This is a genomic window from Streptococcus lishijunsis (assembly GCF_047290665.1).
Lineage (GTDB): Bacteria > Bacillota > Bacilli > Lactobacillales > Streptococcaceae > Streptococcus.
Window position 1 is genome coordinate 1 of sequence record NZ_JBLBUC010000003.1, and the last position, 115,343, is coordinate 115,343.

Here is a 115,343-nt window from a genome sequence, read left to right on the forward strand (position 1 = left end):
CTACTGCTTTTTGACCTTCTTCGTTGGCTTTAGCCACTCGCTCTGCTTCTGCTTTATTCTCTGCATCAATTTGAGCGTTTTGTGCTTCGGCTTGAGCGATGGCTTGTGTGTTTGCGTTAGCTTTAGCTGTCGCATCTTCTACGGCTTGCGTTTGACTAGCCAGATCAGCTTGCGCATTAGCTAGTGTATCGTGTGATACTGTCGCTTCTTGATTAACCGTAACACCAGCATTTTGAGCCTCGCTAACTGCTGTATTAAGCGCATCAGAAGTCACGTCTTGCGTTAGAACACCTGTTTGAGTACCTGCCTGACTAGCCACTTCAGTTGATGCACTAGAAGCCTGACCTTGCGCTTCAACAAGGTTGGTTGCTGGATTAGCTGTCGTTGTCACAACTGGTGTTGTGTCAGTAGTAACAGTTACCTCGTCAGCTGATGCGGTACTAGCTGTACCTACCGCTAACGCTCCAGCTAACGCAATCCCACTTACAAGACCGAATGCTTTTGACCTACGGAAAAATCCGTGACCTTTTGTTTCAGCAATATTGTGTTTCATATATAAAATTCTCCTAAAAAATAAACTATAGTTTGTTGACAATGAAAAAGAGCAACTCTTTAGACGGCGCTCTAATCCTCTTATGATTCATTACTTAACTCCCTTTTTTAATAACAGCTCTTTGTAAATCACTTTAATTCTAACTTTAGCCCATTGATAATAAGTTCCTGTTACATCACCTCTAGCGTAGCTTTTATCATACACTTTCCTGATTTCTGATAAAGCTTCCTTTTGACAAAGATTGATAGTAACTAGACTTCCAAAATAGATGCCACTAGCATTCCATTTAAAGCGATTTACAATACGTTCATACTCTCTCTTATAGTATTTTGCTTTCTCTAAATCATAGCTACCTCCTTTTTTACCGATATATTCCATTTAACAATCCTTTCTAAATTCCCTCGTTTATTTCTGATATATGAACTTTGAAGCTTCTTCCCTGGTAATAAAGCGTTGCTTTACCAGTCGAAGAGCTATCTGATCTCATCATTGTTTTGACAATATCAAGAATTTCAAGACCAATGTGGTTTTGTAATTCTTTTTCTGTAAGACTCATAATAACTCCTTTTTAATGATATAGTTTTTTAATGACTTTATTGTTAGCTCTAATGCTATTATCAACTTCTAAAGCATACAAATTTTTTTCAACCTTATCGCCTCTAACTATAACCAGTGTATAAGCATGATCTAATTGATAGGTTGATACTAGCCGCTGACCTTCTTTTGAGTTAACATCAATATAAAAAGTTGTAATATCTGACTTTTGACCTGCCTTAATGACATCTTGTTTTGCTGCCTGACAATACGGACACGACTTTTTATAAAAAACTAGATTGTAGTTTCTATTAGAAACATCAAGCGCCTGTTTAGCAGTTAAGTGTGTGTCGTAATTTCTGCCCACTTGATACATCTCATTAAACGTATAAATAGTCGTTGCTACTGATACAATTACTACACCAGTCGTTATGCCTATACCAGTCTTTTTTAAAATGGATTTTATATCTATAATCATCACCTCACATAAGTTAATGTATCTAAAGAGGCAAGAGAGCTTTATTAAGAGATTTTGTAAAAAGGAAAATATAAGGAGATCTATAACAAATAATAACCAAATCTCTTGCCTCTTTAGATACACTAACAATATAAAAAAGCTATTGAATATCAATAGCTTTATAATCTATCTGTTTTACCATACTTTTCTAACTCATATTTAATCCTAGCTAATTCAAACAAAAAGGCTAGTCTAAAATTAATAACTTTACCTCTTAATCGTTTATCATCTTTTATAGACTGATAACAATACCAATAAACACCATCTGTTTCTAACATGTCAAATAAATGTTCAATAGATACAACTTTAGCCTTTACAACACCACTAGACATACTACCAGCTAGACTAGAATGTAAGCCGTTATAGACATGTAACAAGTCTAACTCTTTATAATAATAAGCTTCATGATTACCGTTTTGCTTAAATCCTGTTTTTCGAATATCGAAAAAACTCTTTAATAACGACTTGGGTTTCCAAGTTGATATATAAGTTTGTTCGTTTAGAGTAAACTCTTTTTCTTCACCTGTATCTTTTAAAGATACTATTAAGTTACCTTTCCAATCAAAACTTTCAGGAAACAAAAATTGATGCCACTCATTATCATAAACAGCATTTAACTTAGCGCTGCTAGCTAAATCAATTTTGACTAAAGACATCACATACGATAGCAGCTCTATATCATCAAATGTCGTCCTTTCTGGATAATCAAAACAAGTAAAAGCATGCTTAAATCTACTTCTAGCCCTATTCAATTGACACATATTACTAACGTCCTCTTTGTTCATTTTTCCTAGATAATAATTAGAAGTTGTTATGTTGATGAGAAATTGTTTCCACTTTTTCCACTGTTTCATAAAATAAATATAGCATATTTTTCTTAATGGCAACAGTGAAAGGATAAACATAAAAAATTTCATCTAATTGTCTACAACATTCTAGATAATCCCCATGCCAAAAACATTTATAAAACTTTATCAATTGATTCATGTAATCTAGCGGACATTCTTTCAACAAGTCATCTTGATAAACTTTTATTTTCCCATATTTAAGAAGATGATAAAGATTCTTTAAACACTTTAACGCGGTTTCTTGCATTTCAAGTGTTTTATTCTCATCTAAATTACGGCTCATATTATCAATCTCTAAAGAAAATAAGCCTAAAAAATAATCTTTGACCTCTATGACATCAAGTTGATACTTTTCTCGCTTGTTAAACATAAAATAAACCTCCCTCTAGATGATCATTTATCTTATCAATCAATCGCTCAGCATCTGCCATAAAGCCAGCTTTGCCATTTAGATATTCTTTGTTCCAAGCGCCATTTATACGACACTTGCCTTTAGTTAAAACTTTAAATTCTCGACCTCTAAAGTGACTAGTAAAGTTACCTGTAGCATCTACATAAGCGTATAAATAAACGTCACCATTTTCATAGCCTTCTAAAAGATCATGCTCTTTAAAATATGCTAAATAGTTATCAAGCATTACTTGTTTAGCTTTTTGTTCTTTTAAGAACCTTTGAGCTACTTTGTGCTTATACATTTTATCTTTATCCCATTTGATAACAGCTATGACTTTAATATCTTTATGGTAAGCTACTAACTCATTATTGCAATAAACATGTAAATCTTGTCGTTTTATCTTTTGATTATAAAATTCAATGACTTTTATATCTTCACGTACAATCTCGTAGTTTTCCATAAACCAATCAAAAGCATCATCTGGAGAAGTACCTAATAAAGCAGCTAGTTTTTCTAAAGAATCATCTCGAATATCAAAATCATTAATAAAATACTCGTTGCTTTTAAAGCTATTGATAATGTCAACGTCTAATTTTAAAATAGCCATTATAATCTCCTATTTTAGGCTTTCAATAATCTTATTACATAGCGTAATAACATCTTTCTTATAAACAAATTTAACCTTGTCATCAAGACTGGCTTTTGGAATCTCTTTAGATTCATAAGAGTGATAAACTTGTTTTACTAAACCGTGTGCAACGTGTGTGTTTAAATCAAGTACCAACAAATCTTTATAAGAGACTACTAACTCACGATCTACTAAAGAAGTATCATCAACAGATGATACTAAATCATCTAACGAGACTTTAAAATATGTTTTCAGCTTAATTAAAAGCTCTAAGCTGGGTATTCGACTACCTGCTTCAAAACGATTATAAGAACTTTCGGTAATACCTAGATACGTTACTAAATCCGACTTAGCAATACCTTTATCTTCACGTAGTTGTTTTAAATTTTTAGCTATATTTTCCATTATAAAATCCCTCAAAACAAAAACTTAATTTTTCAAAACTTTAGATCACATTAAACAAATCAATACCATATAACTTACCTCATCTTACCAAGAGCCCACATTGCAAACAAAAATAAAATAAATTGCATCACAACACAAATAAGGCGAATGACAGGTCTTTCTTCAATAAGCGCACTTTTAAAAATTAAATAAAAAAAGTGAAGTCCTCCAATATATAAAATCGCCCAAAAATAAAACTTTAATAACATATCTTTTTTGTCAAAATAAAAAACCTTGATAATTCAAGGTTTTAAATAGTGGTTAATAAGCACTTTTTTGGAATTCATTCCACATAGCTTGAAACTCTTCTGCATGTTCTCTTATATAAACTGACAAACGTTTCAAATCTCTTGATTTTAAACGACCATCTTTTATCGTTCCATCTAAAAACATAGAAGCTGCTTCAACGCCATTAATGTAAATATGAACATGCGCTCTTTGCTTTTTATGATTATGCTCATTAGTTCTTATTTCAATAGCATACTTTTCAAAATAATTCCTAGGCATTTAGAATCCCCACATAATCACGCCATGTTTCTAACCAATTTGCTTGATTTCTACCAATCTCTTTTTGAGCAAAAATAATATCATAATCAGCTAAATCAATATTTTCAACAACCTCAAGTGTTTTTAAAGAAAATTTGCCAATCAATTCATCTTCATCGTACATCCTAACCACAGGATTCTTAGGATTATTTCTCATATCTTCTTTAGATAACTCGAGAACTGTTTGTCCAAACGATGCTACTTTCTTAATCATGATAAAAACACTCCTTTCGTTTACAATTATATTATACCACAAAAACCTTACTAGCTCTAACTGAAAGCAATCTCTTGCTTTCACTATAAAACTAGTAAAAAAAGCAACAAAACAAGGACGAAACCTCAGCTATTTGCCACTCACTAGTTTTTATCAAAATAAAAAACCTTGATTCCTCAAGGTTAAAACAAATCTATATATTTCATAATTAAGTTATGATACAATTAGAATAATAATTTTAATAGTTGTAACCCTCCTATTTTATAACCTGAAAGCAAACTTTGAATAGATTTAGACTTTTCAGAGTTATCAAAATTTTAGGAGGTCACTTATGACTATTTTAACTATTACTAAAGGATTATTTAAACTAACATTTCTTCTTGTATTTTTCTTAATCAGAAAGTACATTGATTTGTTATACGAATATCATTTAGCTACTGTTGTTTGCACGATTATTATTATCATGTTAAACACATAGTAGTAAGAAGCTAGTTATGTTATAGCTAGCTTCTTTGTATGCTCTTATCTTCGCATACTTTCAGAACATCTCACGACGTACTTACTACCTTCGAGCAAGTCACGAATTTCCATGGCTATCACCCCACAGTCTTTCTCACCTTGACCAATTAGCAAGCTATAAATAGCTCACACACCGCCTGTCCCAAATATCACATTACACGCTCATATCATCGCATCCTATCCCTCTCAAGACCGTCTCGCTACGGGGTGACATTCTTTCTTATCGAGCCTTACGACCCAGCAGTTCTAGTTTTTCGCTCTACACAAGATAACTAGCCAAAACTTTAGTACAGCTATTAAGAACCTCTAAACCACTTGTTTAGTTACTAAACATTATGATATAATAAAGTTAAAAACCCAAAATAACCGAATAAAAATCACAGCTTAGGTAGATGTCTCACCCTTTGCTGGATTTTTGTTCCCTTATACCAAAATAAATAGAGAGGAGAGTTTTATGATAAATAAAGCTAAAATTATCATTTTTATTATTATAATTATTTTAATTACAAAATCAACTCCTGTTTACTAAACAAGCGGATTGGAAGTCCTTAACATGTCTCACTCAACTTGACTTTTATAAGGAAAAAGCGTACAATTAAAGTGTTGAAGTTTAATTGTGTGCGTTTTCCTCGGCATTGCTGAGCGAGAACGTACTTTTTATTTAATTGTCAAAGATCACTATATCTAACTCTTTATAGTGAGTGTTTTTTGCGTAAAATTTTTTATTAACTTATTTTACTATCACTATATCGAGTGGAAGGATTTTCCAATAGATATAAGGAAAGGATTAAGAGAGTGTTAGGAGTTAATCCCTTCTTTATATTTATTAGGAGACTATTTGAAGATGGTAACTCAATTTATAATAACTCTATAACAGTAATTGATGACATTTATAAATTGAAACAAAAATTACTTCATTTTCGTTTTCTTGACTCATATTTTTCTCCATCTTTTAAACATTATCAAACAATCTGTATTAGAGTTTTATTAAACTTGCTAAGATTGTTTGGTATAATAGTTGTATCTCATCGAGATAATTAAATTATATCTCATTGGGATAAGTTTGTCAACTTCTTTTTAGATTTTTTTGAAAGGATTACCATGTTTGCAGAACGTCTGAAAGAGCTTCGCTTAGAAGCTAGATTAACTCAAAAGGAAATAGCAAATCAAATTAAAGTCGGACAAAATTCCTACTCTAATTGGGAAAATGGGAAACGTATTCCTATATTCCCTACTGTTGAAAAGCTAGCAAGCCTTTTTAATGTTTCTCCTGACTATCTACTAGGCAAAACCGACATTAAAGAAAATCTTTCAGAAGAACTATCTGAAAAACAAGTTGATAAAGTCAAAGACAATATCCTGCAAACTTTATCTAAACACTCACACTATCTTTATCAAACCTACGGATTTTCAAAAGACTTGGAAAGTCATCTAAGTGACTTAGAAAATCACATCAGCAATCAACTAAGCAACTTATATTAGATTAATATTAATGTTGAGTGGGTTGTTTGATATAATAACAAATAGATCATTTTAAAACTACTTTTGTTGTTAAATGTATAATACAATTTTTGTTGTTTTTTGTCAATAACTTTTTTAATTTTTAAGGAAGGATAAAAATGTTTGAAAAACGTCTAAAAGAATTGAGATTAGAACATAATCTAACTCAAAAAGAACTAGCAAATAAAATAAACAGCACACAAGCAAGCGTTGGTTTTTGGGAACAAGGTCTCCGAAAACCTAAATACGAATCTATCGAAAAACTCGCTAAAGTCTTTAATGTCAGTCCTGATTATTTATTAGGAAATACCGATACCAAAGAAACAGACAAAGAACTTGAATTATCAATCGACAAAGCTATTGATCGCTCAGTTGCTTATAATGGCAATCCAATTAGTGATAACGACCGATCAGCTATCAAAGATTTTTTAAAGGATTATTTTAAACAAAAAGGAAAGTAGATGGAACTATCGCAAATCGTCAAAGAGACTGAAAATTTCGGTTGTCGCATTTTCTTCCTTAAAAGGTATGAAGAGGATGGACGCTATCTTGAAGAAAAAGGAGAACACTTTATTTTCGTAAATCCTGAGATTTCTGATATTGCTAAAATCAATGTTATATTTCATGAAAGAAAACATTTTATAGACAAGGACACTGATAATCTTTTAAGTCGTGTAGAAACATACCAACACAGAATAGAACATCAAGCTGAAAGAGCACGGATTATAGACTTTATTAATCTCATTAATGAAGAACATCCTATCGATGATTCTTTTAACTACTATGATTATATGAAACATGCTCTTATTCCTGCTAGATATGAAAATATCGTTAAAGAACAGGCTCTAAAACTATATAACTATAACAAAGAAAATGGCAGGATATAAAGGAGATTATTATGGGATTTTTTAATAGAAAAGCAGAAATCAACGAACTTAACAAACAGATTAAAGAACTAGAAGCAAAAATCAAAATACTTAAAAACAATAAAAAGCCATCAAATACAAAAACCTCTTCCGACATTCTTGAACACGTAAATACTAAAAACAATAAAAATTATTTTTCTCAAGATATTGCAACTCTTATCTTTAATGTTTTAAGTTCTAACTCAGATAAAACAGGAAGCCAATTAGTTACATTGATGCAACAATTGTTTGAACGCATGGGCTATCAAACAATTAACAACGACGGATATAACGATAAAGGCGTAGATATTATAGTAAAAAATAACAACAATATCAAATACCTAATCCAATGCAAATCTAACACTGCACAAACTAACACTCAATTTTTAAATCGAGATCAAGTTTCAGCCTGTGCAGGAAAAGTTTTAAGCAATGGATCATATAACTATGATAAATTCATTCTTGTTACTAGCTCTTTTTTCACAAGTAACGCTATTGAGCATTATGAACACGGTGATAAAATTATACTCATTGATAGAATTGGTTTATTGCAACTCCTAAACACCTATTTGCCTAAAGAAACTGCATTTGTTTCTAATACTTTCACTTTTTATCAGGATTTCTCTGGAGAAGACTTCAGAACTCTATTTAAAGAATTCAAAAACAAATCACTTCCCAAAGAAGATTATAAACTTATCCGAAACTATGCCCACAACTGTCCTAAATGTAAATACTCAAAAATGAAATTCCTTATAGCTAAAAGTGGTAAACCTTATTTTAAATGTCTAACTTGTCGAGCCGTATTTTACCGACATTATAAAACAGGTAAATTCAATTATCATAGAACCGAAGATTATTAAAAAAGAGTAACTATTATTTAGTTACTCTTTTCTCTATATAGATCATCCGAACCCGAACTAATTAATATCTGATAAATAGGATTATCTGCATTAATATTATGATAACCATCTACAGACAAACTCTCTGTCTTAGAATCAAAATCACAAAATATATCCATATCTTTTTCGTTATCAAATGTAAAAAACAATGCTACATCATCATCAAATTCGTAAAACTCTTCCCAAGTATTGATTTTATTAACAGCAGCAATGGTATCGTCTATTTTAGACTCATAATCGCTTGATTCATACTCTTCATCCCAATAATAACCTACCGAAAGAGTATAACTTTCAGCTCCTTCTGTATCAATACCCTTCTTTTCTAGCTCTACTTTTCTATCTCCAACAGCTTTCCAGCTAAATGTGTTTCTGCTTATCTCCACATCTGCAACACTACTCTTATATGTGCCTAAAAAACGTTTTTCAAAATCATCTACTACTCTATCGCTTGCATCTCTAAAAGCTTGAAGTAACTCTTTTTGTTTATTTTCCTTTTCTTGAACAGCTTTCTTTAAATCATTATACAAATCGCTATCTTTCTTTACGAAATGAATAGTATCATCGTCACTTGTTATTGTCAGAATATCACCATCAACTTTATAAGTGCCTGTTTCACTTCCAAGATGAAGTGTGCCATTATCCTTATTAACACTTCCTACACGCTTTTCATCACCATCTGTAATTGTAAATTTATCACCCTCAAACTCATAGTAGGCATCTTTTACATAGCCGACATAATGACCATCTTTTTCCTCTATTTCATGATACGTCCCAGTAAGCCCTCCAGAACAAGCAGATAAAATGATCAAAGAGAACAAAGCTATTACTAAACCTAGCAATTTTCTTCTCATACAAAACCTCCGACTGACTAATTCATTATAAGTGTATCATCATATTACTTATAAATCAATATGCACTCCTTAATTCATCCCAAGCCCAATTTATTTTTTTCATAATTTTATCAGCATCAGGATCTAGTGATACATCAGGATGATAATTTTTAGACAGTAGTTTATATTTCGTTTTAATCTGATTCATAGGCATAGAACGCTTAACCCCCAAAATAACATAAGGATCTTTACTGTCCCAACGATTTTGAGATTGCGTATTTTTATAAGACAACCTTTCATAATCGGTGTCAGTCCTATCTTCTCTAGTCTCTCGTTCCTTAACTTTAGGTTTGTCGCTGTAGGTTAAACCAAAAATAACTCCACCAACTAATAAACCTATTGTCAAAAATAACAAAAAGTTAGTCAAAAACAACCATAAGACAAAAACGACACCAATAAAATAGAAGATACCCCTAAACGTCCATATAAATTTTCCTAAAAACCACAACACCGTAGCAATTATCAAAAATGTAAAAAACGACATGATAACCTCCTACTAGACCTTAAATTGTCTATATCTCAACATCTTGATTTTCTTTGAAAAGCTCTCCTACCTAGAAGTTAAGAACTCCCTCAAACCTAAAATATCTCTATTTGAGAATCTACCAACTACTCTAATTTCAATTTCATTTTCATTAACAGTTATACTTTGTATTGTATCAACCCACGAAGGTTTAGTAAGACCAGCTCTTAACCAATCTTTTATCTCATAATACTTTGATTTAATATATTCTGATTTATTTTCAAATTGACTAGTAATCTTATAAAACGTTATTTTCTCACCATTTAGTTTCACAACTACTACAGGACGCGTTTTAGAACCGCTATTGTCATGATAAGTCACTAAAGCATAACCTACTGTAAACTCACTAACACCTCTCATCAATACTCCTCATCAAATAAAAATGCAACATCTTTAGAATTACTCATATCTAAATGCCTAGCATTTTTTTCTGCTATATCTCCAATCTCCTTAATAGCCTGCACAACATCTTGCGGTTGACGTAATTCAAAAGGCAAACCTCTAACCTCTTCAGATTTTCTTAAAAACATCACGAAGGCATCACCAACAGACGTCCCTAGCGATTTATAAATATCATTTACTCTTTCAAGTAAATCCTCATCTACTCTTTTTTGAAATAATTTTGTAGCCATATCTTATAACCTCTAAAGTATATATGTATCATTCATATATATTGTTTCACAATACTATTATACTACAAATAATCATTATTATCAATATAAACACACAATAAAAAGCACCAGCTAAACTGATGATCTTTACTCTGCACTTATAGCACTCAAAAATCTATTTTGGCACAAAATTGGCACAAAAAAATAGTTTTAATATGCTTTAATAAATATGTAAACCTTGATTCTATAGCCTTTTTAATAACCTAAATTAACTTAAAATAAACCTGATTTATCATCACGGGTAAAGAGAACATTAGGACGGTAACCTTTATCAAGTAAAATCAAGATACTAGCAACACCCGCTCGATCATCTGCTCCCAAGCAATCAAGGGCATCATTAGCTTCCTCAGATAAGCCAATCCACTCGTCTGTCACTTTAATATCATCACGTGTTGGTAGCGTATTGATATTACGTGTATCCAAGTGAGCCACAACTGTTGGAGCATAAGCTTCTTGACTTTTAGCCCCTAGAGCATAAGCGGTTTTCTGGGTCGTATAGCCGTAGGTTTGTAAACGATTCTCCAAAGAATCAAAAAGCTCATCTTGGCTAGCCGTTAATAACTGTAAAATTTCATTTATCATTGTCTTCATCATATATCTCCCTTTTTCTCGTCAAACCATAATACTTATCCTAGAATCGCTGACTTCGCTCACCGTCTCTGTATCTTATCGACTGATGGCGACGCTCGCGACGTTCTCTACTCTCTAACCTCTCTCTACGTTCTTGGCGTTCTATTTTTAACCCCTTAACCATCGTTGTTAAGAACTGTCTTTGCGTAGAGGTTATTTCCTCACCATCCAGATAGAGCTTTAAAGGTCGCCGACCGAGATCTTCTAAATCAAGTACAATCTCTTTATCATTTTGGCGAGCCTCTCGTAATAACTCTTTGATATCAATCACATCTTCTTTCTTCTCTAAAGATGATATCAACTCCTTAGCACTAATATTGCTCAACTTATCGTAAAGCTGTCTCTCTTTTGGTGTTAGCTCATCTAATCGTTCATAGCAGCGGGTCACTAATTCTTTCAAATAATACGTTACACAATACTCCACATTTTTTGTCTCGAGCGTTTTTTGGGACATCTCATCCTCCTTATCCAGAAGCTTAGCCACATCTTGTCTAGTTAGCCATTCTCTGTAATCATAGGACTCTCTAAAACGCTCATCAACTCGAACCTTATCAACGGCTAATTGATAGATGATGTTTTGCAATTGCTCAATGCTGGGATTACGCTTTTCATTTTCTATCAAGGACAGCAGTGATGAAGAAATGTTGATAGCCTTTGCCAACTCAAAAGACTGTATATTCAAGTCTTTACGAAATTGTTGTATCGTTTTGCCTATCATGGATAAACCTCCTTTGTTATTGATAATTCTATTTTATGTTAAATATTTTTATTTGTCAACATTATAATTGTAAAATTTACAAAAATGTTTTTGTAAATTTTTGTGATAACAGTAAAAACTCCTCTCAAAGAGGAGTTTTTACTATAAGTATCATCATGATGAGTTAGTTCTTAGTTGTCATCTTTTTTCTTGCGACCTAAAACAAAGGCTCCAAACAATGCTGCACTTCCTAGTAAAGTTGCACCAGAATCTTTATCTCCTGTACGAGGTAAACTATAGCGCGCTTTTGTTTGGCTATGAGCCGATGTATAAACCATCTGCTTCACAGGGCTTACACCTACCTCAGAGCTACTTGGTAATAAACTTCCTTTCGATGACTCTGAGCTTACTAAACTCTCAGATAGTGATGCTAATTGCGACACACTTATAGACTCGCTGATCCAGTCAGATAGGCTTTGAGAAGATGAGGTTGAATGGCTTATGGACTCTGAAAAGCTTGTTGATGTCATCTGACTGATAGATTCAGAATTGGATTCTAATAGAGATTCACTCACAGACTCAGACACTGACTCCACAGATGATTCAGAGGTACTGCTGCTCTCTGATAAAGTCGTGCTAGACGATAAACTTGTGGACTCTGTTTCACTAGGACTTATTGACTCAGAGAGGGACTCTGACACGGATTCACTTACGGACTCAGAGATTGACTCGGAAACTGATTCGCTCAACGATTCGGAGATTGACTCTGACACAGACTCGCTCAATGATTCCGAAATCGATTCTGATACTGACTCACTCAATGATTCTGAAATGGATTCTGATACGGACTCGCTCAATGATTCTGAAATTGACTCGGAGACTGATTCACTTACAGATTCTGAGATTGATTCCGATACTGATTCAGAAATTGACTCTGATACGGATTCGCTCACGGACTCAAAAAGGGATTCTGACACGGACTCGCTCAATGATTCCGAAATCGATTCTGATACTGACTCGGAAACTGACTCACTCAATGATTCTGAAATTGACTCGGAAACAGATTCACTGATTGATTCAGAGATAGATTCTAATACTGATTCACTAATTGATTCAGATACGGACTCGCTGACTGACTCAGAAATAGATTCTGATACGGATTCGCTCAACGATTCGGAGATTGACTCGGAAACTGATTCACTGATTGATTCTGAAATGGATTCTGATACGGATTCGCTCACGGATTCAGAAATTGACTCTGACACTGATTCGCTTACTGATTCAGAGATAGACTCTGAAACGGATTCGCTTACAGACTCGGAAATTGACTCTGAAAGGGATTCAGACACGGACTCGCTCACGGATTCTGAGATGGACTCTGAAACGGATTCGCTTACTGACTCAGAAATAGATTCTGACACGGACTCGCTGACTGATTCTGAGATTGATTCAGAGACGGATTCACTCACTAATTCCGAGATTGACTCAGACATTGACTCGCTGACTGACTCAGAGATTGACTCGGAAACAGATTCACTGATTGATTCAGAGATAGATTCAGACACTGATTCGCTGACTGATTCTGAGATGGATTCAGACACTGATTCGCTGACTGATTCCGAAATGGATTCAGACACTGATTCGCTGACCGATTCAGAAATTGACTCGGAAACAGATTCACTGATTGATTCAGAGATAGATTCTGACACTGATTCGCTCACGGAATCAGAAATAGATTCCGATACGGATTCGCTGACCGATTCAGAAATTGACTCTGACACTGATTCGCTCAATGATTCTGAGATAGATTCTGACACTGATTCACTCAATGATTCTGAGATGGACTCTGAGACGGATTCGCTTACGGACTCGGAAAGGGATTCAGACACTGATTCGCTTACCGATTCTGAAAGTGACTCTGATACAGATTCACTGATTGATTCAGAGATAGATTCTGAAACTGATTCACTCACGGATTCTGAAAGGGATTCTGACACTGATTCACTCACAGACTCGGAAATTGACTCGGAAACGGATTCGCTCAATGATTCTGAAAGGGATTCAGAGACTGATTCAGATACGGACTCGCTGACTGATTCTGAGATTGATTCAGACACGGACTCACTCACGGACTCAGAGATTGATTCAGATACAGACTCACTAACGGATTCAGAAATTGACTCTGACACTGAGTCACTTACCGATTCAGAAATTGACTCGGAAACAGATTCACTGATTGATTCTGAAAGGGATTCTGAGACAGATTCGCTTACCGATTCTGAGACTGATTCTGACACAGACTCGCTCAATGATTCTGAAATCGACTCTGAAACAGATTCACTTACTGATTCTGAGATGGACTCTGACACAGACTCGCTCAATGATTCCGAAATCGATTCTGAGACTGACTCACTCAATGATTCTGAGATGGATTCTGATACGGACTCGCTCACGGATTCTGAGATGGACTCGGAAACGGACTCGCTCACGGATTCTGAGATAGATTCCGATACGGATTCACTCACAGATTCTGAAAGGGACTCGGAAACGGATTCGCTCACGGACTCGCTAATTGATTCTGAGATTGATTCTGAAACGGATTCACTTACCGATTCTGAAAGAGATTCAGACACGGACTCGCTCAATGATTCCGAAATGGATTCAGACACTGATTCGCTTACTGATTCTGAGATGGATTCAGACACTGATTCGCTGACCGATTCAGAAATTGACTCGGAAACTGATTCACTGATTGATTCAGAGATAGATTCTGAAACTGATTCGCTCAACGATTCAGAAATTGACTCTGAAACTGATTCACTCAAGGATTCTGAAACCGATTCTGAGACTGATTCACTAACAGACTCTGAAAGGGATTCTGAGATAGATTCACTCAACGATTCCGAGATGGATTCTGAAAGGGATTCGCTCACAGACTCGGAAAGGGACTCTGACACTGATTCGCTCAATGATTCTGAAAGGGATTCTGAGACGGATTCAGATACGGATTCGCTTACCGATTCTGAGAGGGATTCTGAGACGGATTCGCTCACGGATTCTGAGATGGATTCAGATACGGACTCGCTCACGGACTCAGAGATTGATTCCGATACAGACTCACTAACGGATTCAGAAATTGACTCGGACACTGAGTCACTTACCGATTCAGAAATCGACTCGGAAACTGATTCACTGATTGATTCAGAGATAGATTCAGACACTGATTCGCTGACTGATTCTGAGAGGGATTCAGAGACTGATTCGCTCACAGATTCTGAAATTGACTCGGAAACTGATTCACTGATTGATTCAGAGATAGATTCCGATACGGATTCAGAAATTGACTCTGAGACTGATTCACTCACTGACTCTGAAAGTGACTCTGACACAGATTCGCTGACCGATTCTGAGATGGATTCAGAGACGGATTCACTCACTGATTCCGAGATTGACTCAGACATTGACTCGCTGACTGACTCAGAGATGGATTCTGAGACGGACTCGCTCACGGACTCAGACATTGACTCGGAAACTGATTCACTGATTGATTCAGAGATAGATTCTGACACTGATTCGCTCAATGACTCGGAAACTGATTCGCTCACAGATTCTGAAAGAGATTCAGACACGGACTCGCTCAATGATTCCGAAATGGATTCAGAGACTGATTCACTAATTGATTCTGAAAGGGATTCAGACACTGATTCGCTGACCGATTCTGAAATTGACTCGGAAACAGATTCACTGATTGATTCAGAGATAGATTCTGACACTGATTCGCTCACGGAATCAGAAATAGATTCCGATACGGATTCGCTGACCGATTCAGAAATTGACTCTGACACTGATTCGCTCAATGATTCTGAAAGGGATTCGCTCACAGACTCGGAAATTGACTCTGAAAGGGATTCAGAGACTGATTCAGATACGGATTCGCTTACCGATTCTGAGAGGGATTCTGAGACGGATTCGCTCACGGATTCTGAGATAGATTCAGATACGGACTCGCTGACTGATTCTGAGATTGACTCTGACACTGATTCGCTTACCGATTCTGAGAGGGATTCACTTACAGATTCAGAAATAGATTCTGATACGGACTCGCTGACTGATTCTGAAATTGATTCTGATACAGATTCGCTTACTGATTCGGAAACTGACTCACTGACAGATTCTGAGATGGACTCCGATACGGATTCGCTGACTGATTCACTCACAGATTCAGAGACAATAACAGATTCTGAAGCCGACTCACTCATAGAGATATGGACTGATTCTGAAAGAGAGTTACTTTGAGATAGTGACTGAGACTCGTATAAAGACTCTGATTCACTGACTTGCAGTGATTGTGACACACTTTCAGATGTGTATATCGAAGTACTTTCAGACTCTGAAATGGACTCTGAAATACTTTTATCATAGACATAAGTCACTTCTTGGCTAGCCGTATTTACGGTTAACTCACCATTTCTATTACCTATCGTTTGTACCAAAACGCCATCTGACACTGTAACAGGCGCCGTTGTGTAGTTTGAGTAGGTCCAACCTGACTGCACCACATCTGGGTGAGCTGTTGTACCATCTTGATAAACGTGGTGCGTTGTTTGTGTTACATAAGTCGGTAAATTACTAATCTGTACCCTAGTTCCCGTCACTGGTGTATTTTGAAAACCAAAGAGACTCGTAACGACACCATTTGACGCCAGTGAAACACGAATGCTTCTACTTGTAGCAGTAACATTCCAACCACCTAAGGTCACTTGCGCCCCATCTGTTGGCAGTTCTGCCCTATCTGTCATGGTCTGAGCACTGTCATAGGTACTAAGATAAATCTCTCTATCACGATTGAGGGAAATAACTAAATAATCTCCTGCATCGTTTTTAAATACAAATGCCGTAAAGAAGCCTTCAGTAGGATCATAAGGCAGACTTGTATCTATTTTTTGCGTCACTGAATAACCTGGTAAATCTGCTGAAACAGCCTGATCTGGGCGACCATTATTAGTGGTTACATCACTTTCAACACGAAAGCCATCTGGCACTGAGACACCCTCAATCGTCGCAGGGTCTTGGAGATAGCGTGTGAGTTGGTTAGCACGTCTTAAGACGTCATCTACTTGACTCTGGCTGATCGCACTTGAGGTCAAGAGGTTGTCCATCAGACTAACCAACTGCTTAGCCTCCAGTTGCAATACTTCATAACCCACACGCTCTACTTGGGTCATCTTAGAGGTGTCATAAGAGCTTGAGCCGCTCAACGCTTGACTCAAGGCCTCCTTAGCTTGCTCTAAGCTTTCTTGACGCGCCCTATCATCGCTCTCACTCTCACTCATGGAAAGCGACTCACTACCACTCACCTCTGAGCTAGATAAACTGTCTGAATGACTACTACTCTTCTTATCCGACTGACTATCAGACGCCGAGTCGCTCACTGACTCAGAGGCTGATTGGGAGCTTGACTCAGATATAGACTGAGAGCTGCTTTCTGAGCTAGATAGACTTTCTGACTCGCTGATAGACTCTGAGACGGACTCACTCACTGATTCTGACAGAGACTCGCTCACTGACAAGCTCAACGATTGGGATTGGGACTGTGATTGAGATACAGACTGGGAGTCAGATTGAGATTGCGATAAGGAAGCCTGGTCTTCTGACACTTGGCTCTCTGACACAACCGCGCTAGTATCTGTCGTAGAAGCTGCATCTACGCTAGTAGTAGCCGTTTCTAGAGATGTAGCGTCGCTAGATGGCAAGACCACCTCATCAGTAGTCGCCAAGGTATCTGTCGCTTGCGTCTTTTCAAGAACTGGCGTCTCCTCAGCTAAGGCTACACCTGCCGCTGTCCCACCTGCCAAAGCACTAAGCGCTGCCGCACTCTTTAGCAGGCTCCTAGACATAGACGGTCTCTCCAAACTCTCGCTCGCTTGACTAATAACCACCATCTCGCTAGAGTCTCCACCCTTAAACAAACGGGTTAGACCAATCTGAGACATCACCGTACGTACCCAATGCTTACCTGATTTATGCATTTTTACCCGTGATTTACGGGACGTTTCTTCATAATGATTAGCTCGTTTAGTTTTCATACAATTCTCCGATACTTAAAACACGACTGAAAGTGGATAAATTATACATAATATAACATTTTTTTAACACAGTTGCAAATGATATAGAATGATATCATTAGATTTTCAAGCAACTGTCATATCAGCTACCTTCCTATCAAAATAGCAACGATTGTCATTGACTATACAAAAAACACCTAGAGAACTCTAAGTGTTTAAATCGCTATGCAACTATCTGAAATAAAAAGACTATCCCCCTCGTAACAAATAATTCAGTTTTTGAGCTCTAGTCAACCTTCTCAACACCTACTGGAACCCACATCTTAGGATTGAAGTTAATGGTGTACTTGTATTTATCAACGTCCTTACTAGTCACGTCTTGCACAACATAAGAAACATTGTCTGATAACCCAACAATATGTTTTTGATACTGACCATTTTCATCTTCAACAATCACTTCTAGCTGATGGTCTTGCGTATCCGCTTTAATGGACATTCTACCTGACATCTCAAACATAATATCATTGGTAATAGCGTTTAACACGGTCACTTTACGAACAGTATTAAAGTTATCCGCTTCTTGCGCTAGATTATTGCTCACTCGGCTAGCTTGACTACAACCAACTAAGACACATGCCAATACACTGGCTAGTAATATCACTAAACTTTTTCTTTTCATGGTATGCTCCCTCCACTTTGATATAGCTCTATTATACCATATCTACTGGGCTTTTAGGGCTATTTGTCTGGGTAAATACGTTTAGCATAATCCGTCAAAGCACTTGCCACACGTAAGCTCAGATTTTCAATCTTTCGCTCCCCTCTGACAATCTTAGAGATGGTCTGTTGAGGAATACCTGTCTCCTTACTGATACGGTACTGCGTTTCGTTTTCAATCAACCATTCAATAAATTTAGAGTTTGCTTCCATAATAATCCTCTCTAATGCTACTTACTTTATCATATGACTCAAATACGTGTAAGTAGCAAATTAGTCCAAAACTAGTGTTATTTAAGTTTGTCCTTACTGACTATACTGAACTACTACTTCTCCAACGCCTTCGTCTTGTAATGCCATTATAAGTCATCATCTGACCACCAATAAACAACAATAGCCAACTAAATGTTATTTTTATTTTAACACTCCTATACCAAAAATAATAGTCCTAATAGTGAGATTTAGGAATATTTCTGGACAGTGAGGCATATTTGTTTTAAAATGACCCTCTCTAACAAACAGAATCCTTGCTAGAACACAAGAAAAAAGCTGAATTGTCAGCTTTTTCTAATTATTTTGGTAAACCACTTGTCCATTACAAATGGTATATTTCAAAACACCTTTTAACTGCTCATCAACAAACGGTGAATTAGCTGCTTTCGAGGCAAACTGCGGAGTCACTATTCTGTCTTCCTTATCTGCAAAAATGATAATATCCGCAGGACCGCCTTCTGCTAAATAACCTGCATCAAATCCATATAGTTCAGCTGGGTTACAAGTCATTTTAGCCAGAAAATCTAACAAACTCAACTCTCCTGTTTCGACCAAATAGGTCAAACCTAATGATAAAGAGGTCTCAAGCCCTGTCATCCCTGACGGTGCCTGCGTGATATCCTCGACAGCCTTTTCATCCTTATGATGAGGGGCATGGTCTGTTGCAATAATGGAAATCACTCCTGATTTCAAACCGTCAATGACAGCTCGTCGATCTGACTCTAAGCGAAGGGGAGGATTCATCTTGGCATTAGCTCCTTTGCTTAATAGCAAATCCTCTGTCTTAGAGAAATGCTGCGGAGCCACTTCTGCGCTAACCTTGGCTCCCAAAGCCTGCGCAAAAGCAACCACCTTAACCGATTCAGCCTTTGACAGATGTTGGATGTGTACATGCGCCTCTCTATCATAGGCAATCATAACATCACGCGCAATCATGCTATACTCTGCCACACCTGTCGCCCCACAGATATGAAACGCTTCTTTGGCAATGTGTTCATTAAACCCAAGAACGCCGTTTAGCTCAGGATCTTCTTCGTGTAGTGAGATAAATGTTCCATTTGCCTTAGCCAAATCCATAGCCTCTTTGACCACTTTAGAGCTTGTCAGAGGAATACCGTCGTCTGAAAAACCAACCGCTCCTGCTTCTAACAGTGCCTTAAAATCCGTCAAATGTTGACCATCAAACGCTTTTGTAATAGTGGCGACACTATGGATATGAATGGCTTCCTTATTAGCTTGCTCTAAGACCTCCTTTAGTGTATCGACATCAGAGATGGTAGGGCTGGTATTTGCCATCATAACCACACTAGTCACACCACCAGCTTGCGCTGCCAACGCTCCTGTATGGATATCTTCTTTATGAGTCTGACCTGGCTCACGAAAATGAACGTGAATATCAACTAAACCAGGTGCTACGACAAGACCTGACGCATCAATCACTTCAGCCTCATCAGCCTCTAAAGCCTCACCAATTGCCTTGATACGCCCTTGATGGATAAGAAGATCACACACCTTATCAAAGTGCGATTTAGGGTCAACCACACGACCATTTTTAATCAGTAACATAATGTCTCCTTTATTCTAGAGTAGCCAATCTATCGGACTGCGACCATCAGCTTGCAAGTAAGCATTGGCACGTGAGAAAGGATGGCTACCAAAAAAACCACGATAAGCAGAAAGCGGACTTGGATGAGGCGATTCAATGATATGATGGTGTTTAGCTGTTATCAGCGCCTTCTTTTTTCGCGCAAAACTCCCCCACAAGATAAAGACCACAGGTGTTTCTTCTTGATTGACAACCTTGATGATAGCATCTGTAAAGGGCTCCCAAATCCCATTAGCATGCGCATTAGCTTGATGCTCAGGAACAGTCAGACAGGCATTCAACAAAAGAACCCCTTGCTGTGCCCACTGTGATAAATCATGATGCGAACGCTCCCCGATGTCATCTGCTAGCTCCTTCAAAATATTTTGTAGCGATGGAGGAGGAGCTACATCATCTGGTACTGAAAAGGACAAGCCTTGAGCTTGATTGGGACCATGATAGGGGTCTTGCCCTAAAATAAGCACCTTTACATCCTCCAAAGGAGTCATCTGTAAGGCTGCAAAAACCTTGTCGCGTGGGGGGTAAATCTTTCCTGATGCATAAACCTCATCCATAAACTGATTGATTTTTGCAAAATAATGCTCTGGCAATTCTTGCTTAATTCGCTCATGCCAACGTGAATGTTCCATACTTATCCTCAGTTAATCATATTTCTTAAAGATATGTTGATAATGTCCGACTTCTTTAAAGCCTTGATGTTGATAAAGGTGACGATTCTCTTCTTCGGCAATTAAGATAACGTTACTGACTGACTTAGTCATAGCTGCTTTTTCTAGCAAGGAGCCAATGCCTTGTCCTCTAAGCTCTTTTACCACTTCAAATTCATCAAACTCAACACTATCTCCATGATACCAAGCCGTTATCTCACCAACGATAGACTCATCCTTTAGAGCTAGAAAAATACTCGCTTGAGGATTTTCTATAAAGCCCTTTTTATACTTAAACATCTGCTGCGCGTACACTTGACCATACGCCTCTAAGCTTGGATAGATGTAATGATAATAACGCTCAAACAACTCTTCATCTAAGCGATGAACAGACACGCCCTCCACTTTTTTGGAAGACAAAACCAAATCCTCACTAGTAGCCCAAAAGATAAGGTAAGTTGAACGCTCAAAACCTTCTTGTGTCACATAATCATCCAGTAGCCTAGGCAGAGTAGCATTTTCAGGAAAATCTATCTGCACATAATCACTAGGATAATCCTTTTGCGCTTGGCGCACAAAAGCTATATCAGACTGGATCTCCATTAAGCTGGGCATCTTCTTGTAAGCTAAAACATTAGCATCGTAGCGCTCTGACAAAAGAGCATCTTTGAAATAAATAAATCGGCTTGTTTCTGTTTCAAGTCGTTGATGTATCACTAAACGCTCGTAAAATCCCATATCAGCCTCCTATTAAGCTTATCGTTAGTCTTGCCAAGTCTCTTGGTTCTCTTTAAACTTTTTCAATAGCATCAAACCATCAGCATCAATATAACCTTGAACTTTTGCCACTTTAATCAACTCTGTGTAGTTAGATAAAGTAACTAACTTAACCCCTACATCAGCAAAGTTTTTAGTCGCTTTTGGCAACTCATAAGTAAATATAGCAACGACTCCTAACACATCAGCCCCTTCACGCTCAGCTGCTGCTACTGCCTCAAGGACTGAGCCACCTGTTGAAATCAAATCCTCAATCACAACCATTTTTTGCCCTTTGACAACACGTCCTTCGATCTGATTTCCAGCACCGTGGTCTTTTGGTTTACTACGGATATAAGCAAAAGGAAGATCCATTTTATCTGCAATGATCGCTCCATGCGGAATCCCTGCTGTCGCTGTTCCAGCAATCACCTCGACTTCTGGAAATACCTCTTTAATCTTTTCAACAAAACCATTTTCAATCAAAGTACGCGTCTCAGGATAAGACAAGGTAATACGATTATCGGTGTAAATAGGTGATTTAATCCCTGAAGCCCATGTAAATGGCTCAGTTGGTTTTAAATACACTGCCTTAATATCTAATAAATCTGCTGCGATTTGTGTTGCTAATGTCATGTTATACCTCTTTTCTTTCAAAGCCTTCTTGTAGCTCATAGCTACTATGCATTCCACTCCTCATAAATAGCCCTATAAGCCTCTAACGGCTTATCTGCTTGAGTGATAGGACGCCCAACAACAATATACTGTGAACCGATACGTCTTGCCTCTTTAGGCGTCATAACACGCTTTTGATCCCCTATAGCTGCTCCGCTTGGACGAATACCAGGAGTCAAACAAATAAAATCCTGTGAGGTTGCTGTGTGAATCAACTCCACCTCATGGGCTGAACAAACCACCCCATCAAGTCCAGCTTCTGCTGCTTTTTTGGCATAATGTCTTACAGAATCACTCAAGCTTGTCTGGATATTTTGATCATCTCTCATCTGTTCTTCACTTGTTGATGTCAGCTGAGTCACCGCAATAAGCTTACCACAATCTCCAAAACCTTCTCTAGCGGCTCTCATCATCTCCACGCCGCCTGCAGCATGGACATTTGTCATATCCACTCCCAGTTGTGACAATACCTTCATGGCAGATTTTACGGTATTTGGAATATCGTGCAATTTTAAATCCAAAAAAATACTATGCCCTAATGCCTTGATATAAGTAATAATGTCAGGACCACACGCATAATATAACTCCATTCCCACCTTAACATAGAGCTTCTCTTCTTTGGGAAACTGAGCTAAAAATCGCTTTACCTCATCAAAAGAAGGAAAATCTAAAGCGATAATCGGGCGTTTTTCTATCATGTCATACTCCTTTATAAACTAAAAACCTTGCACATAGAGGCAAGGTTGCACGACAAAAGTAAGGGTAAGCCCTTTTTTTAACGTCTATCCCTTCGTAGCCTCTCTGGACTTCTTTAAAGGTTCTATCATTTATATCATAGCCATTTTCAGTAAAAATGTCAAGAAAAAAGAGGTGTTTAACCTCTTTTTATTAGTTGATATTTTCCCATTTCCAATCACGGACTTCTGGAATATCGTCACCATGTTCACGGATATAGCTGTTGTGGAATGTAATGGTATCGTCCATCTTTTGTGCGAAATATGCTGCTTGACTACCATAAACTGCCACCGCTGCGTCTTTAGCCACATGGAAGCGATCCATCTCAGAGAGAACACGCATATCAAATGGTGTTGTGATATCTCCATTTTCACGGTAACCATGAATGTAAACATTATGATTATGGCGATCAAAGAAGAGATCACGGATTTGTCCTTCATAACCATGGTAACAAAAGACAACTGGCTTATCTGTCGTAAACAGTGCATCAAACTCATCGTCTGATAAACCACGTGGATCTACTTTTGGTGAGCGTAGTTTCAAGATATCAACGACATTGATAAAACGAATCTTAAGATCTGGATACTGTTGATGTAGAATACTAATCGCTGCTAGTGCCTCTAAGTTAGGCTCTGTACCAGCAGCTGCGATAACCACATCAGGTTCACCACCTTTATCTGTTGATGCCCAATCAATGACCTTGTAACCCTCACGAACCAACTCTTCTGCCTCAGAAACAGAATAGAACTGTGGTCGTGGGTGTTTTGAGGTAACAATCAAGTTGACCTTATCTTCATCAGCAAGAGCATGCTCCATAACCGCAAAGAGACTATTTGAATCGGCTGGCAGATACTCACGGATAAACTCAGGGCGCTTCTCACCTAAGTGTGTCAAAAGCCCTGGATCTTGGTGAGTGTAGCCATTATGATCTTGTTGGAATACCGTTGAGGTCGCAATTAAGTTAAGAGATGGGTAATTTTTACGCCAAGGCGCATGTGTCTTTGATTTACGTAGCCACTTAAAGTGTTGTGTAATCATCGAATCAACAACACGTAAGAAGGACTCATAAGAGGCAAAGAAGCCATGACGTCCTGTAAGCACGTAACCTTCTAAGAAACCTTCTGCTTGGTGTTCTGATAATTGTGAGTCAATAACACGACCAGCAGGAGACAACCACTCATCATAATTCTCGTCACGACGTCCCAACCACTGACGATTGGTAACTGAAAAGACATTATTAAGACGGTTGGATTTAGTCTCGTCTGGACCAAAGATACGGAAGTTTGTTGGATTCTTTTCAACCAAATCAGCAGCGTATTTACCAAACTCAATCATATCTTGAGCCATTGTAGCTCCAGGCTTACTTGTATCAATGGCATGCTTGCGCCAATCAGCCAAGTCCAGTTTTTGAACTACACCTGCATTGGTTACAGGGTTCATAGACATACGACGATCGCCTTTAGGTGAAATGGCACGAATTTCTTCTTTGACATAACCTTTGTCATCAAACAACTCTTCTGGTCGATAAGAATTGAGCCAATCAGTGAGATGATCAATATACTGCATATTGCCTGCTTCTACTGGAATTGGCACTTGGTGCGCACGGAAACCACCTTCAATCGCTTCACCATTCCACTCTTTTGGTCCAGTCCATCCTTTTGGAATACGAACAATAAGGACTGGCCACTGAGCTTGACTAGCTTCTTGAGCAGATTTTTGACGCGCAGCCTCTTGGATAGATTTGATTTCTTCAATAACGGCATCCAAGGTTTCAGCCATTTGCACATGGACAAGCTCAGGGTCTGTTCCTGCGACAAAGTAAGGTTTCCACCCTAGACCGTTAAAGTAATCCGTCAATTCCTTATCTGTCTTACGATCAAGAATAGTTGGGTTATGAATCTTACCACCATTAAGATAAAGAATAGGAAGCACAGCGCCATCATTGACAGGATTGATAAAGGTATTTGAAAACCAACCAGCTGCCAGTGGACCAGTCTCAGACTCACCATCTCCAATCACTGTCGCTGCAATAAGATTTGGATTATCAAGAATAGCTCCTGTCGCATGCGATAGCGCATAACCGAGTTCTCCACCTTCATGAATAGAACCAGGTGTTTCAGGTGCCGCATGTGATGCAATACCACCTGGGAAAGAGAAAATCTTACAAAGAGTCTTTAACCCTTCCTCGTCTTGTGTGATTTGCGGATAACGCTCTGTATAAGAACCATCAATATAAGAATTAGACACCATTACTTGACCACCGTGTCCAGGTCCTTCAATGTAAAACATATCTAAATCATATTTATTAATGGCACGATTGAGATGGGCGTAGATGAAGTTTTGACCTGAGATCGTTCCCCAGTGACCAATAGGATGCACTTTGACATGCTCTTTTTCAATGTCACGGCGAAGTAGTGGGTTATCTTTAAGATACATCTGAGCAACTGAGATGTAATTGGCAGCACGCCACCACGCATCTACTTTAGCTAAATAGTCTTTACTATCAAAATTCGTCATTATCTGACACTCCTTAATATTTTCTTACTACTCTTTCATTATATGTGATGAATGTAACGAAAAAAAGTGCAAGTTTTGCACAAATCTGTGTTCTATTTTGGGAGTTTCAGAAAGTAAACGAAAAAAAGAGCACAATGCTCTTTTTAATTAAGGGCGTAAATCTTCCTTAACAGCTTGTCTTAGCGATTCAAGACTGCTGATACCGTACTTATCCATGACACTTGGTAGCTGGTCTATAATATCCCTACAAGCGTAAGGATTTGTAAAGTTAGCTGTTCCAACGCCAATTGCTGAAGCACCTGCTATCATCATCTCAAGCGCCGCTTCTGCACTATCGACACCTCCCATACCAATAATAGGTAAGTCCGTTGACATAGCAACTTGTCGTATCAATTTCAAGGCGACAGGAAAAATAGCAGGTCCACTCATACCACCAGTCCCATTCGCAAGGATGGGGTTATGCGTTTTGAGATCAAAACGCATCCCAACCAAAGTGTTAATCATCGTCAAACCAGCAGCACCTGCGGCTTCTGCAGCTTTTGAGATAGTCGTAATATCAGTGATACTAGGTGTCAATTTGACATACACTGGCACACTTGAGTGCTCCACACTCGCTTTAATAACAGCATAAGCCAAATCGGGATCTTGACCTATTAAGCAACCATTATTACCATGATCCACATTAGGACAAGAGATATTTAGCTCAATAGCTTTGACATTGGGAGCTTTTGATATTTTTTCAGAAACATAGGCATACTCATCTGTCGAAAAGCCTGCAACATTAGCTATAATCGGCAAAGTCGGATAATGCTTTTCAAGCCAAGGAAGCTTATCCTTCACCACATTAGCCACTCCTGGATTTTGCAATCCAATAGCATTAAGCATGCCAGAAGGGGTTTCTGCAACACGAGGAGTTGGATTGCCAAATCTCGCTTCCTTGGTAGTTGCCTTAATCATTATCGACCCTAAAATATCTAAATCATAATACTTAGCATATTCTTGTCCGAATCCAAAACAACCTGAAGCAGGTATAATAGGATTTTTAAGATCAAGCCCTGGTAAACTAACAGCTAAACGATTATCAGTCATCATATCTCCTCTCTAATCTAAACGAATACGACCAGTCTTAAAAACAGGACCATCTTCACAGACACGCTGATTAGCTTCATCTGATTGATTTTTGAGATGCACCACACAGGCATAGCAAGCTCCCATGCCACACGCCATTCGTGATTCCATTGAGATATACGCATGAGGGTGTTTTTCAAACCGTTGATCTACATAAGAAAGCATACCTGGTGCACCACAAGCATAAACTGCATCAAAATCATCTCTCAAACCATCTACAATCGTCGAGACATAACCTTTAACACCATAAGAACCGTCGTCTGTCGTGATATGGACTTGCCCATACTCGCTCAGCTCTTTTTCTAAAATAACGGCCTCCTTAGTCGCAAAACCTAGAACGATTGTTAGCTTGACACCTTTCTTTTGAAGTTGCTTTGCTAGTTCGCGCAAAGGAGGTACGCCAATACCTCCTCCAATAATAAGGACCGTCTTTCCTGCTGACAAAAACGAAATATCAAAACCATTTCCTTGAGGTCCCATACAGTCTAGCTTATCACCAGCGCTCAAGCTTGAAAATAGCTCTGTCCCAGCACCCTCAACACGGTAAATCAAGCGAGCTTGCTTATTAGCCTTATCTACATCAGAAATAGAAATCGGACGACGCAAAAGCTTACTAGGGTCAGGTACACGAATATGGAGAAACTGACCAATAGCCATCTCTAAGACCAAGTCTCCTTCTAAAACAAGCTCATAAATCCTGGGTGCAATCTCTTTTTGACTGATAATTGTCATCTTTTCTTTACCTAGCATATCAAGAACCTCTTTCCCACTAAAAAACCTCGCCCAGTAGGCGAGGTAGCATGAAAAATAACATAAAAGCCGAGCTTTTAAGTTCTTTATCAGGTTCCCTTTTTAGCCTCTCTGGACTATCTTAAAGGTTATATTTTACACATTATAACGACATTAAGGATGTCTGTCAAGTCCTTTTTAACGCTCAAACTTCAGAGAGAGTAAATCCTCTGTATCTGTATTAGTCAATGTTTTAGCCACTAAGGAAGCAACTTGAGCTTGCGTTTGGTCATCAAAATCTTGCAAAGAGCGGTAAATGGCTATCAAAGACGTATAGACATCTGATAAAACCGCAAAACTCACATTACGCTTATCTCTGATAATCGCTTGAAATAGCTCTTTTTTCTGACATATTTCAAAAATGGCTTCAATCCCTTTAAGCCAGTTTTCAACTACTTCTAAGGTCCTATCCATAAGCTTGAAAGACGGCTCATCATACCAAAATATAGATTGAATCAAACGTGTCTGCTTGTCCATCGACTCGATGACTTGTAAGATATCCTGCGTTTCCTCTTTGACTTGGCGAGTAGAATAGCCAGTCCCCTGTAATGAGCTGGACTTGTCCAACCATCTCAACTCATCACGAAAAAGCGTCACAAAATGAATGCTCACTAATAACTTTTGAATTCGTAATTGATGTTGGTCTTGTTTCTCCTTGGACATGAAACCACCTGCTATTCTATAAACTCTTATCCACTAATATGTCAAATATATCACAAAATGATGTCACTGTCAATCATCGTCCACCAATCAAAAGGCATTCTGCTCCCTAATATCAGCAATCCTCTCACTTGTCTTTTGATCGATTTGTCTAAGCATTCTTCCTTGAGCATGTCCTTGATTTTATGATTCATTAGTCATTGACCAAGCTTGAAAAGCTCGCTAAAGCCTCCTGTGTGGCTCCTCTACTCTCTTTGACGACCTAGCCTAGGAATAATCATCTATTAACAAACCTGCCTAAGAGAGCCTTAGAGGCCTATTTTCAAGATCATTGCTATTGAGCTAAGGTGCCCGCTAGATCAGCCCTTTTTAGGGTAGAGCATCAAAAAGACCCTAGCCAAAAGCTAGAGCCTATCTCTTATTGTTTATCTTTGTCGTTATCTTTATAACGCTTCTCATACTCATCGGCAATCATACGATTACGTTTATACTTAACCTGCTCATCACTTACACCGAAAAGCCAAGGAATCAATACCAATAAGCCACCAAATATAAACACAATCCAACTATCCATGATAACAACCTCCTGTATTAACCTTTTTCTTGAACTTCTTTAGCATACTCAGTCAATCGACTAGCCACATCAAGCGTTAAATTCCCAATCTTTATCGCCTTTATATCTTCTGAATTCTCTAATCCTTTCTTGATACCTGACAACTTCGACTGAGCAACGCCTGTATCTTTAGCAATGCGATACTGAGTGACATTTTGGAGCAACTATTCAATCGCTTTGGAATCAGCTTTCATATAGCCCTCCTATCGATTATCCCCAGCATATAAAGCAATAACAATCGCAAGCAACGCAACAATAATAATAGCTGTCATTTGATTTCGCCTCTGCTCACTTTCTCTAGTACTTTACATCTTTATTGTATATAATTTCAGCTACATTAGCAATCTTTTTTTTGATTTTTTACACAAAATTTGAGCAGTAAAGCAGTCAATGTTTTAAATCACATTGCAAATCAAAGGGGCTAATTAAAAAAGTTTTGCCCCTTTTTTGCCCCTTTTCCTCAAAAAAGGAGTCTATCTCTAAAAGATAGACTCCGAAAACCTTGCTATATCAAGGATTATTTTTTAAGGTTGTAGAATGATTTCAAACCGCGGTATTCAGCGATTTCACCAAGTTGATCTTCGATACGAAGCAATTGGTTGTATTTAGCGATACGGTCTGTACGAGACAATGAACCTGTCTTGATTTGACCAGCGTTAGTTGCAACTGCGATATCAGAGATTGTTGAATCTTCTGTTTCACCTGAACGGTGTGATACAACGGCAGTGTAACCAGCTTCTTTAGCCATTTCGATAGCTTCAAATGTTTCAGTCAAAGTACCAATTTGGTTAACTTTGATGAGGATTGAGTTAGCAGCACCTTCTTTGATACCTTTTGCAAGGTAGTCAGTGTTTGTAACGAAGAAGTCATCACCAACCAATTGAACACGATCGCCTAGACGTTCAGTAAGAGCTTTCCAACCTTCCCAGTCGTTTTCATCCATACCATCTTCGATAGTGATGATTGGGTATTTGTTAACCAACTCTTCAAGGTAGTCGATTTGTTCTGCTGCAGTACGTTTAGCTCCGCCTTCACCTTCAAATTTAGTGTAGTCGTAGATTCCGTTTTCATAGAATTCAGAAGAAGCACAGTCAAATCCGATAAATACTTCTTCACCTGGTTTGTAACCAGCTGTTTCAATAGCTTTGATGATAGTTTCTACAGCATCTTCAGTACCATCAAATTTAGGTGCGAATCCACCTTCGTCACCAACAGCTGTTTCAAGTCCACGTTCTTTAAGGATTTTCTTCAATGTGTGGAAGATTTCAGCACCCCAACGAAGTGCTTCTTTAAAGCTTGGTGCACCTGCTGGAAGAATCATAAATTCTTGGAAAGCGATTGGTGCGTCTGAGTGTGAACCACCGTTGATGATGTTCATCATTGGAGTTGGAAGTACTTTTGCGTTGAATCCGCCAAGGTAGTTGTAAAGTGGCACTTCAAGGTAATCAGCAGCTGCACGAGCAACAGCGATAGAAACACCAAGAATAGCATTAGCACCCAATTTACCTTTGTTTGGAGTACCGTCAAGCTTAATCATCGCACGGTCGATAGCTTGTTGGTCACGTACGTCATAGCCGATAAGTGCTTCAGCAATGATGTTGTTTACATTGTCAACAGCTTTTTGAGTTCCAAGACCGTTGTAGCGAGACTTGTCACCATCACGAAGTTCTACTGCTTCGTGCTCACCAGTAGAAGCTCCTGAAGGAACCATACCACGTCCGAAAGCACCTGATTCAGTATAAACTTCAACTTCAAGTGTTGGGTTACCGCGTGAGTCTAGGACTTCGCGTGCGTAAACATCAGTAATAATTGACATTACAATACTCTCCTTATGAGTTTTATATTTTACAATGTTAATAATACCACAAACTTTGGGCAATAACAAGAAAAAACCGAGTGAAATCGCTTTTTCATCAATTATTATAGCGTTTTTTAAACGTACGTCTTATTTTTTTCGTGTCTTCTGGGAGGGTTTTCGCTATAATAAAGGTATCAACTATCTAGGAGACAAAAATGACCGATATTAACCAACACATTATGCAGAAAGCTAGCGGGGAGCAACGTCTTAATCCTGATGAGCAAAAGCGTTATTTTGGAACTTTTAGAGAGCGTGTGGTGCTGACTATTTCACTAGAAGATGCTAGACAAGCAGCGATTCAAGCTATTTTTAGTCACGTTATTGATGATTTAAAAGATAAGTTTGGCTCATTAACCGTTAAAATCTCACCCAACTTAGAGACCAACACTCAGATTTTTTACATGAAAATTGCTCAAGAAAAGGGACTGCAAGCGACTATCGTTGATGAAGATAGGGCTAACTCTCCTTTTGGTGTCCTCGTTCATACAAATAAAGCTGAGAACAAAGACATCACGGATATCAGAGTCTCTTATGCTAGCCTACTTGACCACCCAGAGGTAGCACATCAGAAGAAAGCGTCTTTTTTACAACACCTCTTTTGTAAACACTAATCTCTAGGGTAAGATAGACTCAGCAGGTGTCCTATATTTTCAGCAGTGCGTATAAGATTTGGTTTGGCCTCTTTTAGTGTATTCTCCAGACTTTCTAGCCTTTCAATAATCGAAAAAGCCGCACAGATACCTTCTTTTTGGTAATCTAAGCACGAGACCTCCTCACTAATACTCCCACAAATGGCAACAACAGGAGTTCCCTTTGGCACGCGCCTTGCGACACCGACAGGTGCTTTTCCAGCTAAACTTTGCCGATCTAGTCGTCCTTCACCAACAATAACAAGATCGGCTTTTGTCATGCGCTCATCACAATTAACCATATCTAACACAGCATCAATCCCAGAGACTATCTGACCTTTAGCAAAAGTTACCAGTCCTGCTGCCATACCGCCACCTGCACCAGATCCTTTCCTAGAGAGTATCGTAGGATCGATAAGTTTATACAGTCTTTCCATAGCCCTATCTACTTGCTCAAACTGCTTAAAAGGCAAACCCTTTTGATGACCAAATGTATAGGTTGCCCCTTGTTTACCGCACAAGACATGGCTAACATCTGTGATAATCGTCAAAGACAAACCCTCTAGTAAAGGAGACACGTGACTGCTATCAATCTGATAAATCTCAGATAAAGAATCACCAACAGGCTCTACCTCTCTACCGCTAGCGTCTAAAAAGCAATAACCTAAGGCTTTGGCCATGCCCAAACCACCATCAATACTACTAGAGCCACCTACACCGACCATAATATCACTAATCCCCTGCTCAAGTAAGTGTATTATCATCTCACCAACACCCCTTGTTGTTATCTTTAAGGGATTGCGCCTAGCGGGCTCTACCATCTCTAAGCCACAAATATCAGCCATCTCAAAAACTGCCATCTCTTCATTTTGCGCATAGGTCGCTTTAATGGTTTGCCCAAAAGGTCCTGTCACATCGTGACTGTCATAAGTCAACCCTAGCCCATCAGCTAATGCAGCTAGAGTCCCTTCCCCACCGTCACCAATTGGCATCGCATCAAATGTCGCATGGGGAAGCGCTTTTGCTAAACCTTGTTGAAGTGCCTTAGCTACCTCCATGGCAGATAAACTTTCTTTAAATGAATCTGGCGCTAGTACAATGTGCATCGCTGTCTCCTCTCTTAGCTCATCTTAGGTTTATTATAGCCCATTTCTTTTATTTTCACTAACAAAAAAGTAGCTCTAGCGAGCTACTTTTTTAAGCTTTGATATGGTCCAAAAGGTCAATGAGCTGGTAGAGATCAGCTTGAGTAATACTATAAGGTGCTTGCTCTTTGACTATCGGTTTGGCACAAAAAGCAACACCAATACCTGCGGTTTGAATCATCGGTAGGTCGTTTGCCCCATCTCCCATAGCGATGGTATCTTGCAGACTCAAGCCATTTTCCTGTGCCCAAGCCTTTAGACAAGCTTTTTTAGTTTCTTTAGTGACAACTTCTCCCAAAACACGCCCTGTCAAAACACCCTCTTGTACTTCTAGGCGATTCGCTTTGACATAATCAATGCCTAGCTGCTTTGCTAAAACATCTACCGTCTCATGAAAACCACCCGATACTAAGCCAATCTTATAGCCACGTGCGTGCAACTCATCAACCAAGGCTTTAGCCCCGTTGGTCAAGTGAATCTCTGCTAAGACGTCTTCAAAAATACGTTCAGGCAAGCCTTTTAAAAGCGCTACACGCTCATAAAGAGCCTCCTTAAAGTCCAACTCACCACGCATGGCACGCTCTGTAATCGCACTAACACGCTCATAAACACCTGCTTTTTCCCCTAAAATATCAATAGCCTCTTCTTGGATAAGTGTGGAATCCACATCCATAACCAATAATCCTTTTGTCTTCATGAGCACCTCTACCTTTCTTTTACCCTATTTTATAGAAAGCTGACTTGATTTGCAAAAATGTTACTTAAAATCCTTAAAAGAGTTCGTCTCTCCACTTTTATAAGCCTCATGGGCTAGTCAACAACTCTAAAAACAAGCTATTACCACCTCATCATGCTCTAGGTGACGAGCGAACTCTGCTATTTATAAAATCGTTTAGCCTTCTGATAACTAGTACAGACTCTAGCGAACTTCAGCCTTGATATCTTGTTTTAGCGCTTTTGTGATTTTATCCATGTATTTGTTGACTTCTTCGTCAGTTAAATTATCCATTGGATTTTGGAAAGTCAAACTATAAGCCATTGATTTAAAGCCTGATGCGATATGCTCACCTGCATAGACGTCAAAGAGCTTTAGGTCAACCAAACGCTTCACACCTGCTGCATAAATAGCATCAACAATGTCTTGATGAGTGACATCGTTTGTCACCAGTAAAGCCATATCGCGACTAACAGCAGGGTATTTGCTAATCTCCTTAAAGGCATCATCAACTGTCAATAGTGCCTCTAACTTAGTGACATCGAGTTCAGCTACATAAGTTTCAGCAATACCATAGTCTTTAGCGGTCTGTGGGTGAACTTGTCCGATAAAGCCTAACTTGTCTCCTTTGTTCATAATAGCTGCTGTGCGTCCTGGGTGCATATTAGTGAGACTCTTGTCAACTACGTATTCCACTGCTAACCCAAGCTGCATGAACAAAGCGTCTAAAATACCTTTTGCATAAAAGAAATCAACAGCTTGTGCCTTTGTTTGAAAGTCCTTTTCATGGATGAGACCTGTCAGTGCAATCGCTAAATGACTCACTTCATTTGGCAAATCTTCTTGAGGATTTCCTGTCTGCTCAAAGACTTTTCCTAACTCATAAAAGGCAAGGTTATTATTTTTTCTCGCACTATTATAAGCAACTGTATCAAGCATACCTGATACGATATTTTGACGTAAAACAGAGCGCTCAACACTCATTGGCCACATCAACTCCGTCAATTGTGTTTTTGAAGGTGTGAAGGCTACTGCTTTTTCAGGTGTTGTGAGGGCATAGGTGATAATTTCAGATAAGCCTGCTCCTTCTAGAATTTGGCGCATGCGACGAGAAAGTTTTTGAGACGACGTCAGCTCACCTGCTGTTCCACCAGCTTCTGGCAAGCTACTTGGTAACTTGTCATAGCCATAAATACGCGCAATTTCTTCAACTAAATCGGCTTGAATGCTGATATCCCAACGACGGCGTGGTACCGAAACACTAAAACTATCGCCATCAATCTCTAAGCCAAACCTTAAACGTCTAAAAATATCTCTCAGATCATCTTTTGTCAAGTCAGTACCCAAGCGTGCATTGACATAATCCAAGTGACTAGAAACCACAATAGGGGCTGTATCAAGCTGACCTGCTTGAATCTGACCAGATAGGACCTCTCCACCACCTAGCTCTGCCACCATAGCCGCAGCAAAATCAAGCGCCTCAAGCACCGTATCATAATTAACTCCTTTTTCAAAACGAGATGAACTCTCCGAGCGTAAATTGAGACGATTGCTAGTCTTACGGATGCTAGCACCATCAAAGACAGCTGCTTCTAAAACAACCTTGCTTGATTGATTATCAATTTCTGTGCTAGCGCCTCCCATAACACCTGCTAGTGCCACTGGTTTGTCATTGACTGTAATCACTAAGTCAGATGTCTCTAAATCACGTTCTTCCCCATCTAAAGTAGTCAGACGCTCACCTTCTCTAGCTTGACGCACAAGGATGTGGTTAGCCTCAAACTTATCTAAATCAAAAGCATGCATCGGTTGACCAAAATACAATAACACATAATTGGTCACATCGACCACATTATTGATAGGACGAATGCCTGCATTCATCAAAAGATTTTGTAACCATTGAGGACTTGGTGCGACACTCACACCTTCAACAATACGACTTGCGTAGAACAAAGCCTTGTCAGATGCGATCTCAACAGATAAGCGCTCACTGGCTTTTGACTCGCTTTCGATAATAGCTTTTGGAGAAAAGGTCACTTCCTTATCATAAATAGCTGCCACTTCATGGGCAACACCGCGCATAGACAAGGCATCCGCACGGTTAGGTGTAATGGATAACTCAATGATATCATCATCTAAGTCCAAGTAAGGAAAAACACTCTCTCCGACCTTCGCATTATCAGGTAGTATTTGAATACCATCTGCAAAATCTTTAGGTATGATACTATCAGATAGACCTAGCTCAGCTAACGAGCAAATCATACCTAGAGACTCCATACCACGAATCTTACCTTTTTTAATTTTATAATTATCAGCAATACGCGCACCTGGAAGCGCTACGATAACTTTGATGCCAGCTGTCACATTTGGCGCACCACAGACAATCTGACGAGGCTCTTCATCACCTGTATCAACTTGACAGAGATGAAGATGTGTATCTGGTACATCCTCACAAGATAAGACATGACCTACGACTAATTTTGAGAGGCCGTCTGCGTGATTGATAATCCCTTCAACTTCAATACCAGTTGTTGACATTTTTTCAGCTAATTCAGCACTTGGCACATCAATAGCCACCAAGTCTTTAAGCCACTTGTATGATACTAACATAGATTTTTCACAGGATAAACTACCTGCTGATTCCTTTCATTTTACTCTGTTGGATTATTTGTAAGCTAAAATTACAACATAATACTCACTAATAGGTGAAGTGTCTGCTATCCAAATCTTTATAGCAACCGTTCACAAACATCTAGAATTGTTTCAAAAAGCGCACATCTCCTTGGTAAAAAGCACGAATGTCATTGATACCATAGCGGAGCATGGCAATACGCTCTTGCCCAAGACCAAAGGCAAATCCAGAATATTTTTCAGCATCCAGACCTGACATCTCAAGTACACGTGGGTGCACCATACCTGCTCCTAAAATTTCTATCCAGCCTGTTTTTTTGCAGACATTACAGCCTTTACCGCCACACTTAAAGCATGACACATCCACTTCGACAGATGGCTCTGTGAATGGGAAATAAGACGGACGCAGGCGAATCTCCCTATCCTCACCAAACATCTTACGAATGATCAACTCAAGTGTACCTTTCAGATCACTCATAGAAATCTGCTCACCAACTACTAAGCCTTCAATTTGATGAAATTGATGTGAGTGGGTCGCATCGTCTGTATCACGTCTAAATACACGCCCTGGCGAAATCATCTTGAGTGGTCCTTTACTAAAATCATGCTGATCCATAGTTCTAGCTTGGACTGGTGATGTGTGCGTACGCAATAAAATTTCCTCAGTGATATAGAAGGTGTCTTGCATATCACGGGCTGGGTGGTCTTTAGGCAGATTCATCCGCTCAAAGTTATAAAAATCTTTCTCCACTTCAAAGCCATCAACGACTTGAAAGCCCATACCTAAGAAGATATCTTCGATTTCTTCACTGGTTTGCGTCAAGACATGACGCTGTCCAATAGCAATTGGTCTGCCAGGTAGGGTCACATCAAGACTTTCTGACTCGAGCTGTTGTTGAATACGCATCTGCTCTAAAAGCTCTGCTTTTCTTTCAAAAGCACTGGTCAAAACATCACGTGCTTCATTGACTTGCTTACCAACAACAGGACGCATCTCAGCCGATAAGTCTTTCAATCCTTTTAAAAGCTCAGTTAGAGAACCTTTTTTCCCCAAGACCTGCACACGTAAGTCTTGTAGCTCCCTAGCATTGTCACTAGCCATATCTTTGAGACGATCTTGCGTTGACGCTAGTAAATCTTCTAGTTGTTGTTGTAAATCCATATATCCTCCTATATTTGTGCTCAAGCATAAAAAAAGTGTCAAGCTCCTCAAAGCGGAGCGTTGACACGCGGTACCATCCGTTTTTTATCTGCTCTTTGCAGACCTTAATTGACATCCTTTAGGTGAGTGAATTGGGTATGCTTTGTCTTAGCCAACTTCCAGTCACGATTGGCATTCCCTGATAAGATTCCACAAACTTACTAGTCTCACAGATGTGATTATTCAATTAGCCTTATTGTAGCAAAAATTTGCTATTCTTTCAATACCTTATTGACGTCTTGATACCTGTCCAGTAGCATAATCAAATTGTAAGCCTTCTTGGACATTAGGAACAAAGACGTTAAACTCTAGACTGCCGTCTGATGATTTAGCTTCAAGATGAACCCCAGAGGCTAATAAATTATCCCCATCATAGATGAGAGTTACACGATAACGGACACGTTTATTACGGTCTAGTGCTTTTCTAACTAAGCCTTCAAAATAATTTTGGCCTGTTGAATCCTCACTATTGGCTTGATTGGCCCAAGCAGCTTGTGTCGCAATATTTTGCGGATTGCTGGTTGAGGCATCAAAGCCCTTCAACCCACCCACTAAAGCATAAGCCAGTAAGTGCCCTCGATCAACAGCATGTGTATAGCGCCCACTCAAGTCGTGTAATTGATGCCAGGCTGGGGGTGTCCAAGAAGTTGAAGCATTACCTGTCTCTTCGCGACTCTTGTATTGACGGGTCGCCTTACTTAAAAGCGCATTGCCTCTATAAGCTACGGTTTGTCCTTGGACAACCTTTGTCTCATTATTGGCATAAGGAGCACTTGATACCTTAGCATCCAGAGTCGTTTTATTACCATTGATGATAAAAGCTCCAGCACCATTAAAGGCAAGGTCGCCTTTTAACTGCTGACGTACATTGCTTGTCAGAACAGATGTCGCTAACTCTTTGCTAGGTGTATTTTGTGAGGGCGCTTTTTCTGATGATGAGCTGCTCTGATAAGTCAGGCTAGAAACAAGCTCACGGACTGGATTGTCCTGTGGTAAAAACTCTGCTCCACCAACCAAGACCAGTAAAACGGATACCAGTAAGGCTAGAGCTGAGTATGTTTTTTTAGATGTTGCTTTCTTTTTTACCATACTTATTGTCCTGTAAATTTGGCAATAAGATCGTGCCAAGTCGATGGTGATAAAATAGACAAGGGATTTTGTCCATCACCAATGACACCGTAACCAATCATCAACCCTAAAGCTAAAAAAAGGATACTTAGCAAAATGACAAGAGCAATTAAACCTAATTGTTTGCCGACATAGCGTAAACCTGTATTCATCAGCTCTCCTCACTCACACGACGGATATTAGCTCCAAGTGCCTTCAACTTGTCATGAAATTGGTAATAACCACGGTCTAGATGCTCCAACTTACCAACACTTGTCATCCCTTGAGCTACCATACCTACAAGAATCAAGGCAGCACTAGCCCTTAGGTCTGTGGACATGACAGGCGCCCCTTGCAACTTGTCACCTCCATGAATCACTGCTGTATCACGCATGATTTCAGAGCGAAGACCCATACGACGCATTTCTTCTAGATGTTGGAAACGGTTTTCAAAGACGGTTTCAATCATAGTTGACTCGCCAGCAACAACTGCCATTAAAGCTGTAAATTGTGCTTGCATGTCTGTTGGAAAACCTGGATGAGGTAGAGTTTTGACTGTCACTGGCTTTAGATTCGTTACATCAGATGTCACTCGAATCCCATGTTCTTCTTCTGTGACAGACACTCCCATCTCCAATAATTTTGAAATGAGTGGACGATTATGCTCCCAAATCGCATTTTTTATCAAGACATCACCTGAAGTCATTGCAGCTGCCACCATAAATGTTCCTGCTTCAATACGGTCTTGAACCACATCGTGTTCTGCACCATGAAGCCTGTTCACTCCCACAATGGTAAGCGTCTCTGTACCAGCGCCACGCACTTTAGCTCCCATTTTATTGAGTAAAACCGCTAAATCTACAATCTCTGGCTCACGCGCTGCATTTTCGATAATAGTAGTCCCTTTGGCTAAAGTAGCTGCCATCATCAAATTTTGGGTTGCTCCAACAGAAGGAAAATCCATGTAAATCGTCGTACCGTGAAGTTCTTTAGCTGTTGCTGTAATATCACCACCATTTTGGGTAATCACAGCCCCCATAGCTTCCAAACCTTTCAAGTGCAAGTCAATAGGACGGCTTCCAATCGTACAGCCCCCTGGCATAGACACGACTGCGTGTCCCTTACGAGCCAAAATAGGCCCCAAAGCAACAATCGAAGCACGCATTTTGCTAACATACTCATACGGTGCCACATCTAAAATGTCCCCAGTAGCATCAACAATCACTTCATTAGTCGCTTCATTAAAGGTCACATCAATATCTAGACCACGTACTACATTGTTCATCGTAAAGACATCAGACAAAATAGGCACATTAGTCAAGCGAGAGATCCCTTCTTCTGCTAAAATGGTTGCCGCTAAAAGAGGCAACACCGCATTTTTAGCCCCTTCGATAGTGACTTCTCCCACCAGACGTGTGTGACCACCTTCAATAATGATTTTATCCATGATATTCTCCATTTACACATTTACAATAGTATCTTTAGATTATACCATAAAGTTTCTCTAGGGTCATTTTTCTAAACTCATAGCGTTCCTAAAAGAGCCGTCTGCAAGAGTGTGATGATATCCAACACAAAATGACTGACCAAATAACCTACAGCAATACTAAGCAATATCAAAAAGATACGTAGTTGCCCTGTAGCTTGTTCACTTGGCTTTATGACTTTAGACCAATCAAACAAACTAATCAGCAAACGATGCACCAACATAATAAAGATAAGATGACTCATCAAAGTCACTAATAACAATATGTATTCCATGATTTTATTATAGCATAAAACTATTAAGATGTAGTTAGAGAATTGTATAGACTAATATCTTCAAAAAAAGACTGGACTAGCATCCAATCTTTTTTCGTAGCATCAATATTTATTTCCGACATTGATACGGTTTAGAGCTCTGCGAAGAGCGACTTGAGCGCGTTGCACATCGTCTGGCCGATGCTCTTGTTCAGCAATTTCAATCGCACGCTCAGCACGTAATTTAGCACGCTCAGCACGACTAATATCAATATCACGCTCACGCTCAGCAGAATCAGCGACAATAGTAATCACATTGTCCTTTATTTCAATAATACCACCGTTGATGGCAATCCAATCAACGTGATTGTCATCATCGGCACGACGCACTTTTAATTCACTAACACTTAGAGGGGCGATGAGATTGATATGTCCCGGTAAGACTCCAATTTCACCTTCCTTAGTCACAGCATGAATAAAGGTTGCGTGGTGGTCATATTTTAAACCATCTGGTGTCACTACTTGAACAGTCATTTCTGCCATCATGTCACCTCATTAGTAGTTCATTTTCTTAGCTTTTTCAATGACATCATCAATGCCACCTACCATACGAAAGGCATCTTCTGGAAGCTCATCGTGCTTACCTTCAAGGATTTCCTTAAATCCACGAACAGTTTCTTCAACAGGGACATAAGACCCTGGTTGTCCTGTAAAGGTTTCAGCGACGTTAAAGTTTTGAGAGAGGAAGAACTGGATACGACGGGCGCGACCCACCAAGACTTTCTCATCTTCAGAAAGTTCATCCATCCCCAAAATAGCAATAATGTCTTGCAATTCACGATAACGTTGTAAGACATGTTGGACTTCAGTAGCTACTTGATAATGTTCCTCACCTACAATTTCTGGAGACAAGGCACGAGAGCTTGAGGCTAGCGGATCAACCGCTGGGTAAATCCCCATTTGCGTCAATTTACGCTCAAGGTTGGTTGTTGAGTCCAAGTGAGCAAAAGCTGTTGCTGGCGCTGGGTCAGTATAGTCATCGGCTGGGACATAAATCGCTTGAATAGACGTTACCGAACCTTTATTAGTAGAGGTGATACGCTCTTGTAATTGTCCCATTTCTGTCGCTAGGGTTGGTTGGTAACCAACAGCTGATGGCATACGTCCTAAAAGAGCTGATACTTCCGAACCGGCTTGGGTGAAGCGGAAGATATTATCAATGAAGAGAAGCACATCTTGTCCTTCAACATCACGGAAATACTCAGCAATCGTCAAACCAGTCAAAGCGACACGCATACGTGCTCCTGGTGGTTCATTCATCTGACCAAAGACCATAGCAGTCTTTTCAATAACTCCAGATTCTTTCATTTCCCAGTAAAGGTCATTCCCCTCACGAGTACGCTCACCAACACCTGTAAAGACTGAAATCCCACCATGCTCTTGAGCGATATTGTGAATCAATTCTTGGATAAGGACCGTTTTACCGACACCGGCACCACCGAAGAGTCCGACCTTCCCACCTTTCAAATAAGGGGCTAAAAGGTCAATAACTTTAATACCTGTTTCCAAGATTTCAGATGATGTTGATAATTCGTCAAATGATGGGGCTTTTTTATGAATAGGTTCACGCTCAGCATCGTCACCAAAAGGCTCCTCTAGGTCAATCGTATCTCCAAGCACATTGAACACACGACCTAGTGTTTTATCACCAACTGGTACACTGATGGGACGTCCTGTATCTAGGACTTCCATACCACGTGTAAGCCCATCTGTTGATTCCATAGCGATTGTACGTACCACGCCGTCACCCAATTCAAGAGCAACTTCAAGGACGATTTTTTGACTTTTATCGCCATTTTTATAAACAATCAATGCATTATTTATCTCAGGGAGGGTGTCATCTGTTGCAAACGCGACGTCAACAACAGGTCCCACTACCTGAGCAATTTTGCCTGAGCTCATTTATTTCTCCTTCTTATACAAGATATAAAACTAGGAGTCATCCTAGGTTAATAATGATAGCCATAAGGCTTATTCTAGCGCATTAGCTCCTGCTACGATTTCTGTAATTTCCTGTGTAATGGCTGCTTGACGCGCACGGTTATACTCAATAGTCAGCTCATTGATCACATTTTTAGCGTTATCGGTGGCTGTTTGCATAGCAGTCATTCCAGCCGCATGCTCAGCCGTTTTAGCATCAACAATCGCGCCATAAATCAGACTTTCTGTGTATTGTGGCAACAACTGCTCCAAAATCGCTTCGCGGTCTGGCTCTAACTCAAAGCCTGAGACACCTTCTTTACTAGCTTCATCAGCATCAAGCTCTGTAATCGGTAGCATTTGTTGGACACGCACTTGACTAGTCAAGCTGTTAACATGGTGATTATAGCAGACATAAAGCTCATCATACAGTTCATTTTTATACATCTCAACTGATTTTGAGATGATCTTACCGACTTGCTCAAAGCTTGGCTGATCAGCTAAACCACGTAATTCAAAGGCAACATTGAGACCACGCGCTTTAAAAAAGTCAGATCCTACACTACCAATTGAAATGATAGCATAATCATTTTTATCACCGTGGTACTCGTCAATCAAGTCCATCATCGCCTTTAAAATCTTAGAATTATAGCCACCAACTAATCCTTTATCAGACGTAATGACGATATAACCTGTCTTTTTGACAGGACGAGACACCAACATGGGATTGTCTGAACCTGTTGTCAACTCTGATTTTAATAAGTCAGTTGTAATCTGACGAATCTTAGCGGCATAGATTTGGAAATCACGTGCAGACTGCTCGGATTTGACAAGTTTGGCTGATGATACCATCTGCATGGCACTCGTTATCTTACTTGTCTTTTCCGTTGAGATAATGCGTTCTTTAATTTCACTAAGAGAGCCTGTCATAGAAATTCCTCCTATGCCTTAATATCAGACTGGTCTTTAAATTCTTGAATCGCAGCATCAAGGAGTGCTTCTTCTGGCAAGTCCTTGGTTGTTCTAATAGTCTCAAAAATATCAGCATGATGCGCATCAAAATAATCGTAGAGCCCTTCTTCAAAGACAGACAAGCAATCCACTGGAACATCATCTAAAAAGCCATGTGTTAGGGCATATAGAATAACCACTTGTTTTTCAACTGGCAAAGGCTTGTGTAGCGGTTGTTTTAGGACTTCAACCGTACGACGACCACGATTGAGTTTGGCTTGTGTCGCAGCATCCAAGTCAGAACCAAATTGTGTGAACGCTTCTAACTCACGATAAGAAGCCAAGTCCAGACGCAAAGTACCTGCTACTTTTTTCATGGCCTTAATCTGCGCAGCACCACCAACACGTGATACCGATGAACCAGCGTCAATGGCTGGACGAATACCTGAGTTAAAGAGATTTTCTTGAAGGAAGATTTGACCATCAGTAATAGAGATAACGTTCGTTGCGATATAGGCAGAAATATCGCCCGCTTTGGTCTCAATAAATGGCAAAGCTGTAATCGAACCACCACCAAGAGCATCTGATACTTTAGCTGAACGTTCCAAAAGACGGCTATGCAGATAGAAAACATCCCCTGGATAAGCTTCACGACCTGGTGGACGACGTAAAAGAAGGGATAATTCACGATAAGCCACGGCTTGCTTAGATAAATCATCGTAAACGATAAGGACGTGCTTGCCGTTATACATAAACTCTTCTGCCATAGCGACACCCGCATAAGGGGCGATATAAAGTAGCGGAGAAGGTTGGGACGCTGATGCTGTCACAACGATAGTATAATCAAGCGCACCAAATTTACGTAGGGTTTCTACCTGTGTTCTTACGGTTGATTCTTTTTGACCAATAGCGACATAGATACAAATCATATCTTGCCCTTTTTGATTTAAAATAGCATCAATAGCTACAGACGTCTTACCTGTCTGACGGTCACCGATGATTAACTCACGTTGACCACGTCCAATAGGCACTAGAGCATCGATAGCTTTGATACCTGTTTGGAGCGGTTCAGACACAGACTTACGCTCCATAACACCAGGAGCTGGTGCCTCAACAGGGCGTGTTTTACTCGTCTTAATCTCTCCTAAACCATCAACTGGTTGACCAAGAGGATTAACCACACGGCCAATAAGAGCTTCCCCTACTGGTACTTCCATGATTTTTCCAGTACGTTTGACAACATCGCCTTCACGGATACTTGAAAAATCACCCAAAATGATAATCCCCACATCACTTGTCTCCAAGTTTTGTGCCATACCATAAGCACCATTTGAAAATTCAAGAAGCTCACCGCTCATAGCATTGTCAAGCCCACGAGCTCTGGCAATACCATCACCGATATAGGTGACAACACCCGTTTCTGTGACGTCAAAATTTGGCTGGAAGTTTTCAATTTGCTTTTTGATTAAAGCGCTAATTTCTTGTGCATTGATTGCCAAAAATCTACACCACCTTCTATTTTAGATTTTGTTTAAATTGTTGCAATTGACTACGAATGCTCATATCAATTGTCTGGTTATTTGCATTGATAATGAAACCGCCGATAATCCCTTCATCGACAATTTCTACCAGTTGACCAGCAGAAATTGCTAGTTTTTCCTTAGCAATGGCTAAAAAGCGCTTCTTTTGCTCAGCCGATAAGCTAATAGCCGTTGTTACATAAATATCATGTGTATTGGTTGCTTTGGCTTCTTTTTCTAAAAAAGCTTGGCAAATAGCGTAGAGTAGATGTTCACGCTCATTTTGTAAAATTACCTCAAGAAAATTGTTCACATAAGTTGAACTAAACTCTTGAAACAACCTAACAACCGAAGCCTTATCCTCTCGTGATAAGGCAAAGTTTGACATTAGGCTATTTAACTCTTCTTTGTCAAACACACTCAGAATCGCTGTAACATCGTCCTTGACCGCTTCCAGTTGATTATGCGCCATAGCAACCTCTAAAAGACTACTTGCATACTGGTCAACTAGTGCTTGTGTTTTTTTATCCATTAAGCATCTCCTAGTTGGTCCAGATACGTATCAATCAACTGACTTTGAGCTTTTTTATCCAGATTAGCTGTCATGACTTTCTCAGCCAACAAAATGGTCAAATCTGCTACATCGCCCTTAACGCTAGCAAGAGCTTCTGATTTGCTTTGTTCGATATCTTGTTTTGCCTTGTCTTTTAGACGACCAGCTTCAAGACGTGCTTCTGTGATAATCTGCTCACCTTTTGTATTACCTAGTTCCTTAGCATTGGCTATGATTTGCCCCGCTTCACCCTTAGCAGCGCTCAATTCCTGATGGCGTTTACTTGCCAAATCTTCTGCTTCTTTTCGTGCTGCCTGTGCCGTATCAATATCAGTTGCGATACGGTTAGCACGTTGTTCAAAAATGCCTGTAATATTATCCCAAGCAAAGAGACGGATGAGTACAAGCAATAAAATAACAGAACCAGTAATAATGATAATATTACCAAGAGTTGTACTATTTATTAGTATTGACATATTTCTCCTCTTCTATACTGACTCATCATTGACTTTTTTGCCAATATAGCTTGAACTTAAAATGATAAAGACATAAGCTTGAATAAAGCCGATAAAGACTGAAAAAGCTGTCCATGCCATATTAAGTACAAAAGCTACAGGACCTGCAAAGATAGATAAATGGGCTAACTGTAACAATAAAGACGTCATAACACCACCAGCGTAGATATTCCCAAATAAACGTAGGGCAAGAGAAGCGACATTGGTCACCTCTTCTAGCAAGTTCATTGGAAGCATCGCTGGGTAAGGCTCTATGAAGCCTTTAAGGTAGCCACCAAATCCTTTTTTGCGGATACCTTCCACATGACAGACAATGGCTATCATAAGTGACAAGGTTAAATCGACACCAAAATTTTCAGTAGGTCCTGTCCAAAAATTATAACCTCCAGCTTCTATTTTAGTCAAAAGCCCTAGGTTATTAGCAACAAAGACAAAGGTAAAGATGACAAACATCAAAAGGCTGTAATTTTTAGTGTAGTTTCCAAGATTTTGTGAAATCGTGTCATTCACCATCTCATAGAGAAATTCTAACACATTTTGCTTACCTTTTGGCTTTAAGCTCATCTTATGGCTAGCCCAAAAGACTAGGAAAAAAATGATGGTAACAGTCAAGAGAGACATGGCAAGGATGGTCAAATCAAAATCAATGCCCAAAAAAGATACGGTTGGATTACTTGTAGATTCCAATCCTCATCCCTCCTTTTTTCTAATAAATGACTATTGTACTATGAATGTAAAGGCAAAGAGAATAAAGAATGTACCTTCGATAAAGGCAACACCTGTGAACATCAATGTTTGCAATTTGCTAAACATTTCTGGTTGACGCGCTGCTGCTTTGGCAACGTTGGCAACCAAGATACCTTCACCAATAGACACGCCCAATACGGCGATACCAAGTGCTAAAATAGCTAAATTCATAATAGAATTCTCCTTTAAATTTTTTACTCTGTTTATTTTAGACCTATTTAGAAGTAATGTCAACGAAAAGACTAGTGTTATCAAGCGCTTTCATTAAAAATCACTCACCTTTTTTCACCATTATGGACGTTTTTAGACATTTTGTATAATATCTAATAATGAGACGATAAAAAAGAAAAAGGACTGACGTCCTTTTAATCTGTATCTAATTCTTTTGTCTGCTCTTCTAAACCTTCGACTTCTGTTGCAAATTTTTGAGCAATAGCTTCCATAGCAAGATCTTCAGGGTCTAATAAGAGAGCATCATCTGCAATCTCATCAGTATCTGCAAAAAAGGTGATATGATTTTTCAGATTGGTCAGTGTAATCGGCGCATCTCCGCCATACTCACCGTCCAAATTGATCATCATACGCTTATCAGATTGCGGCTCAATGACAATCTTGCTGGATTTGATATACTCGATACGCTTATCATGAATGTGCTTTCCAGAAAGTAAGAGACGAATTAAACTTAACAAATGGATGAGATTGGCCGTTTTGACAATAATCAAAGTAAACAAGCCATCATCTAGCTTAGCATCTGGTGCAATTTGCTCAAAGCCTCCAACAGAATTGGTAATGGCTGCAAACATCATAGAGGCTTCTCCCTCAAAGACACCATGATCATGTGTGATTTTGACAGGAACATTGCTAACACGTGGCATAAGCTCAGCCCCCTTAGCGAGATAAGCTAGGTAGCCAAAAGTAGTCTTTAAATGACTGGGCACACTATATGTCAACTCTGTCAAAGTACCTGCGGCTGCGATATTGATAAAATACGTATTTTCTCTGGCACGACCAATATCCATCTTGACCATCTGCCCTTTACCGATAACCTTGGCAGCAGCAACGGGATTTCCCCTAGGGATCTTTAGAGCTCTGGCAAAATCATTGGTGGTACCTGTCGGGATAATCGCCATTTTAGGGCGTATTTTAAGAGGAGCTATGCCATTAACGACCTCATTTATCGTACCATCTCCTCCTGCTGCAACGATGAGGTCAAAGCCAGCCTTAGCCGCACGAGTTGCTTCATGTTTAGCCGAATGCTCGGCTGGGGTCGTCTGAAAAGCAGAGCTTTCATAGCCAAAGCCCTCTAAAATGTCCAAAACTTCTGCCACATTTTTCTTCATGATTTCCTGACCAGAGGTCGGATTATAGATTAAACGTGCTTTTAGTTGTTTTGTCACTCGATTCACTTCTTTCTAATCACTTACAAATCCTTGAGCCATTCCTCACTACGAATCTCAATACCTAGCTCTTGTGCTTTTGTGAGCTTACTTCCAGCATCACTGCCTGCCACCAGCATATCTGTTTTTTTAGAAACACTTCCTGTCACTTTAGCCCCTAGTGACTGTAACTTCTCTTTAGCTTGGGCTCTTGTCATGGTTTCCAACTTACCAGTCAGTACAATGGTCTTTCCAGACAAGAGCGCATCATCGCTAACGATATCACCCAAGAAGCTGAGGTTCACACCATAACTAGACAACTCGTCTAATAGGTCCATAACCTCTTTTTTTGCAAAATACTGGGTTAGCGACTGTGCAATAACCTCTCCAATCCCTTCGATAGCTGCAATCGCTTCATGATTGGCAACAGAGAGACTCTTGATATCACCAAAGACCTCTAGGAGCTGTCTTGATACCTTTGCGCCGACATGGCGAATACCTAGCCCAAAAAGCAAACGCTCTGCTGAATTGTCTTTGGATTGTTGGATAGAGGCGACTAATTTGCTAGCTGATTTCTCCTGAATACCATCTAAGGCGATAAGGTCTTCCACCTGCAATTGATAAATATCAGCAACATCTCGTATCAAATGGGCTTGAAAGAGCTTTTTGACCATGGAAGGACCAAAGCCTGTGATATTCATAGCATCTCGACTAGCAAAATGCGCTAGACGCTCCTGAATCTGACTAGGACAAGTCGGATTGATACAACGCAGAGCCACTTCATCTTCAAAATGCACTAAATCACTCGAGCAAGATGGGCAAGCTGATGGGATTGGCATTGGGGCTTGATTTGTCCGTTGATTAAGGACCACACGTAATACAGCTGGAATAATATCACCAGCTTTATAGACGATAACTGTATCACCAATACGAATATCCTTCTCTGCGATATAATCAACATTATGAAGGGTCGCACGGCTGACTGTGGTTCCTGCCAAACTAACAGGGCTTAGATTGGCGGTCGGTGTGACAACACCTGTACGCCCTACCGTCCAATCAACAGACAAGAGTTCTGCTTCTTTTTCCTCTGCTGGAAATTTATAAGCTATGGCCCAACGAGGCGCCTTAACCGTATAGCCCAGCTCTTCTTGCATAGCCAGATGATTGACCTTAATCACAATACCATCTATCTCATATGGTAGGCTATCGCGTTCTTCTTGAATACTCTCTATGAAGTCCCAAATCTCAGCCATCGAGCTCGTTGTGAGACGACGATGATTGACTGAAAACCCATAGCTGTCAAGCTCTTTTAGGACATCATCTTGTGTCTGACGACTTGTCGGACTCGCTTCTTGATAGAGGAAAGTCGCCAATTGACGCTTAGCCACAATCGCTGTATCTAGCTGACGAAGTGTCCCTGCGGCAGCATTTCTAGGATTAGCAAACTCACTCTCACCACTTGCTCTACGCTCTAAATTGAGCTTGTCAAATGAATCCTTAGGTAAATAACACTCCCCACGAACTGTTATATTGAGTGGCTCTTTTAAGGTCAGCGGAATATCGTTGACACGCTTTAAATTCTCTGTGATATTTTCACCAATACGACCATCACCACGTGTCGCACCAACACTTAAAACACCCTCAACATAAGTCAAGGAAATAGACAAGCCGTCAATCTTCAACTCTGCCATATAACTAGCATCTGGAAAACGTTCCTTGACTCTATGGTCAAAAGCCTCTAACTCGTCACGCGAAAAAGCATCCTGCAGAGAATAAAGCGGATAGGTGTGCTGATATTTTTCAAAACCATCTAACACAAGACCACCAACACGATGGGTCGGACTATCAGGTAAGATAGCTTCTGGATGTGCTTTTTCTAAGTCCACCAGCTCACGATAGAGCTTGTCATAGTCACTATCAGAAATACTCGGATTATCGTCAGTATAATACTCTTTAGCATAGCGATTAAGGAGCATCACTAATTCATTCATTCGTTTCGTCATAATCTTATTTTATCATAAACTAAGCATTTCTGGCTGATTTTATGGCTAATATCCACAAAAAAACTACACAGGAGTGTAGTTTTCAAGTTAACGTGTAAAATCAATTTGTTTTGAGATACGGTCGATGACCAAAGCGCCGATTAACAGCGAAGCCAATTCGCCAAGAGCGGTGGTCAACCATGTGAACCAAAATGGGGCATTAGCTACAATAACTAACTCTGCTGCAACGGTCACCATAGACGCTGCAAAGAAAAAAGAAAAGAAAAAGAAAGCTTTGTTAAATACCCCACCAAACAATCGCTCTTTCATATAGCCTTTAAAAAGATAAACACCCAAGCTGACAAAGATAAGGGTAGATAAGCCACCTACTACCACATCAATCAAGCCATAAGTGAAAAAGTTGGCAATCATACAGCCAACTGTCACGCTGACAATATAGCGACGATTGTAAAAGGCAAGAAAGTTTAGCATTTCTGCGACCCGAAATTGATAGGCACCGTAAGAGATGGCATTTAGAGGTGGTAGTGTGGTTAGCACTACATATAAAGCAGCCACAATAGCCATCTTGGCAAAGTCATTGACAGTAAAAGTTTTCATGATAGTCTCCTTTAACACTTAGCTTAGCTAAGGTTTGTAATATGCTTGGCGAAAGGAACATAAGCACCAAGGGTTGCTAGGCAACTGTTTTATTCTACCACAAAACGAAACGACAAGCAATACAGATAAGAATTTAGCTAGGTTTCTTACCCAAGCTATGGTATAATAAGCTCATGACTAGATTAGAAAACCTATTAAAATCATTATTAACTAGCGAAGGTGGACTTTACCTCATTTTTGGAGGATTGACAACTCTTCTCTATATGGCTGTTCGTTTTATCATATTTCCTATTGTCAACAGCGCTTCTGTGGCTGCTGTTATCGCCAATATCATCTCTATTTTATTTGCTTTTATCACGAACGATACCATCGTTTTTCGTCAGGAGAGAGACGGTTATCTCTATCGTTTTATCAAATTTATCACAGCAAGACTGGCTACTTTTGCGCTTGATGTCGCTTTAGCTTGGATTTTTGTGACAAAATACCCTCACATCATCGGGCAATTTGTCAATGACAATCCCAAAGTCATCAATACTGTTGAGATGATTATGGCGCAAGTCTTAATTATCGCGCTTAACTATCTCTTTAGTAAACTCTTTATTTTTAATAATACAAAACAGTGAGGTTATTCCTCACTGTTTTTTGATTCTTTAGATGAGCGCCCTTGGATAAGCGAAGCAATATCTCCCCGACGTGTCTGGGCAGTTTGTCCTTCTTTTAATTCTTGATAGCTCGCATTTAAAATAGCACCAAAGATGATGAGATTAGCTAAAAAGATAAACCAAACCATCAAGATGAACATCACCACTGACCCAAAGACCTTGATATCTACAAAACGTCCAATGCGACTAAAGATGTAACCACTTACTAAGTTGCTAAAAAAGACCATGACAATCGTCACAAAAAGTGCTCCTGGTAAGAGATAGCGTAATTTTTTGATACGGACATTAGGTAAGACAAAATAAAGCGTCATGATGCCCATAAAAATCGTTATCACTGTCACTGGCTGAAAGAGACTAAGTAAGAGAGTCGTCAAACTATCCCAGAGCTGGTAGCGATCCAAAAGCAGCTGAATAAACGGTTTTGAAAAGGTTGAGATAATCAACACAAAGGTCAATAGGAAAAACAAGAGAAAACTCGTAGCTAACCCTATGAGACGTCCTACTACAAAATCACGATGATGAGATACTCCGTAAGCCTTATTGATAGCTTTTTGAAGAGATGTCAGACTTTTGGCCATCGTCCAAAAGGCCGTCAATGTCGCCACTCCCAAGACACTTTTGGAAGGATTTGAAAAGATGCTGGTAATGACAGAAGCGCTAATCTCATACAAATTTTGAGGCAGATTGGCCTCTAAAAAACGTAGAAAATCACTAATATTGATGTTTAAATAAGGAAAGATATTCGCCGCTATAACAACCAATGGAAAGGCCGTCAACAAAAGATAATAAGCAACAGCAATGCCTGATAAATCCATCTCGGCACTCTTATAGTGCTTCAAAAAAATCTGAATAGCTGGCTGATTAAACTTATCCGATAAACGTCCTAAAAGCGATTTCTTTGTCATGATTAGTAAGTTCTTTCTTCTCCTTGACTGGTTAAAATTTGAGGGCCATCTTTTGTGATGACAAATTGATGTTCATATTGGCAAGAAAGGGCTCCATCAAGTGTCTTATGCGCCCAGCCTGTCTTCATATCTGTATCAATCTCCCATGTCCCTGTGTTAATCATAGGCTCGATAGTCAAGACCATGCCTTCACGCAAACGAAGCCCACGCCCTGCTGTACCATAATGAGGGACGTTTGGGGCCTCATGCATAGTTGGTCCGACACCGTGACCGACTAAATCACGTACCACACCGTAACCGCGACTCTCAGCATATTCTTGAATGGCCGCTCCAATATCTCCGATACGATTGCCTACCACGGCTTTTTCGATACCGATATACATAGCCTCACGTGTCACCTCCATAAGGTCTTTGACCTCATCAGAAACCTCTCCGACAGCATAGGCCCAGCACGAATCCGCAACGCCACCTGTATAAGTTTGCGTATAAGCTTTCATTTGCTCGATATTATCAAAATCTAGCTTTGAGACATCTACCACTGACTTATCCAAAGGCTCACTTAAGACCATATCGACCTTGAGCAAGTCCCCCTCTTTCAAGCGATAATGGCGTGGAAATGCGTGAGCCACTTCGTCATTTAGACCACAGCAAGTCGCATAAGGATAGTCCATAATAGCACCATCTACACCAATTTGAAGAGGCAGTACATTAGCTTCTTTACAGCGTCTGCGCACATACTCCTCAACTTCCCACATATCAAGACCTGGCTTGATAAGCTCGCGTAGGGCGATATGAATGCTAGAGAGGACCTCTCCTGCACGTTTCATCGCTTCTATTTCTCTAGCTGATTTTAAAGTAATCATAGTTGTTTTTTATCTCCTTTAATATAAAATCATGTAATTTTAACACTAAGCAGTGCTTTAGCTACCAGTTGGTCATCTAAGCACACTTGGAAATCCAACAAGGCACTTCGTCTTTTTTCACTAATAATCGTAGGACGAATGTGTAAAATATCATCAATCTGAACAGCCTGAACAAAATGAATAGAGAGATGCTCCACAATGATTGTCTTGGACATTTTTTTAGTGAGTTTTCGTGTCGTGATCGTATGTAAAATCTCCGTCAAAACACCTTGAGCTAGACTGCCTGAGTGATCAATCAAAGAGGGCTCCACAATCAAGCAATAATCGCCCTTTTCATAGTGAAGATTGGTCATAATCTGATCACTAACGGTATAAATCTCCCTCGGTTGAGACTTAGGTAGATTTTCCATAGCCTGTCGTCGTGTAATAACGCCCAGCAAATGCTTATCCTCTTCTACCACAGGTAGCATATTCAAATCTTCAAAAATCATCTTTTGGCTGATATTAGCTAGGCTCATATGAGGTTTAGCGACAATAACATCTCTAGACATGAGCTCACTCATGAGCATATCGCTACTTTTTCCAACAGTGTCTTTGACACTAATCACCCCTAGCACGCAGCCACTCTCATCAACAACAGGAAAGCGCACATGCTTACTTTGCTTAACCAATTGATTAAAGTCCTTAACCGTATCACTAGTGCGTAGATAACCATAGTGATCTTTATTTTGATACACTTGATTGACCGTTTTTAAGTCTGTCTTGATACGAACATCAGAAAGAGCATGGTTAATCATAGTCGCAACCGTAAAGGTATCATAGTGAGTTACCATGACAGGAATTCCCAAATGATCGGCAGTTTTGATGACTCTATTGGATACCCCAAAACCACCAGTCACTAAAATAGCATTGTGATTTTCAAGGGCTAACAACTGGATATTTTCACGATCTCCTACAATCAATAAGCCTCCTTGGACCAGATAACGACTGATATTTTCACGTGTCATCGCTCCAATAGAAAACTTACTAAATTCATGACTCAACCCTGATTGTCCTGCTAATACCTCAGAATCACTAATACGTGCAATCTCATGGTAAGTCAACTTTTCAATAGGAACTTTAGTGGCATGAGCAATACGGACGGTACCGCTACGCGGCTTAGTCTCTACGATACCACGATTTTCTGCTTCTTTAATCGCTCTATAAGCTGTCCCCTCACTCACTTGCAAATGATTTGAAATACTACGGACACTGACCCGCTTACCAATCGCTAGATTTTCTAAATAATCTAGAATCTCTTGGTGTTTACTCATAAGTATAGTCCTTTCTATCTAAGACAAACTCTAGGTAGGTCCTTACCTGATGGGTATAGCGGTCACTTCCTTTATAGCGTCGTTTAAGTGAAAAACCTGCCTTTTGTGCTACACGTTGACTGGCTTTATTTTCAGTATGGATGATCAGATGCAAACTTTTTAGCTGGCACTCATAAAACAAGATAAAGACAATCGTCTTTAAGCTCTCTGTCATATAGCCCTGTCCCCATTCACTTTCTTTTAAGAGATAGCCTATTTCACACGTTTTTTTCGTCCAATCTAACTTCTCTAGTCGAATCATACCAATCAGCATGTCATCTTGCTTCAGGCGAATCGCCCAAGAACCTAGCGGCGCTTTCATAAATTGTGTTACCATTAACATGGTGCTCTCTTCTTTAGTCTTTGGACTAGGAAAAACAAAGCGAACATTACTTGGGCTTTGACTAATCTGCCAAAAAGCCTCTTCATCTGAAAACCGAAAAGGAGTCAATAGTAGCCTTTCTGTCTCCATGGCACTAAAACGTGCCAATTGTAAGCAAATATCCATGTATTCATTATAACAGTTATTCTAAGCTTTCTCAAATGTAAATTCTTAAAAGCCTTTGTCTAGAAGCCAAAACAACCCGAGCTAAGCTCAGGTTGTCTATTAGTGCTCTTCAAATTGAGAGTTATAAAGATCAGCATAGAATCCTTGTTGATGCATCAAGGTGTCATGATTACCTTGCTCGATGATATTCCCATCTTTCATCACGAGAATTAGGTCTGCATTTTTGATGGTAGAAAGACGGTGGGCAATGACAAAGCTTGTTCGCCCTTCCATCAATTTATCCATCGCACGTTGAATCAACTCTTCTGTTCGTGTATCGACAGATGATGTCGCCTCATCCAAAATAAGAAGTGGCGCATCTTTTAAGAGAGCACGCGCAATCGTAAGCAGTTGTTTTTGCCCGACAGATAAGGTCAAGCTATCATCTAGCACACTATCATAACCATTTGGAAGCGTCTTGATAAAGTGATGAACACCGACAGCTTTAGCTGCTGCTTCTACTTCCTCGTCAGAGATGCCTGTTTGATTGTAGATAAGGTTTTCTTTAATAGTCCCTTCAAAGAGCCATGTGTCTTGAAGCACCATAGAAAAGGCATCGTGCACGTCTTGGCGAGTCATATCATGAATATCGACACCATCAATTGTGATTTGACCACTATTGACCTCATAAAATCGCATCAAGAGATTAACTAAGGTCGTCTTACCAGCACCAGTTGGTCCTACAATAGCAATCTTTTGACCTGCTTTAGCTTGCGCTGAGAAATCATGGATAATGGTCTTGTCTTTTGTATAACCAAAATTAACATGGTCAAAGGAAACATCTCCTTTGATAGTCGTTAGCTGCTTGGTCTTGTGCGACTCGTCTTCCATCTCATCTTCTTCTAAAAATTCAAAGACACGGTTCATCCCTGCACTAGCTTGTTGGAATTGACCAAAGGCTTGCGCTAATTGGGACAAAGGCTGAGAAAAGATACGGACGTAAATCATAAAGGCCACAATGGTTCCCATACTGAGCTTACCGTCAATCATCCAGATTGCCCCAAAAACACAGACCATCACATAACCGAAGTTGCCGATAAACTGCATCAAAGGCATCATAATACCTGAGACAAACTGAGAACGCCACATACTTGAGTAGAGGTCTTTATTTAGTGCTGAAAAGGCATCTTTGACTTCTTGAGTGGCTGAATAAGATTTGACGACGTTATGCCCTGAGTAAATCTCCTCGACATAGCCTGATACTTTGGAGAGGTTGGTTTGTTGGCGTCTAAAGAGTGGCTGAGAACTTGCCATCAAGACAATACTGAGAACAAAGCCTCCTAAAACTGCCAAAATAGCAACCAGAGCAAGACGACCATTGGTCTTTATCATCATGACGATAGAGGCAGCCAACAAGATAGAACTTGAAAATAGGGTCCCAAGACTTTGTTGGAGAGACTGTGCCATGATATCAACGTCATTGGTCACACGAGAGAGAGTATCACCTTGCGTGTGGGCATCAAAGTAAGATAAAGGGACGCGATTGATTTTTTCAGCAATAGCGCGACGCATCCGATTTGAAAACTTCTGAATAATCGTCGTAAAGCTAAACTGTTGGTAATATCCCACAAGAGCTCCAACACCATATAATACTGCTAGCTGACCTGCAAGAGTCATAATCTTAGTGGTATCTACATCGGTGTTAACCGCCATTGCCTTATCTATCTGACCAGCTTGTAGATAACTGACGATCTTTGAAGACGCTGCTAAAGAGTCAGAGATAGTATTGGTTATCTCACTGATAATATCAGGACCATAAACTGTGATACAGCTTGAGATAAGCGCGCAGATAAGAGCGATGATAAAGGGTAAACGAAAGCCTTTTGTATATGGGAGGAGGCGTTTCATTAGAGATGTTTTTGGTTTAGTTTCCATTTTCTAATTCCTCCTTAGAGAGTTGTGAGTAGGCGATTTCTTGATAGACAGCATTTGTTTTCAACAACTCTTGATGTGTTCCTTGTCCTACAACAACACCTTCATCTAAGACTAAAATTTGATCAGCATCCATGATGGTAGAGATACGTTGTGCAACAATAAGTTTAGTAGTGTCACTAAGTTGTTCATGTAAATCATGACGCAACTTTTTATCGGTCTTATAATCAAGGGCAGAAAACGAGTCATCAAAGATAAGAATCTCTGGTTTACGAGCTAAAGCACGAGCAATAGCCAGCCTTTGACGTTGACCACCAGAGAAGTTGGTACCACCTTGAGCCACTTCTGTGTCAAGACCATCTTCTTTTGATGCCACAAAGTCTTTGGCCTGCGCTAAAGCTAGCGCTTCCCAGATGGCCTCATCAGACAACGGTGTCTGCTCACTTTGACCAAAGGTCATATTAGAGCGAATCGTACCGCTATAGAGCACCGCTTTTTGAGGAATAAAGCCCACTTTGTTATTCAAATCTTGCTCAGAATAATCCTTAATCTTCACACCATCAATCTTGATATAACCTCCTGTCACATCATAAAAACGTGGAATAAGACTGATTAAAGTTGATTTCCCTGAACCAGTAGAGCCGATAAAAGCAACAGTCTGTCCTTTTTTAGCCGTAAAGTTGACATGCTCAATAACATCTGTCGAATCTTTAGAGTAACGAAATGACACATCGTGAAACTCAACTTCTCCTACTTTATCATCGACAGCTTTGGCACTTGAGTCTTTAAAGCGAATAGACGAGCTGAGCGCTAAAATCTCATTGATACGGCGTGCAGACACAAGCGCACGTGGCAAAATCATAAAGACCATAGCCATCAGCATAAAACCGATAATCACTTGCATGGCATAACTTGAAAAGACGACCATATCAGAAAAGACAGCGACACGATCTTTCATTGCAGCTGCAAATTCAGTAGCATAACTGCCATCTGCTATCGCTTGAGGACTTATCTCTGGCAAGTGAATGTCATTGATCAGATAAGCTCCAATCCAATAAACAGCCAAGGTCAGCCCTGAAGAGACAGCTGTCATCACAGGATTCATCAAAGCCATCAAACGATATACAAAAAGATTCAAGCGTGTGATTTGATTGTTGACACTGTCATATTTCGCATCTTGATAATCCTCAGCATTATAAGCGCGCACCACTCGAATACCTGTCAAAATCTCACGAGTCGTTGCATTGAGCTTATCCGTTAACAACTGCACCTTACTTTGTCTTGGAAAGGCTAATAATAGCAAGGTCGTAATCATCGCTACAACGACTAATACCGCAACACCAAGTGACATGGTCCAGCTGGAACTCTTATCCCAAATCTTGGTCAAAGCCCAGATCGCCATGATCGGTCCCATGGTAACCACTTGCAAGCCCATGGTAATCAACATTTGGATTTGCGTTAAGTCATTTGTCGTACGGGTCAACAGACTGGGAATACTGAAGCGTTTGATTTCCGCATCGGAATAATCCATCACTTGATTAAAAATATCAGCCCGAAGACGAGTGGTAAAACTCGCTGCAACACGTGCGGCAATAAAACCAACCGCCACAGCCGAAGCAAAACCAAGCAGAGAAAATCCTATCATTTTCCAACCAGGTTCCATCACATCCGCAACCGTCGTCGAGTTATCTTGTAACAGTTTTGTGATGCTTGACATATAGTCTGGCACTTTCAAATTCGCCCAAACTTCCACACAAACCACAAGAACGCTAATAGCGATTAACAGCCATTCTTTTGGCTTTAAACGTTTGAAAATGTTTAACATGCGCTACTCCTCTTTCTTAGTATTTTCCTGAATCTTCCTAATAACTTTCTTTGTAACTTTCAGATCATCTAAGCTGATACCTTGGAGAATTTGGCTATGAATAACCGTGTGAACATGCGTTAGCTCTTTAGCTTTTTGTACGCCCAACTCCGTCAAGACCAAGCGCTTATAGCGCTTGTCTTTTTGGGAATGCACGACAGTAATAAAGCCATTTTTCTCCATGCGTCTAATCAGGTTACTCGCCACCGATTTAGAAATATGAAGGCGACTTTCAATATCTTTGATATAAATCTCCTTGCTCTGATAATGATAGAGATAGCTAACGACAAAACCCTGAGGCCCCGCTAGATGCTCGACATTATGCTGCTTAAACAGATATTTAACCTGATTTTCCACCTGTGTAATCAGACTACGAAACTCACTGAAAGGATCTTTCATAAAAACACCTCGCTTTTAGAAAACAATAGTTCTTATGAGAACTATTTTACCCTCAAAAGCAATACCTGTCAAGAAAAAGTTTCTATGAGAACTATTTTTTTAGCCAAATAAAAAGTTACCTTGACTACATCAGTCAAAATAACTTTTCATTCATGTTTATAGCTAGCCTTACTCTTATTGTCAAGGATAGACTAAATCGCTTGCGTCAAAAAGCTTCTGCTTTCTAGGACACGAACCATAGCATCTGCTGTATCTAAAGCCGTAAAGAGTGGCACACCATGCTCAATAGCAGAGCTACGAATAACTTGACCATCACCTTCAAAAGTACGTTTCGTTCCTACTGTATTGACGATAGCTTGTACTTTTCCTTGACGTACCAAGGCTGGAATATCATTATCAGCATTATCACCTAGCTTATCGACTAATTCTGAGCGAAGCCCGTGTTGATTAAAGAACTCTGCTGTTCCTTTAGTAGCTAAGATACTATAGCCAATATCTGAAAAACGTTTGGCTAAAGCAAGTGCTTCTTCTTTGGTTTCATCAGCAATGGTAAAGATAACATTACCAAAGGTTGGCAAGTGGAAGTAAGTCGCTTCAAAAGCTTTATAAAGAGCTTTTTCAAGTGTCGTGTCAGTTCCCATAACCTCACCTGTTGATTTCATCTCAGGCCCTAGTAGGCTATCCACCTTAGCCAACTTGGTAAATGAAAAGACAGGGGCTTTGACGTGGACATGAAGACTTTCTGGATAGAGCCCATCCTGGTAACCTTGCTCTGCTAACGTTTCACCTAAAATGAGCTTAGTCGCTACTTGCGCCATTGGAATATCGGTTACTTTTGATAAGAAAGGTACCGTACGACTGGCACGAGGATTGACCTCAATGACATAGACTGTCTCGTCTTTGATAACAAACTGGATGTTCATCATTCCCACACAGTTTAGCCCAATCGCTAAGCGTTTCGTATAGTCAACAATAGTATCTTTGACTTTCTGAGATAAACCTTGAGGAGGATAAACAGCCATCGAGTCACCAGAATGAACACCAGCACGCTCGATATGCTCCATAATACCTGGAATAAGCACATCTTTACCATCTGAGATAGCATCGACCTCACATTCTTTACCAACGATATAGCTATCTACTAGGACAGGATGATCAGGGCTAGCTTTGACAGCTGTGCGCATGTAAGAGCGTAAATCTTCTTCATTTTCGACAATTTCCATCGCACGACCACCTAGAACATAGGATGGACGTACTAGCACTGGGAAACCGATTTTTCTAGCTGCTTCGACAGCTTCTACTTCATTTGTAGCCGTATAGCCTGGCGGTTGCGGAATATCTAGCTCTTTAAGCGCCTGCTCAAACAAATCACGATCTTCTGCTCTATCAAGATCGGCTACCTGTGTCCCTAAGATTGGCACACCTGCATTTGATAGACGCTCAGCCAAATTGATAGCTGTCTGTCCACCAAACTGCACCACAACACCTTTAGGCTTTTCTAAGCTAATGACGTTCATGACATCTTCAAAAGTCAAAGGCTCAAAGTACAACTTATCAGATACCGAAAAGTCAGTAGAGACAGTCTCCGGATTCGAATTCATGATGATTGCTTCATAACCTGCCGCTTGAATAGCCTTCACTGAGTGCACCGTAGCATAGTCAAACTCAACACCTTGACCGATTCGAATAGGACCTGAGCCTAACACAAGGACGGATTCTTTATCTGATTTCAGTGATTCATTTTCCCACTCGTAAGTAGAGTAGAAATAAGGCGTCTCTGATTCAAACTCCGCTGCACAAGTATCCACCATCTTATAGACTGGCACAATCTTATGGGTGATACGTAAAGAACGAATGGCATCTTCTGACATATTCCAAATCTCAGCAATTTTACGGTCAGAAAAGCCGTTTTTCTTTGCTTCTTTGAGTACGTCTAAATCATTAGGATGGGTTGCTAACTCTTGCTCAAGCTCGATGATATGTAATAACTTATCAAGGAAGAAATAATCAATCTTTGTCAACTCACCTAGCTCTTCAACAGAATAACCTCGGCGCAGTGCTTCTGATAGGTAGAAGAGACGGTCATCTTGTGCCTTGACAATTTTTTCGACTAAAGCATCATCGCTAATCTCACTAAGCTCTGGTATATCGTTATGGTAAACACCAATCTCAAGCGAACGACAAGCTTTTAAGAGGCTTTCTTCAATGTTACGCCCGATAGCCATTACCTCGCCTGTCGCTTTCATTTGTGTGCCTAAACGACGCTCACCATTTTCAAATTTATCAAATGGGAAACGCGGAATCTTAGCAACAACATAGTCAAGCGCAGGCTCAAACATAGCATAAGTCGTCCCTGTGACAGGGTTAATCATCTCATCTAAGCTCAATCCAACGGCAATCTTAGCCGCTAACTTAGCAATAGGATAACCCGTTGCTTTTGAGGCTAAGGCAGACGAGCGAGAGACACGCGGATTGACCTCAATCACATAATACTTAAAACTATACGGGTCAAGAGCCAGCTGAACATTACAACCTCCCTCAATCTTCAAAGCACGAATGATTTTTAGACTAGCATCTCTTAGCATCTGATTTTCAATATCAGAGAGTGTCTGTGTTGGTGCAAAAACAATAGAGTCTCCTGTGTGAATACCAACAGGATCAAAGTTTTCCATATTACACACAACAAGGGCATTGTCTGCACTATCGCGCATGACTTCGTACTCAATTTCTTTAAAGCCAGCGATAGAGCGCTCAATCAAACACTGGGTTACAGGAGATAATTTTAATCCATTTTCAGCTATATCACGAAGCTCTGCTTCATTGCTACACATTCCTCCGCCAGTACCTCCAAGAGTGAAGGCTGGGCGTACAATCACAGGATACCCAATAGCATTTGCAAAAGAGACAGCCTCATCAACGGTATTGACGATTTCAGATTCTGGGATAGGCTGACCCAGGTCTTCCATCAACTGTTTAAATAAATCGCGGTCTTCTGCTTGGTCAATAGCAGACAGTTTTGTTCCCAAAAGCTCAACACCTAACTCTTCTAAGATGCCTGCTTTAGAGAGCTCCATAGCCATATTGAGCCCTGTTTGTCCTCCTAGAGTCGGCAAAAGTGCATCCGGTCTCTCTTTACGCAATATACGTGTCACAAACTCAACCGTAATTGGCTCAATATAGACTTTATCAGCAATTTCCTTATCTGTCATAATGGTAGCAGGATTTGAGTTAACCAGAACAACGCTGTAACCTTCTTCTTTAAGAGCTAGGCAGGCTTGTGTCCCTGCATAGTCAAACTCCGCTGCCTGCCCAATAATAATAGGACCAGAGCCGATAACCATAATCTTTTTAATGTCTGTACGTTTTGGCATAAATGATGATACAACATCCCTATTAAGAATAAAGGACTAGAGGAGCTTGTGACCTCTTTTTCCAAAATCTCATAGGTGCGCTCACTAGCGTGAACTTACGTGTATCTTCTCCTTTCTATTTGTCAGCTCTCAGGCTGCCATTAAATACTTCTATTTTTTCGTTTCGGTTTAAGGCAATACTATATGCTTTTTTTAATGAGTCAAACGTTCTAGCTGATACGCATCAATCATCTCTAAAAATTCATCAAAGAGATAGCTAGCATCGTGTGGACCTGGTGCTGCGTCAGGATGATACTGCACTGAAAAAGCAGGGTAATCACGGTGGCGCACACCTTCGATTGACTTATCATTGATTTCTTCATGCGTCACAATGAGACAGTCTGGAAGATCTTCTCTTGAAACTGCAAAACCATGATTTTGACTCGTAAAATCAACACGACCTGTTGCGATTTCACGCACAGCATGGTTAAAGCCTCGATGACCAAATTTCATCTTATAAGTCTTAGCACCATTGGCTAGGCTAAAGAGCTGATGCCCCATACAAATTCCAAAAATAGGGATTTTCCCTTGGATACCTCGAATCATCTCCAGCGCTTCTGGAACATCTTCTGGATTTCCAGGACCATTAGAGAGCATGACGCCATCTGGATTTAGCGTCAAAATCTCCTCAGCAGTCGTATCATAAGGCACCACTGTAACGTCACAGTCACGCTTTGAAAACTCACGCAAAATAGAATGTTTAAGGCCAAAATCAACTAACACAATCGTTTTTCCGACACCTGGCGCTGGGTAAGCTGTTTTGGCTGATACCATCTCGATGTTATTAGTAGGCAACACCGTTGCTCTTAGCTGGTCTTTGAGATGATCCATACTATCTGTGAGTTTATCCGTTAACGTCGCCTTCATCGTTCCATGTTGACGGATAATTTTTGTCAACGCTCGTGTATCAATACCTGAGATACCTGGGATTCCCTTAGCGCTTAAAAACTCATCAAGAGACATTTGATTGCGCCAATTGCTAGCACGACGAGCATGCTCACTCACCACGACACCTTTACAGGTCGGCTGAATAGACTCATAATCATCACGGTTGATTCCGTAATTACCAACCAAAGGATATGTAAACGTAAGGATTTGTCCATTGTAAGATTGGTCGGTGATAGACTCTTGATAGCCTGTCATCCCTGTACTAAAGACAATCTCTCCAGTCACATCAACATTTGCTCCAAAAGCCTTCCCTTCAAAAGTTGTTCCATCCTCTAAAATCAACAGTCGTTTCGTCATCCTCAAGATACCCTGGGCTAGCCTGCTAGCCTCTTCCTTTCTCTATTTCTGGTCTTTTTTAGAAAACCTTAGCATCGTTAGGCTTTATCTCGCAATATAGCCTCTAAGATAGCCATGCGGACATAAACCCCATTTTTCATTTGCTCTACAATTCGCGCTTTTGGCGCTTCCACTAAACTATCTGCAATTTCAACATCACGGTTGACTGGAGCAGGATGCATGATGATAGCCGTCTCTTTTAGCTTATCATAGCGCTCTAGTGTCAGACCAAACTGGTTGTGATAGCTCTCTTTTGAAAAACCACCATTGCCATCATGACGCTCATGTTGAACACGTAGTAACATCAAGACATCCAACTCGTCAATGACATCATCAATAGCGACATAACTACCATACACATCAAACTCTTCTGAATACCATTCTCTAGGTCCTGCAAAATAAAGCTCAGCACCTAAGCGTTTTAAGATTTGCATGTTTGACTTAGCAACACGTGAATGTGTCAAATCGCCTGTAATCGCGATTTTCAGATTATCAAAATGCCCAAACTCTTGGTAGATAGTCATCAAATCAAGCAAACACTGACTAGGATGTTGACCAGAACCATCACCGCCATTTACGATAGAAGACTGAATCGTACGGCTGTCTATCAATTCCTTATAGTAGTCCACTTCCTGATGACGCACCACACAAATATCAACACCCAAGGCACTCATCGTCAAAATAGTATCGTAAAGTGTCTCCCCTTTATTGACAGAGCTTGTTTTAGCATCAAAATCAATCACATCTAAGCCTAAACGCTTCTCAGCGACTTCAAAAGATTTGTGTGTTCTTGTCGATGATTCAAAAAACAGATTGGCTGCAAAATATTGACGTGAGAGTTTAAAGTCTGCTCTTCCTTCCTTAAAAGCAACTCCTCGCTCAATCAAGCCCAAAACATCTTCATTGGTCAAGGTTTCCATAGTGACCAAATGTTTAAGCGATACCATACCGTCTGTTACTACCATTAACTTGTCCTCTTTTTTCTAGACCACTCTAACGAGGGTCAACGATACTGATGCTGTCTTTACCGTCGTGTTCAACGACCTGGACTAAAATTTCTTCTAAGCTACTTGTTGGGATATTTTTGCCGACATAATCCGCACGGATAGGCAACTCTCTGTGCCCTCTATCCACTAAGACTGCCAGACTAATACGAGCTGGACGACCAAGACTGACGATATTGTCAATAGCAGCGCGAATCGTACGTCCTGTATAAAGGACATCATCAATTAAGATAATATCACGATCTGTGATATCTACAGGCATTTCCGTAGTATCTGTTTCAACCTTAACATCATCACGAAACGGCTTTGTATCTAGCGCACCAACTGGAAGTTCGATCCCTTCAAGTTGCTTTAGGCGCTCTTGAATACGCTTAGCAATATAAACACCACGTGTCTTGATACCTGCTAGGACAATATTATCCAGTGATTTGTTACGCTCAATGATCTCGTAAGTAATCCGTGTAATCGCACGTTTCATCGTGATGTCATCGACAATTTCTTTAGTCTTCATAGCCTATCCTCTCTAATCTATAGAAAAAATCCCCTTAATACTAAGGAGATTCCCAAAATATAGCCGTGCAGTCATCCACACAGTTGCTTTTTAGTGTACTCTCCTTATCTGCCTCACGGGACAGGATTAAAGGATTCTATTTGCCATTATTATATCAAAAAAGATGATCTTTTTTCAAGCCTATTGACTCTTTTTTCGTAATTTTTCCAAAGTTTCCTTAAAAATAGCTGGTTCCTCAGCACTAAAGATCAGCAATTCCCCTGTTTTAGGATGCGTAAACCCTAGAGTCTTTGCATGGAGAAACTGCCCCTGTCCTTTTAGCGTTTTTCGAGGACCATATAGCGTATCGCCTGCCAAAGGATGGCCGATGTAAGCCATATGAACACGAATCTGATGCGTACGACCTGTCTCCAAAGTCAGCTCCACCAAACTATAATCACCAAAACGCTCCAATACCTGAAAGCGTGTCACAGCAGGCTTACCTTTAGCTGTAACAGCTTGTTTTTTACGGTCTTTTTCACTACGTCCAATCGGTGCTTCAATAACCCCTCTATCGTTTGGAAGATTGCCGTGGACAATGGCAATATACTGACGAAGCGCTTTTTTAGCTTTAAGCTCTGCTGCTAATAACTGGTGGGCTTCATCGTTTTTAGCAATCATCAATAGTCCTGAGGTGTCCTTGTCAATACGATGAACAATACCTGGACGCACAACACCATTGATTGTTGACAAATCCTTGATATGATATAATAGCGCATTGACTAGAGTCCCACTAGAATGACCAGCAGAGGGATGAACCACCATTCCTTGTGCTTTATTTACCACAGCAACATCTTCATCTTCATAGATAATCTCCAAAGGCAGGTTTTCAGCTTTATACTCAAGCACTGTCACTTCTGGCAAGCTATAACTAATCACATCTCCCTGTCTGACAGCATACTTGGCTTTTTTAGCTTGCCCATTGACCAAAATCTCTCCTTTTTTGATGGCGTCATTAGCTTGAGCACGTGAGAGTTCTGTCAAATCAGCGACTGCCTTATCCAATCTTCCCCCTTCTTGTTTAACGATGACTTCCATTACTATCTTCCCTCCATAATGCAATCATTAACATGATAACGCCGATACTAAGATAAGTATCCGCTAGATTAAAAATGGCAAAATCCATAAAATCCAAATCAATCATATCAACCACATAACCCAGTCTGATACGATCTATAAAATTACCAATCCCGCCTGAGATGAGTAAGACTAAAGCTGTCAACAACCAGAGATTAGACTTGAGATGAGTGAGTAGATAATAAATAGCCCCACCCACTACAAGCAGGGTTATCACAACAAACAACCACTGCTGGTCTTGCAAAATAGAAAAGGCAGCGCCACGATTTTGCAAATAAGTCAGATTAACAAATCCTCGAATAAAAGGATGTGTCTCGCCCACTTGATAATGCGCAAAGATCCAGTATTTACTCCATTGATCAAGCCCAATCAAACCTAAAATAGCTAGGGCTAATGTTATTTTTCGCACGCTGCTCTCCTTAATCTTTCTTATCTTTAGGCATAAATTCATCAAAATAAGCTATCATCGTAGCAATGAACTTCTCAGCATAATCACTAAGTGCTTTGTCACGTCGTTTAACATAGACCATTTTATTGTCCACATGGTCATCAAGCGGTATAACAGTGATACCATTGACACTGCGACTATCTAAAAAGCCAGAACCTGTCGCATAGGCATCTGTGCGCTCCAAAATCCCATTTAGCGTAGCACGATCAGTAACATTGTAAAATAAAGAGCTATCGCTCGTATCCACAAAATTTTCAGAGTAGTAGAGGTATTCATCTTTTTCTTGCGTAAAACGTACCGCAGGAAGCCCCACCAAATCCTCCATACACAAGGATTTTTGAGAGGCAAGCGGGTGCGTCTTACTAAGATAGATATGTGTCTGAAAGGCGCTCAACTCCACAACGTCTAATCCTAACTTTTCAAAGCGCTGAAACAGCCCTTTTTGATTTTGGGCATTCATATAAATAATCCCAAGCTCGCTATTACCCTGCGCGACTTCATCTAAAATCTGGATGGTCGTGGATTCAAAAATCCGAAAATTCGTATAATCAGGGTGTTTTTGCGCAAAGCTCGTTATTAAAGGTGGTAAAAAGTCATAGTGCTGGCTAGCAATTGAAAATTCATTTTGATCCGTTTCAGATTGTGAAAATGTTTTTTCAAAAGAGTCAAAGCTCTTCACCACCTCAAGTGCCTTTTCATAAAAAGTCATTCCTTGACTTGTCAATACCGCTCCAGTCGTTGTACGTGTAAATATCTGAAAACCCATCTCGCTCTCTAAATCACGCACCGCTACTGATAAGCTTGGTTGACTCACATAAAGTTTAGACGCTGCTTCTCTAAAAGTGCCACTATTAGCAATAGCCACGACATAGCGTAGTTGTTGTATGTTCATAAATAGTACAATTCCTTAGCTTACATTCATCATATCCATTATACACAAAAATAAAGCAACTGGCGACTAGCAAAACCAAAATGCTCGCACTTCCTTGACATCTGTCTGTAAATTCGCTATCATCTTAGCTATTGAATCAATCTAGCTCAAGGAGTTTTTATGACTTGGATAATCCCCTTATCACTAGGACTAATCTTTGCACTTAGCTTTCGACGTGACCCGAGAAACTTATGGAATAGCCTCTTGCTACTGGCTTTTTTGAGTAGCTCTTACCTTTGGTTGACAAGACTAGCTTATGAGCAATCTAGCTCAGCTTACCAGCTCTTATCGATACCCCTTCTCCTTCTGCCGCTTCTTATGTTAGGTCTTGGGGGCTTTTTAATCATCAATGGACTGATTATTTTAAAGCGTGAGGGGAAAAGCCTTGGCAATAGCTTATCGCTCTTACTAGGTCTTGCTATCTTTGCTTATTTTATAGTCGCTAGCTTGAGCATTCACTGGGGCTATGAGCTTGCTACACGCTATGTTCCTCTCTACTATATCTTTATTTTTATCAATGTTCTAGTATTAGCCCTAGCCTTTGTCTTTTTAGCTTTTCTAATCTACTCGCTCTTATATCATCTTCTTCCTAGACGGCGTGATTATGATTATATCATCATCCACGGTGCAGGTCTATTAGGTGGAGATAAAATCACACCACTCCTTGCTAAACGCATTGATAAAGCCATTGACGCTTATCATAAAGCCAGCAAAACCACCGTCAAACTCATCGCAAGTGGCGGACAAGGTGCAGATGAAACTATCTCTGAAGGAGAAGCTATCGCCAACTACCTCCGCCAAAAAGGTATCCCTAAAGAAGATATCCTCTTAGAAGACAAGTCGCAAACAACTTATGAAAATCTCCTTTTTTCAAAGGAAATGACTAAAGACCACGATAAGGCACGCTATCTTTTTGTGACCAATGACTATCATATCCTACGCACAAGCTTTTATGCCAGAAAATTACAAATGACAGGCGATGGCCTGGGGTGTGCAACAGCATCTTATTATCTCCCAAGTGCCTTCATTCGCGAGTATGTCGCCATCCTTCAAAAATTAAAACTCTTCTTTGTCATCGTCTTTGTCATCTTTGTCATCTTGCTTATCATCTCCTTACAATCTTAATAATGAGATAGCCAAATAAGACAATCATAGTAAAAGGATTTAGCACTTATAGCGCTAAATCCTTTTTATCTTGCAAACCTATCAGATATACTATCCTAACACTAAAAAACACCTAGATTAGTCTAGGTGTTAGTAATATTGAATTTCTGCTTCTCGCAATATATCTACAATAGACACATCTCCAACCTTCAATTGAAGTAACTCTTCAACTGAGGATACTTCTTGCTTTATACAAACTAATAGCATTATTAAAAACTTTTCTCGTTTATCAATCTCTCCTAATCACTAATAAACACATAGTTATATAAGATAGTAATAGGCTAACTCTGACTAAAACTCTCCACATATAGGGAAATTCGATATATGGGAATATCAAATATGCTACTAAGATACAGCCAACTGATAATCCTAAATAAGTAAAAATCATAGAAATAGTCGCAGTTGTTACTTTCTTTCTACCATGCTTTGTATAAAAAACTATATACAAATCGTTTTTTTGAAGAAAATATAATATCATCTTCAGAAAGAATAGTATAAGAATCGTTATGACTGCTACTATTAAAAGATTATTGACTAAAATACTCTCTAACAAAAATGGCATATCTTATTCTCCTATCACATCATAGCCAGCCCAGCTCTTAAGCTAACAATAGCTTAATGCCTTACATCCTAAAACAAGGTTTTAAAACCTTTTCTACATCCTTATTGTAGCACATAATGTAAGGGGTTTCAACATTTCTTCGTTTGGGTTACTACAAAAATCTCAAAAACTAGGGAAAGGATTAGCAATAAAATAAACTAAAACTTACCATGCTTAAGAACATATTGCATACCTTAGCTTTTCTCTAAACAGTTTTGCCCTCCAAGTCATAATATAGCCCAAAGCAAGTTTTTCTTTGACGGCTTTAGCGATATTTATGATAAAATAGGGAATGACTAATTAACATGATATGTAAGAAAGGTAAGAGTATGACAATCGGAATTGACAAAATCGGTTTTGCGACAGGTCAATATGTGCTTAATATGGCAGATTTGGCCAATCGTCGAGGGGCTGACCCTGATAAATTTAGCAAAGGGCTTTTACTTGATGCTCTTAGTATTACACCGATTACAGATGATATTATCACACTTGGCGCTAGTGCCGCACAAGCTATATTGAGTGCAGAAGATAAAAAAGCTATTGACATGGTCCTGCTGGCTACTGAGACTGGTGTTGACCAGAGTAAAGCTGGATCTGTTTATATTCACCATCTACTAGGGCTTGAACCATTTGTACGCTGCTTAGAATTTAAAGAGGCCTGCTATAGTGCAACAGCTGCGCTTAATTATGCTAAGCTACATGTTGAGAAACACCCAGATCGTAAAGTGCTAGTCATTGCATCAGATATCGCGAAATATGGTATCAAAACCGCGGGTGAGCCCACACAAGGAGCTGGAAGCGTTGCAATGCTAGTCAGTCAAGACCCTCGCCTTCTCGCTCTCAATGATGATAATGTCGCCCAAACAAGAGATGTCATGGACTTTTGGCGTCCTAATTATAGTACAACTCCATTTGTCAATGGAATGTACTCCACAAAACAATACCTTGATATGCTGAAGACAACTTGGGCTGAATACCAACGACGTACACAAAGCTCTCTCTCAGATATTCAAGCTTTCTGCTTTCACCTGCCTTTTCCAAAGCTAGCTCTAAAAGGCTTTCATAAAATCATGACAAAAGACCTTGATGACAAGCAAAAAGAGCTACTAACTGCTAATTTTGAAGCCTCTATCCTCTATAGTCGTCAAGTCGGCAACATCTACACAGGGTCCTTATTTTTAGGATTGCTATCGCTCTTAGAAAATAGTCAAACGCTAAAAGCTGGGGATACCATTGCTCTTTTTAGCTATGGTAGTGGGGCTGTTGCTGAAATCTTTAGTGCTACAGTAGTTGATGGTTTTAAAGATCAGCTCAAAACCAATCGCCTAAGCCAACTAGACAAACGTCTGCCACTAACAGTAGATGACTATGAAGCCCTTTTCTTTGAGGAAGCGCAGCTTGACCCAGACGGAAATGCTCACTTCAACACCTATCAAACTGGCCCTTTTTATCTCTCAGAAATCGTTGAGCACAAACGCATCTATAAGGAATCCCATGACAACAGATAATATCAATTGGGCTCGATTTGCCAAAAAAACGCCCGAAAAACGTCTTTCACACATTGAAAAAGCTGAGCTTTTATCTCCTCAACAACTGGCTATTTTAAAAGAAAATCAATCTCTGTCCATCGACACTGCCAATCAAATGGTCGAAAATGTCCTCATGACCCACTCTCTGCCATTTGGACTTGTCCCTGAGATGATGGTTGATAATCGTCTTTACCACGTCCCTATGGTCACTGAGGAACCTTCTGTTATCGCTGCAGCTAGCTTTGCTAGTAAAATCATTCAGCGCTCTGGAGGATTTCACACCAGCATTGAAGAGCGCCAAATGATAGGACAGGTCGCCCTCTATGATATCGCTGATAAAGAAGTAGCTAAAGAAGCCATTCTTACCCAAAAAGACTGGCTGATTGAACAGGCTAATCTCGCCTATCCTTCTATCGTCAAACGCGGTGGAGGCGCTAGAGAATTATGGCTTGAGGACAAGGATGACTTTGTAATTGTCTATCTTAGTGTTGATACCAAAGAAGCTATGGGCGCCAATATGACCAACACCATGATGGAAGCCTTAAGTCCACTGCTTGAGCGTCTCACACAAGGACAAAGCCTCATGGCTATCCTCTCTAACTATGCGACAAAAACATTGGTCAGCACTCATTGTAGCATTGATTTACGCTTTCTCAGTCGTAATCCTAAAGAAGCTACTAAACTAGCCCGCAAAATCGCACTAGCCAGTAAACTCGCGCAATCCGATCCTTACCGTGCTAGTACCCACAACAAAGGCATTTTTAACGGAATTGATGCCTTAGTCCTTGCTGTCGGCAATGACTGGCGTGCTATTGAAGCTGCAGGGCATACCTTTGCTAGCCGTAATGGGCAATATCAGGGCTTATCAGAGTGGGAGGTTGATACGGCTAATCACTGCCTCAAAGGCCGTCTCACCATGCCTATGCCTATTGCCACAAAAGGGGGATCTATCGGTCTAAACCCTAGTGTCCAAGTCGCCCATGAACTTTTAGGACATCCCAGTGCTACGGAGCTAGCTAGAGTTGCTGTTTCTTTAGGACTCGCTCAAAATTTTGCTGCCCTTAAAGCTCTGACAAGCACAGGCATCCAAGCTGGACATATGAGCTTACAAGCCAAATCACTTGCCCTATTAGCTGGTGCCAATGAGACTGAAGCGGCTCTTCTTGCTAGCAAACTGCTAACAGAAAAACACCTTAATTTGGAAACAGCTCAAAAATGTCTCGGAACATTACGCGCTAATAACTCCTAAAAGCCTTGTGTCATACAAGGCTTTTTCTAAATCTAATCTAAAGCTATCACATGATCTTCTTGTCTTGAGATGAGCAAAAACAATCTACTCAAAAACCTTATCAACTAATGCTGATAAGGTTTTTTAAATTATTTAATCACTTCTTGAGTCTTAGCGTAATTAGCTTCTACCGCTTCTTTTTCAGACTTCCACCAATCTTCATGGTCAGTGTACCATTTGATAGTCTCTTCAAGACCTTCTTCAAAGTTAGTGAATTGTGGCTCCCAACCTAGCTCTTCACGCAATTTTGTCGAATCAATCGCATAGCGTAAATCATGACCTGCTCGGTCAGTGACATGGTCATAAGCGCCTTTAGGTTGTCCCATTTTCTCAAGGATAAGTTCAAGCACTTCCTTGTTATTTTTCTCACCATCAGCACCGATAAGATAGGTTTCACCAATACGACCCTTGGTTAAAATAGCCCAGACACCTGTTGAATGGTCATTGGTGTGAATCCAGTCACGAACATTCTTACCTTCACCGTACAATTTAGGTTTGATACCTGATAAAATATTGGTAATTTGACGTGGAATGAATTTTTCAATGTGTTGGTAAGGCCCGTAGTTGTTGGAACAGTTAGAGATAGTCGCTTTGACACCAAATGAGCGAACCCACGCTTTTACGATAAGATCTGAGGCTGCTTTTGTTGATGAGTAAGGTGAGCTTGGATTGTAGTTAGTCTCTGCAGTAAACTTCTCACCTGGACCTTCACCATGACCTGGAAGATCTTCACGAAGCGGCAAATCTCCATACACTTCATCTGTTGAGACATGATGGAAACGAATATCATATTTGCGAGTTGCCTCAAGAAGAGTGTAAGTCCCAATAAAGTTGGTATGAATGAAGGGACTTGGATCATTAAGGGAATTATCATTGTGACTTTCAGCGGCATAGTGAACGATAGCATCTGCTTTAGAGGCTAGCTCATCTACTAATTGAGCATCTGCAATATCGCCAACAACTAGCTCAACACGATCGCCCAAGATTTCCTCAAGATTAGCGCGATTACCAGCATACGTTAATTTATCCAAGACTGTCACATGCACATCTGGATGGTTATTATACACGTAGTGAACAAAGTTTGAGCCGATAAAGCCAGCTCCACCTGTAACGATGATATTTTTGTATTCTGACATAATTAAGATTGCAAGAAAATACTCTTATCTCAACGTATTTTCTCATAACTTAGGTTTTCTAAGTCATTATTCCTTTCTTAAAATAGTGATTGACCTCATTCTATGCTAATTAGAGCATATCTTTAGTAAGAGGTGTAACGTCTTTTAGCAATGGATGGTTCTTATCTGCTTCAGAAACTTCTGCTTCTTCTAAGTTTTCCCAGGTAATATCAAGACTTGGATCTGCATAATTTACAAAGGCATACTTGGGTTTTAACTCAAGAGCCCAGTAATCGTTGACCAAATAGCTATAAGCTACTGTATCTGATAAGACTTGAAAGGCATTAGCTACACCACGTGGTACAAAAATACCCTTACTAGCATCAATCACTGTCTGATAGGTATTACCAAAGGTCTCTCCTTCACGAAGATCCACCCAAGCGCCCAAGACCTTACCTTCATCAGCAACTGAGATGTACTTATCCCAAGGTTCAGCATGAAGTCCACGAAGGACATTTTTACGAGAAAAACTAACATTGTTTTGTAGTTTGCCTTCTGCAAAAAAAGATTCTGGAAAGCCAAGCGGCACCATTTTTTCCTTTTGGAAATTTTCTTTAAACCATCCACGATTGTCACCATGTACTGGAATATCAAATTCTAACATACCTGGAATGGCTTTTATAGGACGTGCTGCTAATGTTTTACCAAAAAATTGTTCTGTCATTCTAAGCTTCTCCAATCAAACGGAGCAAATACTGTCCGTATTCATTTTTCTTCAAAGGTTGTGCAAGTTCAAGAACCGCCTCACGAGTGATATAGCCCATACGATAAGCTATTTCTTCAAGGTTAGCTACCTGAACATTTTGCATGCGTTGTACGGTTTCGATATATTGCGCAGCTTCTAAAAGACTCTCATGTGTCCCTGTATCTAACCAAGCAAATCCACGACCCATAAGCTCAACAGCTAAATCGCCGCGCTCTAAATAAACTTTGTTGACATCTGTGATTTCAAGCTCTCCACGAGGACTTGGCTTGATATTTTTAGCAATCTCAACCACATCATTATCATAAAAATAGAGACCTGTAACCGCATAGCTAGATTTAGGATTTTCAGGTTTTTCTTCGATGGAGATCGCATTCATGTCACTATCAAACTCAACCACACCAAAGCGCTCTGGGTCTTTGACTTGATAACCAAAGACAGTCGCTCCTTTTTGTCGATTAGCTGCATTTTGAAGCATTTTAGAAAGTCCTGGTCCATGGTAGATGTTGTCCCCTAAGACAAGCGCTACGCTATCATCACCGATAAAGTCTTCACCAATAATAAAGGCTTGTGCCAAACCATCTGGGCTTGGTTGCTCTGCATAAGAAAGCGAGATTCCAAATTCAGAACCGTCACCTAGTAAATCTCTAAATCGTGGTAGGTCTTGTGGGGTTGAAATAATTAGAATTTCTTTGATACCCGCAAGCATCAAGGTAGATAGCGGATAGTAAATCATAGGCTTGTCATAGACAGGCATGAGTTGTTTAGAGGCAGCACGAGTCAATGGATATAAGCGTGTTCCAGACCCTCCTGCTAAAATAATACCTTTCATACAGGTCTCCTTTTATTTGTTATCGCTTTTATTTTACCATTTTTTAAGAATACTGTCAGCACTTATCTAAATGAATATAGCGCTCAATAGGATAATTCTCTAATGTAATGTCTAAAGGCTGCTCCAATAAAAGAGACGCCAACTGCTTACCTAAAAACGGACCTATGGTCAAGCCAGTAGAGCCTAGACCGCTAGCCGCATAGACATGAGCTAATCCTGGCACTTGCCCAATAAAAGGAGAAAAGTCGCTCGTATAGGCACGTGTCCCAACACGACTCTTGTGGCGACTTGCCTTATCCCATTGTGAAAAATAAGGGGCTACTTGTTCTTTTAGTCCGTCTAAAACCGTCTTATCAACACGAAGGTCAAATCCCTTATCATTTTCATGACTAGCACCCAGAGCTATCTTACCATTATCAAAAGCGATGATGTCAGCCTCTCCTTCTGGCATAACCACAGGGTAATCATCCGTCACCCTATCCTCAAAGTAATAATCTTCCAACTGTCCTTTTTGACCACGAATATCGACTTGATAACCCAAGGGCGTCAATAACTCTCCCAACCATGCACCAGTCGCTAAAATCACTTTATCAAACGATTTCCCCAAAATACGGTATCCTGTTTCGGTCACTTCTAAGGTCACTTTTTCCTTGACAGGCTCCAATCGACTTGCCTCAAGTAGAGTCTTAGTCAGTCTAGCACCATCCACACGTGCACCTCCAGAAGCATAAAGAGCCTTAGAAAAACCTGTCAAATCTGGGAAAAGTGGGCTAATCTGACAGCTGTCTAATAGGGCTAAATCACCCATCAAAGGTGATTCCTCATGCCTTAGAGAAGCTAGCTCATAAAGCTCATCTAGCTTACTCTCATCTTTCTTTAAAAGAAGAACCCCTGTCTGCTTGTAAAAATCATTAGCTATCCCATCTGCTTCTAAATCAGCCAGCAACAACGGATAAAAGTCAGCACCGAGTCTAGCTAAGGTATACCAAGCTTTATTTCGTCTTTTAGAAAACCATGGACTGATAATCCCTGCAGCCGCTTTAGTCGCTTGACCGACACCGTAGTCAAAAACAGTGATTTCAAGATCACTTTCTTTAGACAGGTAATAAGCGCAACTCGCCCCCACAGCTCCAGAGCCAATAATTGCAATATTCATCGTAACCTCTTATCTATGAAAAAAGGGATTAGTATTGGCTTGACTAGCTAAGATCTCTATATCCCAGTTGTTCTCAGCTTTCCATAGCTCTAATTTTTCAGCTATTTTTGATACAAAAAGCACTTCGATATGATGACCTGGATCAATCGCTAAAAGACCTTCGCTCAACATCTCCTGAGCTGTGTGATAGTAAATATCACCTGTCACAAAGACCTGTGCACCAGCTTTTAGCGCGTCCTTATAAAATCCTTGCCCACTGCCGCCGCAAATAGCCACACGAGAAATCAACTTAGGGGTGTCATCATAAGCTACCAAACGCACGCTGTCAAGACCAAACCGTTCCTTAATCGTCTTAGCAAATGTTTGAAATTCTTGCTCAACGATATGACCAACTCGTCCAATACCATAACCATCCTTGGTAGGAGACAAAACAGTTCTATCAGAAATCTCTAATAACTCACAAAACCAATCGTTCAAACCATCCTCAACAATATCAATATTAGTATGACTCACATAGACAGCTATATCATGCTTGACAAGCTCTAGTAGCATACTAGTCTGTGGGCTAGCCACTAAATCCTTCAAGGGACGAAAAATCGGTGCATGTTTAACTATAATCAAATCCACTTGATTAGCAATAGCCTCAGCCACAGTAGCCTCCCGAATATCAAGAGCTACCATCACTTTTGAAATCACCTTATCTAAATGCCCTATCTGAAGACCTGCAATGTCACCCTCCATAGAAAGTTCTTTTGGGCAATAACGCTCATAGCGCTCAATAAGCTCTCTAGCCTTCATCGACTACCTCCTTAATCATCTGTATCTTACTCTCTAGTCGCTCTTTTTCTAAGAGTTTATCTGATGGGATACGCTCAAGAGCCACTTGCAGCTTGTCATGCTCTAGCCTCCAACGTTCCTTAAAAATAGGATTTTGTTCCTGTCTCAAGTAAGGTCCAAAACGCACATCTTTGTCATCTAATTGCATCTGTCCATGCTCGACGACCATGATTTCATAGTATTTGCCATGTTCTTTAATGATCATCTCATCAACAATCTGAAAATCTTGCTGACTCAACCATACCCGCAAATCATCTTCACGATTATTAGCTTGTAAGATCAGGCGTTCAACACCCTTTAATTTAGGCAAACCAGCAGCTAAAATCTCTGTAATCAAGCGCCCCCCCATACCACAAATCGTAATGCAAGTCACCGCATCAGAAAGCTCAAAAGCCGCTAAGCCATCTGCCAAGCGAACACTGATTTTATCAGCCACATCATGTGCTTCGACATTTCCCTTAGCTTGCAGATAGGGTCCCAAAACAACCTCTCCTGCAATAGCATAATCGATCTGTCCCTGCTCTACCAAGGCTATGGGCAAATAAGCATGATCACTGCCGACATCTAATAAACGTGCTTGGCTTGGTACATAGCTAGCAACTGCCTCTAGGCGCTTTGATAGCTGTTTTTCCATCGCTCTATTCTCCTTTATTATCTCAATTAATATAGCGTCATCCTAGTAAAAACGAAAGCTAAGCAAAATGCTCAGCTTTTACATCCCATCTGTTGACCATGTATCCATAGCCGAAAAAAAGGCACCTGAAACATCTTTTTTAGGAGTTACTTTGTCTCCGTCACGATTACTAAGGCGCTCTTTGACTTGTCTTGCGCTCGTCAATTTTTCCTGACGCCAATTGCGCAAGATGGCATTGATATACTTCATGTTGAATTTACCATTTAAAGTCGCCTCTTTAAGTGCTAAGCGGACAATTTCAGGATCTGTATGATCCTCTTCGATTGTTTTTTCGAGGTCTTCTAGCTCAAATGGCGTCAAAAAGCGCCCAAGCTCACCTTGAAAATCATCTACCAAGCTTTTAAAGACATTGCTTGTCGCTTGAGCTTGTTCTGTATGCTCATTTAAGGCTTCCTCATCCAGTTTATCTAGCTTGGCTAAGGCTGGACTGGCATCAAAAATCACCTCAATCTCCCCAGATAGCTCTATTGTCTTTGTCTCTAGCAAACCCTGATTGGTCAAACGGCTAATGCTTTGATTGACATCTGTTAGACGCTTTCCCAAAGCCTCTGCAATTTGACTAGGCGCTAAATCATCTAATTTGGTTGTGTTTTGCAAAAAGAAGAACTGCCACACAATAAAATCATCGCTTGAGTCAAACAAGTCATGAAAACGAAATAATAAACGGCTAGGCAAGACAAGATTGCCCTTTTGAAATGTCTCTAAGTAGGTCATATATCCTCTCTACTACCTACATCATCTTTTAGTCTAAAGTACTGTCTAAATCCCTCAAATCATAAGGCGTCTCCTGATAGACAGCGTTTATCCAATTGCTAAAAAATGTCGCAGCGGCCAAATGCCAGCACATCCGTGGCTGCTGAGTAGGGTCATCTTCTGGAAAATAATCTTTTGGAATGGCTGGTGCCTTATTTCCTGCTAAATCACGTAGATACTCTTGCTGCAGAGTGTCTCTATCATACTCCATATGCCCAAAGCTATAAATCTCACGTAAATCACGACTCGCTAAAAGAGAGAGACCTACCTCACTACCTGCAGCTAAAATCTCCAAATCCTCTACTGCTTCAACAGACGCTCTCAACACCTCTGTATAGCGAGAATGAGGCGATGAAAAGACATCATCAAAGCCACGCATCAAAGGATGGTAAGCCTCTAGCACCTCTTGGGTATAAATACCTGATAATTTTTGAGAAAGTCTAACCTTGTCAATACCATAATTGTAGTAAAGACCTGCTTGCGCTCCCCAACACAGATGTAGTGTCGAAAAAGCATGTGTCTTACTCCAAGATAAAATCTGACATAGTTCACCCCAATAATCCACTTCCTCAAATGCTAGCGTTTCAACAGGGGCACCCGTGATAATCAAACCGTCATAATACTTATCTGAGATATCAGCAAAAGTCTTATAAAAGGTTTTCAAATGCTCAGGCTTAGTATTTTTGGATTGGTGAGACTCCATATGCAAAAAATCGATCGTCAACTGCAAGGGTGTATTGGCTAATAAACGTAAAAGCTGGGTCTCTGTCGCCTCCTTTGTTGGCATCAGATTCACAATCAATACCGCTAAAGGGCGAATATCTTGGTGACTGGCTCTGTTATCATCCATAGCAAAGATATTTTCAGAGCGTAGGATATCTAAGGCTGGTAAACTCTTATCTACTTTTATGGGCATGAAAACATCTCCATTTCTATAATAGTCTTATCTTCTATTATAGAATATGGAGATATAGGTTTCAATTATATATTTCTTTGATTTAGATATAGTTTTAAGCTATATCTCCTAGTAATGCATCAAGACCTTATAATCGTAATCACCGATAGCTTTACGACCTTCAAGCTCATCAAGCTCAATCAAGAAAGCACAACCCGCCACAACACCGCCAAGGCGCTCAATCATCTCAATGGTTGCTTTGACTGTACCACCTGTTGCTAACAGATCATCAACAATCAAGACACGCTGTCCAGGCTTAATCGCATCAGCGTGCATAGTCAAGGTGTCAAGACCGTACTCTTTTTCATAATCTGCTGAAATGACCTCACGTGGTAATTTTCCTGGCTTACGAACAGGAGCAAAACCAACTCCTAACTCATAAGCGACAGGACAGCCAATGATAAAGCCACGCGCTTCAGGTCCTACAATCATATCGATTTGTTTGTCGGTTGCATACTGTACAATCTCACGAACAGCGTAGCTATAAGCATTTCCATCAGCCATTAAAGGGCTGATATCACGAAAGACAATCCCTTCTTGAGGGTAGTCTTTAATGGACGCAATATATTCTTTTAAATCCATTTCCTTACTTTCTAGGGCTTTAGCCAAATATTCTTATATCTTATTATAGCATGAATTATAAAAATGGTAAATTTACAAACTAGACTTTCTCGTCTGATTTGGTCAAATAATCATAGATATCTTGTGGCGACGAAAGTGCCATAAGCTCTTGAAAAAGGACTTCTTTTTTGAGTTGCTGATAGATGTGACTCTCATCGATAGTTTTTTTAGTCGCTGATTTATTGAGCGTCATAACACCATCTGTGATGGTCACAAAACCTAGCTCTTCAAAAATTTGAATCATCTTAATCACAAGCAGCTTGTCAATTTTCAGATAAGCACTCAAGTCAGATAGCTTATAGCGGACGTCAAATTCTGGATATTGGTAAATCGTCTTATACAACTTAGCAAACTGCTCACGACTTCCATAACCCGTCAAATAGTAGGGTTTTGAAATTTCATTTTGAAAATAAATGGCCTCATAGTGGCCTTGAGTCAATAATTGAGCCAAGCTGCTACTTTCTTTAGGAACCTGATAAATCGCCACTACTGGGCTATCTGGATCCTTAAAAATGTCAGGGACACCAGCTGGTACTTGACTTGTCTTTGCCCGACAATCAATCAGCTGAAGGCCTGTCACCCTAGCATCTTCTAGCATGAGCTGAAGGCTTGTTTTGCCATTCCATTTATTGATGGATAAACTGACAGCTAATTCTAAATGCTGTGCTTGTTGAAAATCTTGAAGCTTGTCACCTTGGTTAAAAGCGACTAAATCATAGCTCGTCTCACCTTGCTCCAGCTTGAGCTTAAGATGGCTATTGTCCTGTCCCATGGTTCGTGCCTGAGTGACCTTAACCTCTTTCAGCCAAAAAATAGGCTTTTTATGATCCATCCCAAAAGGAGCTAGCTTATTTAGCTTGGTCACCATATCTAAAGTGAGCTGATCAAAGCTAAGACTAGCATCCAGATAAAGCGTCTTTTTTTGTGAAAGATCAATGTGATTATCCTTAACAAAAGCCTCCAATGCTTGACTCAAGTCCTCTAACTTAGCTACTTCTATGGTCATACCAGCAGCGCCACTATGGCCACCAAAAGCGACAAATAACTCACGATGGCAGTTGAGGGCTTCAAAGATATCAAGCGCCTCCACACTCCTAGCACTGCCTTTGGCAAGATCTCCATCAATCGACAAGAGGATAACTGGCTTTGATAATTGCTCCAATAAACGTCCTGCTACAATCCCTAAAACACCAGGATGCCAGCCTTCTTTAGCCAAGATCTGAACAGACTTACTGTCATCAATCATCTCCTTAGCTTCCTCAACAATAGCCTCGACAATAGCCTTTCGCTCCTCATTTTTTGTCGCTATCATCTTAGCGATAAGGCTAGCTTCTTGGTCATCAAAGCCTGTCAACAACTCAATAGCAGGATTAGGGTCGTCTAAGCGCCCTAGCGCATTAAGCTGCGGTGCAATTTGAAAACCAATACTCTCTTCGGTCAACTCGTAAGGCTCAATGTGAGAGATAGCTAGTAATTCCTGTAGCCCAATACGCTCTGTCGTCTTTAGGACTTGTAAACCCATAGAGACCAAAAGACGATTTTCATCTGTTAGACTGACCATGTCAGCGATGGTCCCGATAGCTACCAAATCGAGCATTTCATGAGGTACAGCCTCTAAAAGAGCACAAGCTAGTTTAAAAGCCACGCCACAACCAGCCAAGGATTTAAAGGGATAATCACCCTCAGGGTGCTCCGGATGAATAATAGCGTAAGCCTCTGGCAAATGCTCAGGCAAGCTGTGGTGGTCTGTGACAATGACATCAACACCCTTACTTTTCTGGGCATAACGAATCGCTTCATGTCCAGCCACTCCATTGTCCACGGTGATAATTAGTGATATGCCCTGCTCTTCGATAAAATATTTATAGACACTTTGATTAGGGCCATAGCCATCCGTGAAACGATTAGGCAAGTACACCTCAACTTCTGCTCCCATCATCTCTAACGTTTCCTTAACAATAGAAGCAGATGTCATTCCATCAGCATCATAATCGCCATAAATCAAAATACGCTCAGCCTTTTCAATAGCTTCTCTAATCCGCCCAACAGCCTTCTCCATATCAAACAAAAGATAAGGGTCATAGAGATTGGCGACGTCCATACCAAAAAAACGCTCTAACTTAGCCTTATCATCAATCCCTCTAGCATAGAGGATGCGCGCTGATAAGCCATCTAAATCATATGTTTTACTTAATTGATAAAAAGCCTCGTCAGGCTCTTTTTCCTGTAATTGCCACTGATATTGTGCAGAAATCATTTTAAATTAAAAACCTTTCTTGATAAGATATCTGAGGTTTTTGGAAACAGTGTATAAAACTTGTGAGCTAGCGCTAAGCTATAAGGCATATTCAGCTCACGCTTAGGCTTGCCTAAGACTTTGACAATCTTTTTGGCAACAGCGTCTGGCGACAATACAAACCGCCCTACGCGCTCTAAGTAGCCTCCTGTCGGATCTGCCTTATCAAAAAAGGACGTCCTGATCGGTCCAGGATTAACGGTTGTCACATATACCCCTTTATCAGCTAGCTCAAGGCGTAAACTATTTGAAAAACCAATAACAGCAAACTTGCTAGCACAATAGACCGAGGCCTTACTGGTTGCCATAAGCCCTGCCATACTGGCTATGTTGACAATATGCCCCGACCCTCTACGGGCCATCTTTTCTCCCACCAAGCGAGAGAAAGTCATCACTGCGATGCTGTTGACATCAAACATAGCCTTAACCTCATCTTGAGTGTAGTCATCGTAGTCTTTAAAACTACCATAACCAGCGTTATTGATGAGAACATCAATTCGCCCAAACGCTTCTTCAATCTCTGACAAAATAGCCACAATAGCCTTCTCAGACGTGATGTCACACTCTTTTAAGCAGATATGATCAGACGGTGCATATAGTTGCGCAAGCTTTTTCTTGTCTCGACCTAGTAAAACCAAGCTGTCCGTTTCAGAGAGTTGCCTGACAAGTGACTGGGCAAGACCTCCACTTGCCCCTGTAACAACAATCACACGTCCACTCATAAGCTAAATTCCTCAAGATCTTTGACTAGCTGTGTTTGCTCAAATACAGCTCTAGCATCATCTTGCAAGCGTCTGCAATCACGCCCCAAAAAACGAGCGCTGATATGGTTCAGCAATAAACGCTTGGCTGAGGCTGCTTTAGCGACTTGAGCGGCCTCTATATTGGTTGAATGCCCATGCGCTTTAGCGATTTTCTCATCTCCCTTTCCATAAGTGGACTCATGGACAAGGACATCCGCCCCTAAAGCGAGACGAACGCTAGCGTCTGTCTTTCGTGTATCACCTAAAATCGTGACAATCTTCCCTTTTTTAGGCGCTGAGATATAATCCTTAGCAATGATACGACGACCATCTTCTAAGGTAATATCCTCACCATTTTTGATACGTCCAAAAAGCGGGCCAAATGGCACACCTGCTTCTTTTAGAGCGTTAGCATCTAGCGTTCCCTCCAAATCCTTTTGTACCACACGATAGCCAACACAAAAAACAGTATGATCTAGCGCTTCAGTGTAGATGCTAAATTTATCATCTTCATAAATCAAGCCTAGATTATCCTTATCAAACTCATGAAAATGAATCCGATAAGGCAAACGCGTCCCAGATTGGTAAAGGCTTGTCATGACATAGCTTTTGATACCAACAGGACCGTACAAATCAAGGTCTGTCTGCTCTTCGTTGGCTTGAAAGGCACGGCTCGACAAAAAACCAGGCAAGCCAAAGATATGGTCACCATGAAGATGTGTGATAAAAACCTTTCGAACCTTACGGGGTTTGATGCTGGTCTCTAAAATCTGTCTTTGCGTGCCTTCCCCACAATCAAACATCCATACTTCATTGATTTCATCATGTAATTTTAATACCAAACTCGAGACATTGCGCGCCTTTGAGGGCTGCCCTGCTCCCGTTCCTAAAAATTGAATGTCCACTCTTTAGTCCTCTTCTTGCTTTATATATAATAGGGCTTCTCTACCGTCTGCTTGATAATAACGCTGCCCCTTAATGTTTTCGGCTAACTCCACGATTTCCTCACGACTAAGCCCTGATAATCTGATGACATTTCCAGCTAATAGCTCCACCTTAGTCAACAGACTCTCCTTAGGCGTCTCGTCTGCTATAAGTAGCTTATCAATAGCTAACGGTGCTAATAAAATCCGTCCCTCTTCATAGCTAACCGCATAATGAGGGAAAAGCTGCGCAATCTCAAAGAATAGGGACTCTGTCATAGGACCCTCTTCCTGCGCAAATACCTGTGCTCTTTCTTCTTGTGAGATATAGGCAAAACCATAGGAGTGACCCGAGAGATTTAATCTCACAAACGGTTTTTCTTCACGAAAACTAGGGTCTTTTTGGTAAAGTTTTAAAGCTTTTGATAAGCCAAAATAATAATCAGTAGCTGCTTTTGGGGATTGTTTTTGATATATCTCAGCAAAGTAAGCGTTGATGACACTTGGTGGAGGTGTGATAAAGCGTAATTTGTCATCATGGGATAAGTCTTTTAAACACTGTGTGAGGTATACTTTATCAAGGGTTGTAAAACCGCCATAAGTCAGCGCTAAATCAATATAATCAGTCATAAAATTCTTCTAGCTTCCATTTATATTTTGGTGATATATAGCCTGTAATAGCCTCCTGACTGTCACCATCAAAAGGATCTACAAAGGCTATTTTCTGTAACTCATAAAGTTTATAGAAATCTTTTGGTAAAACACGAATCTTAAAAGGCTCAAACTGCTCACAAATAGTGTCAACTAGTAGCCTGCGAAGCGATTTGAGGCTATTTTTATCTCGTGCTGAAATCCTAATATTAGGAAAAGAAGTCGCATTAAAACTCGCCACTTTATCAATCTTATTGTAGATTGATAAGCGTGGAATATCTAGCATATCCAACTCTTTTAACAGATCACGGACTACTTTTTCATGCTCCATATGATTGGGGTCACTGGCATCAATCACATGTAATAATAAATCAACGTGACGGCTTTCTTCAAGGGTTGATTGAAAAGCAGCCACTAGCTCTGTTGGCAAATCTTGGATAAAACCAACGGTATCTGTTAAAGTAGCTTGAAAACGATCCTTGAGATACACTTGCTTGGTTGTCGCATCTAAGGTCGCAAACAGTTCATCAGCCTCGTAATGCTCTTTTTCTGTTAATAAATTCATCAAGGTGGATTTGCCAGCATTGGTATAGCCGATTAAGCCAATTTTAAATACCCCATCGTTTAAGCGCCTATCACGACCTGTCTCACGCTTTTGAGCTACTTGTGCTAATTGGTGCTCAATATCTGTGATTTGCTTACGGATAGATCGGCGATTGAGCTCAAGCTGGCTCTCACCTGGACCGCGACTACCAATTCCTCCAGCTTGGCGACTCAGCATAATCCCTTGTCCCACTAAACGTGGTAACATATATTTAAGCTGGGCTAAATGTACCTGCAATTTGCCCTCATGGCTACGTGCTCTCAGCGCAAAAATGTCTAAAATCAGTTGCATACGGTCAATGACCTTGACCTCTAACACACTCTCAAGCCTTGCATTTTGTCTTGGCGTTAAGCGATTATTGACAATGACAGTATCAATACGCTCACTATCTATCAACCGCGCTATTTCTTCTAATTTACCAGAACCGACAAAACTCTTACTATCGTAAGTCTCTCGATGTTGAGTGACACAAGAAACCACCTCAGCACCAGCTGTTTGCGCCAAACCTTCTAGCTCTTTCATAGACATCTCAAAATGCTCTGTCTTAGGAAGCGCCACTCCTACCAACAAGACCCGCTCTTTTTGCGTTGCTGTCTCAAACATCTTCTCACCTCAATTCTGCATAAAGAATATTATACCACAAATCGTCTTCTAAAAGTGCTTTAGGATTGCTTGGTTTCTGATAAAAACGCCTTGACTCTCTGTATCATCTTGTCATGACTATTCTCGTCGTCAATCCTATACCAATCCACATCCATACGATTACGAAACCAAGTCAACTGTCGCTTGGCAAAGCGACGTGTATTCTGCTTTAGAGATGCAACCGCCTCATCTAAAGATACCTCACCTCTAAAATAAGGAAATAGCTCTTTATAGCCAATAGCACGACTAGCTTGCGCATCAGGATAGTGGTCATAAAGCCACTTAGCTTCGTTTAAAAGTCCTTGTGAGAGCATACTATCGACCCTAGCATTGATACGCTCATACAACTGCTGTCTATCATCATCAAGTCCGATTAAAAGAACATTATAGGCTGGCTTTGTATTTTCTGTCTGTGATGAAAACCGCTCAAGCTCCAAAGCTCGTGTGGCACGTCTGCGATTATACTGAGGAATCCTAAGCCCCTTTTGCTTCACGATAGCCTCAAGCTCCTCATCAGACAAACTTTCCAGTTCTTTACGATAAGCTAGCACTTCATCTTGATTGACCTTACCACCTAGATGATAGCCCTCTAATAAACTTTGCACATAAAGTCCAGTCCCTCCAACGACAAAAGGAACCTGTCCTCTTGAGTCAATTTCGACTATCGCTCTCTGAGCTTCCTTGACAAAGTCAAAAGCAGAATAAGACTCACTAACGTCTCGCACATCAATCAAATGATGAACAACACTAGCTTGTTCTTCTTGACTGGCTTTAGCTGTCCCTATATCCAGATGACGATAGACCTGCTGACTATCACCACTGATGATCTCTCCACCAAAGCGCTTAGCTAGCTCAATTCCTAACGCTGTCTTACCAACAGCGGTCGGTCCAACTACACAAATGATATTCTGTGTCACAAATCTTCTCATCCTTTTCCATTTTTTACTTGCTATTTTCATAAGCATGCGTTACTATAATTATAACACAGATGCTGAGAGGGAAACCTTTCAAAATCATAAAAGCTATTTAAAGGAGATATTATTATGGCTAACAAACATCATTTTTCATTTGCTAAAGGTTTTGTTATCGGAGTAGCAGCTACTGCAGCTGCAGTGACAGGAGCTGTTTACGCAGTGAAAAAAACAATCATTGATCCTGAAGAAGAAAAAGCAGCTTTTATCGAAGAAAACCGTAAAAAAGCTGCTCGCAGACGTGTTTCTCACTAATACTAATCTGCTATAAGCATTAAAAATCAAGGCTAAGCCTTGATTTTTTTTATTGTGTATCTGTCATCTCCAACGCCAACTTTTCTTTGATTGCTTTAGCAACTGCTCTAGGAATCCCACAACTTACGATGTCTTCAAGACTAGCCTTTTGAATAGCCGTTAGGCTCTTAAAATGCCTCATCAGCGCTTGTTTACGTTTTGGTCCCAAGCCACTTATACCATCTAGTTTAGATGAAAATGAGTTTTTAGAGCGCAATTGACGATGAAAGGTAATCGCAAAGCGATGCACTTCATCTTGAATACGCTGTAAGAGGAAGAATTCCTCCGATTGACGCTTTAATCCAACGACCTGCAAAGGATTTCCAAAGAGTAATTCATGCGTCTGATGTTTATCATTTTTTTGCAGACCCGCTACTGGAATACTAAGACCTAGCTGGTCTTCAATCACTTCTTTAGCCACATTGACCTGACCTTGCCCGCCATCAATAATAATAAGATCAGGAGGGGTCAACCCTTCACGTAAAACCCTACTATAACGGCGATAAATCACTTCTTTCATACTCGCATAGTCATCAGGACCAACAACGGTTTTTATCTTAAACTTACGATACTCTTTTTTGCTTGGCTTACCATCAACAAAGACAACCATAGCAGATACTGGGCTTGTCCCTTGGATATTGGAGTTGTCAAAAGCTTCAATACGCACAGGTGTCGGTATCTTCAATAATTGCCCCAAGTGTTCAATCGCACCATATGTCTTTTTAACATCTTTTTCTAATAAATCAAACTTTTGCTGCAAACTAACACGCGCATTTTTAGTTGCTAAATTGACTAATTGCTTCTTTTCTCCTCGCTGGGGCTTGATGACCTTGACCTTACTCTTGACTAAGGCTTGCACCAAGTCTGCATCAATCGCTTGCGGGATAAAGATTTCTTTTGGCAATAAATGCTTTTGGTCTTGGTAAAACTGCCCCACATAAGTCAGAAAATCTTCCTCGGGTTCATTGTAGTAAGGAAACATATTGACATCACGTTGGATGAGTTTACCATTACGCACAAAAAAGACCTGTACACACATCCAACCTTTATCGACAGCATATCCAAAAATATCACGGTCTTTCATATCTTGGTGAATGACCCTTTGTTTAGTCCGTAAAAGCCCGATAGCTTCGATCAAATCACGATATTCTGCTGCTCTTTCAAACGCCATCTCCTCAGATGCTTTTAGCATTTTATCTTTCAGACCGTCAATAATCTTATTATCCTTGCCGTTTAGAAACTGCTTGACATCTTCTGTCAACCCTTGCCAGTAAGCCTTTGTCGTATGGCAAATGGTATGGGCATTACATTGCCCTAAATGGTAATAAAAGCAGACTTTATTAGCAGGATTAGTGCATTTTTTAAACGGAAAAAGACGATCTAGCAACCGTTTTATCTCTGAGGCCGCACCTGAATCTGGATAAGGCCCAAAATAGATACCGTCTTGTTTTTTGACTTGTCTGGTAATTAAAAGCCTAGGATAGTGTTCATTGGTGATTTTGATATAAGGATACGACTTATCATCTTTGAGTTTGATATTGTATTTAGGCTTATTTTCTTGAATCAAGTTGATTTCAAGAAGGAGCGCTTCGGTATTAGAGCTCGTAACGATATACTCAAAATCTTCAATCTCAGAGACCAATAGCTCTGTCTTTGTATTGTGGCTACCGTGAAAATAGGAGCGGACACGATTTTTAAGATTTTTAGCTTTCCCTACATAGATAATGGTACCATGCTTATCCTTATGTAGATAACATCCAGGGCTGTCTGGTAGTAGAGATAGCTTATGTTTGATCAGTTCATTCATACTGTTTATTATACCATATAGCAAAGACTATCGCTCACGTTTACAGTCAAAAAGACTGAGCACCTCAGTCTTTTTAAATCAATCTGTAAAGACGTCACCAGTCCAAAACTCATAGACCATGGTTGCCATCTCTTGAGTGCTGACACGACAGTGATTTTCAAACCACTTACTTTTCATTTGCACAAGACCACCAAAAAGATAGGTCCACAAATACTCAGTATTAGGACCTAAATCAGGATTAAAATAGGGTTCAACATAGGGTTTTAAGCCTTTTTCATACACCAAAACAATGTCATTAACAACCCACTGGGCATTTTGCTGGTATAAGATTTGAATCCCTTTTTGATAATGCAACCAATAATCAAAATATGCACGCAAAACCTCAACCAAGTGCTTAGGGTGTTTACTGTCAATCATTGAAAAGCATTCTTTATACATTTGGTCAAGGCATGTTTTTAGGACATCATCTTTAGATGTAAAGTGACGGTAAAAAGTCTGTCGCGTCAACGAAGCTTCTGCGACAATTTCCTTAATGGAAATCTCATCAAGAGGTTTCTCATGCATTAGTCGCAAAAGAGCTCGGATAAATAAATCTTTTGAACGCTGGCTTCTTCTACTAATCAGTTCAGCCATTTGATTCCTCCATCTTATATACTTTTAACCCGCAAACAATACCATTTTTAGCTTAAATAAATATTAAAATGTAAAAATCACTATCTCATCATACGCTCAACTTATTCGTCCTGAAAGTCGCCTTGCCGCTCAATGATACGCATAATCGCCTTTAACACATGATACTCATCAATCAATTGCGCCACCAAAGGGTAGTGAGTATCACTCAGGCGTGTTCCCATCAATTTTTGAGATAGCTGGTAAAAGCTCGTCACATGCTCTTCAACGCTCAACAACAATTCCTTAGTGTCTTTCAAACGGTATTTCCGTGCCAATTTCTGAAGTTCATTAGTAAATAATTCATAATTACGCTCATGAATCGTTTTACCGTCATCCAACAGATCTAAAGCCTTGTAGCAAGTCACAAATACATGATCTACGGTATTGCAAACAAAAATAATACCAGATTCTGAGATGTATTTTTCACGTTTAGCGTCTATATGGCTGTCTTTCGTGTACGATGTTAGACTACCCGTTTGTTGTCGAACCCATTTACCAAGAGCCTCTTTTGATACCCCAAAGCGCTCTAATGCACGTTTTGCGAAATGATCTGTATAAGTATATTCTGGTCCGTAAGACAATCCCATAAACACTCCTCCCATCTCCCAATGCCTAGCTCAGCCTCTAAATACTAGGAACACAGGACAACAACACTCAAGACTGCTAACTATCTATCAGATTGCTTTGTAAACGCTAAACCACCTCTACTTATCGCAACTATATTGTCCAAATCAAGTAGCTGCTTATCCTCCAACATATCCTTGGTTGCTGTCAGATAAGTCGCAAAATGCTTGGTCTGACGATGTCTTTTATAGGCAAGAGCATCTTCATAGACTTCCACAAAATAATAACGTCCTGCTTTTGTCTTATCTTGTGTAGCATACATAGCCAAAACACCCTCTTCTTGGGACATGGATGTTTTCATATTAGTCAAAACACTCTCTTCAAAGGCATCTTCTTGCCCCTTTTTGACATCGATTTGAGCTGATTTAAGGGCATAGTGCCCAGCCCCTAGCCACACACCAGCAGGTAGCTTCTCGCTAAGAAAAAGTGCCTCCACCTCATAGACCTCTCGCTTGGTCAACTGATGAGCAACTTCTTGAACATAGTACTTGTATTGTGGTGACTGACGATGCAGCTCGTAAGCCTCAGTATCTTGATAAACCTCAAAGACGATATTGTCTGTTGGCTCTTGTGATACCCTAGCCACATACATGGCTAGCGTCCCTAGCTCGTCTGCATAAGAACGCCTAAGATTTGTCTCGCCTACCTGATAAAATCGTTCTTTAGCAGTCTCATCAACCCCTAGACGAAATAAATGCACAATCGGACGTTTCCCTGATACGTCTTTATCTGTCATGATACTATCTCCTTTTCTTATGATGATTGAGTCTCTTCTAAGCTTTTTCTCCAGCTAACAACCGTTCAATGTTCCTAGAAAAGAGAGCTTTTTGCTCATTTTGGGCTAAATCTAGCTGGCTAATAGCTTCTATAATAAGCTCCGTAGCACCAGATGGTAAGACACCAAGCGGTGCATCCGTCCCAAAAAGGACATGGTCAATTCCAAAATAATCAATGGTCAAAGCCAGCGCCTTGGGATTACCTAAAATCGCTGTATCGACGTAAAATTTCTTAAAGTCCTCTGCTTGCTTCACAGGCAATATATGCTCTATTCGTCCGCTAAAGAAAGGTACCATAGCTCCTGCATGATGCGAAATGATTTTCAAGTGAGGAAAGGCTTGAAAATAGCCTGCTGACACAATCTCAAACATAGCTTGCGTTTGTTCATATTCCCATGTAAACACAATGTTATTATCAGGTTTTCGCTCATCAAAAACAGGGTGTAGCCAGATAGGAATATCGTACTTAGCACAAGCCTCAAAAATAGCTCTAAAGCGCTCATCTGCCACCGACAAGCCCAAATGCCTTGAAAATAACTGCACGCCTACTATCTGAGAATGCTGACAGACAAAGTCCTTGATAATCTCTACACTACCTTCAACATCACTAAGGCAAAGCATAGCCACTCCACCCAAAAACTGCTCAGGATAAGCCTTGAGCGTCTCTAGCAACTCTTGATTGGCTTCTTTAACCAAAGCTAGCGCTTCTTGCTTATCTAAAATGTCCTCTGGATTGGCATTGACAAACGAGATGATCTGCTTAACATCTTTTGGCTGCTGAGAGCATCGTAGGGGGATATCGGTCAACAAGGGGTGAGTTAAGAATGGCATCTTCTGTGTCAAGCTGGGATCAAGTGCCTGCATTTTTTGAAAAAAGCGTGGTAACATAACATGAGCAAATACATCTATTTTCATTCTGATCGTCTCCTTTTTCCTTATCAGCATATAGTATAGCAGTTTTTTAGCTCTTTGTCCTAACCACCCTTCACTCAACCAACTAGCAAGCCAGTCAAACAAATCTTAGATATCCCTTTTACTGTTGATATAAGCGTGTAAAACTATCCAAGCCTCACGTAAACCTCCTATGATAATTAGCCACAAGACAACAGCACTTAGTAACTGAGCAGCCTCTGGTAAATAAAGTGATAGCAGAACATTAACTAATAGTAACACTGCATAAAATAGCATGATATTGCCTCCCAAAACACTAATCATCCTTAACATGCCTAATAACGTTTTTAAAAGCGATTAACTGCCATACCAATAGCCCCACTAAAGACCATCTGTTGATCCATATACAGATGATGATACCTACCATAGCTATCAAGACCGCCACAACTATCCTGTTTTGAGATTGTTTGTAGTGCTTTTTCTTTGGATAAGACGGTAAGTCAAGTAGCATCCAATAGCAAACAAAAGCCAACGACACAAGCAGCTCATTGAGAAACGATATTTCCTTATGAAAACCATAAAAAGCTAGGATAGCCAAAAGACCGTTTAAACACAAACTCAACATCAATAACTTAAGAAATCGTCTCATCAGCTCACCTAAAACCTCTCTAGACTCCAATGCGTCATCTTTATTATAACATAAAACGCTTACATAGCTACTTAAAACCTCTACTTAGGCAGTCTGATAAAGACACTAACTAATAAGTCCCTCCTAAGTAAGAAGGGACTTTAGTCTTATTTAATCACATGGCTTTTTGCCACTTTTTTGTACCAATACGCACTTTGTTTGGGGTAGCGTTCTTGGCTATCAAAATCAACGTAGAAAAGACCATAGCGCTTGTCATAGCCATTTGACCAAGAAAAGACATCCATCAAAGACCAGATAAAATAACCCTTGACATTAGCGCCATCACCAATAGCATCTGAGATGACCTCTAGGTGCTTGGTGACATAATCTATACGCTCCTCATCTTGAACTGTCCCATTGATGAGCTTATCTTTATAGCCAAGACCATTTTCAGTAATATAGATTTTTTTGTAGTTTGGGTAATCCTTTGTCACACGCATGATTTGGTCATAAAGCCCTTTAGGATAGATAATCCAGTCCCAATCCGTCTTTTGAACATGATCAGGTGTTTGACGTTTACCAACCCCCTTTATCTGATAAGAAGAGCTACCTTTTTCACCTTTACCATTATGGACAATCTCTGTCTCGCCTGTAAAAGAGGTCATCCAATCACTCATGTAATAGTTAATCCCTAAAAAGTCATTGAAATCCTTTGCGGCTTCTAAAGCTTGAAAATCTTCCTGACGTAAATCCAACTTACCACCAGTCATGCGTAGGATATGACGCACACCTTCAAGCGTACTTTCTGAATAATATCCCAAATAAGTCGCATCTAAGATAAATTTATTATGAATGATGTCCTCAAGCTCTGCAGCGCGCCTATCCTCAGAGCTTTGGCTATCATAAGGGTATTTAGTCGGTAGCGCGTGAACGACACCAATCTCACCAGTATAGCCAAGCTCTTTATAGCACTTGATAGCTCTAGCATGAGCTACCATCATATTGTGATGAGATTGAAATAACTTAGCCAAGTCATAGTGAATACCTGGGGGAAATTTACCAACGAGATACTGACCATCACCAATTGGACCAATTTCATTAAAGGTTGTCCAATACTTGACCTCTCTAAATTCCTTAAAACAAAAGCTAGCGTAATCTACAAAGTAATCAATCGTATCACGGTTGAGAAAATCCCCTTTTCATGGAGATAAGCTGGTGTATCAAAGTGATGAAGGGTCACAAACGGCTCTACATGATGTTTATGACACTCATCAAACAAACGATGATAAAAAGCTACACCTAAGGGATTTACCTCTCCGTAACCCTTTGGAAAAATGCGTGACCATGCTATCGAAATCCGAATAGCCTGAATGCCAAACTGCTCACACAGCGCCAAATCCACAGGGTAGCGATGGTAAAAATCAGAAGCAGGCTCAGCTGTGTACCAATAATTATCCTTGAGATACTTATCCCAAGCCACAGGCCCCTTGCCGTCTGCCGTTGTACTGCCTTCTGCTTGGTAAGCAGCCGTTGCCCCACCAAATATAAAATCTTGCGGTAATGTCTTAACCATATCCTTCTCTCTATCTAATCAAAACGCTCTATCTCACATCTAAACCTATTTCGTTATAACATCTGTCTCACAAAATCAAGCGCCGCTTTTCCATCTCGTGTCAGACGAATATACTGAGCCCCTTGGGTCTTAGCCAACTTAATTCCTAGCCCATCTGTTTCTTGCTTGATGTCTGCATAATTCGATGCTACTTGAGGTGCTAAGATAACCAAATCATACTCTTTTAAAATATCACGGTGAGCACCATAACCTGTTGCTGTGGCAGTAATCTCTAGCTGATACTCTTTGGCTGCTTTTGTCAATGCATTGGCAAGAAGACCACTGGTCCCTCCTCCAGCACATAAGACAAGCACATTGATAGGGTTCTCTAGGGCATTTGTCAGACTCGCCTCAGAACTAGGACTAGTCTCTTTAGGCTGATAATCAGAGGTTGCCTTTACTGGTTGTTCACTTGGACAAAGTTCTTTTTTAGCAGACTTCTCCTCTGCTAACACCTGCTCATCATATACTCTCAAAAAAGGGTAATAAATCAAACCGTCCACGACTACTAAAAGTAGCGCTAACAGTATCGCTAAAGGTGCAAAATTAGTCCCCATAATCAAACCTAAAGGGCCTGGAGTTGTCCAAGGTAGATTGACGCTAAAACTATTCATATGCAGTGTATCCACAAAAAATTTAAACAACCACACATTGACTAGAGGTGCCGTGATAAAAGGGATAAAAAAGATAGGATTTAAAACGATCGGTGCACCAAATAAGAGCGGCTCATTGACACCAAAGATAGTCGGGATAAGCGACGCCCTTCCCATAGCCTTATTTCTTTTTGATTTGCACAAGCACATAAACATCAAAGGGACAACCAAAGTCGCACCTGTGCCTCCCATAGTCGCAATAAACATCTGCGTTCCTGACGTCAACACCTTATCCGCATGCTCTCCTGCTTGTAGCAGCTGAAAATTGGTCTCAATATTAGCATAAGTAATCGCAGCAATTGCTGGCTCCACGATAGATGGCCCATGAATACCAACAAACCAAAACAGCGCATAAGATCCAAAAATAAGGCTAATCCCTACATAGCCATCGGCCGCTCTAAACAAAGGCTCAAACAAATGCGAAATCGCCTCGGCTACTGTTGTCCCCACAACATGTACGACCAGTAAATCAATCGCATAAACCAGACAAATAGATAAGGCATAGGGAATCACATCCTTGAAGGCCTGCGAGACATTTGGGGGAACTTCCTCTGGCATCGCAATACTAACATGACGCTTAATACAGAATTTATAGACATTAACCGTGACAAAAGCAGCTAAAAAAGCACTCAGTAAGCCTTTGGTACCCATATAATCACTTGAAAAACCATCTCTAATAGCCTCTGATGATAGGAGCAAAAAGGCTGATATAGAAGCAATCATCGTCGAGAGGAGATTGATCTGATTTGTCTTTGGCAATTCTCGGTTAAAGGCATCTGTCAATGATTTAGCCGTTGTTGCGGCTACTAAGACGGCCACAATCCCCATAGTATAAGCATAAGGCTTCATGATAATTACCTCAATATCTTTTGACCAGCTAAAACCAAAGATATTAGGCACATAAGCAACCAATAAAAATAAACTCGAAAACAAAATAGCAGGCATGGCTGCGATAAAGCCATCACGAATAGCTCTTAGATAGACATTTCGAGATACCTTTTCAAAAAAAGGCTTGCCACGCTCAATAAAAGCAATCAAGGTCTCCATCACATATCACTCCTCTTGTATAACTCTAAGATATGTGTCATCATATCTTTTAACAATAAGGTCGTCATCAAATGGTCCTGCCCATGCATAAGCGTGACACTAAAGGCTAAATCACTACCCGATGCTTCTTCCTTTAGCAATCGTGTTTGCGACTGATGAGCCTCTATGATAGCCTCATTAGCTGCCTCACATAAAGCATCAGCTTTTTGAAAATCACCTGACTTAGCAGCAGCTAAGGCTTCCAACAAGTGTGAGCGTGCGTCTCCAGCATACGCCACAATTTCAAAACCCAATAAGGTCAATTCTTCTTTATCCATAATCCTCTCCTTTCATCGTGTCCTTATAATAGACGTTGAATATGCAATATAATATAAAAGCGCTCACTACTGCCAACAGGCTTATTCAAAACCTCCTTAATGACCTCAAAAATCTCACTACCAATGGCATAAGCTTTGGGATCCTGCGTTTTAATGTAAGCCTCCAGATCACCGACAGAAGCATTTTGACCTACTGTCTTATCTAGGTAATGGATAAAATAAGACAAATGAATCATGAAACGGTCATAAAAATGACGATTTTCTGGTGTTTTAGAGATGCCATGAATTGCTAGGATACGCTCCACTGTTACCATAATCTGCTGACTAATCTCCTGCAGATCATGACTAGCAAGGTACTCTTCTCCCTTAGCATTGATAAAATGAAGAGCAATGCGACAGACCTCCTCATCAGGTAGCTCAGCTAGTAGCTCTTGACGAAATAACGTTAGCGCTTCTTTAGCGATTTGATACTCTAGCGGGTATTGATGAGAAATATCTGGTAGCTTACTATGGCGATAAGTAGCCGTCAATACCGCCTGATAAGCGCAGTATATATGATCTGTCAAGGTGACGTAGAGATACTCTTGGACAGGATAGTGATACGTTTTAATCAAACGGCTGATGATAGAGTAAGTGACTGAGATCACATTTAAGGGGATTTCCTGTAAAGAGCTCAGCACATTATTTTTAACCTCTTGATTTTTCAAGGCAAAGACGGTCTCTATCTTATCTTCAATGACAAGATCTCCTTTTTTCTTTTGAAAAGCAAGCCCTATCCCCATGACAACCGCTTGATTGCCCTCTTCATCTTTGACAAGAGCCGCATTATTATTTAGCGACTGTATAATCCTAAACATATCTTCCTTCTATATCCTCCTAAGCAAAAAAGACTACAAACAAACTGAGGACTCCCGTCTCACATTCATTTGTAGTCTTGCCTAATCGAATTAGTGACAATCCACCCTATTTCTACTAATATACTTTTATTATACCACATTTCTCACAAATGTAAACCCTTTCTTAGATATCTTTGTCTCTCTCCATCCAAGATGTTGCGCTCTGAGATAAAACTGCCTCCAAATCCTCCATATGCTTACGTCCATGACTTTCTAGCCATTGACGTGCTGCTTTAGATCCTTGTTGGATATAGACAGGCACTACTCCAGCCCAAGTCGCACGACCGCACAAAACGCCATTAAAACGTGCTCCAGACGCATAGGCAAAGCCTAAGGTTTCTTGAAAAAGCTCTGCTGACACGCCTGCACTCAAATAAATATACGGCAGATGGGTCGCCTCATTTTGCGCTTTAAAATAGTCTGCTGCTTCTTTCTGGCTATAAGCCACCTCACTTCCATAGCCTTCCACATAAGACATATTGACAGGAACTTCTACTTTTAAGACATCAACACCAAAGCGCTGGTCTGAAAAGACCTTCATCGCCTCAATCACCTTTCTAGGCTTGATTTTAGCAAAGTCAAGACTATTCGTATCTGAAAGACTTTCATCATAGCTTACAATTTCCAAGAAAAACGGCAGGTCTTCAGCCTGACATTCTGAACCTAGTCGCTCAATGTAGGCTTTTTTCTGATTATTGACCGCTTCATTGCCGTCACAATCATAATATAATAAAAACTTAATCGCCTGTGCGCCTGACTCATGCAATCGCTTGACAGACCACTCCTCTAAGCAATCTGGCAAGCGAGAGGTAGATTGACTATCATAGCCTGTTTTTTCGTAAGCCAAAAGCAAACCGCTCCCTTCACTACGCACCAACGACGCCTTCAAGCCAAACTCTGGATCTAAAAGAATAGAGGACGCATATGGTGTCAATACCTCAGAAACCAAGGCTTTTAACTCTTCTATCTGCTTACTAGTAGGCTCTTTGTCTTGATAGGTTGCCATCATCTTCTTAAGCGCACCTCTTTGGTCAAACGCTAGCGCTGAAATGATACCTTTACTGTCACTGACAGACTCTAACCCTTTTCTTTTTCCGACTGTTAACATCTTAAACCTCCACGACTCTTATCTCATCATACAACGTATCTGCACCATCTAAATCAACATAGCCCGTCTCTTCTGCTTGGGCATTTAACATGCCATACAGATTGGCTTTTTTCAATAAACTCACATCATCTAAACCTTCCACTAAGCTTGATGCAATACCAGCGACACTTGAGTCCCCAGATCCGACAGGATTGACCACCCTCACTTTAGGAATATAAACACGATAACAACGCTCTTTGTGTTTTGCAAAAACCCCGTTATCACCTAATGAGACGATAAGCCACTCAATCCCTTCAAATAAGTCGTCTGCTAGGATTGCTTTAAGCGTCTCATCATCATCGCTCACTTTGCTATCTAGCAACTCGGCAAGCTCATCTATATTAGGTTTGATGACCGTGGGCTTATAAGGACTTTCTAAAACCTCTTTCAATGCCTGACCAGAGCAATCTAAAACCACTTTAGCGTTTTGCTGCTGACACAGCCCTATCAGCTCTGCATAATAACCACTAGGCAGGCCTTGAGGAAGACTTCCTGACATGACTACAACCTTATGATTAGCAAGTAAAGACACTAAATGACTTGTGAATATAGCCAGCTCAGCTTCATCAATCACTGGTCCCTGCTCTAACAACTCTGTCTGATGCGTACCATGTAACAGAGCGATACATTGACGTGTCTCACCAGCAATTCTCACAAAATCATGCTTAATAGCCCTCTCATCTAGTGATTTTTCAAGATAACGACCTGTCTCACCTCCCATAAACCCTGTCGCAAGCACTTCTTTTCCGACTTGGTTGAGAACACGAGTGACATTTAAGCCCTTACCACCCGCACTCTTACGCGCAGCTTTGACACGATTAACCGTATCAATCTCTAGCTTATCCAGCTGATAAGCCATATCTAAAGAGGGGTTCAATGTTATTGTTAGTATCATAATAATCTCCTAATCGTGATAATCGCCACGAGCCCACTTGTCAAGAAATTCATCGAAAAATTGCGGACTCATCTGCTCTTGATGGCCTGTCTCAAGATGGCTTATTTTAGCAATCAAGTCCTGATTTTCCTTACTTGGTTTGTAGCTGGCTTTGATAAACGCATCGATGATATCACACATGAGTAACTCGCCTGTAATCTTTCCACCAAAGCCGATGACATTAGCATTGAGCTCTTCTTTAGCATAAAGAGCAGAAGTCATATCACGAACCAAAGCGGCACGTACCCCAGCAACTTTATTGGCTGCATTGTTGATACCAACACCTGTCCCACAGATACAAATCCCAAGCTCAGCTTCCTTATTGGCTACAGCCTCTCCTACACGCTTTCCGTAGATGGGATAGTGGGTTCTGACATTATCATAGGTTCCAAAGTCAAGCACCTCATAACCCTGCCCCTTTAAGTAATCTACAACGGCTATCTTTTCAGCAGTGACGATATGGTCACATCCAACGGCAATTTTCATGGTAACGCTCCTTTATCAGCACATCTTATTCAACATATCGACACGAATCTGGTGACGACCACCGTCATAATGCCCTTGAACAAAGCCTTTGACGATATTTTTAGCCACCTCGTGTCCGACGATTTGACTTCCTAGACTAATCAAGCGAGCATTATTATGCCCTCTAGTCATATAAGCAGAGCGCTCATCAGAGACCACAGCAGCAATCATACCTTTAACTTTACTAGCTGTCATAAAAGGCCCGACACCAAAACCGTCAATAACGATCCCCAGATTCGCTTCATCTTTGAGTAGCTCCGACACAACACTTAATGTTGTATCCACAAAATCCTTACCAGCACTAACATCCTTAACCTCATAGCTACTAGCCATTAAATAATCCCTAATAACCTCTTTTAGCTCATCCCCCATAGGGTCAGCTCCAATAATGATAGTCATATCATTCTCCTCAATATCCTAATAACACACATCTTTAACATGATGAAACACAACGATTTTGCAAAATCTAAAAAGGAGTCCTACACTTTTATGTTTATATTATACACCTAAACAAACAATAAATCAACACAAAATGTTTTATAAAACAAAAAAACAACACAAATGTGTTGTTTTTAACAGGGATAGGGACATTAGCCTATTCATTTTTATGGTTGAATAAATCACAAATGAGTAAGCTGATGTTATAGCATACATCTAGTCATTTTACACAAAAAAACCTCCCACTCTAAGAGTAGGAGATTTAATGAGTAGGTAAACTCGATTATTTAAGAGTTACGCTAGCTCCAGCTTCTTCAAGTTTAGCTTTAAGTTCTTCAGCTTCTGCTGCAGCAACACCTTCTTTAAGAACTGATGGTGCGTTATCAACAAGAGCTTTAGCTTCTTTAAGACCTTCACCTGTGATTTCACGAACGACTTTGATAACAGCAACTTTTTTGTCACCACCAGAAGTCAATTCAACGTCAAATGAATCTTTAGCAGCACCTGCATCAGCAGCGCCAGCAGCAGCAACTGCAACAGGAGCAGCAGCTGTTACACCAAATTCTTCTTCGATAGCTTTTACAAGGTCGTTAAGTTCAAGGATTGAAGCTTCTTTAATTTCAGCAATAATGTTTTCAATGTTCAATGCCATTGTTGTTTCCTCCAAAATGTTTTTTAATAAATCAAATAATAATGTAGCGCTAAGCTACCTGAAGCATTAAGCTTCTTCTTTGCTTTCTGCAACCGCTTTGACAGCGTAAGCCACATTGCGAACTGGTGCTTGAAGCACTGAAAGGAGCATAGAAAGCATACCTTCGCGGTTTGGCAATTTAGCAAGAGCATCAATTTCTTCTTTAGTCGAAACAGCACCTTCGATAGCACCACCTTTAATTTCAAGTGCATCAGCAGTTGCTGCAAATTCGCTAAGAATTTTAGCTGGTGCAATAACATCCTCATTTGAGAAGGCTACTGCAGATGGGCCTACAAAGACATCTTTCATGTCGTCAAGACCTGCTTTTTCAGCTGCACGTGTCAAAATTGAGTTTTTGATAACTTTAAATTCAACACCGCTTTCGCGAAGATTGCGACGAAGAACTGTATCTTGCTCAACTGTAAGACCACGTGAGTCAACAACAACGATACTTGCTGCTGCTTTCATCTTTTCAGCGACAAGTTCGACTTGTTCAGCTTTTTTAGCAATAATTGCTTCACTCATTAGTTTTACCTCCGTTTTTATTTTTGGGATAGGCACAAAAAAATCGTACCTAAACCTAGACACGAAAGTACAAATACGTTATTTTCAAATCACGTTTTGTGCCTCGGCAGGAATATTATGAGCACTGCTCCCCTGCTGTCTTAGGTCAGTTTTATTTAAAACCTTTATTAGTATATCGTAGTGTTTCTACTTTGTCAACGGTTTTTACTATTTTATTTTTCTTTTATTTTTATCATTAAACGAAACAAAAAATATTATAGTATCATTTTTGAACTATTTTTATTTAAAAAAATTTAATATTTTTGTTGTTTTTCTATTGACATTTGTCAATAATAGGAGTATAGTATCATATAGAAGGTCATCAGATAGGCTTTGTTAGCTTGAAACATCGCACCTCTCACAATTGATATGCTTTATAATGACGATGACACTTCATTTTCCACTATTCATAGAATAGTATCATTTTTAAAAAACGAGGTAATTATTTATGGCAAACAATTATTATGGACGTGACCCTTTTGGCAATATGGACGATATTTTCAATCAACTTATGGGAAATATGGGCGGCTACAATACTGAGAGACGCCGCTATATGATAAATGGGCGTGAAATCACCCCTGAAGAATTTGACGTTTATCGTAAGACAGGTAAACTTCCTCATCAAATAGACCCAACCCAAGCACAGGCTAAAACACCTAAAGCAGACGGTATCCTAGCGACTCTTGGTACTAATATGACAGAGCAAGCTAGACAAAATGAGCTTGACCCTGTTATTGGACGCAATCAAGAAATCCAAGACACAGCTGAAATCTTAGCGCGCCGTACTAAAAACAACCCTGTTTTAGTGGGGGATGCTGGTGTCGGAAAAACAGCTGTTGTCGAAGGTTTAGCGCAAGCTATTGTCAGTGGTGATGTCCCTGCTGCAATCAAAAATAAAGAGATTATTTCCATTGACATCTCTGGGCTAGAAGCTGGTACACAATATCGTGGTAGCTTTGAGGAAAATGTCCAAAATCTTATCAAAGAAGTCAAGGAAGCTGGCAACATCATCCTCTTCTTCGATGAAATTCATCAGATTTTAGGCGCTGGCTCAACAGGTGGCGATAGTGGCTCTAAAGGGCTAGCAGATATTTTAAAACCTGCGCTATCTCGTGGTGAGTTGACTGTTATCGGTGCGACTACACAAGATGAATACCGTAATACTATTTTGAAAAACGCTGCGCTTGCTCGTCGCTTCAACGAAGTAAAAGTCAACGCTCCTTCTGCCCAAGATACCTTTAATATCTTGATGGGTATCCGTGATTTATATGAAAAACACCATAATGTCATCTTGCCTGATGATGTCTTAAAAGCAGCTATTGACTATTCTGTTCAATACATCCCACAACGTAGTCTTCCTGATAAAGCAATTGACCTTATCGATATGACAGCAGCTCACCTTGCAGCACAACACACTGTAACTGACCTCAAGTCTATCGAAGACGAAATTGACAAACAAAAACAAGCTCAGGAAGACGCTGCCGCTAAAGAGGATTACGAACAAGCACTAAACGCTAAAGCACGTATCGAAGAGCTTGAGGCACAAAAAAATAATCACACTGAAGGTCAAAAAGTCACTGCCAGTGTCAATGATGTCGCACAATCTGTCGAGCGCCTAACAGGTGTTCCAGTCTCTCAAATGGGAGCTAGCGACATTGAGCGCCTCAAAGAAATGGCTGGACGCTTGAAAGGCAAAGTCATCGGTCAAGACGAAGCTGTACAGGCTGTCGCTCGTGCTATCCGCAGAAATCGAGCTGGCTTTGATGAAGGTAATCGCCCTATCGGAAGCTTCCTTTTTGTCGGTCCAACTGGTGTCGGAAAAACAGAGCTGGCTAAACAACTAGCACTTGATATGTTTGGTTCTAAAGATGCTATTATTCGACTAGATATGTCCGAATTTAGCGATCGTACCGCTGTCTCAAAACTCATCGGCACAACTGCTGGTTATGTGGGCTACGACGATAATAACAACACCCTAACAGAGCGTGTCCGTCGTAATCCTTATGCTATCATCTTACTTGATGAGATTGAAAAGGCAGACCCTCAAGTCATCACCTTACTACTTCAAGTCCTTGATGATGGTCGTCTGACAGATGGTCAAGGCAATACTGTTGATTTCAAAAATACCGTTATCATCGCCACTTCAAATGCTGGATTTGGTAATGAACAACTCACTGGCGATACTGCTAAAGATATGGCTATCATGGACCGTATAGCACCTTACTTCCGACCTGAATTCCTCAATCGTTTCAACGCGGTTATCGAATTTTCACACCTTGGTAAAGACGATTTAGATGCTATCGTTGACTTGATGTTGACAGAAGTCAACCAAACTATCGCTAAAAAAGGCATGGATCTTGTTGTGACAGATAGTGCCAAAGCCTACCTGATTGACAAAGGTTACGATGAAGCGATGGGGGTTCGTCCACTTCGCCGTGTTATTGAACAAGATATTCGTGATCTCATCACTGATTTTTACCTAGAACATCTTGATGTCAAACATCTTTTAGCAGACTATGTGGATGACAAGATTGTTATCAGTGAGCGACAAGATGATACTAACGACAGCTCTAATGACTAATATAAAAAACAGACTATGAAAAGAATCTCCTCATAAGGAGGTTCTTTTTTCATGCCAAAAAGGAAGTCAAATCACCAAATCTCCACCTGCGTTCAAGTTATAGGGAGGTAAAGGCTATCTCAATACAAAATCCTGACAGGGGACTTCTATTGTCAAAAATTACGGGTAAAATCAACTAATCAAGTCTTAACTTAGTCAATAACATATCAAGAAGACTCAAAAAAACTATCGCCTCATCCCAATCCTAAGACTATCTTGCGCTGTATGTCCATCCTATCAACAGTATCTCCAAAAATAAGACCACTATTGATGCGACCATTTCTCATTTTGCTAAGAAAAATTGTTATAATAGCACCTGCGAGAACTTCTTTTCGCACTTGAAAAATGAGTCCTTGAGACTAGACCACCTGAGAATAAACAAACTCACCTCCGTCCAATCAGGGAACACATCAACTGGTATAGCGACCACAGACCACAAGAAACATAAAAAGGTATGACTCCCTTATTATTAGGGAATCATACCTTCTAAAAAACTAACTTTTTTAACTGCTCATTTATCTGAGCTTGACGGTAGCAAGATACCTTTTAGCTATTAAATAGCTTTTTTATCTTGCCCAGTAGCACGTTGGATAGCTTTGACAAGCTCTACAAAGACAACCATCAACAAACTACCAATCACAACGACTACCCACTGTGTCACAGAAAGATGTGAGACATGGAAGAAGCCGTTGAAGCCTGGGATAACAATAGTTGCCATCAACAAGACAAAGGCTATCGGTACAGACCAGTTAAAGAGTTTATTTTTAAATAAACCAACCGTAAAGATAGACTGATAAACCGATTTCACATTAAAGGCATGAACTAGCTGAATAAGACCAAGTGTCGCATAAGCCATAGTCAGTGCATCCTCATGAACTTCATGATAAGTCGTATGCTCTGGATACAGTAGCGCCCAGCCATAAACACCTAAGACAAGTAAGGTTTGTAGGATACCTTGATAAATGATGGCTCCCATAACACCACCAGAAAAGAAGCTTGACTTGCGTCCACGTGGCTTATGTGTCATCACACCAGGCTCTGCTGGCTCAACACCAAGCGCAATCGCAGGTAGCGTATCGGTCACAAGGTTAATCCATAAGAGGTGTACTGGCTCTAACACATCCCAGCCAAATAGAGTTGCAAAGAAAATCGTAAAGACCTCAGCCATATTGGCAGATAGGAGATATTGGATAGATTTTTGGATGTTTGAAAAGACCTTACGCCCTTCTTCAACAGCAACAATAATCGTTGCAAAGTTATCATCAGCAAGCACCATATCTGAAGCACCTTTAGATACCTCCGTACCAGTGATACCCATACCAATACCGATATCTGCTGTCTTTAGTGATGGAGCATCGTTGACCCCATCACCTGTCATGGCAACGACCTTACCATCATTTTGCCAAGCCTTAACAATACGTACCTTGTGCTCTGGTGATACACGCGCATAAACAGAATATTGCTTGAAGACTTTTTGGAATTCCTCATCCGACAACTCATCTAGCTCAGCACCCGTAAAGACATGATCTTCTGTATCCGCTGGATCAATGATACCAAGACGCTTAGCGATAGCTTCTGCTGTATCTTGGTGGTCTCCTGTAATCATAATCGGACGAATACCTGCCTCTTTGGCCACACGAACAGCCTCAGCTGCTTCTGGACGCTCAGGGTCAATCATTCCGACCAAACCAGCAAAAATCAAGTCTTTTTCGACAATCTCAGATACCAAATCTTCTGGAATATCATCGATAATCTTATAAGCACCTGCTAAGACACGCAAGGCTTGATGCGCCATTTCAGAATTGTTTTCACGAATAAGAGCAGACACTTGCTCAGTAATCGGAGCAATATCGCCTTCTTTATCACGCATAACACAGCGTTTCAAGAGCTGATCTGGAGCCCCTTTGACAGCTACTAAATATTGACCATTAGCTAGTGGGTGAATCGTTGACATAAGCTTACGCTCAGAGTCAAACGGTAACTCAGCTACACGAGGATACTCTTTTAAAAAGGCAGCCACATCATAGCCCTTATCAAGAGCATACTGGATAAAGGCTGTCTCGGTTGGATCACCTATCAGTTTGCCATCAGCATCCATCTTAGTATCATTAGCCAAAACAACTGAACGTAGTAAAGGTAATTCTAAGCCTAACTCAACACTATCAGACGAGTCATGCAACTTAGCATCGTAAAACAGCTTTTCAACTGTCATCTGATTCATCGTTAGAGTCCCTGTCTTATCAGAGGCGATGATTTCAGTAGAACCTAGCGTCTCAACAGCTGGTAACTTACGAACGATAGAGTTACGCTTAGCTAATGTCTGTGTTCCTAACGATAGAACTACTGTCACGATCGCAGGTAAGCCTTCAGGAATGGCCGCAACAGCTAAGGCTACCGCTGTCATCAAGCCTGAGAGTGGTTCTTCCCCTCGTAAAAAGACACCTACTGCAAACGTGATCGCCGCAATAATAATAACCACATAGGTCAAAAATTTAGAGAGTTGATTCAAGCTTTGTTTCAGTGGTGTGTCTGTTTCATCAGCATTAGCTAGCATCCCTGCGATATGACCAACTTCTGTGTACATCCCTGTATTTGTCACAAGACCGACACCACGTCCATAGGTCACATTGGAATTTTGATAGGCCATATTGACACGATCACCAATACCTGCATCAAGAGCTACATCTGCTAGCACATCTTTTTCAACAGGGACAGACTCACCTGTTAAAGCTGCTTCTTCGATTTTTAGAGACGCTGACTCAAGCAGGCGCATATCCGCTGGTACCACATCGCCAGCCTCTAAGAGAACAATATCACCAGGAACCAACTCTCTTGAGTCAATTTCCGTGACATGACCATCACGGCGTACACGCGCTAAGGGACTGGACATGTTTTTAAGAGCTTCAATAGCAGCTTCTGCTTGCCCTTCTTGGTAAACACCAAAAGCAGCATTTAGCACTACAACGGTCAAGATAATAATAGCATCTGTAATGCCTTCGCCACCTGAGGTGATCACAGATAAAATAGCGGCAACCAACAAGATAATAATCATCAAATCCTTGAACTGATCCAAGAATTTCGATAGAAGGCTACGCTTTTCGCCTTCTTCAAGTTCATTGTGCCCATAAACCTCAAGTCTCTTAGAAGCTTCCTGGCTGCTTAGACCTTCTTGAGTCGAGTCAACAGCAGCCAGCACTTCTTTAGCACTTTCAGCATAAAAGGCTTCCTTTTTTTGCTCTTTTGACAAGTTTTTTGTCCTCCATTCTAATGTTACAGGGCTACAAAAAAGAGACCTGTTTTGACAAACAAGTCTCGCCGTTTAAGGTATAGCCGGAAATTTCTTTCGTAATGACGACCATACCACAGTGACTACTATCCCAAAACATGGTAGCTCATCACTGTCTGCTACTCCCTTGATATGTAATATGGGTCATATTATAGCAAAAAAACGAGCAATAAACAAGCCAAATGACCTTTTTTATGCTTGTTATTGCCAAGAAATCATCAGTCGATATTGAGCAAAAGTCGTCTGCCCATCTAGCTGAGTTAGGGCATAGCTGATCTCTAAAGTCCTTGCAGCTTTATCAAGGGCATAGTAGGCTGTTTGTGTCATAAACTGCTGGATACCTAAAGGCGTAGGAATCATGACAAGAGCATCCTGATGTTTATGAAATCGCATGATGGACTTAGGCGCTGAAAAGCGTGTCATCGTCAGCTCCTCCTCGTTGTACTTGAGGATGACTTTTTCAGATTCAGCATTTTGATAGGTCAGATAACTAAACACTCCCTTTTCAATCATCTGACAGTCATGTACTTCATGAATCACTTCAGTCTCTTGATCAAATGTTATTTCATTATGAATCGTTACTTGCATTACACAGTCCCTTCTAACTTCATTGTCATGTGCTCCTTATGAGCGTTAGTTTTATTATACCTTAAAACACCTAATCTCGCTATGTTCCTATCAGTGGTCTTTGACTAACAGTCAAGTTTGTGATTTTTTGATATAATGATTATATGAATGAAAAAGTCTTTCGTGATCCTGTTCACAATTATATCCATGTCAACAATCAAGTCATCTATGACCTCATCAATAGTAAAGAATTTCAACGTCTTAGACGTATCAAACAAGTCCCAACGACTGCTTTTACCTTTCATGGTGCCGAGCATAGTCGTTTTTCACATTGTCTTGGAGTTTATGAAATTGCTAGACAAATCACTAGTATCTTCGAGCGAAAATACCCTGATAGATGGGATAAAAATGAGAGCTTGCTTGTTATGGTGGCTGGGCTTCTCCACGACATTGGGCACGGTGCTTATTCTCATACCTTTGAGCGCCTTTTTGGTACAGACCATGAGCGCTACACACAAGAGATTATCACCAACCCAACCACGCACATTTATCACATTTTAACAAAGGTCAGTCCTGACTTTCCTGAAAAAGTAGCCAGCGTCATCAATCATACCTATCCTAATAAACAAGTCGTCTCCCTTATCTCTAGTCAGATAGACTGCGATCGAATGGATTATCTACTGCGTGATTCTTATTACACTGCTGCGCACTATGGACAGTTTGATTTGACCCGTATTTTACGGGTTATCGAGCCTATTGACAATGGCATTGCCTTTTCACGAAACGGTATGCACGCTGTAGAAGATTACATCGTGAGTCGCTTCCAAATGTATATGCAAGTCTATTTTCACCCTGCCAGTCGTGCTATGGAGGTATTGCTTCAAAACCTGCTAAAGCGCGCCAAAGAGCTCTACCAACAGACACCTGACTATTTTAGAGATACCTCACCTCATCTGCTGACTTTTTTTGAACAAAAGCAAAGCTTAGACGATTATCTAGCCCTTGATGATGGGGTGATGACCACTTACTTTCAAGCTTGGATGAGCTCTCCAGATCCTATTTTAGCTGACTTAGCCAGCCGTTTTATCAATCGTAAGGTCTTTAAGTCCATCACCTTTGATCAAAAAGACCAAAATAAACTTGACAAACTACGTCAACTTATCTGCCAAGTTGGCTTTAAAGACGATTATTACACAGGTATTCATGCCAGCTTTGATCTACCATATGATATCTACCGTCCAGATACTACTGACCCTCGCGTTGAGATTGCCATCATCCAAAAAGACGGTAGCTTAGCAGAATTATCAACCTTATCACCTATCGTCTCAGCATTATCTGGACAGACTTATGGCGATAGACGTTTTTACTTTCCAAAAGAGATGCTAGAAAGTGATAGCCTCTTTAGTGATGAGCAAAAAACGTTTAGCCAATACATTCAAAATGAACATTTTATCCCTTGTGGGCTTGCCCATCATGACAAATAAGCTAAATTTTAGTAATATAGTAGATGAGTTTTTGAGAACATTAACAAAGGAGAATACAACTTATGTCTATCAAGTTAGTTGCTGTAGATATTGACGGTACCCTCTTAACGAGTGATCGTCGTATCACAAAGGACGTCTATGACGCTATCCAAGAATCAAAAGCGCAAGGTGTCAAAGTGGTGATTGCCACAGGACGTCCTATTGCTGGTGTCAAACAACTGCTAAATGATCTTAATCTTAGAGATGAGGGTGACTATGTCATCACCTTTAACGGTGGTCTTGTCCAAGATACCGCTACAGGTCAAGATATCATCTCTGAAACACTTAGCTATGATGATTATCTTGACTTGGAGTTACTCAGTCGTAAGTTAGGTGTCCATATGCACGCTATCACTAAAGATGGGATCTACACAGCCAATCGCAATATCGGAAAATACACTGTCCACGAAGCACAATTGGTCGGAATGCCTGTCTTTTACCGTACACCAGAAGAGATGCGCAACAAAGCTATCATTAAGATGATGTTTATTGATGAGCCTTCTGTATTAGACGCTGCCATAGCTCAGATTCCTGAGAGCTATAAAGAGCGCTTTAATCTTGTCAAATCAACACCTTTTTACCTTGAGCTTTTACCTAAAACTGTCAGCAAGGGAGCTGCACTTCTTCATCTAGCTGAAAAAATGGGCTTAGAACATTCACAGACCATGGCAATTGGTGATGAAGAAAATGACCGTGCCATGCTAGAGACCGTTGCCAATCCTGTCGTCATGGAAAACGGCAATCCTGAGTTGAAAAAAATAGCCAAATACATCACAAAATCAAACGAAGAAAGCGGAGTGGCCTACGCCCTTCGAAACTGGGTACTCAAGTAATGTTCACATACAAAATCGGCATCTCTGAACAAGAGCATGACGCTTTTATTGCAAGCACCTTGCAAGCCAATCTGCTACAAAGCTCTAGCTGGGCAAAGATAAAAGACAACTGGAATAATGAGCGTATCGGTTTTTATCAAGATGGGCTACTGGTAGCCAGTGCCAGCATCTTGATTAGACCACTACCTCTGGGCTTTAGCATGTTTTATATCCCACGTGGACCTGTTATGGATTATCAAGACAAAGAGCTGGTCTCTTTTGTTTTGGATTCGCTTAAACGCTATGCTAAGCAAAAGAGGGCTTTATTTATCAAATTTGACCCTATGCTCTATCTACGTCAAAGTCATGCAGATAACCTTTCAGATACTAAAGACAATCCTGAAACATTAGCTGCTATTGATACACTCACTGCTTGTGGGGCTGAGTGGAGTGGACGTACTAGTGATTTGGCAGAGACCATCCAACCTCGTTTTCAAACTAATATCTACGCTGAGACATTTTCACTAGACAATCTTTCAAAGAAAAATCGCCAAGCACTACGCACGGCGCAAAATAAAGGTGTTCAGGTTATCTTTGGCGGTAGTGAGTTGCTAGAGGACTTTGCAGCTCTGATGAAAAAGACTGAGTCTCGTAAACACATTCATTTACGAGGTTTAGATTACTATCAAAAATTGCTCGCTACCTATCCAGAGCACTCTTATGTCACCATGGCTATCCTCGATCTTTCTGAGCGCCAAAAGACACTAGAGCAACAACTCCATAAAGCGCTAGCTGAAAAAGAGACCTTTAGTGAGCAAACACGTCAAACAAAAGTTGAGAACAACAAAAAAACCATCGAGCGCTTGGAAAAAGAAATCGCCTTTTTAAAAGAGCAAGCTAGATTAACAGGGCGTGATAGCCTTCCTTTAGCAGCGACTATTTCCCTTGAATTTGGCGATACTTCTGAAAATATCTATGCTGGTATGGACGAAACCTTCCGCAGCTATCAACCTGCTTTATTGACATGGTTTGAAACAGCTAAGCACGCTTTTGAGCGTGGCTCTAGGTGGCAAAATATGGGAGGTATCGAAAATAATCTTGACGGCGGACTTTTCCACTTCAAATCCCGCTTTGAGCCGACTATTGAAGAATTTGTGGGGGAATTTAACCTTCCTGTCAATAAACCTCTCTATGCCTTATCCAATCTCGCTTACACACTACGTAAAAAAATGCGAAGCAAACACTAATTAGAGCTACTTATACTCTATCTCATCTTCAATCTCATCAAGATTGACAATCAAACTAATTTTTAACAAAGGAATACATCATTTTATGGTATTGAGAGACATTTCAGAACAGGCCTTCAAAGCCCATATCCTAGAAGCTGAGACTAGCTTCTTTGAACAATCCCCAGAGATGGCAGCCTTACTTACAAAACGCGGCCATCAAGTATCAACACTAGGCTACTATGCAGATGACAAACTCGTCATCTCTACCTTGGTCTATACTACACCAGTCGCTGGTGGCCTCCATATGGGACTTCATAATGGCCCTATCGTCACCGACAAACGCTACCTAAAAGACTTCTATAAAGCCTTACAAGATTTTGCCAAACGTCAAAAGGTCATCTCCTTAGTTGTCAAACCTTACTATGCTTACCAACGTTATGATAGCGATGGACAAGCAACAGCTAGCGCTCAAGACGATAGCATTAACCTTTTGACAGACCTAGGTTACCAACACTCAGGACTAAGACAAGGATACACTAGTGGTGATTGGTACTATATCAAAGACCTTACAGATATTAGTGCAGACAAGCTTTTTGCCTCTTTTAGTAAAAAAGGCAAGAGCCTAGTCAAAAAAGCCAAGACCTTTGGTATTAAAATACATCGCCTAGAGCGTGACCAACTCTCCTTGTTTAAGGAAATCACATCAGCAACATCTGAACGTCGTGAGTTTGATGACAAACCGCTAGAATATTACCAATATCTCTTTGACAGCTTTGGGGATAAGGCAGAATTTTTAGTCGCCAGCCTTAATTTTGAAGAGTATTTAGCCAATCTTCAAGCCTCACAAGATAAACTTAAAACAAAAATTGATAAACTCAAAGAAGGACTCGCTCAAAACCCTCATTCGGAGAAAAAGCAAAATCAATTGCGCGAACTCTCTAGCCAGTACGACACCTTTGAGGTCCGAAAAGAAGAAGCTCGTGACTTTATTGACAAATACGGTCACGAAGATGTCCCTTTGTGTGCTAGCCTCTTTGCTTATATGGATAAGGAAGCCTACTACCTCTTTAGCGGCTCCTACCCTGAATTTAATAAATTCTACGCTCCTGCACTTTTACAAGAGCACGTCATGCTAAAGGCTATTAAACAAGGCATCACCTCTTACAACTTCTTAGGTATCAAGGGGGTCTTTGATGGAAGTGACGGTGTCTTACGCTTTAAGCAAAACTTTAACGGCTACATCATCCAAACCCCAGGTGAGTTCTTCTACAGCCCATCACCTTATAAATATAAAATGATACAAGCTATCAAAAAATTACTCAAACGCTAAAAAAGTCTCCTCGATTGAGGAGACTTTTCTTAATTAATCTTTAAAAGCATCTCTTAGCACACTAAATTCTTCATTGGTCAAGGTGATACCTTTTCCCATCTTGGTGTGATCAGGGCTCCAAGCACGAATATCAAACTTTGGTTCCGCCCCATTAAAACTCACACGATTTAGTTCTTTAGTCCATCCTTTGTCATTTTCAGATAAGACCAATAAGGATTCTACAATTTCAAATGTAAATGTTGCCATAAAAGTACCTCCACTTAATTATTCGTCATACTGTCTTAAAATTACAATTCTGTTCGATTTTCGATAGCACGTAAAAGAGTCACCTCATCAGCATACTCAATGTCAGAGCCAACGGCCAAACCTCGTGCCAATCGTGTCACCTTGATACCTGCTGGCTTTAAGACGCGTGAGATATACATCGACGTTGCTTCACCATCTGCTGTGGCATTTGTCGCTACGATGACCTCAGAAACCTCACTATCCATCAAGCGTGTAATTAAAGTTTTAAGGTTGATATCATCTGGGCTGACACCATTCATCGGTGAAATCAAGCCATGTAACACATGATACAGGCCGTGATATTCTTGGATTTTTTCCATGGCTGAGACATCTTTACTATCTTCAACAACCAAGATAGTGCTCTTATCTCTCGTGTCATCTGTGCAAATAGCACACGGATCATCATCCGTAAGATTGCCACAAACCGAACAATAAGTCAACTCACGCTTAGCTGCAAGTAGATGTTTAGCAAAATCATTGACATCCTCATCACTCATGCCAATGGTATAAAAAGCTAACCTAGTAGCTGTTTTGATACCAATACCTGGCAACTTTGAAAAACTGTCAATCAATTGTGAAATAGGGGTTGGGTAAAGCACAAAACTCTCCTTAATCTTGATTATTTTGATTTGAGACGTACTGGTTAATAATATCACGCGCAATTTGCTGGTGGATATAAGTGCTAGTCGTTGCCGCATGAGGATAAAGAACAGCTACGGCAATGCTTCTATCCTCATTATAAGCAAGAGCATTTAAGTTAACGGTTTTAACGGTGTTGCCGCCACTATCTTTCGTATAGGTCTCTGCTGTCCCTGTCTTACCACTAATAGTTGTGACACTACTCCTCATTTGTGAACCTGTCGCATACAAAGAGTTGCTATTGACAACATCATAAAACCCTTCTTGAATCAAAGCCATGTCTCCTTCTGGAAGGCTGACCGTATTTAACAATTGGCCTGATACGTCCTTGAGCTTTTCGCCTAGATTACCATCTGTCTGCTGATAAATGCCTTCTACCACATGTGTTGAGACACGTTTTCCGTCATTAGCGATAGTTGCAATATATTGTGCCAGCTGCATCGGACTGTAAGAATCATACTGTCCAAATGATTCAAATAAAGTATCACTAAAGTTAAACTGACTTGGTATATAACCTATCGCTTCTGGTAAATCAAGCCCTGTTGTCGTTCCTAGTCCATACTCTGCAAAAGTAGCTCGTAGCTTATCCATAGCTTCTTTATAATCCTCACCTGATAAGCTCTTACCTGGCTCATAGTTTTCTCCCATCAGACGAAGGGCAATTTGCAACATATAGGTATTAGAGGAGTATTCTAGCGCTTGAACCGCATTTATCGGAAGCACGCCTGAGGTGAACCATGATTTTATCCCTAAGATTTCTTGGTCATTAAGGACTTCATTGCCAGACAAGACATTATTTTGCCATCCAGCACTCAAGGTTGCCCCTTTGACTACCGATCCTGGTGTAAAGACATTATTGATTGTCCCTAAAATATCACGGCTAGCCGTAGGAGAGCCTACATCATGCTTTAATCCTGCTAGTGCTAATACCTTGCCTGTAGAAGGCTCAATAGCAACTGCATAAATACCGTCTGAGTAAACTGCCTGACCATTGGCAATATCCGCGTTATAATACTGTTCAAGAATCGATTGCACTTGATTTTCAAAATTTAAATCAATTGTTAATTTTAGCGAATCACCAGCTGAGCCTTGTTTGGTGATATCATCACTCACCACTGTATTTTTACGATTGACCGTCACTGTCCGAACGGTATGTTCACCTTGCAAATCACTTTCATAAGCCTTTTCTAGATAAGAGGTTCCCACACGATCATTAAGGGAATACCCTTTTTTCAGATAGTCCTTAGCATCTTCTTCAGGAAGCCCAGTCTTTTCAGAGGAGATACTTCCCACCAGACTAGCTAACGTCGTATCCGCCACATCACGATCCCAGGTCTTAGAGATCGCCAAACCTTCCAAATCTTTTTGGTGAGCCTCAATTGCTGCCATCTGCTCATCACTAAGGGCATCTGTTGTGATATTGACTGTGGCAAAAGTCTGAGCGGCACTCATCTCTATAAAAGCGTGAATCACCTTCAACTCATCTTCAGGATAATCAATCTCGGCATCTGTCACACTATCTACCGCATTTTTATAAATCGTTGACTCTGTCAAAGAATTCCCAAAAAAGTCATATTTTTTATCATCAGGTAAAGCATCTACAACCTTTTTATAAGTCTCGCTATCTGCCAAATAATAGTCCTTCTTATCTCGTGTGCTGACCTTGCTATCTGTCAACGTCACATAATTTGGTAATTCTTGTGCCAACTCCTTGATGTAGTGAGTCGTCATCATATTGCTACGCGTAAAAGTTAAGACATTACGCTCAACATTGTTGACTAGAAGCGTCCCTGTCGCGTCATATATCTTACCACGTTGATTGGGTGACTTGACGGTATAAGTCGTTGAGGCTGTTAATTTTTTCTGGTA

The 115,343-nt window shown here is 40.3% G+C and carries 115 protein-coding genes, 3 pseudogenes, 1 riboswitch and 1 other annotated feature (1 of these 120 running past the window's edge); of the genes and pseudogenes, 15 read left to right on the top strand and 103 right to left on the bottom strand.

Annotated elements, in window-relative coordinates; genetic code table 11:
- The 10 genes from ACLN19_RS02275 to ACLN19_RS02320 all read right to left on the bottom strand — a co-directional run.
- Positions 1-553, bottom strand: a 553-nt coding sequence (locus tag ACLN19_RS02275; protein WP_413382858.1) for a putative cross-wall-targeting lipoprotein signal domain-containing protein, incomplete at its 3' end; no start/stop codon positions are given.
- 90 nt (positions 554-643) lie between these two features.
- Positions 644-931 carry a hypothetical protein gene (locus tag ACLN19_RS02280; RefSeq protein WP_413382860.1) on the bottom strand — a complete coding sequence of 96 codons (288 nt, stop codon included), beginning with the start codon at positions 929-931 and terminating at the stop codon, positions 644-646.
- 13 nt (positions 932-944) lie between these two features.
- The gene (locus ACLN19_RS02285; RefSeq protein ID WP_413382862.1) at positions 945-1,109 is read right to left on the bottom strand and encodes a hypothetical protein; all 165 of its coding nucleotides are present in this window, start codon (positions 1,107-1,109) and stop codon (positions 945-947) included.
- 12 nt (positions 1,110-1,121) lie between these two features.
- Entirely contained in the window at positions 1,122-1,565 is a 444-nt protein-coding gene (locus ACLN19_RS02290) for a hypothetical protein (protein WP_413382864.1), read from the bottom strand.
- Positions 1,566-1,723: 158 nt separating this feature from the next.
- Positions 1,724-2,389, bottom strand: coding sequence for a DUF6710 family protein (locus tag ACLN19_RS02295; RefSeq protein WP_413382866.1), 666 nt, complete (start codon positions 2,387-2,389; stop codon positions 1,724-1,726).
- 16 nt (positions 2,390-2,405) lie between these two features.
- Positions 2,406-2,822: a hypothetical protein gene (locus tag ACLN19_RS02300; protein WP_413382868.1), complete on the bottom strand. Its 417-nt coding sequence runs from the start codon at positions 2,820-2,822 to the stop codon at positions 2,406-2,408.
- On the bottom strand, positions 2,815-3,453 hold the full coding sequence (locus ACLN19_RS02305; protein WP_413382870.1) for a hypothetical protein: 639 nt from the start codon (positions 3,451-3,453) through the stop codon (positions 2,815-2,817). The genes ACLN19_RS02300 and ACLN19_RS02305 overlap by 8 nt, the downstream gene beginning before the upstream one ends.
- A 9-nt stretch (positions 3,454-3,462) precedes the next feature.
- Positions 3,463-3,879 (bottom strand): helix-turn-helix domain-containing protein, encoded by a 417-nt coding sequence (locus ACLN19_RS02310; protein WP_413382872.1) that lies wholly within the window; start codon positions 3,877-3,879, stop codon positions 3,463-3,465.
- A 300-nt stretch (positions 3,880-4,179) separates the two neighbouring features.
- Positions 4,180-4,425 carry a DUF4160 domain-containing protein gene (locus tag ACLN19_RS02315; RefSeq protein ID WP_413382874.1) on the bottom strand — a complete coding sequence of 82 codons (246 nt, stop codon included), beginning with the start codon at positions 4,423-4,425 and terminating at the stop codon, positions 4,180-4,182.
- On the bottom strand, positions 4,418-4,678 hold the full coding sequence (locus tag ACLN19_RS02320) for a hypothetical protein (protein WP_413382876.1): 261 nt from the start codon (positions 4,676-4,678) through the stop codon (positions 4,418-4,420). The genes ACLN19_RS02315 and ACLN19_RS02320 overlap by 8 nt, the downstream gene beginning before the upstream one ends.
- A 1,620-nt stretch (positions 4,679-6,298) precedes the next feature.
- On the opposite strand from ACLN19_RS02320, the gene ACLN19_RS02325 reads away from it, so the two are divergent.
- The 4 genes from ACLN19_RS02325 (at position 6,299) to ACLN19_RS02340 (ending at position 8,462) form a co-directional block, all read left to right on the top strand.
- The gene (locus tag ACLN19_RS02325) at positions 6,299-6,679 is read left to right on the top strand and encodes a helix-turn-helix domain-containing protein (protein ID WP_413382878.1); all 381 of its coding nucleotides are present in this window, start codon (positions 6,299-6,301) and stop codon (positions 6,677-6,679) included.
- 137 nt (positions 6,680-6,816) lie between these two features.
- Positions 6,817-7,158 carry a helix-turn-helix domain-containing protein gene (locus ACLN19_RS02330; protein ID WP_413382880.1) on the top strand — a complete coding sequence of 114 codons (342 nt, stop codon included), beginning with the start codon at positions 6,817-6,819 and terminating at the stop codon, positions 7,156-7,158.
- Complete coding sequence (locus tag ACLN19_RS02335) at positions 7,159-7,584, top strand: ImmA/IrrE family metallo-endopeptidase (protein ID WP_413382882.1); 426 nt, start codon at positions 7,159-7,161, stop codon at positions 7,582-7,584.
- An 11-nt stretch (positions 7,585-7,595) separates the two neighbouring features.
- Positions 7,596-8,462, top strand: a complete 867-nt coding sequence (locus ACLN19_RS02340) for a restriction endonuclease (protein WP_413382884.1) — start codon at positions 7,596-7,598, stop codon at positions 8,460-8,462.
- A gap of 17 nt (positions 8,463-8,479) precedes the next feature.
- Here ACLN19_RS02340 and ACLN19_RS02345 read toward each other — a convergent pair whose 3' ends face one another.
- The 22 genes and pseudogenes from ACLN19_RS02345 to eno form a co-directional block, all read right to left on the bottom strand.
- Entirely contained in the window at positions 8,480-9,352 is an 873-nt protein-coding gene (locus ACLN19_RS02345) for a lipocalin family protein (protein ID WP_413382886.1), read from the bottom strand.
- 55 nt (positions 9,353-9,407) lie between these two features.
- Complete coding sequence (locus tag ACLN19_RS02350; protein WP_413382888.1) at positions 9,408-9,875, bottom strand: DnaJ domain-containing protein; 468 nt, start codon at positions 9,873-9,875, stop codon at positions 9,408-9,410.
- A 66-nt stretch (positions 9,876-9,941) separates the two neighbouring features.
- Positions 9,942-10,274, bottom strand: a complete 333-nt coding sequence (locus ACLN19_RS02355; protein ID WP_413382890.1) for a hypothetical protein — start codon at positions 10,272-10,274, stop codon at positions 9,942-9,944.
- Positions 10,274-10,546, bottom strand: coding sequence for a type II toxin-antitoxin system RelB/DinJ family antitoxin (locus tag ACLN19_RS02360; RefSeq protein WP_413382892.1), 273 nt, complete (start codon positions 10,544-10,546; stop codon positions 10,274-10,276). The genes ACLN19_RS02355 and ACLN19_RS02360 overlap by 1 nt, the downstream gene beginning before the upstream one ends.
- Positions 10,547-10,798: 252 nt before the next feature.
- Positions 10,799-11,176, bottom strand: a complete 378-nt coding sequence (locus ACLN19_RS02365) for a hypothetical protein (protein WP_413382894.1) — start codon at positions 11,174-11,176, stop codon at positions 10,799-10,801.
- A gap of 40 nt (positions 11,177-11,216) precedes the next feature.
- Complete coding sequence (locus tag ACLN19_RS02370) at positions 11,217-11,933, bottom strand: helix-turn-helix domain-containing protein (RefSeq protein ID WP_413382896.1); 717 nt, start codon at positions 11,931-11,933, stop codon at positions 11,217-11,219.
- 170 nt (positions 11,934-12,103) lie between these two features.
- Complete coding sequence (locus ACLN19_RS02375; protein ID WP_413383118.1) at positions 12,104-12,487, bottom strand: LPXTG cell wall anchor domain-containing protein; 384 nt, start codon at positions 12,485-12,487, stop codon at positions 12,104-12,106.
- A 633-nt stretch (positions 12,488-13,120) separates the two neighbouring features.
- Positions 13,121-17,998 (bottom strand): annotated as a pseudogene (locus ACLN19_RS02380) (accessory Sec-dependent serine-rich glycoprotein adhesin); the annotation flags it as partial.
- Positions 17,999-18,263: 265 nt separating this feature from the next.
- The gene (locus ACLN19_RS02385) at positions 18,264-18,656 is read right to left on the bottom strand and encodes a beta-sandwich lipoprotein (protein WP_413382898.1); all 393 of its coding nucleotides are present in this window, start codon (positions 18,654-18,656) and stop codon (positions 18,264-18,266) included.
- A gap of 59 nt (positions 18,657-18,715) precedes the next feature.
- Complete coding sequence (locus ACLN19_RS02390) at positions 18,716-18,907, bottom strand: XRE family transcriptional regulator (RefSeq protein ID WP_413382900.1); 192 nt, start codon at positions 18,905-18,907, stop codon at positions 18,716-18,718.
- A gap of 354 nt (positions 18,908-19,261) precedes the next feature.
- Positions 19,262-20,533, bottom strand: coding sequence for a dihydroorotase (locus ACLN19_RS02395; protein WP_413382902.1), 1,272 nt, complete (start codon positions 20,531-20,533; stop codon positions 19,262-19,264).
- Between the two features lie 15 nt (positions 20,534-20,548).
- Positions 20,549-21,202, bottom strand: a complete 654-nt coding sequence (locus ACLN19_RS02400) for a uracil-DNA glycosylase (RefSeq protein ID WP_413382904.1) — start codon at positions 21,200-21,202, stop codon at positions 20,549-20,551.
- A 12-nt stretch (positions 21,203-21,214) separates the two neighbouring features.
- Positions 21,215-21,958 carry a GNAT family N-acetyltransferase gene (locus ACLN19_RS02405; protein WP_413382906.1) on the bottom strand — a complete coding sequence of 248 codons (744 nt, stop codon included), beginning with the start codon at positions 21,956-21,958 and terminating at the stop codon, positions 21,215-21,217.
- Positions 21,959-21,982: 24 nt separating this feature from the next.
- Positions 21,983-22,612: an orotate phosphoribosyltransferase gene (gene pyrE / locus ACLN19_RS02410; protein ID WP_413382908.1), complete on the bottom strand. Its 630-nt coding sequence runs from the start codon at positions 22,610-22,612 to the stop codon at positions 21,983-21,985.
- 44 nt (positions 22,613-22,656) lie between these two features.
- The gene (pyrF, locus tag ACLN19_RS02415; RefSeq protein WP_413382910.1) at positions 22,657-23,349 is read right to left on the bottom strand and encodes an orotidine-5'-phosphate decarboxylase; all 693 of its coding nucleotides are present in this window, start codon (positions 23,347-23,349) and stop codon (positions 22,657-22,659) included.
- A 190-nt stretch (positions 23,350-23,539) separates the two neighbouring features.
- Positions 23,540-25,903: a phosphoketolase family protein gene (locus ACLN19_RS02420; protein ID WP_413382912.1), complete on the bottom strand. Its 2,364-nt coding sequence runs from the start codon at positions 25,901-25,903 to the stop codon at positions 23,540-23,542.
- A 147-nt stretch (positions 25,904-26,050) separates the two neighbouring features.
- On the bottom strand, positions 26,051-26,992 hold the full coding sequence (locus ACLN19_RS02425) for a dihydroorotate dehydrogenase (protein ID WP_413383120.1): 942 nt from the start codon (positions 26,990-26,992) through the stop codon (positions 26,051-26,053).
- Between the two features lie 12 nt (positions 26,993-27,004).
- Positions 27,005-27,871, bottom strand: a complete 867-nt coding sequence (locus tag ACLN19_RS02430) for a dihydroorotate dehydrogenase electron transfer subunit (protein WP_413383122.1) — start codon at positions 27,869-27,871, stop codon at positions 27,005-27,007.
- A gap of 87 nt (positions 27,872-27,958) precedes the next feature.
- Entirely contained in the window at positions 27,959-28,483 is a 525-nt protein-coding gene (locus tag ACLN19_RS02435; RefSeq protein WP_413382914.1) for a hypothetical protein, read from the bottom strand.
- Positions 28,484-28,898: 415 nt separating this feature from the next.
- Complete coding sequence (locus tag ACLN19_RS02440; protein ID WP_413382916.1) at positions 28,899-29,054, bottom strand: hypothetical protein; 156 nt, start codon at positions 29,052-29,054, stop codon at positions 28,899-28,901.
- Between the two features lie 17 nt (positions 29,055-29,071).
- A complete protein-coding gene (locus ACLN19_RS02445; protein ID WP_413382918.1) occupies positions 29,072-29,257 on the bottom strand; it encodes an XRE family transcriptional regulator in 186 nt (61 codons plus the stop codon).
- Positions 29,258-29,610: 353 nt separating this feature from the next.
- A complete protein-coding gene (gene eno / locus ACLN19_RS02450) occupies positions 29,611-30,909 on the bottom strand; it encodes a surface-displayed alpha-enolase (RefSeq protein WP_413382920.1) in 1,299 nt (432 codons plus the stop codon).
- A gap of 197 nt (positions 30,910-31,106) precedes the next feature.
- On the opposite strand from eno, the gene ACLN19_RS02455 reads away from it, so the two are divergent.
- On the top strand, positions 31,107-31,562 hold the full coding sequence (locus tag ACLN19_RS02455) for a DUF1694 domain-containing protein (RefSeq protein ID WP_413382922.1): 456 nt from the start codon (positions 31,107-31,109) through the stop codon (positions 31,560-31,562).
- Here ACLN19_RS02455 and ACLN19_RS02460 read toward each other — a convergent pair.
- The 19 genes from ACLN19_RS02460 to ACLN19_RS02550 all read right to left on the bottom strand — a co-directional run bounded on the left by ACLN19_RS02460 (position 31,559) and on the right by ACLN19_RS02550 (position 50,361).
- Positions 31,559-32,686: a glycerate kinase gene (locus ACLN19_RS02460; protein WP_413382924.1), complete on the bottom strand. Its 1,128-nt coding sequence runs from the start codon at positions 32,684-32,686 to the stop codon at positions 31,559-31,561. The two genes, ACLN19_RS02455 and ACLN19_RS02460, sit on opposite strands and share 4 nt — an antisense overlap.
- A gap of 91 nt (positions 32,687-32,777) precedes the next feature.
- On the bottom strand, positions 32,778-33,422 hold the full coding sequence (gene serB, locus ACLN19_RS02465) for a phosphoserine phosphatase SerB (protein ID WP_413382926.1): 645 nt from the start codon (positions 33,420-33,422) through the stop codon (positions 32,778-32,780).
- A 222-nt stretch (positions 33,423-33,644) separates the two neighbouring features.
- Complete coding sequence (gene pheT, locus ACLN19_RS02470; protein ID WP_413382928.1) at positions 33,645-36,050, bottom strand: phenylalanine--tRNA ligase subunit beta; 2,406 nt, start codon at positions 36,048-36,050, stop codon at positions 33,645-33,647.
- Between the two features lie 142 nt (positions 36,051-36,192).
- The gene (gene pheS / locus ACLN19_RS02475; RefSeq protein WP_413382930.1) at positions 36,193-37,233 is read right to left on the bottom strand and encodes a phenylalanine--tRNA ligase subunit alpha; all 1,041 of its coding nucleotides are present in this window, start codon (positions 37,231-37,233) and stop codon (positions 36,193-36,195) included.
- Positions 37,234-37,500: 267 nt separating this feature from the next.
- Positions 37,501-38,361 carry a DNA/RNA non-specific endonuclease gene (locus ACLN19_RS02480; protein WP_413382932.1) on the bottom strand — a complete coding sequence of 287 codons (861 nt, stop codon included), beginning with the start codon at positions 38,359-38,361 and terminating at the stop codon, positions 37,501-37,503.
- Positions 38,362-38,363: 2 nt separating this feature from the next.
- A complete protein-coding gene (locus ACLN19_RS02485; RefSeq protein ID WP_413382934.1) occupies positions 38,364-38,552 on the bottom strand; it encodes a DNA-directed RNA polymerase subunit beta in 189 nt (62 codons plus the stop codon).
- Positions 38,552-39,826, bottom strand: a complete 1,275-nt coding sequence (murA, locus tag ACLN19_RS02490; RefSeq protein ID WP_413382936.1) for a UDP-N-acetylglucosamine 1-carboxyvinyltransferase — start codon at positions 39,824-39,826, stop codon at positions 38,552-38,554. Before murA ends, ACLN19_RS02485 begins: the two co-directional genes overlap by 1 nt.
- Positions 39,827-39,903: 77 nt before the next feature.
- Positions 39,904-40,140 carry a DUF1146 family protein gene (locus tag ACLN19_RS02495; protein WP_413382938.1) on the bottom strand — a complete coding sequence of 79 codons (237 nt, stop codon included), beginning with the start codon at positions 40,138-40,140 and terminating at the stop codon, positions 39,904-39,906.
- Positions 40,141-40,242: 102 nt separating this feature from the next.
- The gene (locus ACLN19_RS02500; RefSeq protein ID WP_413383124.1) at positions 40,243-40,662 is read right to left on the bottom strand and encodes a F0F1 ATP synthase subunit epsilon; all 420 of its coding nucleotides are present in this window, start codon (positions 40,660-40,662) and stop codon (positions 40,243-40,245) included.
- 12 nt (positions 40,663-40,674) lie between these two features.
- Entirely contained in the window at positions 40,675-42,081 is a 1,407-nt protein-coding gene (atpD, locus tag ACLN19_RS02505) for a F0F1 ATP synthase subunit beta (RefSeq protein ID WP_413382940.1), read from the bottom strand.
- A gap of 69 nt (positions 42,082-42,150) precedes the next feature.
- Entirely contained in the window at positions 42,151-43,029 is an 879-nt protein-coding gene (locus ACLN19_RS02510) for a F0F1 ATP synthase subunit gamma (protein WP_413382942.1), read from the bottom strand.
- 11 nt (positions 43,030-43,040) lie between these two features.
- Positions 43,041-44,549, bottom strand: coding sequence for a F0F1 ATP synthase subunit alpha (gene atpA / locus ACLN19_RS02515; RefSeq protein WP_413382944.1), 1,509 nt, complete (start codon positions 44,547-44,549; stop codon positions 43,041-43,043).
- Positions 44,550-44,565: 16 nt separating this feature from the next.
- Positions 44,566-45,102 (bottom strand): F0F1 ATP synthase subunit delta, encoded by a 537-nt coding sequence (locus tag ACLN19_RS02520; protein ID WP_413382946.1) that lies wholly within the window; start codon positions 45,100-45,102, stop codon positions 44,566-44,568.
- Positions 45,102-45,599: a F0F1 ATP synthase subunit B gene (gene atpF / locus ACLN19_RS02525; RefSeq protein ID WP_413382948.1), complete on the bottom strand. Its 498-nt coding sequence runs from the start codon at positions 45,597-45,599 to the stop codon at positions 45,102-45,104. The genes ACLN19_RS02520 and atpF overlap by 1 nt, the downstream gene beginning before the upstream one ends.
- A gap of 12 nt (positions 45,600-45,611) precedes the next feature.
- Positions 45,612-46,325, bottom strand: coding sequence for a F0F1 ATP synthase subunit A (gene atpB, locus ACLN19_RS02530; RefSeq protein ID WP_413382950.1), 714 nt, complete (start codon positions 46,323-46,325; stop codon positions 45,612-45,614).
- Between the two features lie 30 nt (positions 46,326-46,355).
- Positions 46,356-46,556, bottom strand: a complete 201-nt coding sequence (locus ACLN19_RS02535) for a F0F1 ATP synthase subunit C (RefSeq protein WP_413382952.1) — start codon at positions 46,554-46,556, stop codon at positions 46,356-46,358.
- A 194-nt stretch (positions 46,557-46,750) separates the two neighbouring features.
- Positions 46,751-47,782: a diacylglycerol kinase family lipid kinase gene (locus ACLN19_RS02540; RefSeq protein ID WP_413382954.1), complete on the bottom strand. Its 1,032-nt coding sequence runs from the start codon at positions 47,780-47,782 to the stop codon at positions 46,751-46,753.
- Positions 47,783-47,805: 23 nt separating this feature from the next.
- Positions 47,806-49,764, bottom strand: coding sequence for an NAD-dependent DNA ligase LigA (ligA, locus tag ACLN19_RS02545; protein ID WP_413382956.1), 1,959 nt, complete (start codon positions 49,762-49,764; stop codon positions 47,806-47,808).
- An 87-nt stretch (positions 49,765-49,851) separates the two neighbouring features.
- The gene (locus ACLN19_RS02550; protein WP_413382958.1) at positions 49,852-50,361 is read right to left on the bottom strand and encodes a QueT transporter family protein; all 510 of its coding nucleotides are present in this window, start codon (positions 50,359-50,361) and stop codon (positions 49,852-49,854) included.
- Positions 50,359-50,463, bottom strand: a riboswitch (PreQ1 riboswitch). (Overlaps the previous gene by 3 nt.)
- A gap of 71 nt (positions 50,464-50,534) precedes the next feature.
- On the opposite strand from ACLN19_RS02550, the gene ACLN19_RS02555 reads away from it, so the two are divergent.
- Positions 50,535-50,984, top strand: coding sequence for a GtrA family protein (locus ACLN19_RS02555; RefSeq protein ID WP_413382960.1), 450 nt, complete (start codon positions 50,535-50,537; stop codon positions 50,982-50,984).
- Between the two features lie 2 nt (positions 50,985-50,986).
- Here ACLN19_RS02555 and ACLN19_RS02560 read toward each other — a convergent pair whose 3' ends face one another.
- The 14 genes from ACLN19_RS02560 to ACLN19_RS02625 form a co-directional block, all read right to left on the bottom strand.
- Positions 50,987-51,928, bottom strand: coding sequence for a YihY/virulence factor BrkB family protein (locus tag ACLN19_RS02560; RefSeq protein WP_413382962.1), 942 nt, complete (start codon positions 51,926-51,928; stop codon positions 50,987-50,989).
- Positions 51,929-51,930: 2 nt separating this feature from the next.
- A complete protein-coding gene (locus tag ACLN19_RS02565) occupies positions 51,931-52,791 on the bottom strand; it encodes a methionyl aminopeptidase (RefSeq protein ID WP_413382964.1) in 861 nt (286 codons plus the stop codon).
- Positions 52,792-52,820: 29 nt separating this feature from the next.
- The gene (spxR, locus tag ACLN19_RS02570; protein WP_413382966.1) at positions 52,821-54,104 is read right to left on the bottom strand and encodes a CBS-HotDog domain-containing transcription factor SpxR; all 1,284 of its coding nucleotides are present in this window, start codon (positions 54,102-54,104) and stop codon (positions 52,821-52,823) included.
- Positions 54,097-54,651, bottom strand: coding sequence for a GNAT family N-acetyltransferase (locus ACLN19_RS02575; protein ID WP_413382969.1), 555 nt, complete (start codon positions 54,649-54,651; stop codon positions 54,097-54,099). Before ACLN19_RS02575 ends, spxR begins: the two co-directional genes overlap by 8 nt.
- A gap of 99 nt (positions 54,652-54,750) precedes the next feature.
- Positions 54,751-56,565, bottom strand: coding sequence for an ABC transporter ATP-binding protein (locus ACLN19_RS02580; RefSeq protein ID WP_413382971.1), 1,815 nt, complete (start codon positions 56,563-56,565; stop codon positions 54,751-54,753).
- Positions 56,555-58,387 (bottom strand): ABC transporter ATP-binding protein, encoded by a 1,833-nt coding sequence (locus ACLN19_RS02585; protein WP_413382973.1) that lies wholly within the window; start codon positions 58,385-58,387, stop codon positions 56,555-56,557. The genes ACLN19_RS02580 and ACLN19_RS02585 overlap by 11 nt, the downstream gene beginning before the upstream one ends.
- 3 nt (positions 58,388-58,390) lie before the next feature.
- Positions 58,391-58,825 (bottom strand): MarR family winged helix-turn-helix transcriptional regulator, encoded by a 435-nt coding sequence (locus ACLN19_RS02590; protein ID WP_413382975.1) that lies wholly within the window; start codon positions 58,823-58,825, stop codon positions 58,391-58,393.
- Between the two features lie 191 nt (positions 58,826-59,016).
- Complete coding sequence (carB, locus tag ACLN19_RS02595; protein WP_413382977.1) at positions 59,017-62,196, bottom strand: carbamoyl-phosphate synthase large subunit; 3,180 nt, start codon at positions 62,194-62,196, stop codon at positions 59,017-59,019.
- Positions 62,197-62,388: 192 nt separating this feature from the next.
- The gene (locus ACLN19_RS02600; RefSeq protein ID WP_413382979.1) at positions 62,389-63,480 is read right to left on the bottom strand and encodes a carbamoyl phosphate synthase small subunit; all 1,092 of its coding nucleotides are present in this window, start codon (positions 63,478-63,480) and stop codon (positions 62,389-62,391) included.
- A gap of 77 nt (positions 63,481-63,557) precedes the next feature.
- Positions 63,558-64,484, bottom strand: coding sequence for an aspartate carbamoyltransferase catalytic subunit (locus ACLN19_RS02605; RefSeq protein WP_413382981.1), 927 nt, complete (start codon positions 64,482-64,484; stop codon positions 63,558-63,560).
- A gap of 28 nt (positions 64,485-64,512) precedes the next feature.
- Positions 64,513-65,034 carry a bifunctional pyr operon transcriptional regulator/uracil phosphoribosyltransferase PyrR gene (gene pyrR / locus ACLN19_RS02610; protein WP_413382983.1) on the bottom strand — a complete coding sequence of 174 codons (522 nt, stop codon included), beginning with the start codon at positions 65,032-65,034 and terminating at the stop codon, positions 64,513-64,515.
- Between the two features lie 180 nt (positions 65,035-65,214).
- Positions 65,215-66,111, bottom strand: coding sequence for an RluA family pseudouridine synthase (locus ACLN19_RS02615; RefSeq protein ID WP_413382985.1), 897 nt, complete (start codon positions 66,109-66,111; stop codon positions 65,215-65,217).
- Positions 66,095-66,559: a signal peptidase II gene (gene lspA / locus ACLN19_RS02620; protein ID WP_413382987.1), complete on the bottom strand. Its 465-nt coding sequence runs from the start codon at positions 66,557-66,559 to the stop codon at positions 66,095-66,097. Before lspA ends, ACLN19_RS02615 begins: the two co-directional genes overlap by 17 nt.
- A gap of 10 nt (positions 66,560-66,569) precedes the next feature.
- Positions 66,570-67,490 carry a LysR family transcriptional regulator gene (locus ACLN19_RS02625; protein ID WP_413382989.1) on the bottom strand — a complete coding sequence of 307 codons (921 nt, stop codon included), beginning with the start codon at positions 67,488-67,490 and terminating at the stop codon, positions 66,570-66,572.
- A 159-nt stretch (positions 67,491-67,649) separates the two neighbouring features.
- On the opposite strand from ACLN19_RS02625, the gene ACLN19_RS02630 reads away from it, so the two are divergent.
- From ACLN19_RS02630 to ACLN19_RS02640, 3 genes are all read left to right on the top strand, one after another.
- Positions 67,650-68,654: a YdcF family protein gene (locus ACLN19_RS02630; protein WP_413382991.1), complete on the top strand. Its 1,005-nt coding sequence runs from the start codon at positions 67,650-67,652 to the stop codon at positions 68,652-68,654.
- 969 nt (positions 68,655-69,623) lie between these two features.
- On the top strand, positions 69,624-70,802 hold the full coding sequence (locus tag ACLN19_RS02635; protein WP_413382993.1) for a hydroxymethylglutaryl-CoA synthase: 1,179 nt from the start codon (positions 69,624-69,626) through the stop codon (positions 70,800-70,802).
- Entirely contained in the window at positions 70,777-72,072 is a 1,296-nt protein-coding gene (locus ACLN19_RS02640) for a hydroxymethylglutaryl-CoA reductase, degradative (protein WP_413383126.1), read from the top strand. Before ACLN19_RS02635 ends, ACLN19_RS02640 begins: the two co-directional genes overlap by 26 nt.
- 128 nt (positions 72,073-72,200) lie before the next feature.
- Here ACLN19_RS02640 and rfbB read toward each other — a convergent pair whose 3' ends face one another.
- The 15 genes from rfbB to miaA form a co-directional block, all read right to left on the bottom strand.
- Positions 72,201-73,247 (bottom strand): dTDP-glucose 4,6-dehydratase, encoded by a 1,047-nt coding sequence (gene rfbB, locus ACLN19_RS02645; RefSeq protein WP_413382995.1) that lies wholly within the window; start codon positions 73,245-73,247, stop codon positions 72,201-72,203.
- 109 nt (positions 73,248-73,356) lie between these two features.
- Complete coding sequence (locus ACLN19_RS02650; RefSeq protein WP_413382997.1) at positions 73,357-73,950, bottom strand: dTDP-4-dehydrorhamnose 3,5-epimerase family protein; 594 nt, start codon at positions 73,948-73,950, stop codon at positions 73,357-73,359.
- 1 nt (position 73,951) lies between these two features.
- Positions 73,952-74,821, bottom strand: a complete 870-nt coding sequence (gene rfbA, locus ACLN19_RS02655; RefSeq protein WP_413382999.1) for a glucose-1-phosphate thymidylyltransferase RfbA — start codon at positions 74,819-74,821, stop codon at positions 73,952-73,954.
- 55 nt (positions 74,822-74,876) lie between these two features.
- A complete protein-coding gene (locus tag ACLN19_RS02660) occupies positions 74,877-75,977 on the bottom strand; it encodes an NAD(P)/FAD-dependent oxidoreductase (protein WP_413383001.1) in 1,101 nt (366 codons plus the stop codon).
- Between the two features lie 9 nt (positions 75,978-75,986).
- Positions 75,987-76,775, bottom strand: coding sequence for a Nif3-like dinuclear metal center hexameric protein (locus ACLN19_RS02665; RefSeq protein WP_413383003.1), 789 nt, complete (start codon positions 76,773-76,775; stop codon positions 75,987-75,989).
- A complete protein-coding gene (locus ACLN19_RS02670; RefSeq protein WP_413383005.1) occupies positions 76,765-77,448 on the bottom strand; it encodes a tRNA (adenine(22)-N(1))-methyltransferase in 684 nt (227 codons plus the stop codon). Before ACLN19_RS02670 ends, ACLN19_RS02665 begins: the two co-directional genes overlap by 11 nt.
- A gap of 78 nt (positions 77,449-77,526) precedes the next feature.
- Entirely contained in the window at positions 77,527-78,222 is a 696-nt protein-coding gene (locus tag ACLN19_RS02675; protein ID WP_413383007.1) for a DnaD domain-containing protein, read from the bottom strand.
- A gap of 28 nt (positions 78,223-78,250) precedes the next feature.
- Positions 78,251-79,177 (bottom strand): homoserine O-succinyltransferase, encoded by a 927-nt coding sequence (locus ACLN19_RS02680; RefSeq protein WP_413383009.1) that lies wholly within the window; start codon positions 79,175-79,177, stop codon positions 78,251-78,253.
- Between the two features lie 108 nt (positions 79,178-79,285).
- Entirely contained in the window at positions 79,286-79,798 is a 513-nt protein-coding gene (locus ACLN19_RS02685) for an adenine phosphoribosyltransferase (RefSeq protein ID WP_413383011.1), read from the bottom strand.
- Positions 79,799-79,877: 79 nt separating this feature from the next.
- Positions 79,878-82,094 carry a single-stranded-DNA-specific exonuclease RecJ gene (gene recJ, locus ACLN19_RS02690; protein WP_413383013.1) on the bottom strand — a complete coding sequence of 739 codons (2,217 nt, stop codon included), beginning with the start codon at positions 82,092-82,094 and terminating at the stop codon, positions 79,878-79,880.
- On the bottom strand, positions 82,091-82,855 hold the full coding sequence (locus ACLN19_RS02695) for an SDR family NAD(P)-dependent oxidoreductase (RefSeq protein ID WP_413383015.1): 765 nt from the start codon (positions 82,853-82,855) through the stop codon (positions 82,091-82,093). Before ACLN19_RS02695 ends, recJ begins: the two co-directional genes overlap by 4 nt.
- Positions 82,852-83,781, bottom strand: a complete 930-nt coding sequence (gene rnz / locus ACLN19_RS02700) for a ribonuclease Z (protein WP_413383017.1) — start codon at positions 83,779-83,781, stop codon at positions 82,852-82,854. Before rnz ends, ACLN19_RS02695 begins: the two co-directional genes overlap by 4 nt.
- 3 nt (positions 83,782-83,784) lie before the next feature.
- The gene (locus ACLN19_RS02705) at positions 83,785-84,429 is read right to left on the bottom strand and encodes a cystathionine beta-lyase (protein ID WP_413383019.1); all 645 of its coding nucleotides are present in this window, start codon (positions 84,427-84,429) and stop codon (positions 83,785-83,787) included.
- Positions 84,422-85,657 carry a GTPase HflX gene (gene hflX, locus ACLN19_RS02710; RefSeq protein WP_413383021.1) on the bottom strand — a complete coding sequence of 412 codons (1,236 nt, stop codon included), beginning with the start codon at positions 85,655-85,657 and terminating at the stop codon, positions 84,422-84,424. The genes ACLN19_RS02705 and hflX overlap by 8 nt, the downstream gene beginning before the upstream one ends.
- A 59-nt stretch (positions 85,658-85,716) precedes the next feature.
- Positions 85,717-86,613: a tRNA (adenosine(37)-N6)-dimethylallyltransferase MiaA gene (gene miaA, locus ACLN19_RS02715; RefSeq protein ID WP_413383023.1), complete on the bottom strand. Its 897-nt coding sequence runs from the start codon at positions 86,611-86,613 to the stop codon at positions 85,717-85,719.
- 126 nt (positions 86,614-86,739) lie between these two features.
- Here miaA and ACLN19_RS02720 point away from each other — a divergent pair, with 126 nt between their 5' ends.
- Positions 86,740-86,922, top strand: a complete 183-nt coding sequence (locus tag ACLN19_RS02720; protein WP_413383025.1) for a DUF3042 family protein — start codon at positions 86,740-86,742, stop codon at positions 86,920-86,922.
- Between the two features lie 49 nt (positions 86,923-86,971).
- Here the strand turns inward: ACLN19_RS02720 and uvrC are convergent, their stop codons facing one another.
- The 18 genes and pseudogenes from uvrC to rplJ all read right to left on the bottom strand — a co-directional run bounded on the left by uvrC (position 86,972) and on the right by rplJ (position 101,144).
- Entirely contained in the window at positions 86,972-88,768 is a 1,797-nt protein-coding gene (gene uvrC, locus ACLN19_RS02725; protein ID WP_413383027.1) for an excinuclease ABC subunit UvrC, read from the bottom strand.
- A gap of 78 nt (positions 88,769-88,846) precedes the next feature.
- Positions 88,847-89,401: a TetR/AcrR family transcriptional regulator gene (locus tag ACLN19_RS02730; protein WP_413383029.1), complete on the bottom strand. Its 555-nt coding sequence runs from the start codon at positions 89,399-89,401 to the stop codon at positions 88,847-88,849.
- Positions 89,402-89,502: 101 nt separating this feature from the next.
- Positions 89,503-90,027 (bottom strand): hypothetical protein, encoded by a 525-nt coding sequence (locus ACLN19_RS02735; RefSeq protein ID WP_413383032.1) that lies wholly within the window; start codon positions 90,025-90,027, stop codon positions 89,503-89,505.
- 80 nt (positions 90,028-90,107) lie between these two features.
- Positions 90,108-90,800 carry a putative quinol monooxygenase gene (locus tag ACLN19_RS02740; RefSeq protein WP_413383034.1) on the bottom strand — a complete coding sequence of 231 codons (693 nt, stop codon included), beginning with the start codon at positions 90,798-90,800 and terminating at the stop codon, positions 90,108-90,110.
- 37 nt (positions 90,801-90,837) lie between these two features.
- Positions 90,838-91,755: an amidohydrolase family protein gene (locus ACLN19_RS02745; protein ID WP_413383036.1), complete on the bottom strand. Its 918-nt coding sequence runs from the start codon at positions 91,753-91,755 to the stop codon at positions 90,838-90,840.
- Between the two features lie 105 nt (positions 91,756-91,860).
- Positions 91,861-92,028, bottom strand: a complete 168-nt coding sequence (locus tag ACLN19_RS02750) for a hypothetical protein (RefSeq protein WP_413383038.1) — start codon at positions 92,026-92,028, stop codon at positions 91,861-91,863.
- Positions 92,029-92,047: 19 nt separating this feature from the next.
- Entirely contained in the window at positions 92,048-92,380 is a 333-nt protein-coding gene (locus ACLN19_RS02755; RefSeq protein WP_413383040.1) for a hypothetical protein, read from the bottom strand.
- A gap of 146 nt (positions 92,381-92,526) precedes the next feature.
- Positions 92,527-93,932: pseudogene (gene lacG, locus ACLN19_RS02760) on the bottom strand (6-phospho-beta-galactosidase).
- Positions 93,933-93,985: 53 nt separating this feature from the next.
- On the bottom strand, positions 93,986-94,426 hold the full coding sequence (locus ACLN19_RS02765) for a lactose/cellobiose PTS transporter subunit IIB (protein ID WP_413383128.1): 441 nt from the start codon (positions 94,424-94,426) through the stop codon (positions 93,986-93,988).
- A pseudogene (locus tag ACLN19_RS02770) lies at positions 94,399-95,671 on the bottom strand (lactose-specific PTS transporter subunit EIIC); the annotation flags it as partial. The gene ACLN19_RS02765 and the pseudogene ACLN19_RS02770, both read right to left, overlap by 28 nt.
- On the bottom strand, positions 95,671-95,988 hold the full coding sequence (gene lacF, locus ACLN19_RS02775) for a lactose-specific PTS transporter subunit IIA (protein ID WP_413383042.1): 318 nt from the start codon (positions 95,986-95,988) through the stop codon (positions 95,671-95,673). The gene lacF and the pseudogene ACLN19_RS02770, both read right to left, overlap by 1 nt.
- 23 nt (positions 95,989-96,011) lie before the next feature.
- A complete protein-coding gene (locus ACLN19_RS02780) occupies positions 96,012-96,845 on the bottom strand; it encodes a PRD domain-containing protein (RefSeq protein ID WP_413383044.1) in 834 nt (277 codons plus the stop codon).
- 163 nt (positions 96,846-97,008) lie between these two features.
- Complete coding sequence (lacD, locus tag ACLN19_RS02785; protein WP_413383046.1) at positions 97,009-97,992, bottom strand: tagatose-bisphosphate aldolase; 984 nt, start codon at positions 97,990-97,992, stop codon at positions 97,009-97,011.
- 1 nt (position 97,993) lies between these two features.
- Entirely contained in the window at positions 97,994-98,926 is a 933-nt protein-coding gene (gene lacC, locus ACLN19_RS02790; protein ID WP_413383048.1) for a tagatose-6-phosphate kinase, read from the bottom strand.
- A 9-nt stretch (positions 98,927-98,935) separates the two neighbouring features.
- Positions 98,936-99,451 carry a galactose-6-phosphate isomerase subunit LacB gene (lacB, locus tag ACLN19_RS02795; protein WP_413383050.1) on the bottom strand — a complete coding sequence of 172 codons (516 nt, stop codon included), beginning with the start codon at positions 99,449-99,451 and terminating at the stop codon, positions 98,936-98,938.
- 15 nt (positions 99,452-99,466) lie between these two features.
- Positions 99,467-99,889 (bottom strand): galactose-6-phosphate isomerase subunit LacA, encoded by a 423-nt coding sequence (gene lacA / locus ACLN19_RS02800; protein ID WP_413383052.1) that lies wholly within the window; start codon positions 99,887-99,889, stop codon positions 99,467-99,469.
- A gap of 322 nt (positions 99,890-100,211) precedes the next feature.
- Complete coding sequence (rplL, locus tag ACLN19_RS02805) at positions 100,212-100,580, bottom strand: 50S ribosomal protein L7/L12 (protein WP_413383054.1); 369 nt, start codon at positions 100,578-100,580, stop codon at positions 100,212-100,214.
- 66 nt (positions 100,581-100,646) lie between these two features.
- A complete protein-coding gene (rplJ, locus tag ACLN19_RS02810) occupies positions 100,647-101,144 on the bottom strand; it encodes a 50S ribosomal protein L10 (RefSeq protein ID WP_413383056.1) in 498 nt (165 codons plus the stop codon).
- A 28-nt stretch (positions 101,145-101,172) separates the two neighbouring features.
- Positions 101,173-101,307: a sequence feature (ribosomal protein L10 leader region), on the bottom strand.
- Positions 101,308-101,631: 324 nt separating this feature from the next.
- Between rplJ and ACLN19_RS02815 the strand changes: the two genes are divergently transcribed.
- Positions 101,632-103,764, top strand: coding sequence for an AAA family ATPase (locus ACLN19_RS02815; RefSeq protein ID WP_413383058.1), 2,133 nt, complete (start codon positions 101,632-101,634; stop codon positions 103,762-103,764).
- Positions 103,765-104,356: 592 nt separating this feature from the next.
- Here ACLN19_RS02815 and ACLN19_RS02820 read toward each other — a convergent pair.
- Both ACLN19_RS02820 and ACLN19_RS02825 read right to left on the bottom strand, forming a co-directional pair.
- The gene (locus ACLN19_RS02820; RefSeq protein WP_413383060.1) at positions 104,357-107,050 is read right to left on the bottom strand and encodes a cation-translocating P-type ATPase; all 2,694 of its coding nucleotides are present in this window, start codon (positions 107,048-107,050) and stop codon (positions 104,357-104,359) included.
- Positions 107,051-107,290: 240 nt separating this feature from the next.
- A complete protein-coding gene (locus ACLN19_RS02825; protein ID WP_413383062.1) occupies positions 107,291-107,677 on the bottom strand; it encodes a YwiB family protein in 387 nt (128 codons plus the stop codon).
- Between the two features lie 143 nt (positions 107,678-107,820).
- On the opposite strand from ACLN19_RS02825, the gene ACLN19_RS02830 reads away from it, so the two are divergent.
- The 4 genes from ACLN19_RS02830 to ACLN19_RS02845 all read left to right on the top strand — a co-directional run bounded on the left by ACLN19_RS02830 (position 107,821) and on the right by ACLN19_RS02845 (position 112,550).
- A complete protein-coding gene (locus tag ACLN19_RS02830) occupies positions 107,821-109,140 on the top strand; it encodes an HD domain-containing protein (RefSeq protein WP_413383064.1) in 1,320 nt (439 codons plus the stop codon).
- 62 nt (positions 109,141-109,202) lie between these two features.
- Positions 109,203-110,012 carry a sugar-phosphatase gene (gene yidA / locus ACLN19_RS02835; protein ID WP_413383066.1) on the top strand — a complete coding sequence of 270 codons (810 nt, stop codon included), beginning with the start codon at positions 109,203-109,205 and terminating at the stop codon, positions 110,010-110,012.
- Positions 110,012-111,238, top strand: coding sequence for an aminoacyltransferase (locus ACLN19_RS02840; RefSeq protein WP_413383068.1), 1,227 nt, complete (start codon positions 110,012-110,014; stop codon positions 111,236-111,238). Before yidA ends, ACLN19_RS02840 begins: the two co-directional genes overlap by 1 nt.
- Positions 111,239-111,323: 85 nt before the next feature.
- The gene (locus tag ACLN19_RS02845) at positions 111,324-112,550 is read left to right on the top strand and encodes an aminoacyltransferase (RefSeq protein WP_413383070.1); all 1,227 of its coding nucleotides are present in this window, start codon (positions 111,324-111,326) and stop codon (positions 112,548-112,550) included.
- Between the two features lie 33 nt (positions 112,551-112,583).
- On the opposite strand, the gene ACLN19_RS02850 is transcribed toward ACLN19_RS02845, so the two are convergent.
- The 3 genes in view from ACLN19_RS02850 to ACLN19_RS02860 are tightly spaced (at most 41 nt apart) and all read right to left on the bottom strand, a layout consistent with a single transcriptional unit that may run on beyond the window.
- Positions 112,584-112,796, bottom strand: a complete 213-nt coding sequence (locus ACLN19_RS02850; RefSeq protein ID WP_413383072.1) for a YdbC family protein — start codon at positions 112,794-112,796, stop codon at positions 112,584-112,586.
- A gap of 41 nt (positions 112,797-112,837) precedes the next feature.
- Complete coding sequence (gene recR, locus ACLN19_RS02855) at positions 112,838-113,434, bottom strand: recombination mediator RecR (RefSeq protein ID WP_413383074.1); 597 nt, start codon at positions 113,432-113,434, stop codon at positions 112,838-112,840.
- Between the two features lie 10 nt (positions 113,435-113,444).
- On the bottom strand, positions 113,445-115,343 hold the 3' portion of the coding sequence (locus ACLN19_RS02860) for a penicillin-binding transpeptidase domain-containing protein (RefSeq protein WP_413383076.1). Its footprint extends 144 nt past the window's final position; the window shows 1,899 of its 2,043 coding nt (coding positions 145-2,043); its start codon lies beyond the right edge, outside the window — the gene reads right to left on this strand; it ends in the stop codon at positions 113,445-113,447.

Coding starts and splice junctions, on each gene's coding strand:
- ACLN19_RS02280 (WP_413382860.1), bottom strand. CDS start 931: ATGGAATATATCGGTAAAAAAGGAGGTAGCTATGATTTAGAGAAAGCA.
- ACLN19_RS02285 (WP_413382862.1), bottom strand. CDS start 1,109: ATGAGTCTTACAGAAAAAGAATTACAAAACCACATTGGTCTTGAAATT.
- ACLN19_RS02290 (WP_413382864.1), bottom strand. CDS start 1,565: ATGATTATAGATATAAAATCCATTTTAAAAAAGACTGGTATAGGCATA.
- ACLN19_RS02295 (WP_413382866.1), bottom strand. CDS start 2,389: ATGAACAAAGAGGACGTTAGTAATATGTGTCAATTGAATAGGGCTAGA.
- ACLN19_RS02300 (WP_413382868.1), bottom strand. CDS start 2,822: ATGTTTAACAAGCGAGAAAAGTATCAACTTGATGTCATAGAGGTCAAA.
- ACLN19_RS02305 (WP_413382870.1), bottom strand. CDS start 3,453: ATGGCTATTTTAAAATTAGACGTTGACATTATCAATAGCTTTAAAAGC.
- ACLN19_RS02310 (WP_413382872.1), bottom strand. CDS start 3,879: ATGGAAAATATAGCTAAAAATTTAAAACAACTACGTGAAGATAAAGGT.
- ACLN19_RS02315 (WP_413382874.1), bottom strand. CDS start 4,425: ATGCCTAGGAATTATTTTGAAAAGTATGCTATTGAAATAAGAACTAAT.
- ACLN19_RS02320 (WP_413382876.1), bottom strand. CDS start 4,678: ATGATTAAGAAAGTAGCATCGTTTGGACAAACAGTTCTCGAGTTATCT.
- ACLN19_RS02325 (WP_413382878.1), top strand. CDS start 6,299: ATGTTTGCAGAACGTCTGAAAGAGCTTCGCTTAGAAGCTAGATTAACT.
- ACLN19_RS02330 (WP_413382880.1), top strand. CDS start 6,817: ATGTTTGAAAAACGTCTAAAAGAATTGAGATTAGAACATAATCTAACT.
- ACLN19_RS02335 (WP_413382882.1), top strand. CDS start 7,159: ATGGAACTATCGCAAATCGTCAAAGAGACTGAAAATTTCGGTTGTCGC.
- ACLN19_RS02340 (WP_413382884.1), top strand. CDS start 7,596: ATGGGATTTTTTAATAGAAAAGCAGAAATCAACGAACTTAACAAACAG.
- ACLN19_RS02345 (WP_413382886.1), bottom strand. CDS start 9,352: ATGAGAAGAAAATTGCTAGGTTTAGTAATAGCTTTGTTCTCTTTGATC.
- ACLN19_RS02350 (WP_413382888.1), bottom strand. CDS start 9,875: ATGTCGTTTTTTACATTTTTGATAATTGCTACGGTGTTGTGGTTTTTA.
- ACLN19_RS02355 (WP_413382890.1), bottom strand. CDS start 10,274: ATGAGAGGTGTTAGTGAGTTTACAGTAGGTTATGCTTTAGTGACTTAT.
- ACLN19_RS02360 (WP_413382892.1), bottom strand. CDS start 10,546: ATGGCTACAAAATTATTTCAAAAAAGAGTAGATGAGGATTTACTTGAA.
- ACLN19_RS02365 (WP_413382894.1), bottom strand. CDS start 11,176: ATGAAGACAATGATAAATGAAATTTTACAGTTATTAACGGCTAGCCAA.
- ACLN19_RS02370 (WP_413382896.1), bottom strand. CDS start 11,933: ATGATAGGCAAAACGATACAACAATTTCGTAAAGACTTGAATATACAG.
- ACLN19_RS02385 (WP_413382898.1), bottom strand. CDS start 18,656: ATGAAAAGAAAAAGTTTAGTGATATTACTAGCCAGTGTATTGGCATGT.
- ACLN19_RS02390 (WP_413382900.1), bottom strand. CDS start 18,907: ATGGAAGCAAACTCTAAATTTATTGAATGGTTGATTGAAAACGAAACG.
- ACLN19_RS02395 (WP_413382902.1), bottom strand. CDS start 20,533: ATGTTACTGATTAAAAATGGTCGTGTGGTTGACCCTAAATCGCACTTT.
- ACLN19_RS02400 (WP_413382904.1), bottom strand. CDS start 21,202: ATGGAACATTCACGTTGGCATGAGCGAATTAAGCAAGAATTGCCAGAG.
- ACLN19_RS02405 (WP_413382906.1), bottom strand. CDS start 21,958: ATGGGATTTTACGAGCGTTTAGTGATACATCAACGACTTGAAACAGAA.
- pyrE (WP_413382908.1), bottom strand. CDS start 22,612: ATGACATTAGCAACACAAATCGCAGCAGATTTATTAGATATTAAGGCA.
- pyrF (WP_413382910.1), bottom strand. CDS start 23,349: ATGATAGAAAAACGCCCGATTATCGCTTTAGATTTTCCTTCTTTTGAT.
- ACLN19_RS02420 (WP_413382912.1), bottom strand. CDS start 25,903: ATGACGAATTTTGATAGTAAAGACTATTTAGCTAAAGTAGATGCGTGG.
- ACLN19_RS02425 (WP_413383120.1), bottom strand. CDS start 26,992: ATGACTGATAATCGTTTAGCTGTTAGTTTACCAGGGCTTGATCTTAAA.
- ACLN19_RS02435 (WP_413382914.1), bottom strand. CDS start 28,483: ATGTCCAAGGAGAAACAAGACCAACATCAATTACGAATTCAAAAGTTA.
- ACLN19_RS02440 (WP_413382916.1), bottom strand. CDS start 29,054: ATGGATAGTTGGATTGTGTTTATATTTGGTGGCTTATTGGTATTGATT.
- eno (WP_413382920.1), bottom strand. CDS start 30,909: ATGTCAATTATTACTGATGTTTACGCACGCGAAGTCCTAGACTCACGC.
- ACLN19_RS02455 (WP_413382922.1), top strand. CDS start 31,107: ATGACCGATATTAACCAACACATTATGCAGAAAGCTAGCGGGGAGCAA.
- ACLN19_RS02460 (WP_413382924.1), bottom strand. CDS start 32,686: ATGCACATTGTACTAGCGCCAGATTCATTTAAAGAAAGTTTATCTGCC.
- serB (WP_413382926.1), bottom strand. CDS start 33,422: ATGAAGACAAAAGGATTATTGGTTATGGATGTGGATTCCACACTTATC.
- pheT (WP_413382928.1), bottom strand. CDS start 36,050: ATGTTAGTATCATACAAGTGGCTTAAAGACTTGGTGGCTATTGATGTG.
- pheS (WP_413382930.1), bottom strand. CDS start 37,233: ATGGATTTACAACAACAACTAGAAGATTTACTAGCGTCAACGCAAGAT.
- ACLN19_RS02480 (WP_413382932.1), bottom strand. CDS start 38,361: ATGGTAAAAAAGAAAGCAACATCTAAAAAAACATACTCAGCTCTAGCC.
- ACLN19_RS02485 (WP_413382934.1), bottom strand. CDS start 38,552: ATGAATACAGGTTTACGCTATGTCGGCAAACAATTAGGTTTAATTGCT.
- murA (WP_413382936.1), bottom strand. CDS start 39,826: ATGGATAAAATCATTATTGAAGGTGGTCACACACGTCTGGTGGGAGAA.
- ACLN19_RS02495 (WP_413382938.1), bottom strand. CDS start 40,140: ATGGAATACATATTGTTATTAGTGACTTTGATGAGTCATCTTATCTTT.
- ACLN19_RS02500 (WP_413383124.1), bottom strand. CDS start 40,662: ATGGCAGAAATGACTGTTCAAGTAGTGACACCAGATGGTTTAAAATAT.
- atpD (WP_413382940.1), bottom strand. CDS start 42,081: ATGAGCTCAGGCAAAATTGCTCAGGTAGTGGGACCTGTTGTTGACGTC.
- ACLN19_RS02510 (WP_413382942.1), bottom strand. CDS start 43,029: ATGACAGGCTCTCTTAGTGAAATTAAAGAACGCATTATCTCAACGGAA.
- ACLN19_RS02520 (WP_413382946.1), bottom strand. CDS start 45,102: ATGGATAAAAAAACACAAGCACTAGTTGACCAGTATGCAAGTAGTCTT.
- atpF (WP_413382948.1), bottom strand. CDS start 45,599: ATGTCAATACTAATAAATAGTACAACTCTTGGTAATATTATCATTATT.
- ACLN19_RS02535 (WP_413382952.1), bottom strand. CDS start 46,556: ATGAATTTAGCTATTTTAGCACTTGGTATCGCCGTATTGGGCGTGTCT.
- ligA (WP_413382956.1), bottom strand. CDS start 49,764: ATGACGAAACGAATGAATGAATTAGTGATGCTCCTTAATCGCTATGCT.
- ACLN19_RS02550 (WP_413382958.1), bottom strand. CDS start 50,361: ATGAAAACTTTTACTGTCAATGACTTTGCCAAGATGGCTATTGTGGCT.
- ACLN19_RS02555 (WP_413382960.1), top strand. CDS start 50,535: ATGACTAGATTAGAAAACCTATTAAAATCATTATTAACTAGCGAAGGT.
- ACLN19_RS02560 (WP_413382962.1), bottom strand. CDS start 51,928: ATGACAAAGAAATCGCTTTTAGGACGTTTATCGGATAAGTTTAATCAG.
- ACLN19_RS02565 (WP_413382964.1), bottom strand. CDS start 52,791: ATGATTACTTTAAAATCAGCTAGAGAAATAGAAGCGATGAAACGTGCA.
- spxR (WP_413382966.1), bottom strand. CDS start 54,104: ATGAGTAAACACCAAGAGATTCTAGATTATTTAGAAAATCTAGCGATT.
- ACLN19_RS02575 (WP_413382969.1), bottom strand. CDS start 54,651: ATGGATATTTGCTTACAATTGGCACGTTTTAGTGCCATGGAGACAGAA.
- ACLN19_RS02580 (WP_413382971.1), bottom strand. CDS start 56,565: ATGGAAACTAAACCAAAAACATCTCTAATGAAACGCCTCCTCCCATAT.
- ACLN19_RS02585 (WP_413382973.1), bottom strand. CDS start 58,387: ATGTTAAACATTTTCAAACGTTTAAAGCCAAAAGAATGGCTGTTAATC.
- ACLN19_RS02590 (WP_413382975.1), bottom strand. CDS start 58,825: ATGAAAGATCCTTTCAGTGAGTTTCGTAGTCTGATTACACAGGTGGAA.
- carB (WP_413382977.1), bottom strand. CDS start 62,196: ATGCCAAAACGTACAGACATTAAAAAGATTATGGTTATCGGCTCTGGT.
- ACLN19_RS02600 (WP_413382979.1), bottom strand. CDS start 63,480: ATGACGAAACGACTGTTGATTTTAGAGGATGGAACAACTTTTGAAGGG.
- ACLN19_RS02605 (WP_413382981.1), bottom strand. CDS start 64,484: ATGGTAGTAACAGACGGTATGGTATCGCTTAAACATTTGGTCACTATG.
- pyrR (WP_413382983.1), bottom strand. CDS start 65,034: ATGAAGACTAAAGAAATTGTCGATGACATCACGATGAAACGTGCGATT.
- ACLN19_RS02615 (WP_413382985.1), bottom strand. CDS start 66,111: ATGGAAGTCATCGTTAAACAAGAAGGGGGAAGATTGGATAAGGCAGTC.
- ACLN19_RS02625 (WP_413382989.1), bottom strand. CDS start 67,490: ATGAACATACAACAACTACGCTATGTCGTGGCTATTGCTAATAGTGGC.
- ACLN19_RS02630 (WP_413382991.1), top strand. CDS start 67,650: ATGACTTGGATAATCCCCTTATCACTAGGACTAATCTTTGCACTTAGC.
- ACLN19_RS02635 (WP_413382993.1), top strand. CDS start 69,624: ATGACAATCGGAATTGACAAAATCGGTTTTGCGACAGGTCAATATGTG.
- rfbB (WP_413382995.1), bottom strand. CDS start 73,247: ATGTCAGAATACAAAAATATCATCGTTACAGGTGGAGCTGGCTTTATC.
- ACLN19_RS02650 (WP_413382997.1), bottom strand. CDS start 73,950: ATGACAGAACAATTTTTTGGTAAAACATTAGCAGCACGTCCTATAAAA.
- rfbA (WP_413382999.1), bottom strand. CDS start 74,821: ATGAAAGGTATTATTTTAGCAGGAGGGTCTGGAACACGCTTATATCCA.
- ACLN19_RS02660 (WP_413383001.1), bottom strand. CDS start 75,977: ATGAATATTGCAATTATTGGCTCTGGAGCTGTGGGGGCGAGTTGCGCT.
- ACLN19_RS02665 (WP_413383003.1), bottom strand. CDS start 76,775: ATGAAGGCTAGAGAGCTTATTGAGCGCTATGAGCGTTATTGCCCAAAA.
- ACLN19_RS02670 (WP_413383005.1), bottom strand. CDS start 77,448: ATGGAAAAACAGCTATCAAAGCGCCTAGAGGCAGTTGCTAGCTATGTA.
- ACLN19_RS02675 (WP_413383007.1), bottom strand. CDS start 78,222: ATGACCTACTTAGAGACATTTCAAAAGGGCAATCTTGTCTTGCCTAGC.
- ACLN19_RS02680 (WP_413383009.1), bottom strand. CDS start 79,177: ATGCCCATAAAAGTAGATAAGAGTTTACCAGCCTTAGATATCCTACGC.
- ACLN19_RS02685 (WP_413383011.1), bottom strand. CDS start 79,798: ATGGATTTAAAAGAATATATTGCGTCCATTAAAGACTACCCTCAAGAA.
- recJ (WP_413383013.1), bottom strand. CDS start 82,094: ATGATTTCTGCACAATATCAGTGGCAATTACAGGAAAAAGAGCCTGAC.
- ACLN19_RS02695 (WP_413383015.1), bottom strand. CDS start 82,855: ATGAGTGGACGTGTGATTGTTGTTACAGGGGCAAGTGGAGGTCTTGCC.
- ACLN19_RS02705 (WP_413383019.1), bottom strand. CDS start 84,429: ATGACTGATTATATTGATTTAGCGCTGACTTATGGCGGTTTTACAACC.
- hflX (WP_413383021.1), bottom strand. CDS start 85,657: ATGTTTGAGACAGCAACGCAAAAAGAGCGGGTCTTGTTGGTAGGAGTG.
- ACLN19_RS02720 (WP_413383025.1), top strand. CDS start 86,740: ATGGCTAACAAACATCATTTTTCATTTGCTAAAGGTTTTGTTATCGGA.
- uvrC (WP_413383027.1), bottom strand. CDS start 88,768: ATGAATGAACTGATCAAACATAAGCTATCTCTACTACCAGACAGCCCT.
- ACLN19_RS02730 (WP_413383029.1), bottom strand. CDS start 89,401: ATGGCTGAACTGATTAGTAGAAGAAGCCAGCGTTCAAAAGATTTATTT.
- ACLN19_RS02735 (WP_413383032.1), bottom strand. CDS start 90,027: ATGGGATTGTCTTACGGACCAGAATATACTTATACAGATCATTTCGCA.
- ACLN19_RS02740 (WP_413383034.1), bottom strand. CDS start 90,800: ATGACAGATAAAGACGTATCAGGGAAACGTCCGATTGTGCATTTATTT.
- ACLN19_RS02745 (WP_413383036.1), bottom strand. CDS start 91,755: ATGAAAATAGATGTATTTGCTCATGTTATGTTACCACGCTTTTTTCAA.
- ACLN19_RS02750 (WP_413383038.1), bottom strand. CDS start 92,028: ATGCTATTTTATGCAGTGTTACTATTAGTTAATGTTCTGCTATCACTT.
- ACLN19_RS02755 (WP_413383040.1), bottom strand. CDS start 92,380: ATGAGACGATTTCTTAAGTTATTGATGTTGAGTTTGTGTTTAAACGGT.
- lacF (WP_413383042.1), bottom strand. CDS start 95,988: ATGGATAAAGAAGAATTGACCTTATTGGGTTTTGAAATTGTGGCGTAT.
- ACLN19_RS02780 (WP_413383044.1), bottom strand. CDS start 96,845: ATGTTTAGGATTATACAGTCGCTAAATAATAATGCGGCTCTTGTCAAA.
- lacD (WP_413383046.1), bottom strand. CDS start 97,992: ATGTTAACAGTCGGAAAAAGAAAAGGGTTAGAGTCTGTCAGTGACAGT.
- lacC (WP_413383048.1), bottom strand. CDS start 98,926: ATGATACTAACAATAACATTGAACCCCTCTTTAGATATGGCTTATCAG.
- lacB (WP_413383050.1), bottom strand. CDS start 99,451: ATGAAAATTGCCGTTGGATGTGACCATATCGTCACTGCTGAAAAGATA.
- lacA (WP_413383052.1), bottom strand. CDS start 99,889: ATGACTATCATTATTGGAGCTGACCCTATGGGGGATGAGCTAAAAGAG.
- rplL (WP_413383054.1), bottom strand. CDS start 100,580: ATGGCATTGAACATTGAAAACATTATTGCTGAAATTAAAGAAGCTTCA.
- rplJ (WP_413383056.1), bottom strand. CDS start 101,144: ATGAGTGAAGCAATTATTGCTAAAAAAGCTGAACAAGTCGAACTTGTC.
- ACLN19_RS02815 (WP_413383058.1), top strand. CDS start 101,632: ATGGCAAACAATTATTATGGACGTGACCCTTTTGGCAATATGGACGAT.
- ACLN19_RS02825 (WP_413383062.1), bottom strand. CDS start 107,677: ATGCAAGTAACGATTCATAATGAAATAACATTTGATCAAGAGACTGAA.
- ACLN19_RS02830 (WP_413383064.1), top strand. CDS start 107,821: ATGAATGAAAAAGTCTTTCGTGATCCTGTTCACAATTATATCCATGTC.
- yidA (WP_413383066.1), top strand. CDS start 109,203: ATGTCTATCAAGTTAGTTGCTGTAGATATTGACGGTACCCTCTTAACG.
- ACLN19_RS02840 (WP_413383068.1), top strand. CDS start 110,012: ATGTTCACATACAAAATCGGCATCTCTGAACAAGAGCATGACGCTTTT.
- ACLN19_RS02845 (WP_413383070.1), top strand. CDS start 111,324: ATGGTATTGAGAGACATTTCAGAACAGGCCTTCAAAGCCCATATCCTA.
- ACLN19_RS02850 (WP_413383072.1), bottom strand. CDS start 112,796: ATGGCAACATTTACATTTGAAATTGTAGAATCCTTATTGGTCTTATCT.